Annotated in this window: 107 protein-coding genes and 1 tRNA gene (1 of these 108 only partly in view); 54 read left to right on the top strand and 54 right to left on the bottom strand. The window is 57.5% G+C overall.

Translation table 11 applies throughout. The features are described 5' to 3' along the window. The 3 genes from AC2FFB_RS03580 to mazG all read right to left on the bottom strand — a co-directional run. Positions 1 to 437, bottom strand: the 5' portion of a protein-coding gene (locus AC2FFB_RS03580) for a GNAT family N-acetyltransferase (RefSeq protein WP_142633385.1). Its footprint begins 13 nt before the window's first position; 437 of the gene's 450 nt are visible here — the first part of the coding sequence; it begins with the start codon at positions 435 to 437; its stop codon lies beyond the left edge, outside the window. After that, a complete protein-coding gene (locus tag AC2FFB_RS03575; RefSeq protein WP_496874506.1) occupies positions 434 to 1,375 on the bottom strand; it encodes a nucleoside hydrolase in 942 nt (313 codons plus the stop codon). Before AC2FFB_RS03575 ends, AC2FFB_RS03580 begins: the two co-directional genes overlap by 4 nt. A gap of 63 nt (positions 1,376 to 1,438) precedes the next feature. Beyond that, positions 1,439 to 2,296: a nucleoside triphosphate pyrophosphohydrolase gene (gene mazG / locus AC2FFB_RS03570; protein WP_496874505.1), complete on the bottom strand. Its 858-nt coding sequence runs from the start codon at positions 2,294 to 2,296 to the stop codon at positions 1,439 to 1,441. Positions 2,297 to 2,362: 66 nt separating this feature from the next. On the opposite strand from mazG, the gene AC2FFB_RS03565 reads away from it, so the two are divergent. The 4 genes from AC2FFB_RS03565 (at position 2,363) to AC2FFB_RS03550 (ending at position 5,989) form a co-directional block, all read left to right on the top strand. Further along, a complete protein-coding gene (locus AC2FFB_RS03565) occupies positions 2,363 to 3,526 on the top strand; it encodes a M20 aminoacylase family protein (RefSeq protein WP_281971978.1) in 1,164 nt (387 codons plus the stop codon). Between the two features lie 12 nt (positions 3,527 to 3,538). Further along, the gene (speB, locus tag AC2FFB_RS03560) at positions 3,539 to 4,504 is read left to right on the top strand and encodes an agmatinase (RefSeq protein ID WP_142633391.1); all 966 of its coding nucleotides are present in this window, start codon (positions 3,539 to 3,541) and stop codon (positions 4,502 to 4,504) included. A gap of 63 nt (positions 4,505 to 4,567) precedes the next feature. Beyond that, positions 4,568 to 5,515 (top strand): agmatinase, encoded by a 948-nt coding sequence (speB, locus tag AC2FFB_RS03555; RefSeq protein ID WP_496874504.1) that lies wholly within the window; start codon positions 4,568 to 4,570, stop codon positions 5,513 to 5,515. Positions 5,516 to 5,584: 69 nt separating this feature from the next. Then, positions 5,585 to 5,989, top strand: coding sequence for a DUF1499 domain-containing protein (locus AC2FFB_RS03550; protein WP_496712993.1), 405 nt, complete (start codon positions 5,585 to 5,587; stop codon positions 5,987 to 5,989). On the opposite strand, the gene AC2FFB_RS03545 is transcribed toward AC2FFB_RS03550, so the two are convergent. Beyond that, positions 5,930 to 6,217: a hypothetical protein gene (locus AC2FFB_RS03545; protein ID WP_142633397.1), complete on the bottom strand. Its 288-nt coding sequence runs from the start codon at positions 6,215 to 6,217 to the stop codon at positions 5,930 to 5,932. The genes AC2FFB_RS03550 and AC2FFB_RS03545 overlap by 60 nt on opposite strands. 63 nt (positions 6,218 to 6,280) lie before the next feature. Between AC2FFB_RS03545 and prfA the strand changes: the two genes are divergently transcribed. From prfA to AC2FFB_RS03530, 3 genes are all read left to right on the top strand, one after another. Then, on the top strand, positions 6,281 to 7,336 hold the full coding sequence (gene prfA / locus AC2FFB_RS03540) for a peptide chain release factor 1 (RefSeq protein WP_281971980.1): 1,056 nt from the start codon (positions 6,281 to 6,283) through the stop codon (positions 7,334 to 7,336). Then, positions 7,333 to 8,178, top strand: coding sequence for a peptide chain release factor N(5)-glutamine methyltransferase (gene prmC, locus AC2FFB_RS03535; RefSeq protein WP_496688316.1), 846 nt, complete (start codon positions 7,333 to 7,335; stop codon positions 8,176 to 8,178). Before prfA ends, prmC begins: the two co-directional genes overlap by 4 nt. A 237-nt stretch (positions 8,179 to 8,415) precedes the next feature. Continuing rightward, positions 8,416 to 8,991: a DUF4167 domain-containing protein gene (locus tag AC2FFB_RS03530; RefSeq protein ID WP_142633403.1), complete on the top strand. Its 576-nt coding sequence runs from the start codon at positions 8,416 to 8,418 to the stop codon at positions 8,989 to 8,991. Positions 8,992 to 9,049: 58 nt separating this feature from the next. Here AC2FFB_RS03530 and rsmA read toward each other — a convergent pair whose 3' ends face one another. From rsmA to lptG, 5 genes are all read right to left on the bottom strand, one after another. Further along, positions 9,050 to 9,892: a 16S rRNA (adenine(1518)-N(6)/adenine(1519)-N(6))-dimethyltransferase RsmA gene (rsmA, locus tag AC2FFB_RS03525; RefSeq protein WP_142633406.1), complete on the bottom strand. Its 843-nt coding sequence runs from the start codon at positions 9,890 to 9,892 to the stop codon at positions 9,050 to 9,052. Between the two features lie 84 nt (positions 9,893 to 9,976). Next, positions 9,977 to 10,939, bottom strand: a complete 963-nt coding sequence (pdxA, locus tag AC2FFB_RS03520; RefSeq protein ID WP_496874503.1) for a 4-hydroxythreonine-4-phosphate dehydrogenase PdxA — start codon at positions 10,937 to 10,939, stop codon at positions 9,977 to 9,979. Further along, positions 10,936 to 12,189 carry a peptidylprolyl isomerase gene (locus AC2FFB_RS03515; protein WP_496688309.1) on the bottom strand — a complete coding sequence of 418 codons (1,254 nt, stop codon included), beginning with the start codon at positions 12,187 to 12,189 and terminating at the stop codon, positions 10,936 to 10,938. Before AC2FFB_RS03515 ends, pdxA begins: the two co-directional genes overlap by 4 nt. Further along, a complete protein-coding gene (locus tag AC2FFB_RS03510) occupies positions 12,180 to 14,342 on the bottom strand; it encodes an LPS-assembly protein LptD (protein ID WP_281971986.1) in 2,163 nt (720 codons plus the stop codon). The genes AC2FFB_RS03515 and AC2FFB_RS03510 overlap by 10 nt, the downstream gene beginning before the upstream one ends. Further along, on the bottom strand, positions 14,342 to 15,442 hold the full coding sequence (lptG, locus tag AC2FFB_RS03505; protein ID WP_142633419.1) for an LPS export ABC transporter permease LptG: 1,101 nt from the start codon (positions 15,440 to 15,442) through the stop codon (positions 14,342 to 14,344). Before lptG ends, AC2FFB_RS03510 begins: the two co-directional genes overlap by 1 nt. A 246-nt stretch (positions 15,443 to 15,688) precedes the next feature. Here lptG and AC2FFB_RS03500 point away from each other — a divergent pair, with 246 nt between their 5' ends. From AC2FFB_RS03500 to AC2FFB_RS03490, 3 genes are read left to right on the top strand one after another with little or no spacing between them, the layout of a single operon-like run. Beyond that, positions 15,689 to 17,155, top strand: a complete 1,467-nt coding sequence (locus tag AC2FFB_RS03500; protein WP_496712926.1) for a leucyl aminopeptidase — start codon at positions 15,689 to 15,691, stop codon at positions 17,153 to 17,155. A gap of 4 nt (positions 17,156 to 17,159) precedes the next feature. Beyond that, a complete protein-coding gene (locus AC2FFB_RS03495) occupies positions 17,160 to 17,618 on the top strand; it encodes a DNA polymerase III subunit chi (protein WP_271947429.1) in 459 nt (152 codons plus the stop codon). A 29-nt stretch (positions 17,619 to 17,647) separates the two neighbouring features. Further along, positions 17,648 to 18,694: an aldo/keto reductase gene (locus AC2FFB_RS03490; protein WP_142633424.1), complete on the top strand. Its 1,047-nt coding sequence runs from the start codon at positions 17,648 to 17,650 to the stop codon at positions 18,692 to 18,694. 68 nt (positions 18,695 to 18,762) lie between these two features. On the opposite strand, the gene AC2FFB_RS03485 is transcribed toward AC2FFB_RS03490, so the two are convergent. Beyond that, entirely contained in the window at positions 18,763 to 19,749 is a 987-nt protein-coding gene (locus tag AC2FFB_RS03485) for a GlxA family transcriptional regulator (RefSeq protein ID WP_142633426.1), read from the bottom strand. Positions 19,750 to 19,880: 131 nt separating this feature from the next. Between AC2FFB_RS03485 and bcoG the strand changes: the two genes are divergently transcribed. Genes bcoG through AC2FFB_RS03465 form a run of 4 tightly spaced genes read left to right on the top strand, consistent with a single transcriptional unit; the run spans position 19,881 to position 23,578 of the window. Further along, complete coding sequence (gene bcoG, locus AC2FFB_RS03480; protein ID WP_281994518.1) at positions 19,881 to 20,795, top strand: 3-dehydrocarnitine:acetyl-CoA trimethylamine transferase BcoG; 915 nt, start codon at positions 19,881 to 19,883, stop codon at positions 20,793 to 20,795. Between the two features lie 7 nt (positions 20,796 to 20,802). Further along, entirely contained in the window at positions 20,803 to 21,357 is a 555-nt protein-coding gene (locus tag AC2FFB_RS03475) for a lipocalin/fatty acid-binding family protein (protein ID WP_496874502.1), read from the top strand. Next, a complete protein-coding gene (locus AC2FFB_RS03470; RefSeq protein WP_496874501.1) occupies positions 21,357 to 22,823 on the top strand; it encodes a carnitine 3-dehydrogenase in 1,467 nt (488 codons plus the stop codon). Before AC2FFB_RS03475 ends, AC2FFB_RS03470 begins: the two co-directional genes overlap by 1 nt. Next, entirely contained in the window at positions 22,820 to 23,578 is a 759-nt protein-coding gene (locus tag AC2FFB_RS03465) for an SDR family oxidoreductase (protein WP_496693442.1), read from the top strand. The genes AC2FFB_RS03470 and AC2FFB_RS03465 overlap by 4 nt, the downstream gene beginning before the upstream one ends. Before the next feature lies 1 nt (position 23,579). Here AC2FFB_RS03465 and AC2FFB_RS03460 read toward each other — a convergent pair whose 3' ends face one another. Further along, on the bottom strand, positions 23,580 to 23,762 hold the full coding sequence (locus AC2FFB_RS03460) for a hypothetical protein (RefSeq protein ID WP_142633436.1): 183 nt from the start codon (positions 23,760 to 23,762) through the stop codon (positions 23,580 to 23,582). A gap of 79 nt (positions 23,763 to 23,841) precedes the next feature. Then, on the bottom strand, positions 23,842 to 24,711 hold the full coding sequence (locus tag AC2FFB_RS03455) for a helix-turn-helix domain-containing protein (protein WP_142633438.1): 870 nt from the start codon (positions 24,709 to 24,711) through the stop codon (positions 23,842 to 23,844). 107 nt (positions 24,712 to 24,818) lie between these two features. On the opposite strand from AC2FFB_RS03455, the gene AC2FFB_RS03450 reads away from it, so the two are divergent. The 3 genes from AC2FFB_RS03450 to AC2FFB_RS03440 are packed head-to-tail and all read left to right on the top strand — an operon-like array spanning position 24,819 to position 26,823. Further along, positions 24,819 to 25,022, top strand: coding sequence for a DUF2061 domain-containing protein (locus tag AC2FFB_RS03450; protein WP_142635106.1), 204 nt, complete (start codon positions 24,819 to 24,821; stop codon positions 25,020 to 25,022). Next, positions 25,015 to 25,899, top strand: coding sequence for a fatty acid desaturase (locus AC2FFB_RS03445; RefSeq protein WP_281971989.1), 885 nt, complete (start codon positions 25,015 to 25,017; stop codon positions 25,897 to 25,899). Before AC2FFB_RS03450 ends, AC2FFB_RS03445 begins: the two co-directional genes overlap by 8 nt. Before the next feature lie 21 nt (positions 25,900 to 25,920). After that, complete coding sequence (locus AC2FFB_RS03440; protein WP_271947409.1) at positions 25,921 to 26,823, top strand: EamA family transporter; 903 nt, start codon at positions 25,921 to 25,923, stop codon at positions 26,821 to 26,823. Here AC2FFB_RS03440 and AC2FFB_RS03435 read toward each other — a convergent pair. From AC2FFB_RS03435 to AC2FFB_RS03425, 3 genes are all read right to left on the bottom strand, one after another. Then, a complete protein-coding gene (locus AC2FFB_RS03435; protein ID WP_496695658.1) occupies positions 26,820 to 28,193 on the bottom strand; it encodes a DEAD/DEAH box helicase in 1,374 nt (457 codons plus the stop codon). The two genes, AC2FFB_RS03440 and AC2FFB_RS03435, sit on opposite strands and share 4 nt — an antisense overlap. A 184-nt stretch (positions 28,194 to 28,377) precedes the next feature. After that, the gene (locus AC2FFB_RS03430; protein WP_496874500.1) at positions 28,378 to 29,319 is read right to left on the bottom strand and encodes a glycosyltransferase family 2 protein; all 942 of its coding nucleotides are present in this window, start codon (positions 29,317 to 29,319) and stop codon (positions 28,378 to 28,380) included. A gap of 18 nt (positions 29,320 to 29,337) precedes the next feature. Continuing rightward, complete coding sequence (locus tag AC2FFB_RS03425) at positions 29,338 to 30,945, bottom strand: peptide chain release factor 3 (protein WP_271947403.1); 1,608 nt, start codon at positions 30,943 to 30,945, stop codon at positions 29,338 to 29,340. 109 nt (positions 30,946 to 31,054) lie between these two features. Between AC2FFB_RS03425 and AC2FFB_RS03420 the strand changes: the two genes are divergently transcribed. From AC2FFB_RS03420 to AC2FFB_RS03385, 8 genes are all read left to right on the top strand, one after another. Then, positions 31,055 to 31,417 carry a nuclear transport factor 2 family protein gene (locus tag AC2FFB_RS03420; RefSeq protein ID WP_142633450.1) on the top strand — a complete coding sequence of 121 codons (363 nt, stop codon included), beginning with the start codon at positions 31,055 to 31,057 and terminating at the stop codon, positions 31,415 to 31,417. Between the two features lie 74 nt (positions 31,418 to 31,491). Then, on the top strand, positions 31,492 to 32,271 hold the full coding sequence (locus tag AC2FFB_RS03415) for an SDR family oxidoreductase (RefSeq protein ID WP_496728527.1): 780 nt from the start codon (positions 31,492 to 31,494) through the stop codon (positions 32,269 to 32,271). A 2-nt stretch (positions 32,272 to 32,273) separates the two neighbouring features. Further along, on the top strand, positions 32,274 to 33,386 hold the full coding sequence (locus tag AC2FFB_RS03410; RefSeq protein WP_496874626.1) for a DNA alkylation repair protein: 1,113 nt from the start codon (positions 32,274 to 32,276) through the stop codon (positions 33,384 to 33,386). A gap of 90 nt (positions 33,387 to 33,476) precedes the next feature. Next, a complete protein-coding gene (locus AC2FFB_RS03405) occupies positions 33,477 to 34,523 on the top strand; it encodes a methyltransferase domain-containing protein (protein ID WP_496693446.1) in 1,047 nt (348 codons plus the stop codon). Between the two features lie 80 nt (positions 34,524 to 34,603). Further along, the gene (locus AC2FFB_RS03400; RefSeq protein ID WP_185956606.1) at positions 34,604 to 35,689 is read left to right on the top strand and encodes an ABC transporter ATP-binding protein; all 1,086 of its coding nucleotides are present in this window, start codon (positions 34,604 to 34,606) and stop codon (positions 35,687 to 35,689) included. Between the two features lie 121 nt (positions 35,690 to 35,810). After that, entirely contained in the window at positions 35,811 to 36,593 is a 783-nt protein-coding gene (gene surE / locus AC2FFB_RS03395; RefSeq protein WP_496874499.1) for a 5'/3'-nucleotidase SurE, read from the top strand. After that, positions 36,590 to 37,240 (top strand): protein-L-isoaspartate(D-aspartate) O-methyltransferase, encoded by a 651-nt coding sequence (locus AC2FFB_RS03390; protein WP_496712946.1) that lies wholly within the window; start codon positions 36,590 to 36,592, stop codon positions 37,238 to 37,240. Before surE ends, AC2FFB_RS03390 begins: the two co-directional genes overlap by 4 nt. A gap of 63 nt (positions 37,241 to 37,303) precedes the next feature. After that, positions 37,304 to 38,455 carry a peptidoglycan DD-metalloendopeptidase family protein gene (locus tag AC2FFB_RS03385; protein ID WP_496712948.1) on the top strand — a complete coding sequence of 384 codons (1,152 nt, stop codon included), beginning with the start codon at positions 37,304 to 37,306 and terminating at the stop codon, positions 38,453 to 38,455. Between the two features lie 63 nt (positions 38,456 to 38,518). Here AC2FFB_RS03385 and AC2FFB_RS03380 read toward each other — a convergent pair whose 3' ends face one another. Continuing rightward, positions 38,519 to 39,190: a helix-turn-helix transcriptional regulator gene (locus tag AC2FFB_RS03380; protein WP_281994529.1), complete on the bottom strand. Its 672-nt coding sequence runs from the start codon at positions 39,188 to 39,190 to the stop codon at positions 38,519 to 38,521. A 21-nt stretch (positions 39,191 to 39,211) separates the two neighbouring features. Continuing rightward, complete coding sequence (locus AC2FFB_RS03375; protein WP_142633465.1) at positions 39,212 to 39,517, bottom strand: hypothetical protein; 306 nt, start codon at positions 39,515 to 39,517, stop codon at positions 39,212 to 39,214. A gap of 219 nt (positions 39,518 to 39,736) precedes the next feature. Here AC2FFB_RS03375 and AC2FFB_RS03370 point away from each other — a divergent pair, with 219 nt between their 5' ends. The 4 genes from AC2FFB_RS03370 to AC2FFB_RS03355 all read left to right on the top strand — a co-directional run bounded on the left by AC2FFB_RS03370 (position 39,737) and on the right by AC2FFB_RS03355 (position 42,291). Next, positions 39,737 to 39,952, top strand: a complete 216-nt coding sequence (locus tag AC2FFB_RS03370; protein WP_142633467.1) for a twin-arginine translocase TatA/TatE family subunit — start codon at positions 39,737 to 39,739, stop codon at positions 39,950 to 39,952. A 6-nt stretch (positions 39,953 to 39,958) separates the two neighbouring features. Continuing rightward, on the top strand, positions 39,959 to 40,417 hold the full coding sequence (tatB, locus tag AC2FFB_RS03365) for a Sec-independent protein translocase protein TatB (protein WP_281994530.1): 459 nt from the start codon (positions 39,959 to 39,961) through the stop codon (positions 40,415 to 40,417). Beyond that, the gene (gene tatC / locus AC2FFB_RS03360; RefSeq protein ID WP_142633471.1) at positions 40,414 to 41,331 is read left to right on the top strand and encodes a twin-arginine translocase subunit TatC; all 918 of its coding nucleotides are present in this window, start codon (positions 40,414 to 40,416) and stop codon (positions 41,329 to 41,331) included. The genes tatB and tatC overlap by 4 nt, the downstream gene beginning before the upstream one ends. A gap of 117 nt (positions 41,332 to 41,448) precedes the next feature. Further along, positions 41,449 to 42,291, top strand: a complete 843-nt coding sequence (locus tag AC2FFB_RS03355; RefSeq protein WP_496693451.1) for an ATP-binding protein — start codon at positions 41,449 to 41,451, stop codon at positions 42,289 to 42,291. A gap of 60 nt (positions 42,292 to 42,351) precedes the next feature. On the opposite strand, the gene AC2FFB_RS03350 is transcribed toward AC2FFB_RS03355, so the two are convergent. From AC2FFB_RS03350 to alr, 11 genes are all read right to left on the bottom strand, one after another. Beyond that, positions 42,352 to 42,996, bottom strand: a complete 645-nt coding sequence (locus tag AC2FFB_RS03350; RefSeq protein WP_496688285.1) for an SDR family NAD(P)-dependent oxidoreductase — start codon at positions 42,994 to 42,996, stop codon at positions 42,352 to 42,354. 42 nt (positions 42,997 to 43,038) lie between these two features. Next, positions 43,039 to 43,287 (bottom strand): hypothetical protein, encoded by a 249-nt coding sequence (locus AC2FFB_RS03345; RefSeq protein ID WP_496688283.1) that lies wholly within the window; start codon positions 43,285 to 43,287, stop codon positions 43,039 to 43,041. A 252-nt stretch (positions 43,288 to 43,539) separates the two neighbouring features. Next, positions 43,540 to 45,063 carry an amidophosphoribosyltransferase gene (gene purF / locus AC2FFB_RS03340; protein WP_281994533.1) on the bottom strand — a complete coding sequence of 508 codons (1,524 nt, stop codon included), beginning with the start codon at positions 45,061 to 45,063 and terminating at the stop codon, positions 43,540 to 43,542. 616 nt (positions 45,064 to 45,679) lie between these two features. Beyond that, positions 45,680 to 46,285, bottom strand: coding sequence for a CvpA family protein (locus AC2FFB_RS03335; protein ID WP_496688281.1), 606 nt, complete (start codon positions 46,283 to 46,285; stop codon positions 45,680 to 45,682). 41 nt (positions 46,286 to 46,326) lie between these two features. Continuing rightward, the gene (gene radA / locus AC2FFB_RS03330; RefSeq protein WP_496706041.1) at positions 46,327 to 47,688 is read right to left on the bottom strand and encodes a DNA repair protein RadA; all 1,362 of its coding nucleotides are present in this window, start codon (positions 47,686 to 47,688) and stop codon (positions 46,327 to 46,329) included. Between the two features lie 121 nt (positions 47,689 to 47,809). Further along, positions 47,810 to 48,589 (bottom strand): DNA repair protein, encoded by a 780-nt coding sequence (locus AC2FFB_RS03325; protein WP_142633486.1) that lies wholly within the window; start codon positions 48,587 to 48,589, stop codon positions 47,810 to 47,812. Between the two features lie 148 nt (positions 48,590 to 48,737). Beyond that, positions 48,738 to 49,190 carry a paraquat-inducible protein A gene (locus AC2FFB_RS03320; RefSeq protein ID WP_496874498.1) on the bottom strand — a complete coding sequence of 151 codons (453 nt, stop codon included), beginning with the start codon at positions 49,188 to 49,190 and terminating at the stop codon, positions 48,738 to 48,740. 10 nt (positions 49,191 to 49,200) lie between these two features. Next, on the bottom strand, positions 49,201 to 49,593 hold the full coding sequence (locus tag AC2FFB_RS03315) for a hypothetical protein (protein ID WP_142633490.1): 393 nt from the start codon (positions 49,591 to 49,593) through the stop codon (positions 49,201 to 49,203). Next, entirely contained in the window at positions 49,593 to 50,339 is a 747-nt protein-coding gene (locus AC2FFB_RS03310) for an ABC transporter ATP-binding protein (RefSeq protein WP_496712956.1), read from the bottom strand. The genes AC2FFB_RS03315 and AC2FFB_RS03310 overlap by 1 nt, the downstream gene beginning before the upstream one ends. After that, positions 50,336 to 51,118, bottom strand: coding sequence for an MlaE family ABC transporter permease (locus AC2FFB_RS03305; RefSeq protein ID WP_142633494.1), 783 nt, complete (start codon positions 51,116 to 51,118; stop codon positions 50,336 to 50,338). The genes AC2FFB_RS03310 and AC2FFB_RS03305 overlap by 4 nt, the downstream gene beginning before the upstream one ends. Then, entirely contained in the window at positions 51,115 to 52,149 is a 1,035-nt protein-coding gene (alr, locus tag AC2FFB_RS03300; protein WP_282027372.1) for an alanine racemase, read from the bottom strand. Before alr ends, AC2FFB_RS03305 begins: the two co-directional genes overlap by 4 nt. 232 nt (positions 52,150 to 52,381) lie before the next feature. Between alr and AC2FFB_RS03295 the strand changes: the two genes are divergently transcribed. Next, on the top strand, positions 52,382 to 52,924 hold the full coding sequence (locus tag AC2FFB_RS03295) for a GNAT family N-acetyltransferase (RefSeq protein ID WP_496693455.1): 543 nt from the start codon (positions 52,382 to 52,384) through the stop codon (positions 52,922 to 52,924). A gap of 3 nt (positions 52,925 to 52,927) precedes the next feature. Here AC2FFB_RS03295 and AC2FFB_RS03290 read toward each other — a convergent pair whose 3' ends face one another. The 6 genes from AC2FFB_RS03290 to AC2FFB_RS03265 all read right to left on the bottom strand — a co-directional run bounded on the left by AC2FFB_RS03290 (position 52,928) and on the right by AC2FFB_RS03265 (position 58,883). After that, on the bottom strand, positions 52,928 to 54,418 hold the full coding sequence (locus AC2FFB_RS03290) for a replicative DNA helicase (RefSeq protein WP_496874497.1): 1,491 nt from the start codon (positions 54,416 to 54,418) through the stop codon (positions 52,928 to 52,930). 225 nt (positions 54,419 to 54,643) lie between these two features. Continuing rightward, complete coding sequence (locus tag AC2FFB_RS03285) at positions 54,644 to 55,324, bottom strand: orotate phosphoribosyltransferase (RefSeq protein WP_142633501.1); 681 nt, start codon at positions 55,322 to 55,324, stop codon at positions 54,644 to 54,646. 128 nt (positions 55,325 to 55,452) lie between these two features. Beyond that, complete coding sequence (locus AC2FFB_RS03280) at positions 55,453 to 56,634, bottom strand: ammonium transporter (RefSeq protein WP_281972005.1); 1,182 nt, start codon at positions 56,632 to 56,634, stop codon at positions 55,453 to 55,455. Positions 56,635 to 56,782: 148 nt separating this feature from the next. Continuing rightward, complete coding sequence (locus tag AC2FFB_RS03275) at positions 56,783 to 57,262, bottom strand: CinA family protein (RefSeq protein WP_496712958.1); 480 nt, start codon at positions 57,260 to 57,262, stop codon at positions 56,783 to 56,785. Further along, positions 57,259 to 57,756, bottom strand: coding sequence for a phosphatidylglycerophosphatase A family protein (locus AC2FFB_RS03270; RefSeq protein ID WP_142633508.1), 498 nt, complete (start codon positions 57,754 to 57,756; stop codon positions 57,259 to 57,261). Before AC2FFB_RS03270 ends, AC2FFB_RS03275 begins: the two co-directional genes overlap by 4 nt. After that, positions 57,753 to 58,883 carry a bifunctional 2-C-methyl-D-erythritol 4-phosphate cytidylyltransferase/2-C-methyl-D-erythritol 2,4-cyclodiphosphate synthase gene (locus AC2FFB_RS03265; protein ID WP_496874496.1) on the bottom strand — a complete coding sequence of 377 codons (1,131 nt, stop codon included), beginning with the start codon at positions 58,881 to 58,883 and terminating at the stop codon, positions 57,753 to 57,755. Before AC2FFB_RS03265 ends, AC2FFB_RS03270 begins: the two co-directional genes overlap by 4 nt. A gap of 184 nt (positions 58,884 to 59,067) precedes the next feature. On the opposite strand from AC2FFB_RS03265, the gene dusB reads away from it, so the two are divergent. From dusB to ntrX, 5 genes are all read left to right on the top strand, one after another. Beyond that, positions 59,068 to 60,051, top strand: coding sequence for a tRNA dihydrouridine synthase DusB (dusB, locus tag AC2FFB_RS03260; protein WP_425596233.1), 984 nt, complete (start codon positions 59,068 to 59,070; stop codon positions 60,049 to 60,051). Further along, positions 60,048 to 61,115, top strand: a complete 1,068-nt coding sequence (locus AC2FFB_RS03255; protein ID WP_496675865.1) for a two-component system sensor histidine kinase NtrB — start codon at positions 60,048 to 60,050, stop codon at positions 61,113 to 61,115. The genes dusB and AC2FFB_RS03255 overlap by 4 nt, the downstream gene beginning before the upstream one ends. Before the next feature lie 42 nt (positions 61,116 to 61,157). Next, positions 61,158 to 62,525 carry a response regulator gene (locus tag AC2FFB_RS03250; protein ID WP_496874495.1) on the top strand — a complete coding sequence of 456 codons (1,368 nt, stop codon included), beginning with the start codon at positions 61,158 to 61,160 and terminating at the stop codon, positions 62,523 to 62,525. 99 nt (positions 62,526 to 62,624) lie between these two features. Beyond that, positions 62,625 to 64,913, top strand: coding sequence for a sensor histidine kinase NtrY-like (locus tag AC2FFB_RS03245; protein ID WP_496688272.1), 2,289 nt, complete (start codon positions 62,625 to 62,627; stop codon positions 64,911 to 64,913). Continuing rightward, a complete protein-coding gene (gene ntrX, locus AC2FFB_RS03240; protein ID WP_142633520.1) occupies positions 64,910 to 66,319 on the top strand; it encodes a nitrogen assimilation response regulator NtrX in 1,410 nt (469 codons plus the stop codon). The genes AC2FFB_RS03245 and ntrX overlap by 4 nt, the downstream gene beginning before the upstream one ends. A gap of 11 nt (positions 66,320 to 66,330) precedes the next feature. On the opposite strand, the gene AC2FFB_RS03235 is transcribed toward ntrX, so the two are convergent. After that, on the bottom strand, positions 66,331 to 66,810 hold the full coding sequence (locus AC2FFB_RS03235) for a hypothetical protein (RefSeq protein ID WP_142633522.1): 480 nt from the start codon (positions 66,808 to 66,810) through the stop codon (positions 66,331 to 66,333). Between the two features lie 96 nt (positions 66,811 to 66,906). On the opposite strand from AC2FFB_RS03235, the gene trkA reads away from it, so the two are divergent. The 4 genes from trkA to hflX all read left to right on the top strand — a co-directional run bounded on the left by trkA (position 66,907) and on the right by hflX (position 71,458). Further along, a complete protein-coding gene (gene trkA / locus AC2FFB_RS03230; protein ID WP_142633524.1) occupies positions 66,907 to 68,283 on the top strand; it encodes a Trk system potassium transporter TrkA in 1,377 nt (458 codons plus the stop codon). Continuing rightward, positions 68,283 to 69,821 carry a TrkH family potassium uptake protein gene (locus tag AC2FFB_RS03225; protein WP_496712964.1) on the top strand — a complete coding sequence of 513 codons (1,539 nt, stop codon included), beginning with the start codon at positions 68,283 to 68,285 and terminating at the stop codon, positions 69,819 to 69,821. The genes trkA and AC2FFB_RS03225 overlap by 1 nt, the downstream gene beginning before the upstream one ends. Before the next feature lie 126 nt (positions 69,822 to 69,947). Then, a complete protein-coding gene (gene hfq, locus AC2FFB_RS03220; protein ID WP_010440340.1) occupies positions 69,948 to 70,187 on the top strand; it encodes an RNA chaperone Hfq in 240 nt (79 codons plus the stop codon). Continuing rightward, positions 70,187 to 71,458: a GTPase HflX gene (gene hflX / locus AC2FFB_RS03215; RefSeq protein ID WP_496874494.1), complete on the top strand. Its 1,272-nt coding sequence runs from the start codon at positions 70,187 to 70,189 to the stop codon at positions 71,456 to 71,458. The genes hfq and hflX overlap by 1 nt, the downstream gene beginning before the upstream one ends. A gap of 52 nt (positions 71,459 to 71,510) precedes the next feature. Here hflX and AC2FFB_RS03210 read toward each other — a convergent pair whose 3' ends face one another. From AC2FFB_RS03210 to hemB, 4 genes are all read right to left on the bottom strand, one after another. Next, positions 71,511 to 71,903 carry an SgcJ/EcaC family oxidoreductase gene (locus AC2FFB_RS03210; RefSeq protein ID WP_496691158.1) on the bottom strand — a complete coding sequence of 131 codons (393 nt, stop codon included), beginning with the start codon at positions 71,901 to 71,903 and terminating at the stop codon, positions 71,511 to 71,513. A gap of 106 nt (positions 71,904 to 72,009) precedes the next feature. Then, positions 72,010 to 74,472 (bottom strand): penicillin acylase family protein, encoded by a 2,463-nt coding sequence (locus AC2FFB_RS03205; protein WP_496874493.1) that lies wholly within the window; start codon positions 74,470 to 74,472, stop codon positions 72,010 to 72,012. Positions 74,473 to 74,645: 173 nt separating this feature from the next. Further along, a complete protein-coding gene (locus tag AC2FFB_RS03200; RefSeq protein WP_142633534.1) occupies positions 74,646 to 75,221 on the bottom strand; it encodes a lipid-binding SYLF domain-containing protein in 576 nt (191 codons plus the stop codon). A gap of 141 nt (positions 75,222 to 75,362) precedes the next feature. Then, complete coding sequence (gene hemB / locus AC2FFB_RS03195) at positions 75,363 to 76,361, bottom strand: porphobilinogen synthase (RefSeq protein WP_281972015.1); 999 nt, start codon at positions 76,359 to 76,361, stop codon at positions 75,363 to 75,365. 119 nt (positions 76,362 to 76,480) lie between these two features. Between hemB and AC2FFB_RS03190 the strand changes: the two genes are divergently transcribed. Both AC2FFB_RS03190 and mfd read left to right on the top strand, forming a co-directional pair. Further along, positions 76,481 to 77,008, top strand: coding sequence for a component of SufBCD complex (locus tag AC2FFB_RS03190; RefSeq protein ID WP_142633539.1), 528 nt, complete (start codon positions 76,481 to 76,483; stop codon positions 77,006 to 77,008). Between the two features lie 18 nt (positions 77,009 to 77,026). Further along, positions 77,027 to 80,482 (top strand): transcription-repair coupling factor, encoded by a 3,456-nt coding sequence (gene mfd / locus AC2FFB_RS03185; protein ID WP_496874492.1) that lies wholly within the window; start codon positions 77,027 to 77,029, stop codon positions 80,480 to 80,482. Here the strand turns inward: mfd and AC2FFB_RS03180 are convergent. The 5 genes from AC2FFB_RS03180 to AC2FFB_RS03160 form a co-directional block, all read right to left on the bottom strand. After that, positions 80,479 to 81,144 (bottom strand): SH3 domain-containing protein, encoded by a 666-nt coding sequence (locus AC2FFB_RS03180; protein ID WP_496688259.1) that lies wholly within the window; start codon positions 81,142 to 81,144, stop codon positions 80,479 to 80,481. The two genes, mfd and AC2FFB_RS03180, sit on opposite strands and share 4 nt — an antisense overlap. Continuing rightward, positions 81,141 to 82,805 carry a hypothetical protein gene (locus AC2FFB_RS03175; protein ID WP_496874491.1) on the bottom strand — a complete coding sequence of 555 codons (1,665 nt, stop codon included), beginning with the start codon at positions 82,803 to 82,805 and terminating at the stop codon, positions 81,141 to 81,143. The genes AC2FFB_RS03180 and AC2FFB_RS03175 overlap by 4 nt, the downstream gene beginning before the upstream one ends. Positions 82,806 to 82,862: 57 nt before the next feature. Further along, positions 82,863 to 84,071 (bottom strand): multidrug effflux MFS transporter, encoded by a 1,209-nt coding sequence (locus AC2FFB_RS03170; protein ID WP_496693464.1) that lies wholly within the window; start codon positions 84,069 to 84,071, stop codon positions 82,863 to 82,865. Between the two features lie 75 nt (positions 84,072 to 84,146). Further along, positions 84,147 to 84,806: a DsbA family oxidoreductase gene (locus tag AC2FFB_RS03165; protein WP_496693465.1), complete on the bottom strand. Its 660-nt coding sequence runs from the start codon at positions 84,804 to 84,806 to the stop codon at positions 84,147 to 84,149. Further along, on the bottom strand, positions 84,803 to 86,320 hold the full coding sequence (locus tag AC2FFB_RS03160) for a class I adenylate-forming enzyme family protein (RefSeq protein WP_496874490.1): 1,518 nt from the start codon (positions 86,318 to 86,320) through the stop codon (positions 84,803 to 84,805). The genes AC2FFB_RS03165 and AC2FFB_RS03160 overlap by 4 nt, the downstream gene beginning before the upstream one ends. A gap of 65 nt (positions 86,321 to 86,385) precedes the next feature. Between AC2FFB_RS03160 and AC2FFB_RS03155 the strand changes: the two genes are divergently transcribed. After that, positions 86,386 to 87,009 carry a helix-turn-helix domain-containing protein gene (locus AC2FFB_RS03155; protein WP_142633550.1) on the top strand — a complete coding sequence of 208 codons (624 nt, stop codon included), beginning with the start codon at positions 86,386 to 86,388 and terminating at the stop codon, positions 87,007 to 87,009. Here the strand turns inward: AC2FFB_RS03155 and AC2FFB_RS03150 are convergent. Together AC2FFB_RS03150 and AC2FFB_RS03145 are read right to left on the bottom strand one after the other, a co-directional pair. Then, positions 86,998 to 87,234, bottom strand: a complete 237-nt coding sequence (locus tag AC2FFB_RS03150; protein WP_142633552.1) for a hypothetical protein — start codon at positions 87,232 to 87,234, stop codon at positions 86,998 to 87,000. The genes AC2FFB_RS03155 and AC2FFB_RS03150 overlap by 12 nt on opposite strands. Before the next feature lie 564 nt (positions 87,235 to 87,798). After that, positions 87,799 to 89,625, bottom strand: a complete 1,827-nt coding sequence (locus AC2FFB_RS03145) for an extracellular solute-binding protein (RefSeq protein ID WP_496874489.1) — start codon at positions 89,623 to 89,625, stop codon at positions 87,799 to 87,801. Positions 89,626 to 89,915: 290 nt separating this feature from the next. Here AC2FFB_RS03145 and AC2FFB_RS03140 point away from each other — a divergent pair, with 290 nt between their 5' ends. Together AC2FFB_RS03140 and AC2FFB_RS03135 are read left to right on the top strand one after the other, a co-directional pair. Beyond that, on the top strand, positions 89,916 to 90,689 hold the full coding sequence (locus AC2FFB_RS03140) for a 3-hydroxybutyrate dehydrogenase (RefSeq protein ID WP_496688253.1): 774 nt from the start codon (positions 89,916 to 89,918) through the stop codon (positions 90,687 to 90,689). An 18-nt stretch (positions 90,690 to 90,707) separates the two neighbouring features. After that, positions 90,708 to 91,733 (top strand): patatin-like phospholipase family protein, encoded by a 1,026-nt coding sequence (locus AC2FFB_RS03135; protein ID WP_281972022.1) that lies wholly within the window; start codon positions 90,708 to 90,710, stop codon positions 91,731 to 91,733. Here the strand turns inward: AC2FFB_RS03135 and AC2FFB_RS03130 are convergent, their stop codons facing one another. The 4 genes from AC2FFB_RS03130 to AC2FFB_RS03115 form a co-directional block, all read right to left on the bottom strand. Next, complete coding sequence (locus AC2FFB_RS03130; protein WP_142633557.1) at positions 91,734 to 92,411, bottom strand: DUF502 domain-containing protein; 678 nt, start codon at positions 92,409 to 92,411, stop codon at positions 91,734 to 91,736. A gap of 64 nt (positions 92,412 to 92,475) precedes the next feature. Beyond that, the gene (locus tag AC2FFB_RS03125; protein WP_271947324.1) at positions 92,476 to 93,390 is read right to left on the bottom strand and encodes a pseudouridine-5'-phosphate glycosidase; all 915 of its coding nucleotides are present in this window, start codon (positions 93,388 to 93,390) and stop codon (positions 92,476 to 92,478) included. Next, positions 93,387 to 94,280, bottom strand: coding sequence for a PfkB family carbohydrate kinase (locus AC2FFB_RS03120; RefSeq protein ID WP_271947322.1), 894 nt, complete (start codon positions 94,278 to 94,280; stop codon positions 93,387 to 93,389). The genes AC2FFB_RS03125 and AC2FFB_RS03120 overlap by 4 nt, the downstream gene beginning before the upstream one ends. Before the next feature lie 56 nt (positions 94,281 to 94,336). Next, positions 94,337 to 94,957, bottom strand: a complete 621-nt coding sequence (locus AC2FFB_RS03115) for a thiamine phosphate synthase (RefSeq protein WP_496712977.1) — start codon at positions 94,955 to 94,957, stop codon at positions 94,337 to 94,339. A 153-nt stretch (positions 94,958 to 95,110) separates the two neighbouring features. Here AC2FFB_RS03115 and AC2FFB_RS03110 point away from each other — a divergent pair, with 153 nt between their 5' ends. The 4 genes from AC2FFB_RS03110 (at position 95,111) to AC2FFB_RS03095 (ending at position 99,228) form a co-directional block, all read left to right on the top strand. After that, the gene (locus tag AC2FFB_RS03110) at positions 95,111 to 95,854 is read left to right on the top strand and encodes an RNA methyltransferase (protein WP_281972025.1); all 744 of its coding nucleotides are present in this window, start codon (positions 95,111 to 95,113) and stop codon (positions 95,852 to 95,854) included. Between the two features lie 62 nt (positions 95,855 to 95,916). Further along, the gene (gene ctaA, locus AC2FFB_RS03105) at positions 95,917 to 97,062 is read left to right on the top strand and encodes a heme A synthase (RefSeq protein ID WP_496874488.1); all 1,146 of its coding nucleotides are present in this window, start codon (positions 95,917 to 95,919) and stop codon (positions 97,060 to 97,062) included. Between the two features lie 5 nt (positions 97,063 to 97,067). Then, the gene (locus tag AC2FFB_RS03100) at positions 97,068 to 98,537 is read left to right on the top strand and encodes a carboxypeptidase M32 (RefSeq protein ID WP_496874487.1); all 1,470 of its coding nucleotides are present in this window, start codon (positions 97,068 to 97,070) and stop codon (positions 98,535 to 98,537) included. Positions 98,538 to 98,733: 196 nt separating this feature from the next. Then, positions 98,734 to 99,228 (top strand): hypothetical protein, encoded by a 495-nt coding sequence (locus tag AC2FFB_RS03095; RefSeq protein ID WP_271947312.1) that lies wholly within the window; start codon positions 98,734 to 98,736, stop codon positions 99,226 to 99,228. A gap of 139 nt (positions 99,229 to 99,367) precedes the next feature. On the opposite strand, the gene gyrA is transcribed toward AC2FFB_RS03095, so the two are convergent. Continuing rightward, positions 99,368 to 102,067 carry a DNA gyrase subunit A gene (gene gyrA / locus AC2FFB_RS03090; protein WP_496874625.1) on the bottom strand — a complete coding sequence of 900 codons (2,700 nt, stop codon included), beginning with the start codon at positions 102,065 to 102,067 and terminating at the stop codon, positions 99,368 to 99,370. Between the two features lie 224 nt (positions 102,068 to 102,291). Between gyrA and AC2FFB_RS03085 the strand changes: the two genes are divergently transcribed. Further along, complete coding sequence (locus tag AC2FFB_RS03085) at positions 102,292 to 102,561, top strand: usg protein (RefSeq protein WP_496874486.1); 270 nt, start codon at positions 102,292 to 102,294, stop codon at positions 102,559 to 102,561. Positions 102,562 to 102,664: 103 nt separating this feature from the next. Further along, a complete protein-coding gene (locus AC2FFB_RS03080; protein WP_221929471.1) occupies positions 102,665 to 103,360 on the top strand; it encodes a lipid-binding SYLF domain-containing protein in 696 nt (231 codons plus the stop codon). Here the strand turns inward: AC2FFB_RS03080 and AC2FFB_RS03075 are convergent, their stop codons facing one another. Then, positions 103,361 to 104,314, bottom strand: coding sequence for a radical SAM protein (locus AC2FFB_RS03075; protein ID WP_496688239.1), 954 nt, complete (start codon positions 104,312 to 104,314; stop codon positions 103,361 to 103,363). It abuts the gene before it with no gap. Positions 104,315 to 104,477: 163 nt separating this feature from the next. On the opposite strand from AC2FFB_RS03075, the gene zwf reads away from it, so the two are divergent. The 4 genes from zwf to AC2FFB_RS03055 all read left to right on the top strand — a co-directional run bounded on the left by zwf (position 104,478) and on the right by AC2FFB_RS03055 (position 109,983). Continuing rightward, positions 104,478 to 105,926 carry a glucose-6-phosphate dehydrogenase gene (gene zwf / locus AC2FFB_RS03070; RefSeq protein ID WP_271947306.1) on the top strand — a complete coding sequence of 483 codons (1,449 nt, stop codon included), beginning with the start codon at positions 104,478 to 104,480 and terminating at the stop codon, positions 105,924 to 105,926. Further along, positions 105,923 to 106,594, top strand: coding sequence for a 6-phosphogluconolactonase (gene pgl / locus AC2FFB_RS03065; protein ID WP_142633575.1), 672 nt, complete (start codon positions 105,923 to 105,925; stop codon positions 106,592 to 106,594). Before zwf ends, pgl begins: the two co-directional genes overlap by 4 nt. A 4-nt stretch (positions 106,595 to 106,598) precedes the next feature. Continuing rightward, a complete protein-coding gene (gene pgi, locus AC2FFB_RS03060) occupies positions 106,599 to 108,212 on the top strand; it encodes a glucose-6-phosphate isomerase (RefSeq protein ID WP_496874485.1) in 1,614 nt (537 codons plus the stop codon). A 151-nt stretch (positions 108,213 to 108,363) separates the two neighbouring features. Beyond that, positions 108,364 to 109,983, top strand: a complete 1,620-nt coding sequence (locus tag AC2FFB_RS03055) for a long-chain-fatty-acid--CoA ligase (RefSeq protein WP_496874484.1) — start codon at positions 108,364 to 108,366, stop codon at positions 109,981 to 109,983. A gap of 82 nt (positions 109,984 to 110,065) precedes the next feature. On the opposite strand, the gene AC2FFB_RS03050 is transcribed toward AC2FFB_RS03055, so the two are convergent. Next, entirely contained in the window at positions 110,066 to 111,529 is a 1,464-nt protein-coding gene (locus AC2FFB_RS03050) for a flavin-containing monooxygenase (protein ID WP_496790524.1), read from the bottom strand. 317 nt (positions 111,530 to 111,846) lie between these two features. After that, positions 111,847 to 111,921 (bottom strand) — tRNA-Asn (locus AC2FFB_RS03045).

Here is a 111,921-nt window from a genome sequence, read left to right as displayed (position 1 = left end):
CTCATCAGCATATAGCGGTCACGAGGCTTGAAACCTGTGCGTAGATACAGTTTCTGTGCCGTCTCGTTTGTACGATCGACTTCAAGATGCAAGGCTGTGAGCCCCGCGCTCGCCAACGCCTTGGGCAAATCCAGCAAGACTTCAGACGCAATTCCGCGCCCTCGCACGGCAGGACGAATATAGATCTCATCCACGAATCCATCCATGCCGCCGAATTCAACCGACCACCCAAAGGTCAGGATGACATAGCCCAAGGGTGCGCGACCGGGGCCAATCAGGTAGATGCACCCAAAAGGTATTCCCTCGAGAAGAGGCGCAAGCGCATTGCGCGTCTGATCGGCATCCTGGGTAATGCCTTCTTCGGCGTGAAAGGCGGCGACCAGACCAACCAGACGTTCCAGATCCTCGGGGCGAGCAAGGCGAAGTGCGGCGCTCATAGTCGGGCCAGCCGATCCGTGAGCAGATCAAAAAACCCGCCAGCGTCAATTTCTCCGATGAACAGGGCGTTGGGTTTTCTGTCGGTAACACCCCACCAATCGGCAACTGTCATGCCCAAGGTCAGCTTTGATTGGGTCTCGACCTCGACATTCACCAGCCGCCCGGTAAACAGTACGGGCTTGATTAGATAGGCAGTCACGCAAGGGTCGTGTAGCGGAGCACCTTCCGAGCCGTATTTGTTTTTGTCGAACCTTTCAAAGAAATCGGTCATCTCGGCCACCGCGACACCGGCCTTGTTTCCAATTCTACGGAAGGCATCGTTGCGCGTCTTGGTCACCAGAGCTTTATGCGTGACATCAAGCGACATCACCACAATGGGACGTCCAGATTTGAACACAATATCAGCGGCTTCTGGATCGACGTAAATGTTAAATTCGGCGGTTGGGGTGATGTTTCCAACTTCGAAATATGCCCCTCCCATCAAAACGATCTCTTGAACCCGGTCAACGATGTCAGGCGCTTTGCGGAACGCTGTGGCGATGTTGGTCAATGGCCCAAGGGGACAGAGCGTAACGGAGCCTGGTTCATGCGCGCGCAACGTGTCGATGATGAAATCGACGGCATGTCCTTCGGACAGCGGCATCAGCGGATCCGGCAGAACCGGCCCATCCAAGCCAGTTTTGCCATGCACATGCTCCGCGGTGATCAGGGGGCGCTCTAACGGGCGGTCGCATCCGGCATAGACGGGGGTCTGGGTATGGCCAGCCAGTTCGCAGACAATACGCGCGTTTTTGGCTGTCAGCTCTAAGGGTACGTTGCCAGCGACTGCGGTAATGCCCAAAACCTCAATTTCGTCGGGGCTGGCAAGCGCCAGCAGAATGGCGACGGCATCGTCCTGTCCCGGATCGGTGTCTATAATGATTTTGCGAGCGGGCATGATCGTCTCCGGAGGTCGTGAAGGTGGGACACTCGCAAGTGTCCGAGAGCTTGTCTAGCGGTTTTACGTTCTGGCCTCGGCCTTTGCCGGCGGGAGTTTGCCATTGGCCCGATGTTCCTCGATCTTCACCTCATCCCAAAGCGCGTCCATCTCTTCCAGCGTGCTTTCCGTTGGGGTTTTTCCCCGTGCAGCCAGGCGCGACTCGACCTGTTCGAACCGGCGGGTGAACTTGGCGTTGGTCCGGCGCAGGGCGGTCTCGGGCTCGACCCCAAGATGGCGGCCCAGATTGACCATAACGAATAGCAGATCGCCGAACTCATCCTCTAACGCATCCACATCCATCCGGTCGCGTGCCTCTTCCAGCTCGGCAGCCTCTTCGGTAATCTTGGCCAGCACATGGCTGGCATCGGGCCAGTCGAATCCAACACGGGCGGCACGTTTCTGCAATTTGAGAGCACGCAGAAGGGCGGGCAGGTTGGCGGCGACACCGTCCAACGCGCCTTGTTGTTCTTTACCAGCACGTTCGGCTGCTTTGATGGCTTCCCAGTCCAGTGTTTGCTGCTCTGCCGATTTGTCGCGGGATTCGTCGCCAAAGACATGCGGGTGCCGGGCGACCATCTTGTCCGACATGGTGCGCACCACGTCCTGAAAGGTGAAATGCCCGGCTTCTTCGGCCATTTGTGCATGAAAGACAGACTGGAACAGCAGATCCCCAAGTTCGCCCTTCAGCTCATCATAAGCCTCACGTTCGATGGCATCAGCGACCTCATAAGCCTCTTCGATCGTATAAGGAGCGACCGTGCCGAAATCCTGCTCGATATCCCATGGGCAGCCGGTTTGAGGGTCGCGCAGTCGGCGCATGATCTCTAACAAGCGTTCGATGCCAGCATCGCTGTCATGGATCAGAGGATTTTCGGCCATTGCGAACCCTTTCGTTCCGGTGTCAGATGCATCCATTCCGCAGTCACGATCAGGAGTCCACCCCAGATGCCCGTCGTCAACCGAATTGCCGATTTCTCTGCCGATATGGCCGCATGGCGCCAGCATCTGCATACGATCCCCGAGCTTGCATTCGAATGCCACGAAACCGCGGCCTTTGTTGCCGACCGGCTGCGAGAGTTCGGTGTCGACGAGCTGCACGAGGGCATCGCCACCACAGGGATCGTTGCGATCATCAACGGGCAGGGCGAAGGACCGACGATTGGTCTGCGCGCTGATATGGACGCTTTGCCTATCCCCGAGGAAACAGGGGTCGCGTACCAATCAACCAAGCCCGGAAACATGCATGCCTGCGGTCATGACGGGCACACCACGATGTTGTTGGGCGCGGCGCGCTATTTGGCGGAAACCCGAAATTTCCGTGGACGCGTGGCGCTGATCTTTCAACCGGCCGAAGAAGAGGGTGGTGGCGCGGGCGTCATGGTCGAAGAGGGGATCATGGACCGGTTCGACATTTCCCAAATCTATGCATTGCACAATGCGCCTGGAATTCCCGAAGGATCCTTTCAGACAACCCCCGGGCCGATCATGGCTGCTGTTGATACGTTCGAAGTTCACATTCAGGGCCTTGGTGGCCATGGTGCCATGCCGCATGAAACCCGGGATCCGGTGATGGCGGCCTGCGGTATCGCCCAGGCGATTCAGACCATCGTCAGTCGTAACAACTATGCTTTGGACAGTCTGGTGATCTCGGTCACGCAAATCCATACCGGCACCGTGAACAACGTGATCCCCGATACCGCCTTTATCAACGGCACTGTGCGCACTTTTGATCCGACTGTGCAGAAAATGGTGATGGAGCGGATGGAACAGATCGTACAAGGACAAGCCCAATCCTATGGTGTCGAAGCGCGGCTGGACTATGAGGTCAACTATCCTGCAACAATCAATGACGCCGACAAGACTGGTTTTGCCGCAGAAATCGCGCGTGATGTTGCCGGTGCAGATCGCGTGATGACCAATGTCGACGCGATGATGGGGGCCGAGGATTTTTCATACATGCTGCAGTCGCGCCCCGGCGCTTACCTGTTTCTGGGGCAAGGCGAGGGGGCCGGATTGCATCATCCGAAATACAACTTCAACGACGACATCGCGCCGGTTGGGGCGTCTTTCTTTGCGCGGATCGTCGAAAAGGCCCAGCCTTTGGGCTGACAGGAGAAAGACATGGCACTGGAAGATTCAAAGAATTTCGTCGATGAGGCGTTTACCAATCCTGAACTGAAAGGCGTCTCGTACGAGAATACTTTCGGGGGGGCGATGTCATTTTTGCGCCGCTTGTATACCAAGGATCTGACCGGGATCGATATCGCCGTAACCGGCGTGCCATTTGATCAGGCGGTGACGAACCGCCCCGGTACGCGTCTTGGGCCACGCGCCATCCGCGAGGCCAGCACGTTGCAATCCCCGGATGAGCCTTATGGCTGGCCGTTTGATGCGCTAAGCGAATTGGCAATCGTGGATTATGGGGACATGGCTTATGACTACGCCAATATACCTGCCTTTCCGGACACATTGACGGACCACATTCGCACAATTCTCAACGCTGACGTGGCCTCGGTGACGCTTGGTGGGGACCACTATATCAGCTTTCCGATCCTGAAGGCCTATGCCGAGAAATACGGGCCAATGTCCTTGCTGCAATTTGATGCGCATACGGATACATGGGCTGACGACGACATGTCCCGCGTGGATCATGGGACCATGTTCTACAAGGCGGTCAAATCAGGGATAGTGGACCCTAAGCGTTCCGTTCAGGTGGGTATTCGTACGACGAACGAAGATACTTTGGGGGTCAACATCATTGACGCTCGGGAGGTGTACGAGTCCGGTCCCGCCGCCGTGGCGCAAAAGATCAAAGGCATTCTTGGTGACAACCCGGTTTACCTGAGCTTCGATATCGACGGTCTGGACCCGGCCTTTGCGCCTGGCACGGGAACGCCGGTCTGGGGTGGACTGAGTTCGATTCAGGCCCAGATCATCCTGCGCGACATTGCTGGGATTAACATCAAAGGCGGGGACGTGGTCGAGGTTTCGCCGCCCTATGACACCTCAGGTGCGACAGCGATTGCAGGCGCACATGTGGCGACGCAAATCATTTGCCTGCTGGGATGGAACAAGCTGAAGCCTTAACCTTTGGTTAGCCATCTTTCCGGTATCAGGTTAGCAGCAGGGCAGGACGGAAGACATAACGGCATGACACAATTCAACCAACCAATCAGCGGTAACGATCTGGCGCGTTTTTCCGGCCCAAACACGTTTATGCGCCTGCCGCAGGCGGATACGTTGGCCGGATTGGATGTGGCCGTAATAGGCATCCCGATGGACATTGGCACCTCTTGGCGGTCGGGGACACGGTTCGGACCGAAACAGATCCGCAGCGAAAGTGCGATGCTGCGGCCTTACAATATGGCCACCTTTGCGGCCCCCTTCGACAGCCTGCAAATCGCCGACATCGGCGATCTGGCGATCAACACCTTTTCGCTGTCCGACAGCCTAAGGATCATCAAGGAAAGCTATGACGCGATTCTGGCGCAGGGTGTGACACCTGTGGCGATGGGGGGCGATCACTCGATCACCTTGCCGATCCTGCGGGCCATAGCCGCGAAACACGGGCCTGTGGCGCTGGTGCATGTGGATGCTCATGCGGATGTGAATGATGAGATGTTTGGGGAAAAGGAAACCCACGGCACCGTTTTCCGGCGCGCCTATGAAGAAGGGCTGATCGTGCCGGACAAAACCTTTCAGATCGGCATCCGAGGCTCTGGCTATGCGGCATCGGACTTTACCGAGGCCAAAGGGTGGGGCTTTCGCCAATACCCCGCATGGGAGCTTTGGCAGCAGAACCTGACGGTCATGGGCGCGCAGATACGCAATGAGATCGGGGATCATCCGGTCTATATCTCCTATGACATTGACAGTCTGGACCCGTCTTTCGCCCCCGGAACCGGCACGCCCGAGATCGCCGGGTTAACCACACCGCAAGCGTTGCAACTGATCCATGCCCTGGGCGGGACAAATGTGGTTGGGTGTGATCTGGTCGAGGTTTCTCCGCCGTATGATCCCTCTGGCAATACGGCGCTGACCGCTGCCAATCTGCTGTTTGAACTGCTGTGCATATTGCCCGGAGTGACGTCACGGTAGGGATCACGGCAGTCTCTTGTTTGCTATGCGGAACTGCATATGGTTCCGCAATCTAACAGAGTGGAAAAGATGAAAATGGCGCTGTGGCTGATTGCTGGTCTGATTGTCCTTGTGGGGGCGTATATACGGCTTGCGCCATCTGATCCCGCCATCTGGCACAATACCCCCGTCGGCGACGCGAACAGAGACCTCCGTGGTGGCGTCGTGCGAGTACTTGAAACGGGGCCGGACGGGTTGGCGCAGTTGAACGAAATCGCTGCGTCCGCTCCGCGTACAAAGGTTCTGGCCGGGTCAATTGATGACGGGATGGTCACCTATATCACCCGTACCAAAGTGATAGGTTTTCCAGATTACACAACCGCCCAGCAGAACGGCGATACACTGCGCATCTATGGCAGGTTGCGCTTTGGTCGCTCAGATTTTGGGGTAAACCGAAACCGCGTTGATGGCTGGCTCGCGCGGATGCAGCCCTGAGGACAGGCATCCTTCCTGTACCTCGCGCCACATCGGAACGTTCAGTGACATCTGACATTGTGCAGTGAAAATGCGACCGTCGACCTGCAGGCAGATCATCTCACCCAATTCAACGCGTGACCCGGATTTGTCAGTGCAATAGCAGTCCTGTACCTTGCCGCCGGGACCGACGACATCGGCCATCACGGGCGTCGCAAAAAGCGATAGAACCAGAACCAACCGTCTCATGCGGGGCAGCTTAGCATACGGACAGCCCTTGACCATAGCCCCGGATTAAGAGACACCGCCCGGATGATCCCCGAAGAACGCCTTGAACAGATAACTCAGCGATTCCAATACCTCGAAGCAGCCATGGCAGATGGTGCTTTGGGCGGCGATATTGCTGTGCTGGCCAAGGAATATTCGGACCTCAAGCCCGTGGTCGATCAGATCATGGCATGGCGCCAGCTGGTCACTGACCTTGCCGAGGCCGAGGCGATGCTGGCCGATCCCGATATGAGGGAGCTGGCCGAAGAGGAAATCCCCGACCTGCAGGCCCAAATTCCCGGTGCCGAACACGCCCTGCAACTGGCCTTGTTGCCTAGGGATGCAGCCGATGCGCGCCCGGCCATGCTGGAAATCCGTCCTGGAACCGGTGGTGATGAGGCCGCGCTTTTTGCGGGCGACCTGCTGCGCATGTATCAGCGGTATTCCGAAGCGCGCGGTTGGAAATTCGAGATTATCGAGGAGCAGGCGTCGGATCTAGGCGGCATCAAAGAGGTGGTTGCCCATATCAAAGGCGACAACGTCTTTGCCCGTTTGAAATACGAATCTGGCGTTCACCGGGTGCAGCGGGTGCCGGAGACCGAAAGTGGCGGGCGCATTCATACCTCGGCGGCGACGGTGGCGGTTCTGCCCGAGGCCGAGGATGTCGATATTCAGATCGACGCCAATGATATCCGTATCGACACGATGCGCAGCTCGGGTGCGGGTGGGCAGCACGTGAACACCACCGATTCGGCCGTGCGGATTACACACTTGCCCACCGGGCTTGTGGTGACCAGCTCCGAGAAATCTCAACACCGCAATCGCGAGATCGCGATGCAGGTTCTGAAGACTCGACTCTATGATCAGGAGCGTCAGCGGATTGACAGCGAACGCTCGGCAGATCGGGCGAACCAGGTCGGGTCTGGCGACCGGTCGGAACGGATCAGGACCTATAATTTCCCGCAAGGCCGCATGACGGACCACAGGATCAATCTGACGCTGTACAAGTTGGATCAGGTGATGCAGGGCGATCTGGATGAGGTAATCGACGCATTGACCGCGGATGATCAGGCGCGTCTCCTGGCCGAGATGGCGCAATGACCGGCGGCCAGACAGCGGCTCAGGCAATGGTGGCCGCTACGGCAAGATTGCGTGCGGCTGGTGTGGCTGATCCGGCGCGGGATGCGCGGGTTCTACTCGCCCACGCCGCCCGGATCGAAGCAAGTCGCGTGACACTGATTACACCCGAAGAGCTTTTACCGGATATTGCTGAGCGATACGAGCAACTGATCTCGCTTCGGGTCATTCGTGTGCCCGTTTCTCATCTGTTGGGGGAACGTGAGTTTTACGGCCGTCGGTTCAAAGTTAGCCGGGACGTGCTGGATCCACGCCCGGAAACAGAGGTTCTGATCGAGGCCGCGCTGAGCGAACCCTTTGACTATGTCCTCGATCTGGGGGTTGGATCGGGGTGCATCCTGATCACATTGCTGTCCGAACGCACCAGTGCATCGGGTATTGGTGTGGATCTGAGTAAGGCGGCCTGCCTACAGGCCAGTGCAAATGCCGTGCAACACGATGTTCAGAACCGGATCGAAATTAAGCAATCCGATTGGTTTGGAGACATTGAAGCTAAATTTGACCTGATTGTTTCAAACCCGCCCTATATTTCCCTTCCGGAAATGGACACCCTGGCACCTGAAGTGCGGGACCATGAGCCGCGGATGGCATTGACAGACGAAGGTGACGGCTTGGGGGCCTACCGCAGGATTGCTGCCGCCGCCCCGGATTTTCTATTGCCCCATGGTCGGTTACTTGTCGAAATCGGACCCGAGCAAGGGCAGAGCGTCGCATCTTTGTTTGACGCAACAGGATTGACAGACGTACGGATCATTCCCGATCTGGACGGTCGCGACCGCGTCGTTTTCGCCAGAATGCCTTCATGACGGAACATTCTGAGGCCGAAATGCGCCGATTGATATAAAAAAGGTACAAAAATTGGGACAAACCTCTTGTCTGCACGCTCTGGACGTGTTTACTCAGGTGTAGTCAGAGAGGTTGACGCTGTTACAGCGGGCCCCTGACGCCAAGCCCAAAAAAGCCGACATCGTGTCATAGCTAAGCCCTTGAGCAGTGCAAGACGCGAACTGATCGGCAGCGAACGACAAGGCTGACTAAAGTAGATGAGATCTTCCAAATCCCGCTCTCGGGCAAAGAATAACCGCAATCGTCCTTCTGGCGGCAACGTCGTAAACCGAGTTTTCGACAGTTCTGGCCCAGAGGGCAAAGTGCGTGGCACGCCGCAACAGATTATTGATAAATATAATCAGCTTGCACGCGATGCTCAGTTGTCTAACGACCGTGTAGCTGCCGAAAACTTTCAGCAGCACGCCGAACATTACCTGCGTTTGCTTAGCGAAGCTCAGCGTGAAATGGATGCACGCCGTGAGGAGCAAGAGCGTCAGAATCGCGAACGCCAGGCTGAACGAGATCGTGAGCGTACCGAGCGTCAGGAACGCGAAACCGTCCGCCAGTCGGATCCCGCTGAAGCACCTCAACCTGATGTGATGGGGTTTGCCGCTGACGCAGCTGCTCCGGAATCCGGGCTTGTAGAAACGCCTGAAAGCAAAAGCCCTGAAGAGGCCGAGAAAAAAGAAAAACCGGCCCGCCGGCCTCGGGCGCGCAAGCCCAAAGCCGCACCTGCTGCGACTGAGGACGCGCCCTCTGGCAACGGTGATACGCCTGAAGCGGCAGAGTAAATCAGCCAGTATAGAAAAGAAAAACCCTGCGGTCTGTTAGGCCGCAGGGTTTTTTGTTTCAGGATCTTTTGACTTCGCGGGCCAATGCGCAGAACGCTTCTAAAGGCACTTGTTCCGCACGTTCGGTGGGTTTGATCCCGGCGGTTATCAGGCGGTCTTCGATATCGGGTGCGACGCCTTTCAGTGAAGCCCGCAGCATCTTGCGGCGCTGATTAAATGCGGCGGCAACCACGCGGGACAGGGTGGCTGGGTCAGCCGGATATCGTGGTTGAGGCAGGGCGGTCAGGTGGACCACAGCGCTTGAAACCTTGGGGGGCGGGGTGAACGCGCCGGGTGGCAGTGACATGGCGATGCGCGCGTCGGCCCGCCATTGGGCAAGGATGGCCAAGCGGCCATAGGCTTTTCCGCCGGGTTGGGCGACGATCCGTTCCGCCACTTCGCGCTGAAACATCAGGGTCAGGCTTTGCCAGAACGGAGGCCATTGCGGCGGAGTCAACCAGCGGACCAGCAATTCGGTACCGACGTTATAGGGCAGGTTCGCCGCCACACGGATCGGAGGGGTCAGATGCGTAAGCGGATCAATCTCAAGCGCGTCACCGTTGATGACCTCAAGCCTGCCGGGATAGGCGGCGGAGATGTCATTCAGGGCAGCGATACAGCGGGTATCTTTTTCAACTGCAACAACCTTGCGCGCACCTTCTGAAAGTAGCCCACGGGTCAGCCCGCCGGGGCCGGGGCCGATTTCCAGAACATCGCATTCCGCAAGATCTCCGGCCTGCCGCGCGATCTTGGCGGTCAGGTTCAGGTCCAGCAAAAAGTTCTGGCCCAGCGACTTGCGAGCCGAGAGTTGATGCGAGGCGATAACCTCGCGCAGAGGGGGAAGGTTGTCGATAGTGCTCATGATCCGATCACCGTGGCGCGGTTTGATAGGAGAGCGCCAGAGAATTTTTACCTCTGGCCGGGATATTTACAGCCCGCTGAAGGATCAAGAGCTTTGTGCCATCTGCTGGGCAAGTTTCAGCGCTTCGATCAGGCTGGTCGGGTTTGCAAGGCCTTGCCCCGCAATGTCCAGTGCAGTCCCGTGATCGGGTGAGGTTCGGATATATGGAAGGCCTAGTGTGACGTTCACACCGCGATCGAAATCCAGCGTCTTGATCGGAATCAGAGCCTGATCGTGATACATGGCGATGGCGGCGTCATAGCGCGCGCGCGCTGCGGCGTGGAACAATGTATCCGCGGGGTGCGGGCCGGTTACGGTATACTCTTTGCGGGGCAGCTCCGCGATCAGCGGCGCAATCCAGTCCAGTTCTTCTTGTCCCATCTTGCCGCCTTCACCGGCATGCGGGTTGAGGCCCGCGACGGCTATCCGCGGGGTGGCAATACCGAACTGTGATTGTAGTCCCTGGGCGGTGATTTCGATGGTTTCCCGCAAAAGCTCGGGCGTAAGCTCGCAAGGAACGCGTGAGAGCGGGATGTGGATGGTTGCTGGTACAACGCGCAGCTGGTCGCTCGCCAGCATCATCACAACACGTTGGGACCCAGCCAAGGCGCCCAGAAATTCAGTATGGCCGGGGAATGAGAAACCTGCCCCGTCGATAAGTGCTTTCTTGTGGATCGGTGCGGTACATAGCGCCGATGCAGAACCGGACTGAACCAGCGCCACGCCGGTTTCAATGGCAGTGACAACTGATCTGGCGTTGGCTGGATTAGGGTGCCCAGACCGGTTGGGGGCTGGAAAGTCCAGTTGCAGTACGGGCAGGGCAGAGCCACAGATCTCGACCGCCTGAGAGGCGTCGCTGATCTGTACCGACGGTGTCTCGGGCGGCAAATGCGCGGCATCGCCAATATAGAAGAAAGGGCAGGTGGTTCTAAGGCTGGCCCAGGCTTTTGCGGCGATCTCGGGCCCAATTCCGGCCGGGTCGCCGCAGCTGAGCGCGATTGGCTTCATTGTTCAACAATAGTTGCGTCGGCACGCATTTGCCCCAACAGGCTTTCTGCAAGTGTTTGCAGCCTTTGCTGGGTCAGAGCATTGGCGACATCTGCACGCGTTGTCTCTTCGCCAAGGTTGCGGGTACGTGTGCACAACATCACAAAAGCCAGTGTTTGGCCGTTGTTACGGGTCAACGTGGTTGAAACTTCGTTCAGGTCCAGTTTGGCTAGTTCCAATGCGATATCGCGCGGGATTTCCGACGGTTTGCTGACATTCCGCTCTAAGACTTCTGCTGGCTTGTTTTGCACGATACCGTACAGATCATCGCAAGTGTCTATTTCTTCTTTCAGCTTTTCGGCTGCGGCCAGTGTTTCCGCGCTACGACCACCGGGCATGTAATAGACAGCATAGTCGATCTCGGAATAGGTGGGCGTACTCGCAGCGGTCTCACGCAAACCGCGCATCTGAAACAGTGCAACGGCATTGGGCAGCGGAATGGGCTGGGTGATGTCACCATTTTTGAGCCCGATGATGACCGGCTGCAGCGCCGGGGGCAGATCGGTCAAGTTCAACCAGTCAAGGCGCCCCCCATTGGTGCGAGTTCCGGCCGCCGAGTACTGTGTTGCGGCGGTTGAAAAGGAATCATAGCCCTCGATCAAGGCGATCTCTTCGGCCAGCAGTTGAACCTGTGGCAGGTTTTGTTGGTTCACAGGAATAATGATTTCCGAAAGAAGGACTTGCAGGCCACCACTTCCAGATTGTCCAAGTGCGCGATTGATCTCGTCTTCCGATGGTCTCGCCTGCGACAGAAAACGCGCGCTGACGAATTCACGCCAGGAAATCTGATCCTCGATGAAATCCCGAACCGTCTCACGGTCAACACCGGCATCCGCCAGAAGCTGCAGGAATTCGTCGCTCGAAAGCTGACCGCGGGCTGCAAATTGGTCTATTCCAACCTGAACGTCTTCGGGGGCGACCACGATTCCAGCGTCGCGCATCGCCTGTTTGCGCAGGCGGTCGTCTATCAGAGCTTTGCGCACGTCTTCCTCGGTTGCGCCGGGAACACCCAGAATCGACAGGAATTGCAGGCGCTGTTCCAGCTCATACCAGGTCACGATGTCTTGATTGACCTTTATGGCAGGCGAGAACAGGTTCTGCGCCACTGCCTTTACAGGTGCTATGGCAATCGAAACTGCAACCAGTGCCGGAGCAACCAGCCCGATATGGCTGGAACGAAAGAAACGTGAAAAACCTGTTATCAACTGCATCTTCTCTTGTACTGTTTGCCGCCACCTTCGACAGAATATCCTGTCAGAGCTACGGTAAAGCCGAATTCGGTCGAAGGCTCAATACTTGATGACGAGGTATAGCGCCTGCTGACCGACATGTTAACCTGAACACACTCGTTCCGGTACGTGATACCCAACCCATATCTGATCGGTTCAGATTCGCTCAGGTCATACCGCGCCTGAGCACGGGTTTGCCAGTTCTGATCGATGTCGTACCGCCCGCGCAACCAGATCTCAGAAATCTCATCGTCGACATTTTCTGCGGGATCGGGTTCTTGCCAGACATAGCTTCCGCTGAGGGCCGTTGTTTCCTTTTGCCATGCTGCACGCAGCTCGGCCTTGGCAAAGCTGAAATCTCCGTTCACCAAACCTCGCCCGGCCAGAGACCACCCATTGGGCGTTTCAAGTTGACCGGCGATCAACACATCGGACGAAGTGCCCTGAAGGCCCGATGTAAGGTTAAAGTCGGGATCAGCATCCGCACGAAAGACCTGACCGATCGTGGCACGCGCTTGCCAGCCCCTGGAGCCATAACGCGCCCAATTCATCCCAACAACGCCGCTGACTCCATCTTCGCGCCTGTCCTCGGCAGGGAATCGGGACAGGGATAACAGGTTACCCTGGTCAAACTCCTGAAACGTACTTTCGTCGATAGGAACATCATTGTCGGAGACATGCGTCCACCCGATCTGCGCGATGGGTTCCAGCAACTGGGTTGCGCCCGACGCCTCGCGGCGAGTCATTGGAAGGCGCAGCGTCAGTGCGGCACGCGGGGTCGTGCGGGTCACCTGATCGGGATAGGCGCTGTCGTGGCGGATATTGAACGTGTCGATTGACGCGCCTACTTGGGCATCTGCACGCAGCCCCCAGCCCAGTATCCAGCTGCGCAGCCATTCGGTATCGAAGGTCGCTCGGGCAACATCGCGCCCGATAACGTCCTCATTGCTCGTTCTTTCATGGGCATGGCCGATGAAAGCCATCCGCACCTCTCCTCCGACAGCTGCCGGGAAGAAGCGTTTGCGATAGTTCAGGTCGAAGATGCGAGAAGGAATCTGATCCTGATCCTCGCTATCTCGCAAGGTTTTATAGTGGTTTAGGCTGGTCCGGAAAGCGGTATCGCGCTTGATCCTTTCCAGGGCAATTTCGCTGCGCAGACGGTCAAAGTCGGGCAGGCCGTAATCAGCCAGATAGGAATCGTCGGACGTGGTTCGAATGTTGAAGGTCAGGCGATAGTCGTCCGGCAGATCAAACCAACCGTTGGTAAAGAAATATCCGCGCGCCTCGTCCCGTTGAAGGTCATCGCGAGTATGCGCGCCTTCGATTTTGATCCGTCCGTTCTTAAAGGCCTGACGATAGCGATAGCCCAGAGTTCTGGTCTTGCCGGAAAGGTAAGGTGTCAGCGTGAGGTCCTTATGATCTCCAAGCTTGAAGAAATAGGGAACCTTTATGCCTGTGCCCAACTGCGAGGTGGTGCGGACCGATGGGACCAAAAAACCAGTCGCCCGGTCCAGCGTTGGATCGGGAAGACGCAGGTAAGGGAAATAGAAGACCGGCACATCCAACACCCGGAATTGCGCACCTTCGAAATAAAGCTGTCGTTCCAACTGATCATGGGTCACCTTGCGGGCACGGATTTGCCAGAGCGGTGGCCGCCCATCCGTGCAGACATGGCAAGACGTCGCCGAGACTTTGCTGAACTGGGTGTATCTGCCGCCAGCACGTGTCGCCTGCACCGAGGCAATTTGCACCTGTTGGTCGAACACCATTCGGGCGCCGATCAAAAGGCCGTTGAGCAAACCCCGGTCGAGTTCTGCGGAATCCGCCAGAACTGTCGTTCGATTGCCCTGATCAATCCGGATCGGTCCTTCCAGTGTAAGCTCACCGCTTTCGCGGTCGTACAAAATCCGACTGGCCGTCATTTTGACGTCACCCTGAAACGCTTCGACATTGCCCTCTGCGATCAGCACACGCTCTGGGGTTATGAAAATCTTGTCGGCAACAAGTAAGGCTGGTGGCTCTTGCTGGGACGCGTCCGTCGTTTGATCCTGTTCCGGCAAAGTCTGGGCCAGGACACCCGAAGGCAAAGACAATGCAACCGCACCCGAGAGCAATAGCAGAGCGAATTTGCGCATCAGCCATCCTCCGCGTGCAACAGCAGGCCAAGAGAAAGAAGGATGGCCGCAAATGGCGGGGCCCAGGCTGCAACGAAGATAGGCAACTGACCGTTTTCTCCCAATATTTGCGCGAAATTACGGACGAAATAGATGGCGAAGCCCAGTAACACAGCCGTCAGCACCGCTATTCCGGTGCCGCCGAACCGGACATGCCGCATGGTAAAGGCCGCGCCAATCAAGACCATTGCGACCAGAAACAGAGGTCTTGCCAGTTGGACCTGAAACCAGACCTCGTATTGCTTGGTCGAAAAGCCCGCCTCGCGCAGGTCTCGGATCAACTGGGGCAAATCGTAGACAGACATCGAATCCTGGTTGGCCAGCCTGTCCAGAATGCGCTGACGTGTCAGGGTGGTCGGAATCTCCAGACGATCATGCTCTTTCGAGCCAGCTTCGGGATTGATGCCGTTCATAAGCGGCCAGATCTTGGCATCCTGTAAAACCCAAAAACCGTCTTCCAACTTGGCCTGTTTGGCAGAGATCTGGCGTGTCGGCTGACCAATCGCGTCGAATGTTATTATGGTGACGTCCTTCAACAGCAGGGTGTTACCGTTGGACGTTCGGCGCGCGTGGACAACCGATTGGCCCTCTTCTGTAGCTTGCCGTAACCACAAACCCTCACTGCTGATCGAAAGAGCTGAGCTGGTGCGGTTACGGTAGGAATCGGAAAGCCGTTGGAATTCTTCGGAAGTTGCGGCAGCAAACGGGTTAAGCACCGCAACCGCCAAGGCTCCGATCAACAGGGCCAAAGTTACAGGTGCAAGCAGGACGCGAATTCCAGATCGCCCGATCGAGCGCGTCACCACCAATTCCGAGCTGCGCGCCAATCCGATGAACAACGCAATCGTGGACAGGATGATCAGCAGGGGCAGCATCTCACCGATGGCGGCGGGCGTATTCAATAGGGTCAGATACAAAAGCCGGCCAAATGACAGATCGACCTCATCAAAGCGCCGTACCTGTTCAATCAGATCGATCAGAATCATCAGCGTCAAAAAGATACAGCCAATGACCAGAAAGCTCTGGGTGAACCGGCGGGCAAAATATCGATCCAGGATCACAAACGCGCCCCCGGCATCACTGCGTTGCCTGCAGCGGGGGCCTTGAAGTTAAGAGAATCAGCGGTACATGCGCCAGCGCGCAACGGCCTATGCCTGCCCCGATTTGCCAATTCGCCCTCCCGCTCTCCGACCCTGCCGGAACTTTTTCCGCGACTGTAATGCAAATGCCCGGCGGGGAAAACTGCTATCTGGTCAATGCGGTCGCCGCGGGCTAGGTCTTGGGAAACAGATTTTCAGGAGTTCCCAATGAGCAGTCTTGTTCCAATTCAGTTTAAGGCTTTTGACGTGGACGTGATGGCGCAGACCAAAGGGCGCGTCGTGATTATTGTCTCGGATGAAGGCAAGATGAACCCAGCTGCACGCCGCGCCAACCGTCTGACCCGGGGCGCAGTCGCGCGACTTGTCGAAAGCGACCGGTTCGAAAAGGTGAAATCCGGCGATGTAGTCTCTCTTGCCTGGCCAGGCGGAATGGCCGCTGAAGCGCTTGATATTCTCGTGCTGTCGCGCCGTGCCGATGCTGCAGAGGCGCGCAAGGCCGGGGCGAAGCTGGCCAAATTGTCTGATCACCAGCCCTTGTTGGTCATGGCCGGAAATCAGGCTCGGACCGAAGAACTGGCATTGGGGATCGTTTTGCGCAGCTATGATTTCGATGCCCATAAAACCCGAGATTCGGATGAAGCCGGACCAGTAACAATCAGTCATCAGAAACATGATGAGGTCGAAGCCTCATTCGCACCGCTGTATGCGATTGCCGATGGCGTTCGGATGACACGGGACCTGACCAATGAACCCGCCAATGTGCTGACAACGACCGAATTCGCGGATCGTTTGTCCGAAATGAAGGCACTTGGCCTGGACGTCGAAGTGCTCGACGAAGACAAACTGGCCGAATTGGGTATGCGCACCTTGTTAAGCGTCGGGCAGGGCTCGGTCAGCCCGTCCAAGGTTGTGGTGATGCAGTGGAATGGAGGCGACAAGGATGATGCGCCGCTGGCGCTGGTGGGTAAGGGCGTCGTGTTTGACACCGGCGGCATTTCCTTGAAACCCGCTGCAGGCATGGAAGACATGACTATGGACATGGGTGGGGCAGGTGTGGTCGCCGGCACCATGCGGGCGCTGGCCAAGCGCAAGGCCAAAGCCAATGTCGTGGGCCTTGTCGGGCTAGTGGAAAACATGCCTTCGGGCAATGCCACGCGCCCCGGCGATGTCGTCAAGTCGATGAAGGGCGACACGGTCGAGGTCATCAATACCGACGCCGAGGGCCGTTTGGTCCTGTGTGATGTGATGTGGTACGCGCAAGAGCGGTTTGCCCCCGTGGGCATGATCGACCTGGCAACATTGACCGGCGCGATCATCATTGGGCTTGGGCATGAGAATGCCGGTGTCTTTTCGAACAATGACACGTTCTGCAACGCCTTCCTAAAGGCTGCCGGGGCCGAGGATGAGGGCGCATGGCGGATGCCGCTGGGCAAAGCCTATGACGAGCAGCTGAAATCGCGTATCGCCGATATGAAGAATGTCGGTGGACGACCTGCCGGATCCATCACTGCTGCGCAGTTCCTGCAGCGGTTCGTGAAGGACGAAACCCCCTGGATCCATCTGGACATTGCTGGGGTGGCTTCGATTGCAACCGAGACATCCTATGCGCCCAAAGGGGCCACCGGTTGGGGTGTCCGCGCACTGAGCCGGTTCGTGCAGGACAATTTCGAATAATCCAATGGGCGCCGTTTATTTCTATCACCTGACCCGCCAACCGCTGGAAAACACCTTGCCCGTGTTGCTGGACAAGGCGCGGCAGGCCGGGTGGAAGATAGCCGTGCGGGGAACTGATCCCGCACGGATGGATTGGTTGGACGAAAAGCTGTGGCAGGGCCCCGAGGAAGGGTTCCTGCCACATGGCCGCACCGGGGGGCCGCATGACAGGGACCAGCCCATATTGCTGACGACAGGGGCCGAGGCCGCAAATGATCCGGCTTGCGTGATGGCTGTTGATGGTGCCGCGGTTGAACCCGAGGAAGTGAACGCGCTGGAACGCGTGTGCATCCTGTTCGATGGGAATGATGATCAGGCTCTCCAACATGCCCGCGGGCAATGGAAAACACTGACCGGGGCGGGCTGTTCGGCGCAATATTGGTCCGAGGAATCGGGCCGGTGGGAAAAAAAAGCCGAGGCATAGGGCCTCCGCAGATTTCAGGAGAATGAGCGATGGAAATGAAGCCCCTGGGCCGTACTGGAATCATGGTGACAGACCTGTGTCTGGGTACGATGACATTTGGTACGCAGACATCCGAGGCCGACGCGCATACTCAGATGGACATGGCACTTGATGGGGGCATTAATTTTGTCGATGCCGCCGAGATGTATCCGGTGAATCCCATCTCGAAAGAGACGGTGGGCCGGACCGAAGAAATTCTGGGCAACTGGAACGCCGCCAACCCGTCACGGCGTGGTGAATATGTTCTGGCAACCAAGCATTCTGGGGCAGGGTTCGCACATGCGCGCGATGGCGCACCGATTTCACCGCAGACAATCCCCGAGGCGGTCGAAGGTTCCTTGCGCCGACTGCAAACGGATTGCATCGACCTTTATCAGTTTCACTGGCCGAACCGCGGCAGCTATATGTTCCGGCAAAACTGGACCTATGCGCCTTCGGGGCACAATACCGATGAGGTTCTGGACAATATGCACGAGTGCCTTGTTGCCCTGAAGGAACAGGTCAACAAAGGAAATATCCGAGCGTTTGGCCTTTCGAACGAAAGCGCTTGGGGCACCGCTCAGTGGTTGCGGATCGCCGAAGCCACCGGCACGCCTCGCGTGGCATCGGTTCAGAATGAGTATTCTTTGATGTGCCGGCATTTCGACACCGATATGGCCGAGCTGAGCGCGCATGAGGATGTGGGGCTGATGGCCTTTTCACCGCTTGCCGCCGGATTTTTGACCGGGAAATACCAAAACGGCATGGTGCCCGAGGGTTCGCGGATGTCATTGGTGCCTGAGGTGGGTGGACGTCATCGCAGACGGGCATTTGAGGCGGTTGCGGCCTATCTAGAGATCGCTGACCGCCACGATCTGGACCCGGTCCATATGGCGCTGGCCTGGTGCCGGACGCGGCCCTTCATGATGTCGGCCATTTTCGGCGCGACAACGGTGGCGCAGCTTGGGCATATTCTCGACGGTAAGGAACTTCGCCTTTCTGGGGAAATCCTGACTGAAATCACCGAAGCGCATCGCGCGCATCCTATGCCGTTTTAGGGACGCTGGCCTCGTCTCCGCAGGCGGAGCCTCCCCCGAGGTATTTCAGCCAGATGAAGCAGATCCGCTTAGTGATGGCTGGGTTGTGTCCTGTCTTGCCTCAGGTCCCGGGCCGAAAGGCCGTGCGCTGTGCGAAAGGCACGGGAAAAGCTGGATTGCGAGGCGAAACCCGTCGCCAGAGCCACATCCATCAGTGACATATCGGTGTCCGTCACCAATCTGCGCGCCTCGGCCAGTCGGAGCTGCAGGTAATGGTCCTGCGGCGTGGTGTTCAGGCGCAGGCGGAATTGCTGTTGCAGGGTGCGTGAACTGGTGCCCAGGGTTTCGGCGATATCTGCCAATGGCATAGGGTCGTCCAGTGCGGATTGCATCAGCGTATTGGCTTTGGCGGTCAAAGCTGTGTGGCGGTGCGGCGCACCGGTGCGGCTTTGTGGTTTTGTGGGATCAGGCGCACCGTCATAGAGGAACAGACCCGAGACGCGGGCGGCAAATCCGGCGCCATGGCGGGCGGCGATGATATGCAGCATCATCTCGACCGCTGGGATCGCCCCGCCCGAGGTCAGGCGGCCTTCAGAAACGGTAAACCGGTCAGGGCGCACGTCCACTTCGGGGAAGCGGGCAGAGAAGTTCTCCAAATCTTCCCAATGGGTGGTGGCGGCGTGGCCGTCCAGCAGGCCTGCCTCGGCCAGCAGCCAGGGACCGCCATCAATACCTGCCATTGTGGCGCCGGTCTTGGCGATGCGGCGTAGGCCGGCCAGCAGGCTGGGTGTGGCATGGCGGGCCAGTTGGAACCCGGCAACGACAATCATCAGATCGCAGGATTGCAGCCGGGCCAAAGGTACACCCGGAACCGAAAGCGCACTGGTCAGCATGGCCGGTTCAGCAGTGGCTGTCACATAATCCCAGTCAAAGGCCGGACGATCCGCCAACCGATTGGCGGCGCGCATTGGATCAACGGCCGACGCAAAGCTGAGCGTGTTGCATTCGTCCAGCACCAGCACAGCCGTTTTCAGGGCACGATGTTCGGGCTGCAATATGTTTTTTGCGGATTTCATCAAGTTCGATTCGCATTCTGACAAGTGTTTGACCAAAGCTGCGCCAAACTCGGGGGCGAAAGCAAATCGGAATCCGTGGAGAAGCCTGGGGAAAACTCAGGGTTAACCGGGTATAAGCTGGGGAGAACGCCATGCCTTTGGAAATGAACCGCGAAGTCTTCATTACGTGCGCCGTCACAGGCTCGGGTGGGACGCAGGATCGCAGCCCGCATGTGCCGCGTTCGCCAAAGCAGATCGCCGACAGCGCGATAGCTGCAGCCAAGGCAGGGGCGGCGGTGGTGCATTGCCATGTGCGCGACCCTGAGACCGGAGCGCCTTCGCGTGATCTGGCACTGTATCGTGAGGTCACAGATCGCATTCGCGATGCCGAGGTCGACGCCGTGCTGAACCTGACTGCTGGCATGGGTGGCGACATGGTGTTTGGCGGTATCGAAAACCCGCTGCCGCTGGCCGAGGCGGGAACTGATTTGGTTGGCGCGACCGAGCGTGTGGCCCATGTGGCCGAATGCCTGCCGGAAATCTGCACCCTCGACTGCGGCACCATGAATTTTGCCGAGGCCGATTATGTGATGACCAACACCCCGGGTGCGTTGCGCGCGATGGGCCAGATGATGACCGATCTGGGGGTAAAGCCCGAGATTGAGGCCTTTGATACCGGTCATCTGTGGTTCGCCAAGCAGTTGGTGAAAGAGGGCGTTCTGGAACCGAACGCTCTGGTTCAGCTGTGCATGGGCGTTCCATGGGGTGCGCCGGATGATCTGAACACCTTCATGGCGATGGTGAACAACGTGCCGGACGACTGGACCTTCAGCGCGTTCTCATTGGGCCGGAATGAGATGGCCTATGTGGCCGCTGCGGTTCTGGCGGGCGGCAACGTGCGCGTCGGGCTGGAGGACAACCTGTGGCTGGACAAAGGCGTGCTGGCCGAGAATTGGCAACTGGTAGAACGCGCGGGTAGCATCATCGAGAATATGGGCGCGCGGGTGATCGGGCCTCAGGAGGTCCGCGAGAAGCTTGGGTTGGTGAAGCGGGCGCCGAAAAGCTAGGCGGGCCATGTTCCGCCGAGTTATTTCATGGGTAGTCGGATGTTTGCTCGTTGGATTGGTTCCAGCGTGTGGCTTGGTCGGAAATGAAGGCTTTCGAGCGCGTCAATTTGCTATTCAACCTGTCGAAGCGGTGAATTGGTCGATCTTTGACGAGCCGTATTTCGAAGTGGCTGCGTTCAGACGCAAAAGCAAGAACACGAAACGGCTTTTTGTGAGGCTTGAGGGACAGCCATACCCTAGCTATCAATTGCGTGACCCGGACCGGACCGAATGTTTTGGGTACATCGCAGGAGCAAGTGATTGCTTTGAAAACCACCTGAGCGTGCCTACCCGGCGATCCGAGTCTGCACTTGAATATGACATCACTGCCGCAAGCCCCACAAAGTTTCACATCATCTACGTGGGTGACGGGGAGCAGATGGTTGTATTGGCCCGCCCAGATAGGTCGTTTGCAGTTGTACTGAGCAGAGATTTAACGATCACACAAAATCAACTGACGATTGCGCGTGACGTACTGAGCGAAAATGGGTTTGACCCTCAAGAGTTGAAAGTAGTGAAGTGATGACAAAAACAGCAGCAATCATTGGCGGCGGAGTTATCGGCGGCGGATGGGCCGCGCGGTTCCTGCTGAACGGTTGGAACGTTCGGGTATTCGACCCGGACCCGGAAGCCGAGCGTAAGATCGGAGAAGTTTTGGACAATGCGCGCCGCTCGCTACCGGGGCTGAGCGACGTCCCGTTGCCGCCTGAAGGTGCGTTGTCATTCCATGATGATATAGTCGATGTGGTACAGGGTGCCGAGTGGATTCAGGAAAGTGTGCCGGAACGGCTGGACCTGAAGCTGAAAGTTTACAAGGGCTTGCAAGAGGTTTGTGATCCGGGTGCGATCATCGGCTCCTCGACTAGTGGGTTCAAGCCGTCTGAATTGCAGGACGGCGCGCTGCGCCCCGAACAGATCGTGGTGACGCATCCGTTCAACCCGGTTTACCTTCTGCCGCTGATCGAACTGGTGCCAACTGGCGCGAACCCGCCCGAGATGATCGAACGGGCGCAAGACGTCCTGAAATCGGTCGGGTTCTTCCCGCTGCACGTCAAGAAAGAGATCGACGCCCATATCGCTGATCGGTTCCTTGAGGCTGTCTGGCGCGAGGCGCTGTGGCTGGTCAAGGACGGTGTCGCCACGACCGAGGAAATCGACGAGGCGATCCGTATGGGGTTTGGCATCCGTTGGGGGCAGATGGGTCTGTTCGAAACCTATCGTGTCGCCGGCGGCGAGGCCGGGATGCGGCATTTCATGGCGCAGTTCGGCCCGGCACTGAAATGGCCCTGGACCAAGCTGATGGATGTGCCCGAATTCACTGAAGAGCTTGTGGATCTGATTGCGGATCAGTCGGATGCGCAATCAGGCATGCATTCGATCCGCGAGCTGGAGCGTATCCGCGACAACAACCTCGTGGGGATGATGCGCGCACTCAAGGCGCAGAACTGGGGCGCGGGGGCGGTGCTGAACCAGCATGACGCGCTACTGAAACCGGGTGCGCTGCCATCATTGGAGCAAGCGGATCTGAGCCAACCGATCCTGACTCTGTCTCGTGCCGTGCCTTTGGATTGGACCGATTACAACAGTCACATGAACGAAGCCAAATACCTTGAGGCCTTCGCTGCCGCCACCGACCGCTTCATGGAGATCATCGGCTGCGATATGGAATATATCTCGTCCGGGGGCAGCTATTTCACCGCGGAAAACCACATTCGTTACATGAATGAGGTCCATGCGGGCGCAAAGATTGAGGTACGCACCCAGATGCTGTTGGGGCAGGGCAAGAAACTGCACGTGTTCCACAGCATGTATAGCGGTGAGACGCTGCTGGCGACCGGGGAGAGCTTTTTGCTGCATGTCAGCCTGGACACCCGTCGCCCCAGCCCGCCATCGCCCAGCATTGAGGCCGCGATGGCCCGCATCGCCGAAGCGCAGGCCGGATTGCCTTATCCCGAAGGGGCCGGGGTTGCGATCCGGAAACCCTCATGACCTGCCGGGTGTTGGTGACGGCTGGCGCTTCGGGTGTTGGTCGGGCTATGGCAGAGGCGTTTGATGCGGCCGGGTATGAAGTCTGGATCACAGATATTGATCGGGCGGCGCTAGATGGCGTGCCGGGTCATTGGACAGCCCACCATGCTGACGTGGCGGATGAGGGTGATATGCGCGCCGTCTTCGCCGCGATTTCAGATGCGGGCGGTCTGGATTCGCTCTGCGCCAATGCGGGGATTGCCGGGCCGACCAGCGCAATCGAGGATATCGACCTGAAGGACTGGCGGGGGTGCGTTGCGGTCAATCTGGACGGGGCGTTTCTGGCCGCCAAATACGCCGCGCCTATGATGAAATCTGCCGGTGCCGGCAGCATCATCCTGACCTCATCCACGGCGGGGCAATATGGCTATCCCTTTCGTGCGCCCTATGCCGCGGCGAAATGGGCAGTGATCGGATTGATGAAAACACTGGCAATGGAGCTTGGCCCCCACGGCATACGCGCCAATGCGATTTGCCCCGGCGCGGTCGAGGGGCCAAGGATGGAGGGCGTGCTGGCGCGCGAGGCGGCGACCAAAGGCATGAGCCGGGACGAGGTCTATCAGGGCTATGCCTCGGGCACGTCCATGGGTCGTTTCGTCGAAGCGCAGGACATCGCCAATATGGCTGTCTTTCTGGCCTCTGGCGCGGCGCGGTTGGTGTCGGGTCAGGTGATCGCGGTGGATGGTCACACGGTCAATCCCGACCCGAAACTGTAACCTAGCCCTGGTTGGGGCCTCGGATTTGGCGGATGGTCTGACGAACGGCTTGCCAATCGCGGGCTTGCTGAGCGTTCCCGGCGGCCTCGCATTCGCGCATTTTCATCGCGGCTTCTGCCTCGGCCTGGTCACCGTGCGCCGTGTACAAAGCCCGTGCATATTGGGCTGTTTTCAGTGCGTCCATTCCTGTGGTCCTCCGTCTGTGGTCGGAATGCCCGAAAGTTCGCGCCCGGCGACGATACCACAGGTTGTACGGGGATGCATCACATGTCGCGGGAAATCGCTGCTCTGAGCTGTTGCAGGTGCTCTGGAAAGTCCCGTGCGGTCACGACCGCCTCGCGAACCAGAGTGTCGAAATGGCGGCTGAAAATTTCAATCCGGTCGCGATCGCGAAAGGCCATGTAATGGCTTCCTGCGTAAAACACGCAAAGAAGTGGACCGAAAATCGTTACGGGAGCCGAATACAGCCGTTTGGCATCGAACAGATAGATACGCAGCCGTGGGTAGAGCTGTTCACACAACTCCAAAAGGTGGTCAATCTGATCCAGCCGCTTGCGAAGGCTAAGGCCTTGATAATAGCCGGTTGCATGCGCAAAGCTGTCGATTTCGTACATCGGCATTGCGATCTCATAATCGGACTGGGCGCTGCGCATCCAGGTCAGTCGATCTTCGGACGCACCTATGGCCTGATCTGCCGTGCGCCCCAGATGCGGTGCGTATTCCCATTCCAGAACGGTGCGGGTCTTGAGCATGTCGGGCAAGGTCGCAGGAACATATCTGATTTTGTAACCCGCTGCCTCTTGGTGCCACTCGAATATGCGCTCATCTACCAGGGCGCGGGGGGCCTCAGTCATGCTCAGCGACAAAGCCAGCAACTCGGCCGCGCTTTCCGGCCGGTCAGACAGGCTCAGCAACCAGTCCGCCGAAACACCCAATGCTGTCGCGCAGCTTCCTACAACATGGGCATTCGGCAACCGTGCCCCGTGATCGGTCAACAGTTGCGATACGGTTGAGCGGTCAACACCGATCTGGCGCGCGAGGGCGCTTCGGCTGATTTGGCGTTCTTCCATTGCGCGGGCAAGGCGCAAACGGAATTGAGCCGCACGGTCGCGTTTGTCGATTTTATCCTGCATGTCGTGATAAATATCACGTTTGATGAGTTTTGTTAATCATATTCGGAATTTTCAACCTAAGCGGCAAGCCCTAATTCTAAAGCCATAACAATATTATGGGTGACGGAATGGAAACACGACGCAGATCGGTCGTGAAGGCGGTTTTGTGGAACGTGATGGGCCTGATCATCATGTCGGTGGTTGGGCTGGTTGCGACAGGGTCCGCCGCGATTGGCGGAACTCTGGCCGTAGTAAACACGGCGATCGGGCTGACACTCTATGTGGTTTATGAGAGGGTCTGGGCGGGCATTTCGTGGGGGCGCAATGTCTGAGCGCCCGGGTCCGGAATGGGGCACTTTCACGCTGATGCTGGCCTGTTATGCTGCCTGGTTGGCCGTGATCTTCTTCCTGCCCATCTGGTTAGCGGTTCCAGTGATGGGCGCGGTGGCCGCGTTACATTCATCATTGACGCATGAAGCACTGCACGGGCATCCTTTTCGCGCCAGATGGCTAAACGAGGCGCTGATGGCGCTGCCCTTGACCTTGTTCATCCCATATCAGCGGTTTAGGGACCTGCATTTGGCGCATCATCGGGATGCAACGCTGACCGATCCCTATGATGATCCTGAATCAAACTATCTGGACCCAAAAGTTTGGTCGGGGCTAGGTCATTGGCACAGGCGATTGTTATCGGTGAACAATACTCTGTTGGGGCGGATCGTTTTGGGCCCTGCAATCGGGCAGGTTGCCTTTGTCAGGGACGAGTTGCGAGGGGCCGCGCGTGGCGAATGGGACATATTGCGCGCATGGGCTTTGCATATGGCAGGCGTGGTTGCGGTTATCTGGATCGTGACCTTGTCGCCCATGCCGGTCTGGGCCTATGTCCTGTCCGCGTATTTGGGGCTTGGCCTTGTCAAAATACGCACTTTTCTGGAACACCGTGCGCATGAAGATGTGGGGGCAAGAACCGTTATCATCGAAGATCGCGGGATACTGTCTTTTCTGTTTTTGAACAACAATTTACATGTAGTTCATCATCTGAACCCGCGTACCCCCTGGTATCAACTTCCGAAGATCTACCAGCAGGATAAAGAGAGCTATCTGGCCACGAACAAGGCCTATGTATACCCTTCATATGCCGATGTTTTCCGGGCGTATTTCTGGAAGGTAAAAGACCCGGTGGCGCATCCGCTCTGGCCAAAGGGTTGATTTGCGGCCACAAAAGGCGGCATGAGCCTCTGGATACCTGTCACTATCGCCGCCGCAACGTTTCAGACGGTGCGGTTCATGCTGCAAAAATCGCTGAGCAGTGTAAAGCTGACGGCCGCCGGGGCGACATTTGCCCGGTTTGCCTATTCAATCCCGCTGGTTCTAATCGCTCTGATCGTGGCGCTGCAGTTGACGGGGTATTCCTTGCCGCCGTTGACCGCCCGGTTCTGGGTGTTTGCCACCATTGGAGGAACGGCTCAGATCCTTGCCACGATCTGTGTCGTCGCCTTGTTCAAACAGCGCAATTTTGCTGTCGGCATAACTTTTAAGAAAACCGAAGTAATCCAGACCGCCATCGTTGGTTTTCTGGTCCTGGGCGATCAGGTCTCGTCCTGGGCGCTTGGTGCGATCTTTCTGGGGCTGACGGCTGTGTTGCTGCTGTCGAAAAGTCCCGGTGGAGACGGGGCGTGGTGGCGACATCTGACGAACCGGGCCTCGCGGCTTGGCCTGGGATCAGGTGTGCTGTTTGCGTTTTCCTCGGTCAGTTATCGGGGTGCCTCGCTTGAACTGGGCGAGATTGATGCGTGGTTTCGGGCACTTGTGACGCTGGCAGTCGTTGTCTCGCTCCAGTTCGTCAGCATGGGCCTGTGGCTGTTGTGGCGAGACAGGGCCGAGCTGCGCGCCGTGTGGCAGACACGCCGAACAGGCGTATTTGTCGGACTGACCAGCCTGTGCGGATCGTTCTGCTGGTTCTTGGCATTCACCTTGCAAAACGCCGCCTACGTCAAGGCTCTGGGGCAGGTCGAGCTGATCCTCAGCCTGTTCGCGTCGATCTTGTTTTTCCGCGAAACCATTACCCGGCGCGAGATCGCCGGGATGACGTTATTGGGCGCATCAATTCTGGCGTTGGTTTTGTCTATTTAACCCGTGCGGCGTTCGTCGAAGCTGAGCGCGATAAAGCTGGGCAGGTGATCGCCCATTCCCACGACCGAAGGACCGTTGTCAGCGCGCCGTCCACGGCCTCTGACTTCTTTATCCTTCTTGCGATCTTCTCTTTTATCGTCGCTTTTGGGGGCCTCTGTTGGCCGGACTTCTGTCGGCCGGGCCTTTTTCTCGGGCTTTGGCCTCTCGGGTTTCGGCTCTTCCTTTACCGGATTGTCCAAGCGAGGAATTTCTTTTTGAATCAGCTTCTCGATCGCGGCCAATGCTTTTTCATCGCGTCCCGAACAGATAGTGATCGCTTTGCCTTCGCGTCCGGCGCGACCTGTACGGCCGATCCGGTGCACATAATCCTCGGGGTGGCCGGGGACGTCGAAATTGATCACATGACTGACCGAGGGCACATCCAATCCGCGCGCGGCAACGTCCGAGGCGACAAGCAGACGTAGTGTTCCGTCACGGAAACCGTCCAGTGTTTTCGTCCGTTGTGACTGATCGAGATCGCCATGGATCGCGGCAGCATCATAGCCGTATTTCTTCAGCGATTTCGCACAGATGTCCACATCGGTCTTACGATTGCAGAAGATGATCGCGTTGGTGCATTTTTCGCCCTCGGAGTCGATCAGCGAACGCAGGACCTGGCGCTTGGCGCTGGCCTCGCGGTCACGGCGACCACCTTTGAACATGACCACACTTTGCTCGATGGTTTCCGAGGCCGTCGCCTGACGGGCAACTTCGATCCGGGTTGGGGCCGACAGGAATGTATCGGTGATCCGCTCAATCTCGGGCGCCATGGTGGCTGAGAAGAACAGCGTTTGGCGTGTGAACGGCGTCAGCGAAAAAATGCGTTCGATATCGGGGATAAAGCCCATATCCAGCATTCGGTCGGCCTCATCCACCACCATGATCTGGACGCCGGTCAACAACAGTTTGCCGCGTTCGAAATGATCCAGCAGGCGACCTGGTGTGGCGATCAGAACGTCGACGCCACGGTCGATCAGCGCATCTTGTTCCTTAAAGCTGACGCCGCCGATCAACAGCGCTTTGGTCAGCTTTACATTTTTGGCATAGGTGTCGAAATTCTCGGCCACCTGCGCGGCCAGTTCCCGTGTCGGGCACAGCACCAGCGACCGCGGCATGCGCGCACGTGCGCGGCCACGGGCCAGCAACGTGATCATCGGTAGCGTGAAGCTGGCGGTTTTGCCTGTACCGGTCTGGGCGATACCCAGAACGTCCTTGCCCTCAAGCGCGGGTGGGATTGCGCCTTCCTGGATCGGTGTTGGCGTTTCGTATCCGGCTTCCTCAATGGCTTTGAGGACCTTCGGGTTCAGGTTCAGTTCGTTAAACTTTGTCATGTATGTCCGGTTGTTGCGGACACTAAAACCTGGCCCGCGCGTAAAGAATGTGCCGGGCCCGGATGGCCATGCGATGTTTTGTGCATTTCGGCTTGGCGGGACATAACAAAATCACGGGGCAGGGTCAAATGAAGTCACTTTTACGCTGCAACACCGGCTGACCATGCGGATTTATCGCAACAATTCAGGTACTTCTGGGGAAATGTTTCGCGACTTTTCCATCCAAATCCAACGGACGGTGCCTAATCAGCCCAAACTTTTCGAGGCGGGTGCGAACTTCTTGGTCGGTGCCACTGATTTCATCATAGAAAGCACGCAGGCCGTGAGTCCCATCTTCTTTTTCGATCCAGCTCAGTAATTCATTCATGTTCATCCCGCCTTGTTCGCGCGGAACATTGGGTGACATGCCTGGCTGATACGAGCCCTTTTCGAACCGGAACCGATAATGGGCTAGCCAATGATCCCAGTCAGGTGCATGACGGTGGCATAGATCAACCTGGGGCAGCTCGACCTTGGTCGGGAGGATTTCGCCATCCTGAAACAGATTGTGAATCCGGAAATTGATCTGAGGTAAGCCTTTGCGAACAAAAAGTTTACCCTGAACATGGCTGAGGAATCCAGCCAGAACAAATCCGCCAAAATTCGGATATAATGCCTGAACGATCCCTTCACGGCCCTGACCTGCGGGGATATAGGCTTTGTACAGGTCTTCGGTTCCGCCCACGGGCTCGATCGGACGAACGCGCACCGCTGGGATACGTTGCGGAATCTCCGCTAATATCGCGCCAAGGTCGGATTGCGGCCAGAGGAACTCGTCCAGATCAATATGGGCAAGCCAGTCGACCTCAGCCTTTCTGTAAGTAAAGCTGGCATTTGCGGTTTGCCGGACCTGATGTTTGTCGGGCCTCTCGCGCTTTCGGTTCGCCCAGTACCCTTCGTCGCAGTTGCGTATTTCGATCCGTGGGTGGCGGTTCAGGGCGTTGAACGCAGCCGGGCAGGGCTCGTCCAGATACAGATACATTCGGTCGGCCCCGAGATCGAGGTGATAGGCCGCAAACCGAAGTATGTCCGGGGCCGAGCCCCGGATCGTTGATACAATGCCCCAGCTTGGGACATTATCCGGCATATGAAGCTCGTGACCCCGTCACGCCATCATCTCCTTGGTGGCGGTCAGGTTCAGGTCGGGATAGTCCCGCACGACCCGGTCGATGTCCCACTGCAGGCGAGTCAAATAGACGATGTCGCCGTCATGATCATGAGCGATGTGCTGCTTGTTGGCATTGACGAATTTCTCGACCTCAGCCTTTTCACCACTGACCCAGCGGGCGGAGGTGAACTGAGACGCCTCGAACCGTACCGGCAGGCCGTATTCCATCTCAATCCGGCTGGCCAGAACCTCGAATTGCAGTGCGCCAACGACGCCGACGATAAAGCCCGATCCGATCGACGGTTTGAACACCTTGGCCGCGCCTTCCTCGGCGAATTGCATCAGGGCTTTTTCCAGATGCTTGGCTTTCATCGGATCGCCCGGGCGCACGGCCTGCAGCAGTTCCGGCGCAAAGGAGGGGATGCCGGTTACCCGGATCGCTTCGCCCTCGGTCAGCGTGTCGCCGATGCGCAGCTGGCCGTGGTTTGGGATGCCGATGATGTCTCCGGCCCAGGCCTCTTCGGCCAGTTCCCGGTCGGATGCAAGAAACAGCACAGGGTTCGAGATTGCCATCGGCTTTTTCGATCGAACATGGGTCAGCTTCATGCCGCGTTTGAAATGGCCCGAGGCCATGCGCACAAATGCCACCCGGTCGCGGTGCTTGGGGTCCATATTGGCCTGAACCTTGAAGACGAACCCAGAGACTTTCTTTTCTTCTGGCGCGATCTGACGGGGTTCCGCGGACTGTACCTGCGGCTGTGGACCATAGGCGCCGATGCCTTCCATCAGTTCCTTGACGCCGAACGAATTGATCGCCGAGCCGAACCAGATCGGGGTCATGTGGCCTTCCAATACCGCTTGGGGGTCAAGCGCGGGCAGCAATTCGCGTGCCATCTCAACCTCTTCCAGCAGCTTCTCAAGCAGGTGCTCGGGCACATGTTCGGCCAGCTTGGGGTCGTCCAACCCGTTGATCTGGATGCTTTCGGCCACTTTATTACGGTCAGCGCGGTCCATCAGCTCCAGCCGGTCGCGCAGCATGTCGTAACAGCCGATAAAGTCGCGGCCTACTCCAATCGGCCAGGCAGCGGGCGTGACGTCGATGGCCAGCATTTCCTGAATTTCGTCGATGATCTCGAACGTATCGCGGCTTTCGCGGTCCATCTTGTTACAGAAGGTCAGGATCGGCAGGTCGCGCAGGCGGCAGACCTCAAACAGTTTCTGGGTCTGGCTTTCCACACCTTTCGCGCCGTCGATCACCATCACGGCCGCGTCCACTGCGGTCAGAGTGCGATAGGTATCTTCCGAGAAATCGCTGTGGCCGGGCGTGTCCACCAGATTGAACCGGAAGTTTCCATAGTCGAAGGACATGGCCGAGGCTGAGACCGAGATCCCGCGATCCTTCTCCATCTGCATGAAATCCGAACGTGTCCGCCGTGCCTCACCCTTGGCGCGTACCTGACCGGCCATCTGGATGGCGCCGCCATACAGCAGGAACTTTTCCGTCAGGGTCGTCTTGCCCGCATCCGGGTGCGAGATGATGGCAAATGTCCGGCGCCGGGCGATCTCGGGCGGCAAGGTGGGTTGGTTCGTGGCGGTATCAAGCATAGTCGCGCGTATAGGCGGGGAATTCTGCCGAAGCAAGACAAAGAGGCTGGTTCGAATCGTCTGCCTGTGGCAATAAGAACATATAGTGAACAAATAATGGAGAGGATCAATGAATTTGAAAGAAATCGCCGATGAGCTGGTGGCGGGATGCCGGGAAAACCGGGCCAAGGCCAATCTGGATAAGCTGTATGCGGCAGATGCCGTTTCGGTTGAGGCCGTCGATGCATCCGGTATGGGACGCGAGGCGCATGGGCGCGACGCGATCCGTGGCAAGCACGATTGGTGGGAGAGTTCGACCGAAGTGACGGGCGGAAACGTCAGTGACCCGATGGTGCATGGCGAAGACCGTTTTGCCGTGATCTTTGAGGTGCAGGGCAAGTTCAAGGAAAGCGGTGAGAGCTTCGATATGCGCGAAGTTGCGCTGTATCACGTCGCGGATGGCAAGATCGTACGGGAAGAGTTCTTCTACTAACCCCTTGTCATCAATCTGTCTTCCCTGTCTGCTGGGTGCTAGACATGCGGATAATCACAGATGGGGAGGAACAGATGGATCTGGGAATTCGAGGAAAGCGCGCGCTGGTTTGTGCCAGCAGCAAAGGGTTGGGTCTGGGCTGCGCCGAGGCTCTGGCGGCGGCTGGTGTGAATCTGGTGATGAACGCGCGAGGGGCCGACGCGTTAGAGGCTGAAGCCGCGCGTTTGCGCTCGGAATTTGGTGTCGATGTGCAGAGTGTTGCGTGTGATGTGACCTCAGAGGAGGGGCAGGCACAAGTGATTGCTGCCGCGCAGGCCGTTGATATTCTTGTGACAAATGCCGGTGGTCCGCCTCCGGGTCTGTGGTCGGATTGGCAGCGTGACGACTTCATCAAGGCGTTGGATGCCAACATGCTGACCCCGATTGCCTTCATGAAGGCCCTGTTGCCCGGCATGATGGATAAGGGCTGGGGCCGGGTGGTGAACATCACCTCGCAATCCGTACGTGCGCCGATTGCCGTTCTTGGCCTGTCTAATGCGGCACGGACCGGGCTAACCGGATATGTGGCCGGAACGTCCAGGCAGGTCGCACCGCATGGTGTGACAATCAATAACCTGTTGCCGGGGATACATGCGACGGATCGAGCGGATTCTCTGGACGGTGGTGTGGCTGCGCAGCAAGGCATTTCCGTTGACGAGGCACGCGCGCAGCGTGAGGCAACCATCCCCACGCGCCGCTATGGCTCGCGGCAGGAGTTCGGGGCAACCTGCGCGTTTCTGTGTTCGCAGCATGCGGGCTTTATCGTCGGCCAGAACATCCTGTTGGATGGTGGCGCGACCAATCTGACGATGTGACCATGGCGCAAGGGTTTTCACTGAAGGATCAGTTGTTTAATGCAGAAAAGACCGGCTATCTGGCGAGGCTTTTTGCCGAGGCTGATCCAGGGTTCGATGCACAGGCGTTTCAAACGCAGGTGATGTCACGCCTTCTCGAGCTTGAGTTGAAAGAGCGGATGGCGTGGATCGCCGAATGCCTGCAGCAACAGGTTCCGGGTGAGCTGCCAACTGTCGCTCCGACCCTTTTACGGGCCTTGCCGCCGCCGCTGGATCCGAACAAGACCGACGACGATTTTGGCGATTTCATCTTTGCGCCGTTGGGGGATTGGGTCGTGAATGTCGGCCTTGATCACCCCGACCTCGCGCTGGACGTGCTGGCTGAACTGACGCAGAGGTTTTCGATGGAATGGGCCATTCGCCCATTTCTCAATCGCCACCCCGAACACGTCATGGAGCGGCTGGAGGATTGGTGCGGACATGACAGCTATCACGTGCGGCGTCTGGTGTCCGAAGGAACCCGCCCGCGTTTGCCATGGGGGCAGGCGGTGGGGCTGGAATTGACCGATCCGCTGCCTCTGCTGGATCGGCTGCATCAGGACCAAACGCGCTATGTGACGCGGTCGGTGGCCAACCATCTGAACGACATCTCCAAAAAAGACCCGGATCTGGTACTGGACCGCCTGCAGGGCTGGTCTCGTTCACAGCGTCAAGACGCGGACGAGCTGCGGTGGATGACCTCTCATACCCTGCGCGGTCTGGTTAAGGCCGGGCACCCACGCGCGATGAAGATGCTGGGATATGACCCTGATGCCGATATACAGGTCTCGGTTATGGTAAATGGGCAGGCAAAGATTGGCGGCGCGCTTGAGTTTGATGTTTCATTGGCTGGTGAGGTGGATCAACCGGTTCTGGTCGATTATATCATTCATTTCCAAAGGCCTGGCGGCAAAACTTCCGCCAAAGTTCACAAGCTGAAACAGGCCGCGCTAAGGAATGGAAACCTGACCTTGAGCAAAAAGCACAAGCTCAAAGGCGATGCGACCACGTTCAGGCTTGTTCCCGGCGCACATCTTCTGGAGATTCAGGTGAATGGCCGGGTGCGCGCGGATCTGGATTTTGAGCTGCTGGGCTAGCTCAACCTTTCGTCAGATTGCTCGGCTTTTGATTGCACGGTGCGCGGTGCTGGGTTAGCTCAACATCAGTCAGATCAGGGGATGACAGCGATGAAGCATGAATCGGTGCAGAACTATTATGGCGAGGTCCTGCAAAGCAGCGCGGACCTGCAGACCAACGCGTGTTGTACGCCCGACGATATGCCGGATCATCTGAAAAAGATCCTCGCCAAGGTCCATGATGACGTGCTGACCCGCTATTACGGCTGCGGGCTGATCGCGCCGCTGGATCTGGAAGGGATGAGGATCCTTGATCTGGGCTGTGGTGCCGGTCGGGATGTATACGCCCTGTCTGCCATGGTGGGCGAGAGAGGGCGAGTGGTCGGCGTGGATATGACGCCCGAGCAGTTGGATATAGCCCGCGCGCATCAGGAATATCACGCCGAAACCTTTGGGTATGCCCAAAGCAACGTGGAATTCCATCACGGCTACATCGAAAAGCTGGATGAACTGGACTTAAAGGCGGGGTCTTTCGATATCATCGTTTCGAACTGCGTGATCAACCTGGCCACTGATAAGGAGGCCGTTCTGCGCGGCGCGCACCGCCTGCTTAAGGACGGCGGAGAGATGTATTTCTCGGACGTTTATGCGGATCGTCGCGTACCGCAGGCAATGGCCGAGGATGAGGTTCTGTATGGCGAGTGTCTGTCCGGTGCGCTGTACTGGAATGACTTTCTGTCGATGTCTCGCAAAGCCGGTTTCGGCGACCCGCGTCGAGTCACGCACCGCCCGTTGACCATCGAAAATCCGGTTCTTGAGGACCGCGTGGCACCGCTCAAATTCCTGTCAGCCACCTATCGTCTGTTCAAGTTACCTGCGTTGGAACCCGCCTGCGAAGATTATGGTCAGGCCGTGATCTATAAGGGCACTGTGCCCAATGCGGCGCACATATTTGAGCTGGATGACCACCACGCAATCGCGACGGATAAGGTGTTTCCGGTGTGCGGCAACACATGGATGATGCTCAAAGACACGCGGTTTGCGCGGCACTTTGAGTTCATCGGTGATTTCTCAACCCATTACGGCATCTTCGAAGGCTGCGGTGGTGAAAGCCCATTTGAGGCGACCGAGCAGGCCGAAACGGGCGGCTGCTGCTGATCCCTTGCACCCAAAGGGAGGGGTTGCTATCCCCGCCCAAGCCCGATTGATTTGATCGGGTAAGGCTACGGGGTCCATCGGTGACAGTAAACGCAACTCCTCCGCGTCTGGAAATTCGCAATCTGGTCGCCCGGTACGAAGGTCGGGTGGTGGTTGATGACGTCTCGCTGACCGTGCAGGCGGGGCAGGTGACATGCCTGTTGGGGCCGTCAGGGTGCGGCAAGTCAACGACGCTGCGGATGATTGCCGGTGTCGAGATGCAAGAGACAGGCCAGATCTATGTCGATGGCAAGCTGATCTGCGATACGGTGTTCCGTGTCCCGCCTGAGCGGCGCGAGATTGGCCTGATGTTTCAGGACTTTGCCCTGTTCCCACATCTTAGCGTAGCTGACAATGTTGCCTTTGGCCTGAAGGGTAGCAAAGATGAAAAACGCGCACGCGTGGATGAGTTGCTGGCCAAAGTCGACCTGATGCGTTTCGCAGACAGCTTTCCACATCACTTGTCGGGCGGTGAGCAACAGCGGGTGGCTCTGGCGCGCGCATTGGCCCCACGCCCCCGGATCATGTTGATGGATGAGCCGTTTTCGGGGCTCGATAACCGGTTACGCGATGGAATTCGGGACGAAACTCTGGCGATCCTCAAGGAAGAGGACGCCGCAGTCCTGTTGGTTACCCATGAACCCGAAGAGGCAATGCGTATGGCCGATGAGATCGCCCTGATGCGCCGTGGCAGAATCGTTCAACAGGGTGCGCCTTACAACGTCTACACCCGTCCTGCGGACAAAGCTGCAGTTGCATTCTTTAGCGATATAAATGTGTTAGGCGCGCAAGTTAACGGAGCTTTGGCCGATACCCCATTTGGTCAGTTTCTTGCTCCGGGTGTGCCGGATGGAACGAATGTTGAGATTGTATTTCGGCCTCAGCACGTCCGTTTGGATTTTGATCGCAATGGCAAAGGTCCACTGCCGACACCGACGGACGGTGTAGCCGCGCGTGGTGTGGTCGAACGGGCGCGTTTTCTGGGCAACGAAAGCTTGATTGAATTCCGTATGGACTATGATGATTCAATCTTGAAAGCGACCGTTCCCAACGTGTTTGTCCCGCAAGCGGGGCGGGTCATGTGGCTGACCATTCGCCGCGATCGGTGCTTTGTATTCCCCAAATAGGGTCTAAAACTGCAGTTTAGGCGCAAGTGGTGCGTGAAAGCCTCAGATTGCACCTGCGGGTTGCTTGCCGCAGTGCGGGGCTGGGTCTATCAAGGAAAAAACGCTGCGGTGGATGGGGCATATGCGTATTCTTTTAACCAATGATGACGGTATCAATGCGCCGGGACTTATCGCACTCGAGGCGATTGCTGCCGATCTGGCCGGACCGGGCGGTGAAGTCTGGGTCGTTGCGCCCGCTTTCGAGCAATCCGGCGTGGGGCATTGCATCAGCTACACGCACCCGATGATGGTTGCCAAGCTGGGAGAACGCCGTTTTGCTGCGGAAGGATCACCAGCTGATTGTGTCTTGGCTGGTTTGCACGATGTGATGAAGGACGCGCCACCCGACCTGGTATTATCTGGTGTGAATCGTGGGAACAACTCGGCCGAGAATACGCTGTATTCTGGCACAGTCGGGGGCGCGATGGAGGCGGCCCTGCAGGGGGTTCCGGCTATTGCCCTGTCTCAATATTTCGGTCCGCGCAATTTGGGGCTGGATGACCCGTTCGAATCCGCGACCCGATTTGGTGCTGAACTGGTACGTAAGATACTGGGCGCGGCGCCGGCAGAACAAGGCGATTACCGTTTGTTTTACAACGTCAATTTCCCCCCAGTGCCTGCGAATGAAGTACTGGGCACCCGGATTGCCCCTCAGGGTTATCGGCGTGACACACATTTCTCGGTCGAGCCGCACAGCTCACCTTCGGGGCGGCGGTTTCTGTGGATCAAGGGCGGGTATCAACACAACCGGACTGCACCTGGGACGGATGCTGCCGTCAATCTGGCAGGCTATATCTCGGTCACACCAATGCGTGCGGATCTGACGGCGCATGACGCGCTGGAAGCGTTAAAGTCGATCGAATGAGCGGACTGGACCCTGAAACAACCATGCAGTTCCTGTTTGCCCTGCGCTCGCGCGGGGTGACGGATGCACGCGTGCTGGCAGCAATGGAGCAGATAGATCGCGGCAGATTTGTCAAAGGCCTGTTTGCAGAACGCGCCTATGAGGATACGCCGCTGCCGATTACGTGCGGCCAGACGATCAGCCAACCGTCTGTCGTTGGGCTGATGACGCAGGCGCTGGAAGTACGTCCGCGTGATACCGTGCTCGAGATCGGGACGGGATCGGGCTATCAGGCCGCGATCCTGTCGAAACTGGCACGCCGGGTATATACGGTCGAGCGTCATAAGCGACTTGTGCGCGAAACCGGCCAGTTGTTCCGTGATTTGGGGCTGACGAATGTGACGGCAATGTTGTCGGATGGTTCGTTTGGTTTGCCCGAGCAAGCCCCGTTTGATCGTATCATCGTGACCGCAGCTGCCGAGGACCCGCCCGGGCCGCTCTTGGCGCAGCTCAAAATCGGCGGTATCATGGTCTTGCCGGTGGGGCAGTCGGATACGGTCCAGACGTTGATCAGGGTCCGACGCACCGAATCCGGTTTGGACTATGACGAATTGTTGCCTGTCCGTTTTGTGCCCTTGTTAGAAGGGCTTGGGAAGGATGGAGCTTAAAGGAATATTCTGCAAAATGCGCCGGAACCCCGATGAACAAGGGCAGGTGTCGAGGACAATAAAATGAGAGCAGTTTCCAAATCAGCAATGCGCCGCTGTGCGTTAGGAGTGGCTAGCCTTGCAATCCTGGCTGGGTGCGAAGGGCCGCTGGACTATGATCTTCGCGGACAGGTAGGCGGTTTTTCCACCGCCGAAGCAGCACAGTCGGCGACGACCAACCGGCCCGCACCGGATGCCAGGGGTGTCATCACATATCCGACCTATCAAGTGGCGATTGCTCGCCGCGGCGACACTGTCAGAGACTTGGCCGCAAGGGTTGGCTTGCCTGAAGGAGAGCTGGCGCGTTTCAATGGTCTAATGCCTACAGATACCCTGCGCGAGGGCGAAGTTGTGGCACTGCCCCAGACGGTCGGTTCCGCAAGCTCTGTCGATATTGCGACGATAGCTGGTACTGCAATCGACGAAGTCCCCGCAAATGGCTCGGTCCGTACATCAACGCTTGAACCCGCAAAACCTGCGGCGGCACCGGCACCAACCGGTCCCGAACCGATCCGCCACAAGGTGAAACGTGGTGAAACGGCATTTACAATTTCACGCCTCTATGACGTTCCCGTTGAGGCGCTGTCAGACTGGAATGGATTGGATTCCGATTTTACCGTCCGCGAAGGCCAGTTCCTTCTGATCCCGGTGAAAAGCCAATCCGCACCGCGCAAAGCTGCTGTGCCTGCAACGAATGTGACTCAGCCCGGTCAGGGGTCTCCGACACCGACGCCGCCCAGTGCTACGCAGCCCTTGCCTGACGAAACCATTTCCCCGGCCACTCCGGCGCCTGATGTGACCGCCGAGGCACCAACCAACCAAAGCAATTCGGCGCTTGGGCTTCCTGTGAACGGTACGATTATCCGCACCTATCAAAAGGGAAAGAACGAGGGGATCGACATCGCAGCGGCCGCAGGATCGCCTGTAATGGCGGCAGAGGCGGGAACTGTTGCGGCGATCACTGCTGATGCAGATCAGGTTCCGATCATCGTTGTTAAACACAACAGTGATCTGCTGACCGTCTATGCCAATGTGGCAGATATCACGGTCAAGAAAGGGGATCGCGTGCGACGAGGGCAGAAGATTGCCTCGCTACGGAGCGGGGACAACGCCTATGTCCATTTCGAAGTGCGCAAAGGCTTCGAATCTGTAGATCCAGAGCCCTATCTGAAATGATAAGAATGGCCCCGTCAGGGCCATGCCGCTGGCAGGGATAATCCCAACCCGATGACGGCAGGGTTAAGCGTATGGGTCGTAATCGCTCAGACGCTTTCCCGGCTCGTCTGCAAAAATCTCGGGCAGAGGCAGGACGGTTTCGATCAGGTCAATTCGGAAGACCCGGAAACCATTGCGGAGTTCACACCAGGATGTCAGCGTCCAGACTCGTCCCCAATACTCCATATGCAATGGCCGAATGGTGCGCTCGGTCAACACGCCGTCGATCCTGCGGTAACTCAGACGTAATTTTTGTCGTGATTTGATGGCGGCGCGGATCGGGGCCATATGCGCCAGCCCGCGTGCGGCATCGGCAAAGGGGTAGACCGCAAATTTCCAGCTGTCAGCCTCGGAAATCACCTGGGTCGGCAGCACGGCGTCGATCTTTTCAGCCAAAGACTCGGCGGCGGTTTTCAAGTCGGGGTCGGCGGCCTCGGCCACGATTGCCATGCCAAGGTTCAGCGCTTCCAGTTCGGCCGGGGTCAAATTCAGCGGGGGCAGGGTGATCTGCTCACGCACCATATAACCCACGCCGCGCTCACCTTCGACCGGAACGCCCGAGGCGGCCAACGTATCCATGTCGCGATAGATCGTGCGGACCGACACCTCGAGCCGATCCGCAATGTCCTGCGCACGGTGCAGTTTGCCGTCGCGCAGGATCTGGATGATGTCGAACAGACGGTCAGTGCGGCGCATGACACGCCGTTCTGACCGCGATCAGGCGGTCATGTTCCATAGCACGTTCTCGTGGCGCATCTGCATGCCTTCGGGGTTGATCGCTGCGATCAGTGCGGGCGCAAAACCCTGCTGCGGGAACTGCGCAGCTGCGTCCTGTGCGGCCTTCATATCGGTCCAGATCACGTAGTCAGTCCAGCGCCCGTCTTCGCCTTGACTGAGTTGACGATGGGCAAACCCCGGAGCTGCGCGTACAAAGGCTTCGGACGCTTGGCTGAGTTTTACGAACTCTTCCGGGGTTGTCCCGTTGGCGAGGGTGAAGGTGACGATTTCTGCAACATGGGTCATGTGAATCTCCGTTGACCAGGTTTCGATACCGCCTACCTAGCCCCTATCAACTGACACAAACCTGTCAGTTGATCAATCCGAGGCCGTAAAAAACATCGGATCGGATCAAATTTGAACGCAGATTTGAACCAACTCACTTTTGCAGGCGGGCCAGCGGGCGTAGACACGGACCCAGATCACATTTCCGGCGTACGGCGCCGACGTTATAGGAGAAGAGAGATGCTCAACAATATTGGCCTTCCCGGCATTCTGCTGATCGCAGTTGTGGTTCTGGTGCTATTCGGCCGTGGCAAAATCAGCTCGTTGATGGGCGAAGTGGGCAAAGGCATTACGTCATTCAAGAAGGGCGTCAAAGAAGGCGCAGAGGAACTGGATCAGGACGCATCCGAGCTGGCCAAGGACGTCACGCCCGAGACCGACAAAGACAAGGTCTGATCTGGTATGTTTGATCTGGGCTGGACCGAGCTTCTGGTCATCGGCGTCGTTGCCCTGATCGTTGTGGGGCCAAAGGATCTGCCGGTTTTGTTCCGTAATGTCGGTCGTTTTGTCGGCAAGGCCCGTGGCATGGCGCGCGAATTCAGCAGTGCCATGAACGAGGCGGCGGATCAGGCCGGTGTAAATGACATCAAAAAAGGTCTCAACGCGGCCACTAACCCTGTAGGCAGCGCCATGGATGGTGTGAAAGAAGCCGCGCAGGACCTGGCCAAAAGTATCGACCCCACCAAGTTCGACCCCGATAGCGAGACCGGTAAGCTGGCCGCCGAACGGGCCGAGCAGGCCAAGAAGATTCAGGCCTCGACCGCACGTGCTGCGGCTGAGCGTAAGGCGAAAGAAGCCGCCGAAGCGATGGCCAAGGCTGAAGAGGCCGAAGCCGCGCTGAAAACCGAAGGCAAATCATGACCGACACAGACGAGATCGAAGACAGCTCGGCCCCATTGATCGAGCATCTGGCGGAACTGCGCACCCGGCTGATCCGCGCGGTCATTGCCTTTGTAATAGGCATTGTCCTGGCCTTTACGGTCGCGGAACCGATCCTGCAATTCCTGGTCCAACCAATCGAGGCAACGCTGCGCGATCTGGGCGATCCGTCTCCGACTTTGCAATATACCTCGCCACAGGAATATCTGTTTACGCTGTTCCGAATTTCGATGGTGTTTGGGTTTGCGCTGGCCTTCCCGGTGATCTCCTATCAACTCTGGCGCTTTGTGGCGCCCGGTCTGTACAGGTCTGAGAAGGGCGCTTTCCTGCCATTCCTGGTCGCCTCGCCGTTCATGTTCCTGCTTGGGGCATCATTTGCACAATTCGTGGTAACGCCGCTGGCCATGCAGTTCTTTTTGGGCTTTGCGGATGTCAGTTCGATTTTCGCCAATCTGTTGTCGGCGACTACCGGAGATGTTCCAGAAGAGATCGTGGTTGTGCCCGAAACCACCGAGGGCGTGAAGATCACGTTCTTCGGCAAGGTGAATGAATCGCTGGATATCACGCTGAAATTCATCCTTGCCTTTGGCCTGTGTTTCCAACTGCCTGTGCTGCTGACCCTAATGGGCAAGGCCGGTCTGGTCAGCGCCGAAGGTTTGGGCAGTGTCCGGAAATACGCCATGGTAGGTATTCTGGTGCTTGCTGCCCTTGTGACACCGCCAGACGTGATCACTCAGATCATCCTGTTTGTCGTGGTGTATGGTCTTTATGAGGTGTCGATCTTCCTTGTCGCCCGAGTTGAGAGAAAGCGCGAGGCCGAGCTGCGCGCAGAAGGATACTATGACGACGAAGAAGAGGCTGATGCCGATATCATCCACGAAGAAGACGGCAAATAAAGCTGCGATCAAGCAATGAACAGGCGCGCCCAGCCCGGCGCGCCTTTTTCATGCGCCGCTCTTGTCGCGCCGGGCGGAACATGGTTTGAGACCCTCCAAACACGACCGGAGGCCCCAATGGATACACAAGCCCTGAACCGTATTGCCGACGCGCTGGATCGCATGGCCCCGGCGCCTTTGGCCGCGCCCGATTTTGCCGCAGCTCCGGCTTTTGTCTGGCATGTCGAACCCGACCGCCTGGAACCGGTTAAGCAGGTCAATCGGGTCGATTTGGATCTCTTGGTGGGTATCAACCGGTCTCGCGATACACTTTTGGACAATACACGCCGCTTTGCCGCTGGATTTAAGGCCAACAATGCACTGCTCTGGGGTGCGCGCGGTATGGGCAAATCCAGCCTTGTCAAAGCGGTCCACGGCACCTTGCAGAACGAACATCCCGATCTGAAACTGGTTGAGCTGCAGCGCGAGGATATGGGCTCGGTCGCGCGTCTGCTGAACCATCTACGCGCCGCGCCGCATCGGTTCATCCTGTATTGTGATGACCTGTCCTTCAGCCACGATGATCAGCACTACAAATCGCTCAAGGCAGTGCTGGACGGTGGCATCGAAGGTCGCCCGGAAAATGTGGTGTTCTACGCCACCTCAAACCGCCGCCACCTGATGCCGCGGGATATGATCGAAAATGAACGTTCCAGCGCCATCAACCCGTCTGAGGCCGTAGAAGAGAAGGTCTCACTGTCGGACCGGTTCGGGCTATGGCTGGGTTTCCATCCTTGCGATCAGGACGAATACCTTGCCATGATCGACCGCTATTGTGCTTCTTACGGCGTCTCGGTCGACGCAAACTCCCTGCGCGCCGAAGCGATCGAATGGCAGGCCACACGTGGTGCGCGCTCGGGCCGTGTTGCATGGCAATTCTTCGTCGATCTGGCCGGAAGAAACGGTGTTCACATCGCGTAATCCGCCGGCTTCATCAGGCTAAAAATACCTCCGCCGGAGGCATGGCCCAATGGGCCATTCCTATAACAGAGCCAGAATGCGCGCCGCTTCATCTGCGGTGCTGGTCAATGCCTCCCGATCCTCACCGGGATGAAACCGGGCACGCACGGCAGTTGGCATGGCAGCCGGTTCCACGATGCTCACACGCGGCCCGGTGCGCTCAGTTTCCAGCGCCCAGCTACGGGCCAGAGCCATCTGCGCCGCCTTGGTGGCACCGTAGATGCCATAGAATTTCTCACCCGCCTTCGGATCATCGAAAAACACCGCATGGCCGGCCTCACCCAGCAAAGGCGCAACATAGGGGATCAGGACCGACGTGGCGGTTGCGTTGGTGTTAATGGCTTTGGTCCATTCCTTGGGGTCAATGAAATGGGTCGGCGTCAGGGCCGAAGTGTGAACCGCAGTATGCAGCCACAGGTCCACCTTGCCCCAGCGATCATGGATGCCACGACACAGAGTGGCCATCGCATTCGGGTCGGCAATATCCATCGGAGCCAGGGTGGCTGAACCGCCCTTTGCTTTGATGCGGTCGTCCAGTTCTTCCAACCCGCCGGTGGTACGGGCGACAGCGACGATGTGGTACTCTGGTGCCAGCGCCTCGGCCAGGGCAGCGCCCAGCCCGCGTGAGGCCCCGGTGATGAGGGCGATTTTAGTCTGATCGGTCATGACTGCGGTTTGAACCCAAGCGTGCAGCGCGTCAAGACAGGATTAGCTGCCTGGGATCGCTATGCGCGTCGTCTGACCGCTTTGTCGCAGCATGATGCCCTCGGCATCAATGGCCACAATAGTACCTGAAGACACACGGCTGCCCAGCTTGACCTCTTTGACCCGGCCAGAAGACATCCGCATCAGCGCGCGCATATCGGCTTTTGGCCCAAACACCCCAAGCAGGGTGACAGAGTTTTTGCTAAGCGCGCCCTGTTGCGTGGCCGCGCTTGTGACGGTTTTGTTTGACATAGAGTGCGGTTGCGGCACGCGGCCCCAACCCCTTTTGATGAGTGGTTGGAGGCGGGCTATCAAACGCAACAAGGGAACAAAAGGTCTGGTGAATTGTCCGTTCCGTCACTTTCAAAAGGCAATCGGTGAACCCATTGCGATTGCATTTCATTCGCCAAAAAGTTGTGCGCGGAAACTAAGCGAATTTACACCGATGCAGGTCGGAAACCGCCCGGCTTGGACCGGGCAGAGAGCTACCGATTCGCCGGAAACTTATCCCGAAGCCAGCTTCGCCGCATTCCAGGATCCGCCGGGCACCTGCATGTCTTCACGTTTCTTACTAACGCGTGAGCTGCTTTCGAGCGTATCCAGATAGTCTTTGCTGACGCTTCCGGTGATGTATTTTCCGTCAAAACACGAACAGTCGAACGCTTCGATTTCTGGATTTCCTTCCTTGGCGGCCCAGATCAGATCGTCCAGATGCTGATAGATCAGGGCGTCTGCACCGAGCTCTTGCCGGATTTCCTCGACCTCTTTGCCATGGGCAATCAGCTCATGTTTGGTGGGCATGTCGATGCCATAGACATTGGGGTATTTCACCGGCGGTGAGGCGCTGGCAATGTAGACCTTCTTGGCTCCAGCCTCGCGGCACATTTGCACAATCTTCTTGATCGTGTTCCCGCGGACGATGGAATCATCGATCAACAGAACATTGTGGCCGTCAAACTCCAGCGGAACCGCATTCAGTTTGCGGCGCACGGATTTCTGACGTTCGGCCTGACCGGGCATGATGAACGTTCGTCCGACATAGCGGTTCTTTACCAGACCTTCGCGATAGGGAATGCCGGTGATCTTGGCCGCCTCAAGCGCGACCGGGCGGGCGCTGTCTGGGACCGGGATGATCCGATCAATCTCAAGCCCTGATTCCTGGATCTGTTTGGCCAGCGTCTGCCCCATACGCATCTGCGTTTTATAGACAGAGACGCCGTCCAACAGAGAATCCGGACGCGCCAGATAGACATATTCAAAGATACAGGGTGTCAGCTTGCCTTCGACCGCCTGGAATTCGTGCATGTTGCCGTCCAGGTCGATCAGAATCGCTTCGCCAGGGCGCAGGTCGCGCATCTTGTTGAAGCCGTTGATGCCAAAGGCCACATCTTCCGAGGCAAACGCAAAGTCGTCGCCACCGCTTTCGGTTTCGCGGATGGCCACCGAGAGCGGGCGAATTCCGTGCGGGTCGCGGAAGGCCAGCATTCCGACACCTGCAATCAGGCAGATTACCGAATAGGCGCCCTGTACCCGTTCCATCGTCATCTTCACACCGGCAAAGATATTCCGAATGGGCTCGGCGTTGCCATTGACCTTGATTGCGTCAGCAACCTTGTCCGCCAGAACGTTCAGCAGAATTTCCGAATCTGACGTTGTGCGCAGGTGGCGGCTGTATTTTCCGGTGACCTTCTCACGCTGTGCGGCAGTGTTGGTGATATTGCCGTTATGAACCAGGTAGATGCCATACGGGGCATTCACGAAGAACGGCTGCGCCTCGGCCGCGCTGAGCGACCCGGCAGTCGGATAGCGCACATGGCCAATGCCGACCTTTCCAAGCAGGGTATCGGCGTCCTGAGCGTTAAACACGTCCTTGACCAGCCCGTTGGCCTTCTTTTCGCGGAAGAACTCTCCGGTATACGTGACGATACCCGATGCATCCTGACCCCGGTGCTGTAGCATCAGAAGCCCGTCATAGATTTCCGCAAACACATCATGTGTTCTGCTTGCGATCCCCAAAATCCCACACATGTACGGGCTCCAAATTACTATGACGATTTAAGTTGTGGCGGTGTTCGGAACATCAGCATGGCGGTGTCTTTGCCTGATACTTCCCATAGATCTTGGGATGCAGACGCGCCCTGGTCGTAAGCGGCAGGCGCGAAAGAAAACAGATACAGCAAGATCGGCAGCTCCGATTCCATGTCAGTTCGGACTTCACATAAAGCCTTACGGTGGCTGTGTCATCAAAGGATCACATTTGCGATTTGACGCAGGTGGAATTTGCCACAATGGCCGAACAAAAGGTGACAGGTTTCGCAGCTTGTGCTGTCATAGAGGAAACAATCCGAAACAATAGTTTCTTCAAGCCAAGCGGATTTCAGACATGTGGCAAAACAATCAAGGTCAGAAAAAGCAAGAACCGGTAAAACGCCGGTGCCACCGATGCCGTGGAATGGGGCGCGCACCCTGTCAGATTTGCGGAGGCGCAGGTGAAGTGATCAAAAGTCGGGACATTTTTGGCAAGCCCGTCATGTCCCGTTGCGAGGGGTGCTTTGGGCTGAAAAACATCAGATGCACCGTTTGCGCCGGAGAAGGGTTTGTCTAAGTCGAATTGAAAAAGCCCGGCTTTGACCGGGCTTTTGCTTTATTCCGCTGCAGGTGTTTCAGGGGCGGCAGGTGCGTCGGATGGATCGGCGCTTTCACCACAGCTGGCTACCAGTTCTTCATATTGGGATGTTACCCACCCCAGCGCGGCTTCGGGGTTTTGCTCTTCGATTTTGTCGCTGAATTGTTCGAACACTTTGGCTGACCGGCTTTCGTCGACGATTGTGTAGGATTGGCCCGTCATGACTGTGTCATAGACGAAGAAGGCAATCGCCACCAAAAGGATGCCGCGCGCGATTCCAAAGAAAAACCCAAGTGCCTGATCCAAGCCGCCCAGCGCAGACCGTTGCACAAGCGATGAGAACAGTGGGGTAAATATACTAACCACGATCAGGGCAATGGCAAACACGCCAGCGAACCCGGTGATAACCGACAATTCACAACTGTCGCGCAGGAAATCTCCGACAACGGGGATTTCTTTGACCAGTGGAACGGCCTGTGGTGCGAAAATGAATGCCAAAACTGCCGCCGCAACCCATCCCGCGATCGCGAGAATTTCCCGCAACAGGCCACGGGAATAGGCCAGCAGACCCGATATAACGATGATCAGGGCAACTACCCCGTCAATTATTGTAAAACCTTCCATGGCCCTCGCCCGTAATTTTTTCTGCCCCTCAAGGCGTTACCTTAACCTGCTCCGAAGGTTTCGCCAACAAACCCTACCAAATCAGAGGGCCGGGTGAGTGTCAGACCTGCCACAGTACCGGTTTTCCCGCCTGCCGGAGCTATGGCGGATGTGAAACCAAGTTTTTGGGCTTCTTTCAACCTGTTTTCTGTCTGAGGGGCCGGTCTAAGTGCCCCGGACAACGAGATTTCTCCGAAAACGACGGTGTCCGTTGGCAGGGCTGTGTCCTCGCGCGCGCTGAGTAGCGCGGCAGCAACGGCAAGGTCCGCGGCTGGCTCGGTGATTTTAAGCCCGCCTGCGACGTTGAGATAGACATCAAGCCCGGCAAAGGGGATGCCGCAACGGGCTTCGAGCACGGCAAGGATCATTGCCAGCCGTCCGCTGTCCCAGCCGACGACGGTTCGGCGAGGCTGAGAGTGGGGGGATGGGGCAACCAGCGCCTGAAGCTCGACCAGAACCGGCCGTGTCCCTTCGATACCAGCAAATACGGCCGATCCGGGGCTGGGCTTGCCGCGTTCAGATAGAAATAGGGCCGACGGGTTTGTGACTTGTGCCAGACCCTTGCCTGTCATCTCGAACACGCCAATCTCATCGGCTGGACCAAACCGGTTCTTGACCGCGCGCAGAATGCGGAACTGATGCCCGCGTTCGCCTTCGAAATAAAGAACGGTATCAACCATGTGTTCAACCACGCGGGGGCCAGCGATCTGGCCATCTTTGGTGACATGGCCAACCATGATGATTGAAACTCCGTGTCGTTTCGCAAACGTGGTCAATTCATGTGCTGCGGCGCGGACTTGTGACACTGAACCCGGTGCGCTGTCGACGTTGTCGGCCCACATGGTTTGAATTGAGTCGATGATTGCGAGACCGGGTTTCTCGGCTTCCAACGTGGTGAGGATGTTACGCAGGTTGGTTTCGGCGGCCAGTTGCACGGGCGCATCTTCAAGCCCTAACCTGCGCGCGCGCATCCTAACCTGCGCGCTGGCTTCCTCGCCCGAGACGTAAATGGTTTTCACACCTGCACGCGAGAACCGGGCCGCGGCCTGCAGCAAAAGGGTGGATTTGCCGATGCCCGGATCCCCACCTACCAGCAAGGCCGAGGCGGGGACGAGTCCGCCTCCCAACACGCGATCCAACTCCTCGACCCCGCAGAGCGTGCGGGGAGGGGGCGTTTCCTCGGTCGACAGGTCCGTGAGTGTGATAGACTGGCCGCGCTTACCACCGAGGGATTTTTTGGCTGGGCCAGCCGAAAGGGGGACGTCTTGCGAGATGGAATTCCATTCACCGCAGCCGTCGCAGCGCCCGGACCACCGTGAATGAGTGGCACCGCAGGCCGAGCATGAAAAAGTTGTCTTTGCCATGGCGCCCTTGGTGCCCGAGGAATGGCGGTTCTTCAAGCCCTCGTGGGCCTTCATCTCCGCCGGTAGTGCGCCATATCCTCAGGCCCGTTTGGGCCATTGTCCAAAGCGGGCGCCGTCGCGCCTATTCGGCGGCGCGAGGTGGCGACATGGCTATGACGCTCGACGGTTTCGATGCACCGTCCTTGGGCTGCTGCAGTTGCGCTGACAGTTCCGGCAACAGTTCGAAAAGTTCGTCGCGCAGGCGGGTTAGCTGAGAACGAGCGATGGATTCCTCGATTTCAACATCATGGGTCCACTGGCGCAACTCGTGCTGAATGGTTTGTGCCTCTTCCAGCCGTTGCTGAAACAGTTCGATCTCTTCCTGGCGTTGCTGCAGGAATGTGCGGGCACGGGCGATGCGGGTATCCCCGTAAGTTTCGGCCAGTTCTTGGCTGATCTGGCTCATTTGCGCGGCCAGCTCCAGAATCTCTGGTTCGAGCGATTGCAGGTTGGGATGTTGGCGCAGGAAGGCCATCCGCTCTTTGACCGCATCAAATTCGGACGACAGGATAAATGCCCCGCTGCGGTCCTGCGCATGGGCCAGCTGATAGGCATGGGCGATGTCGTGCATGTTCAGCGCAAATTTACGGTGCGCGTTTTCCAGGGCCATCATTCGGGCATTCGCAGGAAGGTAGAAGGCCAGCATCAGGATCAGAGCGGTCAGGCCAATCTGAACATAGATCCCGGCGTCGATGATGGTACCGCCTGCCAGTCCGGCTTGCATGGAAAGCCATGGCAGCACGCCCAGGGCGGATAGCATAGTGGTTGCGACGGCCAGAAAAGCCGCGGAACAAATCAGAAAAAATGTCAGTCGTAAAAATGCGTTTTGAAACTGTAATGTTAACGTGTGGAGTGCGGTCATGTTCGACGATCTCCTTCTCAAACCGATACATATCGGGCCGAAGCGGACAAAGGTTGAACATAATTTTTGATCCGCTACGGACCGATCACTACAAGAAACTGGCTGCTCGAAATATTAAGATGATACTCAGATAAGTGTTTTCAATCAATTAGGTCTGATGATTTCGTGATCTGGATGTCATCTCGGTAATAATACCTAGGGCGATTGAGGCCAGAATACAGGCCGTAAACAGGTAAAGCCCCCAAGCGGTTTCGATGGTCGCGTAAGAGATGCCTTTGGCCAGAGTGATATAGAGCGCGATCAGGAAAATGTCGGCCATCGCCAGCTTACCGAGAATATTCAGCGCCGGCTGAACGCGCGCATCCAGCAGGTCCCATTGGATCAGGGCGGTGCCGATGGTTTTCAGATAGGGTGCAAAAAGGGCGAAGACGGTGACGATCAGCGCGAGGAAGATATCGGACTTCCAAAGGGACTGGAGCCCGGTGATGACGCTGATTTCGGAAAGGCCGAAGATGGGCAGGAACCCTGCACGCATCAGCGGGGCGAACCACGCGATGGGGTAGAGGATCAGGAGCGAGAGGGTGGCGAGGCGGAGGGTCATATTCAAATCTCTAAGCCTTCAAACTGCCAGCAATCGCTACCCAACCTACTATGTAAATGAGGGCGATGGCGCCAACAATGCAGTGGGCAGCCAATTTATCGGATACAGACTGGTGAAGTTTTCTGTGCAAAAGCAACCCTGACACCACATAGCCAACCTCTGTTGGTACCAGCACTAATGGGCCAACAACACCAAATACCTCAGACAAAACAATGGACAGAAGAATCCCGGGCACGAAGCCTTTCAGCACTGAGAGAAAGATTGGATAGAAGATCACTTCAGCTTTTATCGCGCGTGGTATACCGGATTTTTCACCTATAGTATGAACGAGGAACCAAGCTGCCACTACAGATATTAGGTATGTAAATGGCAGTGGGTAGAGGATGAAGGAGAGTGCCTCCACTACCGAACCGCCTCAATCGGCCCTTCAGCACTCCCGCTGATGAACTGTTCCACATAGGGATCGCCCGAGGCGTCCATCTGCCCGACGGGGCCGGTCCATTGGATAACGCCTCCGTGCAACATGGCAACGTTGTCGGCAATCGCGCGGACCGAGCTCATGTCGTGGGTGATGGTCATCGCGGTGGCGCCCATTTCGGTCACGATCTCGCGGATCAGGTCGTTGATGACGCCGGACATGATGGGATCAAGGCCGGTGGTGGGCTCGTCGAAGAAAATTATCTCGGGCTCGGCGGCGATGGCACGGGCCAGACCCACGCGTTTTTGCATGCCGCCCGACAGCTCGGCCGGGAAACGATCGGCCACATCGGCTTTCAGACCCACGCGGCGCAGTTTCTCGACGGCGATCTCGCGCGCCTCGTCCACGGGACGTTTGAGCGAGCCGCGCAGCAGGCGGAAGGCGACGTTTTGCCAGACGGGCAGCGAGTCGAACAGCGCTCCGCCCTGAAACAGCATTCCAAACCGGGCCAAAAAGGCATCGCGGTCGCCTTTGGTGGCATCTTTGCCGTCCACATAGATCGTGCCGCTGTCAGGTTTGATCAGGCCAAGAACGCATTTCAGCGCCACAGATTTGCCGGTGCCCGACCCGCCGATGATGACCATCGAGGTGCCCTTGGGGATCTCGATATTGACGCCTTTGAGGACCTGATTGGACCCAAAGGCTTTATGTACATTCTCCATCCGGATCATATCGAGAAGAACACCCCTGTGAGAACGAAGTTTGCAGCCAGAATCATGATTGCGGCAGCCTCGACCGAAGATTTGGTCGCAGCGCCTACGCCCTGCGCGCCCCGGCCCGAATTCATGCCGTAGTAACAGCCCATGGTCGCCGTGATCAGGCCAAAGGCCGCGCCCTTGGTAAGCGAAGAGACGATGTCATGAAATTCGAGGAAATTCATGGTGTTTTGCAGGTAGGCCGCTGCGTTGAAGCCCAGGCTTTGGGTCGCCACGATATATCCGCCCGCAATGCCGATCACATCGCCAACCGCAACCAGAATCGGCACTGTGATGACGGCGGCCAGCACCCGCGGCGCGGTGAGGTATTTCATCGGATGGGTGGACAAAGTTACCAGCGCGTCGATCTGCTCGGTCACTTTCATGGTCGCAATTTCCGCAGCGATGGACGATGTGACCCGCGCTGCAATCATCAGACCACCCAGAACAGGCCCAAGCTCGCGCACCATGCCAATCGCTACGATTTGTGGCACCACAGCTTCGGCATTGAAACGCGCACCACCCGCATAGATCTGAAGCGCCAATGCACCGCCGGTAAATATCGCCGTCAGGCCAACCACCGGCAGGGACATCCAACCGATATTCATCAGAGCGACCGCAAATTCGCGCGGATAATAGGGGGGGCGGAAAATATGTGAAATCGCGTCTACAAAGAACAGAGCGACCTTGCCGAAATTTGCAAGCAAAGACAGGGCTGTACGTCCCAACCCGCCCAGCATTGAAAGAGGGTTCATTCGATATAGCCCCGAGAGTAGCGCGCGCCTAGAGATGTCAGAATTTCATACCCGATGGTGCCGGCGGCCTCGGCCAGATCATCTACTGTCTGGTGACCGTTGAGAATACGCAGGCGTTCCGGATCCTCGGGCAGATCCGTTACGTCGATGGTGATCAGATCCATTGAGATCCGGCCAACGACAGGGCAGGGCCTGTCCGCCACAAAGGCATCAATGCCGCCTCCGATAGCGCGGTGAAGCCCGTCTGCATACCCGGCCGCAACCGTGGCGATACGGGATTTGCGCCGCGCGACCCAGCTATTGCCGTATCCCACGCTTTCGCCGGGCTCGACCTCGCGCACCTGAATGACCGGAAGGTCGACGGTGACGACGGGTTTCGCATCGGCAAAGGGTTGTCCGCCATACATCCCGATACCGGGACGGCAAAGGTCGAAGTGATAATCGCTGCCCAGAAGGATACCGCCGGTGGCCGCAAGCGATCTGGGGGCCGCACTTCCATCAGTCAATTCGTGGAACACCCGCAGTTGGTGGCGATTCATCGGGTTGTCAGGTTCATCCGCACAGGCGAGATGCGACATCACCAGCGACGGATTAAGCGGCTCGATCTCTGTGCGCAACGCGGCCCAGTCCGCAGGCTCAATCCCTAAGCGATTCATGCCGGTATCCAACTGGATTCCAAAGGCGTGTTCAGGCAAGGCCTGACGATGGCGGCGGAACTGTTCGGGCGAATTCAGCAATGGCGTCAAATTGTGTTGGAGCAGTTGGTCGCTGTCGCCTTCCATATGCCCGGAAAAAACACTTATCGTTGCGTCGGGTCCGACAGCCTCGCGCACGGCGGCACCTTCTTCGGCAGCCGCGACAAAGAAATTTCTGACACCTTCTTCAGCAAGTGCGGCAGAGACAGGACCAGCGCCCAGGCCATAGGCGTCGGCCTTGACCACGGCACCCGTTTCACAGGACGTCTTTGCATCAAGCGCCTGCCAGTTGCTGGCCAGTGTATAAAGATTGATCGTTAAGCGTGCAGTACTCATGCGTCTGTTCATGACATTGGATCGCGTCAGGTCAAGGGGGGTCGCAGCGATAATTGACCTGTACGTTGCGCATAACGGCACCTTGAGCCCGGGAAGCGGGTTGAAACAGCGTAAATCTGCGTATTGAACATCTGAGGGCGCCAAATCACTATTGTGCGCACATCGTGGTCAACCATGATCGGGTCAAGGTGATCGTTCACTAATACCCAAGGGGGCCTGTTGGGATGAAAACATGATTGAACTCTCGTTTGGGTACAAAAACCAGAGCAGTAGGTTGCCTGATTTCTTTTATGATGTGTTCTCTGCTTCAGAGGGGGCCGAGGAAGGACGGGCCATTCAATCTTTGATCAGGGAATTGCTGAAAACCGAGCCCGATCAGGATCTGCAGGGATGTGTTGCGACTGATGGGGGCGATCTTCTTGGATGTATCATGTTCTCGCGCCTGACCTTTGATCAGGATCCGCGACGGGTGTTTCTGATGTCGCCCGTGGCCGTGCGGACGGATCGGCAACAGGGTGGGATCGGGCAGAAGCTGATCACCTTTGGTCTGGACCAACTGCGGGCCCAAGGCGTCGACTTTGCAATAACCTACGGAGATCCGTCATATTACGGCAAAACCGGTTTCCTGCCCATTTCTGAGGCATTCGCGCAGCCGCCAATGCCGCTTAGCCAGCCGATCGGATGGCTAGGGCAATCTCTGTCTGGTTCACAGGCTGATCCGATAGTGGGGCCGTCACGCTGTGTCAGCGCGTTTGACCGACCCGACCTTTGGTGACGGTCAGTAGCCTTCGATCTGACCGTCCTGCTGCCAGGGTTTGACGAGGTTGCCAAAGCGGGTGAACTGCGCCTCGAAGGACAGCTCGACCGTGCCGATGGGGCCGTGGCGCTGCTTGCCGACGATGACCTCGGCCTTGCCGTGCAGGCGTTCCATGGCCTGCTTCCACTCTTCCATCTTCTCCAGCTCGTGATCTCCAGGCTTTTCGCGCTCTTTGTAGTACTCTTCGCGGAACACGAACATCACCACGTCGGCGTCCTGCTCGATCGAGCCGGATTCGCGTAGGTCGGACAGCTGCGGGCGCTTGTCGTCGCGGTTCTCGACCTGCCGGGATAGCTGAGACAATGCGATGACCGGGATGTTCAGTTCCTTGGCAATGGCTTTCATACCCATCGAAATCTCAGCGATTTCGTTGACGCGGTTTTCGGCCATGCCGCGGCACAGCTGCAGATAGTCGATCACCAGCAGGTCCAATCCATGGGTCCGCTTCAACCGCCGTGCACGCGCGGCGAGCTGTGAAATCGGTAGTGCCGGGGTGTCGTCAATGAACAGCGGGCAGGCTTCCAACTCCTTGGCTGCATCAACAAAGCGGCGAAACTCACCCTCGGTCATGTCACCCTGGCGGATCTTGTGGCTCGAGATTTCCGAGGCTTCGGCCAGAACCCGACCCGCCAACTGCTCGGCGCTCATTTCCAATGAGAAGAACCCGACAACGCCGCCGTCAATCGCGCCTTCGGTGCCGTCGGGTTTCAGCCCGCGCTTGTACGCTTTGGCCACGTTGAACGCCACGTTTGTCGCCAATGAGGTTTTCCCCATCGACGGACGCCCGGCCAGAATGATCAGGTCGGACGGGTGCAAGCCACCCAACTGCTTGTCCAAATCGGTCAGACCGGTGGAAATCCCGGCCATTCCACCACCGCGCTGATAGGCCTCGTTGGTGACGTTGACAGCCTCGGTGACCGCCTTGAGGAAGGATTGAAACCCCTGTTCGGTCTGGCCTTGTTCAGACAGCTGATACAACTGCTGTTCAGCCTCAACAATCTGTTCCTTGGGCTCGCTCGCCACATCGACCCGCGCCGCCTTGTCCGAGATATCGCGGCCAAGCCGGATCAACTCGCGCCGGATGGCAAGATCATAGATCATCTGGGCATAGTCATGCACCGCAAAGGCACTGATCGAGGCCCCGGCCAGCTTGACCAGATAGGCCGGACCGCCCAGTTCCTTCAGGCCTTCATCCTCGGCCATGAAAGATTTCAGCGTGACGGGCGAAGCCAGCGCGTTCTTGGCGATACGGGTCGCGGCGACCTCGTAAATACGCGCATGGACCGGATCATAGAAATGCTCGGCCCCGATGATCGAGGCGACCCGGTCATACAGATCATTATTGGTCAGGATCGCACCCAGAAGCTGTTGTTCAGCCTCAATAGAATGCGGCATGGTATCGGCGTTTTGGATCTGTGCCGCTGCCTGCTCGATGCTGCTTATCTCGTTCATTTTGTCCCCGCTGCCCGTCCCGAGGTTCTATACGCGAAACGCCATTGCAAGCTATCTGGAAATACCTGTGGCTAACTGGGGGTAAGGCCTAGGGATAACTTTCCAGACAGTTTGGACGCTATGGTGTGCTTGGCCTATTATGTAGGAAAGCGGGGAAAAGTCACCAGATATCGTATATGCTCAGCCGATTCTTTGACGCTTATCCCCAATCCATCCACAACAGGTTTAGGAGGGTTTATTGGCCTCTTGCCAGCCGCGCGGGTCGTTCAGGAAGGCTTCGACACCGTCAAGTGTTTCCGTATCAAAGGCTTTCTGTGCTTTGGCCTCGGCCAAAACATCCCACCAGGTGCACAGCGAATGCAGTTTCACCCCATGATCGCCCAGAGTTTTCTCGGTTTCCGGAAAGATGCCATAATAGAAGATCACCGCCGTATGCCCGCAGGTCGCGCCGGTTTCGCGGATCGCATCAACGAAGGACAGTTTGGATCCGCCATCGGTGGTCAGATCCTCAACCAGCAACACACGCTCGCCCTCGTTCATCGCGCCTTCGATCCGGGCGTTGCGGCCATAGCCTTTGGGCTTTTTACGCACATATGTCATCGGCAGGGCCATGCGTTCAGCGACCATCGCGGCAAAGGGAATGCCCGCAGTTTCGCCGCCAGCGATATTGTCGAACGCTTCAAAGCCCGCATCCCGCATCACTGTAACGGTCAGGAAATCCATCAGAGTAGACCGGATGCGCGGGTACGAGATCAGCTTTCGGCAGTCGATATAGGTCGGGCTGGGCAGTCCGCTGGCCAATGTGAATGGCTCGCGCGAATTGAAGTGAACGGCCTTGATTTCCAGTAGCATCCGCGCGGTCAGACGGGCGATTTCGGTGCTGTCGGGAAAGGAACTGGGGATCATGGCGGGACCTCTGAGCTGAAAAACCTTCGGGGCTGATAGCCTGCTGCTGCCGTCAGAGTCGAGAGGGCAGGCAAAAGAAAAGCGGGCCCGAATGGGGCCCGCTGTAAGCTTTCATAATGGCTTGGTGATTAGCTTGACATGTCGTAGGCACGTTCGCCATGCACCGACAAGTCAAGGCCATTGGTCTCAGTCTCGGCATCCACACGCAGCGGCGTGACGGCTGAGACCAGCTTGATCAGCACAAAGGTCACCACAGCGGTAAAGACGCCCACGATTGCCAGCCCGCCAAGCTGCGCGGTCCAGGTACCCAGACCGAACAAGGCGATCATGATCGTGCCAAAGATGCCGCCAACGCCATGCACCGCAAACACGTCCAGCGTGTCGTCGATTTTCAAAATGTTGCGCATGACATAGACCGCTTCCTGACACAGGATACCTGCGACTCCGCCGATGATCAGCGCCTGAACCGGGCCGACGAAACCCGATGCTGGGGTAATCGAGGCGAGACCGGCGATGGTTCCGGTCACAAGACCCACCATCGAGGCTTTGCCAAAGCGAATTTTTTCCCACAAGGCCCAGGTCAGGGATGCAGTGGCCGCCGAAAGATGCGTCACGGTCATCGCCATCGCCGCACCACCATCTGCCGCCAGTTGCGAGCCGCCGTTGAACCCAAACCAGCCGACCCACAGCATTGCGGCGCCGATCATGACATAGCCCGGATTATGCGGAGGCGTTGTGCGATTGCGGCGCGGGCCGAGTGCAACGGCAATGATCAAAGCGGCCAGACCTGCCGTTTCATGCACCACAATGCCACCGGCGAAATCTCGCACACCAATCTCGCCAAAAATGCCGCCATCGCTCAGCATTCCGCCGCCCCAGATCCAATGCACCACCGGCGCATAACACAGCAGCATCCACAGGGCCGAGAAGGTCAGAACAAAGCCAAAGCCGACCCGTTCGACATAAGCACCGACGATCAGGGCGGGGGTGATAATGGCAAAGGTCATCTGGAAGGCAAAGAACAGAATCTCGGGCAGGGTGCCGGCCAGGCTGTCGGCATCAACACCATTCAGAAAGGCCTTGTCCAACCCGCCCCAAATCCCGCTTTCACCGGGGCCGAAGGCGATGGAATATCCTGCGACCAGCCAGAGAATGCTCATCAAGCAGGCGATGCTAAAGCAGTGCATGAACACGCTCAGCACGTTGCGGGCGCGTACAAGGCCGCCATAGAAGAGGGCCAGGCCCGGAAGTGTCATGAACAGGACCAGTGCGGTTGCTACTATGATCCAGGCGGTATCGGCTCCATTCATCAGCCACTCTCCTTTTCAGAATGCGTGGCGGGGCTTGAAGCGGATTGCGACTGGGGAAAAAAGAGGCAGAGCCCAAAAAAGCAGCCTATTTCAGGGGCCTTTTTTGAAGAGTTGATTAATTGGGCGTCAAATTGTCGAGCATGCCCGATTATTGGGCAGTGCTGAAAAGTGCCTTTGACAGCAGTGCCAGCGCGTGATCCCGCGCAGCGCGGCGCACCCGATCGCGGCCCAATGCGCCGAATTCGACGGTTTCTGTCATGGGTGGGATGCCGTCACCGGCCACACCAAAACATACCCGGCCTTCGGGTTTAAACTCGGATCCGCCCGGGCCTGCAATGCCGGTAACCGACACTGCCAGTTGCGCCTGTGAATTCTGCAAGGCACCCTCGGCCATTTCGCGCGCGACCTGTTCAGAAACCGCGCCATGGGCATCCAATGATTCCTTGCGGACACCCAACATTTGCTGTTTGGCAGTATTTGTGTAGGTCACAAAACCGCGCTCAACGACCGCAGAGCTGCCGGGGATGTCGGTCAGAGCCGCAGCGACCATCCCGCCAGTGCAGCTTTCGGCGGTGGTGATCATCACCCCTTTCGCTTTGGCGCTTTCTAGCAGGTCGGAAACGGTCACAACCCCAGAACTCCGTGGCTGAACCCGGCGGCCAACATGATGCCTATGGCCGCGAATACCCCGGCAATCACATCGTCCAGCATAACGCCCATGGGATCGCCGCGCCGGTCAGCCCAACCCACGGGGCCGGGTTTCAGGATGTCGAACAGGCGGAACAGTACAAACCCAGTTACCCAACCTGGCCACAGCGCTGTAATGTCGATCCCGTGCGCCCAACTGGGATAGGATATCGCCCAAAGTGCGAGGAACTGACCTGCGACCTCGTCAATCACAATCTCGGAAGGGTCGTGGTCTTCTTGCCCGGCGGTCATCACCCGCGTGGCCCACAGACCGCCGAAAAACACCGCGACTGTCGCGACCGCCAGTAACGGGAAGCCGCCCAGAGTATGCAGAACCCATACCAAGGGCAGGGCTACCAAAGACCCCCAGGTGCCGGGGGCGGGTCGCAGATATCCGACGCCACAAACAGTGCCAATCAGTTGTGCAACGGTCATGATTTCACCAAACAAGCTGTTGCAATAGAAGCAATTCCTTCAGCACGCCCGGTAAAGCCCAAACGCTCGGAGGTTGTGGCCTTGACCGAAATCTGATCCTGGCGCAATTCCATGATCTTCGCCATCTCTGCCCGCATGGCCGCGGCGTGAGGCCCGACCTTGGGGTATTCGCAGACCAGCGTGCAGTCGACATTCGAGATACGATATCCCATCTGCCCGGCCAACTCGACCGCATGGCGCAGGAAAATTTCGCTTGCCGCGCCTTTCCATTGGGGATCTGAGGGCGGAAAGTGCTGTCCGATATCCCCTTGTGCCAATGCTCCGTAAATCGCATCGGTGACTGCGTGCATACCGACATCCGCATCAGAATGCCCCTGAAGCGATCGGTTATGCGGAACTTTGATACCGCACAGGAATACGTGATCCCCGTCACCAAAACGATGCACGTCGTAGCCGTTCCCCAGCCTTACATTCATATCCGTTCCCAATATGCGTTCCGCCCTGGCAAAATCCTCGGGTCGGGTGATTTTCAGGTTGTCCGTATCGCCCGGCACGATGCAGACGTCCAGCCCGGCGGCGCGCGCGACTTCCACGTCATCCGCTGAACCTCCGGGATGCGCGGTGTGGGCAGCGACGATTGCGTCATAGTGAAAGCCCTGCGGGGTTTGCGCTGCATGCAACCCGGATCGATCCTGCGTGCCAGTGACCATAGTGTCGCTTGCTGTCCACAAGGCGTCCGTCACCGCAAGGCCAGGTGCGGCACCGGGGAAATTGTCCAGAGCGGCCAGAACGGCATCAATGATCTCGGTGCTGACACAAGGACGTGCGACATCGTGGATCAAGACGCGGGTCACATTCATGCCGTTCAACGCCGACAACCCGCTGCGCACCGATCCTGCTCTGTCTGACTCGCCTTCCGCGAGGATCAGATCGGCGCTTTCAAATTCTTCCCAGGCGGGGGCATCCTCCTTCGACAGCACAAGGACGATGTGATCGACTTGCCCGCGGAATCGGTCGATGGTCCAGTCGGCCACCCGACGACCTGCCAGATGGCGCCACTGTTTTGGCGTGCCGCCTCCGGCGCGTTGACCGCGTCCTGCGGCGACAATGATAGCTGCGGTCGTCATGTGTCGTGCTCTCCGACGAGTTAAGGGCAATGTTTAGGGTGCGGTGAAAGCAGAGGCAATCACTCGGTTTCATCTGCTTAAAAAATAGGCAAACGATGATTTTGCATGCTTGTTCATGGCGGTTTTGTTGTTCATATGCACTCAATTCGATATCAAAGCTGCAACTGCTCAAGGATTAAGCACGTTGACTCTGCGACTTGCCGACAAAGATTTGAACCCGCCCGTACTACTGGCGCCCATGGCCGGAATCACTGATCGTCCGTTTCGCGATCTGGTGATGCGCTTTGGGGCCGGGATGGTCGTCAGTGAGATGGTGGCCAGCCAGGAAATGGTGCAGGCCAAACCCGGTGTGCGCGAACGGGCCGAGCTGTCTGCGGATGTGGAAAACACTGCTGTCCAGCTTGCCGGACGCGAGGCGTATTGGATGGCCGAGGCGGCCCGCCAGGTCGCTGATCGGGGTGCGCGCGTGATTGATATCAATATGGGCTGCCCGGCCAAGAAGGTGACAAATGGATATTCGGGCTCGGCCCTACTGAAGACACCTGACCACGCGCTGACATTGATCGACGCCGTTGTCAGCGCCGTGGACGTGCCCGTGACGCTGAAAACCCGGTTGGGATGGGATGACAAATTGCTGAACGCGCCCGATGTGGCAAGGCGGGCGCAGGATGCTGGGATACGAATGGTCACGATCCATGGCCGCACACGTTGCCAGTTCTACAAAGGGCATGCCGATTGGAGCGCAATCCGGGCGGTCAAAGAAGCGGTCTCGATTCCGGTGATTGCGAATGGTGACATTGTTGATTCTGGCGCTGCACGCATAGCGCTGGATCAGTCCGCCGCCGATGGGGTCATGGTTGGGCGTGGGGCGCAGGGTAAACCGTGGCTACTGGCGCAGATGGGGCATGAGCTATACGGGGCAGAGGCGCCATTCATTCCCGCTGGTAGTGATCTGATCGACATGGTTCGTGCCCATTATCAGGCCATGCTGGGGTTTTATGGTTTGGATCTGGGCCTGCGCGTCGCTCGCAAGCATCTCGGCTGGTATATGGATGAGGCTGGAACACCGGCCCCGTTGCGCCGGGCGGTGCTGACTTCGCGCAACACGGACGAGGTGATGCACCTGTTGAGTGCTGCACTTGGCAGTGATGCAGAGGTGGCGGCATGACCTCGGATCACAGCATCTGGACCTCGCTACCGGTTCCTGCCTTTGTCATAGATGCAGGTGACCGGATCGCAGACATAAACTCCGCCGGTGAAGGGTTCCTGAACGCCTCGCGCAAATCCGTGATCGGGCATCCCGTCTGGGATCAGATTGCCGTGGACGCTCCATTAGAAGAAGCGTTTCTGAGAGCGCGTCAGCAAGGTACGCCACTATTTGTGAACGATGTGGATGTAGGGTCAGGCAACCGCGCGCCGTTGCAATGTGCGCTTCAGATCGCGCCGCTTGTAGGACACCCGGGGTCAATGATCATGATCATCACGCCGCGTGAACTTGCTGGGCGTATGACCCGTGGAAACACGGTGAAATCTGCTGCGCAATCGGCGATAGGCATGGCCGAGATGCTTGCGCATGAAATTAAGAACCCTCTGGCAGGAATTACTGGCGCGGCGCAGCTTCTCAGCATGAATATCTCGCAGCAAGACCTTGAATTAACAGATCTTATTGTCGAAGAGAGTCGCCGTATCGTAAAACTGTTGGAGCAGGTTGAACAATTCGGAAATCTCTCTGAGCCCGATTTCAAACCGGTCAACATACATGACGTGCTGGATCGGGCACGGCGGTCGGCCCTGTTGGGTTTCGGTGCCCATATGACGATCATCGAAGATTACGACCCGTCGTTGCCACTTGCTTATGGCGACCCGGATCAGTTTCTGCAGGTCATCTTGAATTTGTTAAAGAATGCCTCGGAAGCCGCTGATCCTAAAGGGGGAACCATTCGGTTAAGGACGTATTTTGAACATTCTTTCCGCCTGCGGCGCAGCGACGGGTCAGGTCATTCTCTGCCACTGCAAATCGAAGTGACCGATGACGGCCCCGGTCTGCCGGAGAAGATTCGGGGCGAGATATTCGACCCGTTTGTGTCGGGCAAGGAAAACGGCACCGGCCTGGGGCTGGCGCTGGTCAGCAAGATCATTTCGGACCACGACGGCTGGATTTCGGCTGAGTCGGTTCCGGGACGAACGGAATTTCGCATCTCTCTGAGGCGCGCGCCGCGTGACGCGAAATAGTCAATAAATCGCCGGAAAGAGCAAGAATAAGGAAAGCACCTGATGGATGGAACAGTACTGGTTGCAGATGACGACCGCACAATTCGGACCGTTCTGACACAGGCCCTGACACGCGCTGGGTGTAAGGTGCATGCAACCTCGTCGTTGACCACTTTGATGCGTTGGGTGGCCGAGGGCAAAGGCGACGTGGTCATATCCGATGTAGTTATGCCGGATGGCAATGGGCTCGAGATGTTGCCAAAAATCGCACAGGACCGACCGGGATTACCGGTCATCGTGATTTCGGCGCAAAACACGATCATGACGGCCATCCAGGCAGCCGAGGCGGAAGCTTATGACTATCTGCCGAAACCCTTCGACCTGCCGGATTTGATGAAGCGTACCGCGCGCGCGCTGGAACAGAAACAGCGCACGCCGTCAGATGCCGGTAACACGTCCCAAGAGCGTCCGGAAGAGCTGCCTCTGGTGGGGCGGACACCAGTGATGCAGGCGCTGTATCGCTTGGTGGCGCGGGTGATGAATACCGATCTGTCGGTCATGATTTCGGGCGAGAGTGGAACGGGCAAGTCGTTGATCGCCAAAGCGATACATGATTTTTCCGATCGCAGGACGCTGCCATTTGTAACGGCCACTGCCGCCGACCTGCGGGATCTTGAAGGCCCGGCGCGCGTCATGGCACGGGTGCGGGGCGGTACGCTGCTTATCGACGAGATCGCGGATATTGATGACGAATTGCAGGCGCGTCTCGTTCGGATGATGGACACTCCAGGCGATCATGTTCCTCGGTTCATGGCTACGAGCCAATCGGACCTGACCGAAGCCATGGAGAACGGGCGCGTCCGGCAAGACCTGTATTATCGCCTTTGCGGTGCGACAGTGCATGTTCCGGCCCTTCGCGAAAGGGTCGATGATATCACCTTGCTTGCGGATCATTTCCTGGCGCGTGAAGAACGCGAACATGGCGCGAAACGCTGGTTCAGTCCGGATGCGGTCGAGCTGGTACGGCGCTATTCCTGGCCCGGAAATGTACGGCAGCTTGAAAATGCGGTCCGTCGTTTGAGCTTGACCAGCCGCGCCGATGAAATCTCCAAAACCGAGGTCGAGTCGATGCTGGGCAGCCAACCCGAAGCCGAGCCGGTGCTGGGCAATGGAGAACGCGAAAAGCTCTCGGCTTCGGTCGAACGCCACCTGCGCCGCTATTTCGATCTACATGGAAATATGTTGCCACCTCCGGGTCTATATCAGCGTATTTTGCGTGAGGTTGAGGCGCCTTTGATTGAACTGGCCCTGGATGCGACCGGGGGAAATCAGGCAAAATGTGCTGATCTTCTAGGGATTAACCGGAATACGCTGCGCAAAAAGATAACAGAGCTCGATATTCAGGTGACACGGCGGCGCAAACTGATGTAATATCGCCACACAAAGCGTGGCATCCGGGTTTCGACCGGGCAACGACCACGACATATGGCGGTAAGTCGCGCAAGCGGCACATCAGGATGAGGGCAGACGGTGGCAACCCGAGCACAGAGCGGGCTGATTTTATCAGTCAATCGGTGGCGAAAATCCCGAAGGCTGCGCAATTTTGGAACTTTGGGTCTGGTTTTGCTGGGCCCGGTGCTGGCTTTGACCACTTATCTGGTCATTGGTCCATTCGATCTGGGGGCAACCGCGCCCTCATTGCGCCTGATCCTGCTTGCGGATCTGGTCTATGTTCTCGTGGTTGCGGCGCTGGTTCTGGGTCAGGTAGGCAACCTGATTGCAGCGCGCCGGGCCAAATCCGCGGGGTCCCGTTTGCACCTGCGACTGATCGGAGCTTTCACGCTGTTGGCTCTGGTGCCGACTGTCACGGTTGCAATCTTTGCCGGTCTGACGGTGAATATTGGTCTTGAGGGCTGGTTTTCCGACCGCGTAAGGCAGGTTGTCGGATCCTCGCTTACTGCTGCGGAAGCTTATGAACAGGAACACCGAGAGGGCCTGACGCAAGACGCCGTCGTATTGGCGCTTTTTCTGGACAATGCCCGGACGCGCGATTTCTATATTTCCGATGCTGAACTGCGAGAGGTTCTGGCGCAAGGGCAGGCGCAAATCCAGCGCGGTCTGCGTGAGGCCTATGTCATTGATGGAAATGGCGAAATCCGATCCCGGGGGGATCGCTCTTATCTTTTCAACTTCGAAAAGCCGACCTCCGAACAGATGGCCCAGGCGACTGAGAATGAATTGCTGATCATTGCCGATTGGCAAAACAGTGAATTTCGGGCGCTTGTGCCTTTGAAGGCTTATCTTGATCGGTATCTCTATGTCAGCCGGGAAGTGGACGGGCAGTTGCTGACGCTGCTGGACGATACCAAGGAAACAGTCCAGTTCTATCAACAGCTTGAAAGTGAACGCGGACGGGTATTGTTTGAATTCGGCCTGCTTTATCTGGGTTTTGCCGTGATCCTGATCCTGGCTGCAGTGTCGCTGGGAATGTGGTTCGCCGAGCGTCTCTCGCGCCCGGTTGGACGCCTGACCACCGCTGCGCAGCGTGTCGGGGCAGGCGATCTGGGCGTTCAGGTTATCGAAGAAGCCACCGATGACGAAATTGCGATGCTGGGCCGTTATTTCAATCAGATGACCCGACAGTTGAAAGGGCAGCGCGATACCCTTTTGGAGAACACACGGCAGATCGAACGCCGGCGTCGGCTGTTCGACTCGGTTCTGACCTCGGTCACATCTGGTGTTGTTGGTGTCGACCCCGATGGTTGCGTGACGTTTGTGAATCGATCCGCCGAACGCCTGTTGGATTGGTCCCGTGGAGAGGAACATCTTGCCATTGGAATTGCGGTGCCCGAATTCATGCCTTTGTTCGAAAGTCTCAAGGACAGCGGGCAAGAGGCTGTGCAGGGTGAAATCAAAGTCACGCGAAAAGGCCATTTGGAAAACCTGTTGGTCCGCATGGCGATCCGCCGCGGCGAAGATGGCGGGCTTGAAGGATATGTGGTTGCCTTTGACGACGTGACCGATCTGGTCAGTGCACAGCGAATGGCAGCCTGGGGTGATGTGGCGCGCCGCATCGCACATGAGATCAAGAACCCCTTGACCCCGATCCAGCTGAGCGCCGAGCGGATCAAACGAAAGTTTTCGTCCAAACTGGATGAGGATGATTGCGATATCCTTGTATCCATGACTGATGTGATCGTTCGCCAGACGAATGATCTGCGGCGGATCGTGGATGAATTTTCAAAGTTTGCGCGCATGCCGGAACCGGATCGGCACGAAGAAAATCTGGTGGGGTTGGTGCGCGAGGCTGTTCTGTTGCAGCAAGCCGGTCAGCCGGATGTCGAAATCGAAGCGATGCTTCCAGATCAGCCGATTTCAGGTGATGTAGACGCAACAATGCTGAATCAGGCGCTGACCAACCTGATCAAGAATGCAGGCGAAGCGATTGAAACGCTGAAACAAAAAGGGGCACCTGAGAACCTCAAGCCTCAGATCAAGGTTACTGTGATCGGCGACGATGCGGGCACGGTAATTACCATTGCCGACAACGGTATCGGCTTGCCGGAAGATCGTGCGCGGCTGTTTGAGCCTTACGTGACCACACGCGACGAGGGCACCGGGCTGGGGCTGCCGATCGTCAAAAAGATTATCGAAGAACATGGCGGGGTGCTGACACTTGAGGACGCCCCCGTATTTGACGGACAGGACCATTTTGGCGCAATGGCCGTGATCCGTTTGCCCGTGAGCAATATTTCCTCAAATTCAGCGCCGAAAAAGCAGGCAATTGATACAAACAAACTGAAAGCAGGCCAAAGATGAGCGACATTCTGATTGTAGATGACGAGCGTGATATTCGCGAGCTTGTGTCCGATATTCTCGAGGACGAAGGCTATTCTACCCGGCTGGCTGGCAACTCGGACGAGTGTATGGCAGCCATCAATTCCGAACCCCCGGGGCTTTTGATCCTGGATATCTGGCTGAAAGACAGCCGGATGGACGGGATTGATATTCTGAAGACTGTAAAGCGCGACAACCCAGACATTCCGGTGGTGATCATTTCGGGCCACGGGAATATCGAAATCGCTGTCGCTGCGATCAAGCAGGGGGCGTATGACTTTATCGAAAAGCCCTTTAACATCGACCAGCTGATGGTTGTGATCCGCCGCGCGATGGAAACCTCGCGCCTGCGCCGCGAAAACGCCTCGCTAAAGCGGAAAGAGGTCACAAGCTCGGATATGATCGGCAAATCGGCCTCGTTCCGGGCAATGCAGAGCCAACTGGACAAGGTTACCAAGTCCAACGGGCGTGTGATGCTGACAGGACCTGCCGGTTCAGGAAAGGAAATCGCCGCGCGCTATATCCATGCAGAATCGAACCGGGCAAATGCGCCCTTCGTGACCGTGAACTGTGCCGGGATCGAGCCGGAGCGCGTTGAAGAGGTTCTGTTCGGCCGTGAAACTACCGAACGCGGGGTTGAGGCAGGCCTGTTGGAAGAGGCCCATGGTGGCGTCGTCTACTTTGATGAAGTGGCAGATATGCCCATGGGAACCCAGTCAAAAATCCTGCGGGTTCTGGTTGATCAACAGTTTCAACGGGTTGGAGGTACCGACAAGGTTCGGGTCGACCTGCGGGTGATCTCTTCGACCAATCGTGACCTTGATGCAGAAATCGCCGCTGATCGTTTTCGGGAAGAACTTTACCATCGTCTGAATGTTGTGCCTATTTCGGTGCCTTCGCTAGAAGATCGGCGCGAGGATATTCCGGTTCTTGCCGAGTTTTTTATTGAAATGTGCAATGAATCCCAGGGCCTGCCGGTGCGCGAGATTTCAGACGAAGCTGTCGCGTTGCTGCAGACCATGACCTGGCCGGGCAATGTGCGTCAGCTTAAGAACCTGATCGAACGGGTGCTCATTCTGGGTGACGGTACGGGCCCGATCGAAGCGCGTGAGCTGCCAAACGAAGAAGAAAAAGCCGATGAATCAGGTCGCGTCGTTCTGTCCGGGGCATTGGCGACCTTGCCGTTGCGCGAAGCTCGCGAGGCGTTCGAGCGTGAATATCTGCTGACCCAGATCAACCGGTTCGGGGGCAATATCAGCCGCACTGCCAGCTTTGTCGGCATGGAACGCAGCGCGCTTCATCGTAAGCTTAAATCTCTGGGCGTTGTGACCTCGAACAAATCGGGGGCGCGAGTTGCACAACTGGACGAGGCTGAACCGGCGGAGTGATCCGCCGGCCTTTACCCTGCCTGACCTGGGGTAATTATCTGAAACGTTCCGTTGTCGAATTTGACGAAACATGAATCTGTGCTGAGCGGTGGCAGCTGTGTTGTTGGGACCGCAGCAACACGCGACTTTACGCCCTGCTTGCAAGGCGGAAGGCTGACCGGGCGATAGCCTTTCTGCGCCATGCATTGTGCTTCCAGCTTGTTGCGCAGCCCTTTGTTCACATCGACCGTATAGATCTGACCGGGCTGCCACCAGCCTCCGGTGCGATGACACCTTCCCCGACCATCGCAGTAGGTGCGACCTGGCCAATAGGTTGGTGCCCCTTGTCGCACCTGATTGGCAACGGGGGCGTCTTTGAGGGACTGAACCTGACATCCGGTCGTTTCCGACTGCATTTGCGAAACTGTCTCGCCCTCTTGATAATACAGGGAAAGCGGCCCACACGCAGTTAGCAACAGAGTCAAAGAAATCGTGAGAGCTATTGTTTTCATACGCTTACCTTGCCTCAGCTTTGCTTGTGTTACAAACTAATTGACCGTCTGGGGGGCATCTGTCATTCAAAGATTTCAGGCAGAAGGGCCAATAGCATGAAGGTCATCATTTGCGGTGCGGGTCAGGTTGGCTGGCAGATTGCACGGCATCTTTCGGGCGAGTTGAACGACGTTACTGTGGTTGACAACAATCCTGATCTGGTGCGACGGGCGACCGAAACCTTGGATGTTCAGGGGATTGCGGGATTTGCAAGCTATCCGGATGTTCTGAACCGAGCGGGCGCGCGCGATGCGGATATGATTATTGCTGCCACCCATTCGGACGAGGTGAACATGGTCACCTGTCAGATGGCACATTCGGTTTTCTCCATTCAGCGCAAAATCGCCCGGCTTCGGTCGAAATCCTATCTCGAGGCGATTCATTCAGATCTGTATCGCCGCGATCACCTGCCGATTGATGTGGTGATCAGCCCCGAGCGCGAGGTTGCCGCAGCGGCGATGCGCCGGTTGTCTGCCCCATCCGCCTTTGACACCGAGATGTTCATGGATGGCAAAGCGCAGTTGCTTGGCATTCGCATCGCCGAGGATTGCCCGATCGTGAACACGCCATTGCGGCAACTGACCGATCTGTTTTCGACGCTCAGCTCTATCGTGGTGGGTGTCCGGCGCGAGGGTACGCTGTTTGCCCCGGAATCCGAGGACCAGCTGTTTGTCGGTGACGAATGCTATGTCTTTAGCAATGTCAAAGACGTGGACCGCACGATGGAGGTTTTCGGCAAGGCGCAAAAACGGCAGGACCGGGTGGTGATTGTCGGCGGTGGTAATGTCGGTCTTGAAGTTGCTCGGACATTGGAAGAACGTGAAAGCCGCGTTCGTGCCAAGATAATTGAACGAGACCGCCACTGTGCGGAAGTGGCAGCCGAAGCGCTTGAGCGAACGATTGTCCTTCACGGTGATGGTCTGGACGCGGCGCTGCTGCGCGAAGCTGGCATCGAACGCGCGGATGCAATGTTGGCCGTCACGGATGATGACCGTGTAAATATGTTGGTTGCCGTGCGTGCCAAGGCCGAAGGTTGTGCTCTGGCGATTGCACTGATCAATGATCCCAGCATGGTTGCCCTGATGGGGCCGCTGGGTATCGACGCCTATATCAACCCCCGCGCCACCACCGTCAGTTCGATTCTGCGCCATATTCGGCACGGACGCGTGCGGCAGGTCTACTCCATCGGAGATGCAGAGGCCGAAGTGATCGAGGCCGAAGTACTTTCAACCTCGCCCATGGCCGGGCAGAGGCTGCGCGACATTGATTTCCCCGAAGGTGTGCTGGTTGGCGCCGTGCGTAAGGGCGATGAGATGTTGCGCCCCACCGGTAGTCTCAGGATTGAAGAAAAGGATGTGGTGGCGATTTTTGCCTTGGCCAAAGACGTCCCCGAGGTGGAACGGCTGATGCAGGTCTCGATCGATTTCTTCTGATGGCGCATGCACGGAAAAAACAGGTTAGCCTTGTACGGCGATTGCCGCTGTTTCTTCTGATCTGGGGTATTTTTGCCGCCGCTATGTGGATGCCTGCCATATTTGCGCTGGTGCTGGATGATCACGACACGTCCCGGTCGTTCTTCTATTCCGGGTTGCTGGGGTTGTTCGTGGTCGGGATCATCTCGCTGGCAACATCCAACAGAATGCCGCGTCGAGGGACATTGGGCCAGTTGGCGGTCTTGTTAGGCTGTTTCACCGTATTGCCCTTGTTTCTTGCGATCCCTCTGCATGATGCGTTGGGTAATACGAGCTTTCTGAATGCCTATTTCGACATGGTCAGCGCATTGACCACTACCGGGGCTGATTTGTTTCCTGATCCTGACCGGTTGTCGGCGCCGTTACACCTTTGGCGGGCTCAGGTCGGATGGATGGGCGGGCTTTTGATGTGGATTTCAGCGGCCGCGATCCTCGCGCCGTTGTCGCTGGGCGGGTTCGAGGTGACAGCCCGTGGTCAACCCGGTCGCCCGGTTTCAGGCGTGGCGCAAAGCGAGATGGTAGACCCACGCGGGCGTCTTATCCGCGTCACGCTGACTTTGACGCCGGTTTATGTCGGGCTGACCGCTGTCATTTGGCTGTTGCTCGTGATCGCAGGAGAGCAGGGCCTGACCGCCATCTGTCATGCGATGTCAACCATGGCCACATCGGGTATCTCACCGGTTGGTGGGCTTGAGGGAGCGCAGGCCGGGGTAACCGGTGAGGCCATCCTGTTTCTGTTCCTGTTCTTCGCTTTGTCGCGTCTTACCTTTTCCTCGGACACAGCTACCTCCGGATATTCGCGGCTGGATAAGGACCCCGAGTTCCGGATCGGGCTCATGATCGTTGCAGGCGTAGCGGCGCTGCTTTTCTTCAGGGTTCTTGCCGGCGTCAGCGAAATTGGCGGCCAGATGGAGCCTCTTCAGGCGTTGAGCGTAATTTGGGGCATGATTTTTACGGTCTTGTCATTTCTGACAACCGCAGGGTTCGAAAGTGCAAACTGGGATGATGCCCAGCAAATTTCCGGTCTGGGCACCCCGGGATTGATCCTGATGGGGCTTGCGCTGATCGGCGGTGGAGTTGCAACAACGGCGGGCGGGGTAAAGCTGTTGCGGGTTTTCGCTCTGTACCTTAACGGCGCGCGCGAAATTGACCGTTTGATTTACCCGTCTTCGGTCAGCGGAGTAGGTGGCGGAAACCGTCGCATCCAAAGCGATGGGGCCTTTATCGCTTGGATATTTTTCATGATGTTTGCCCTGACAGCTGCTGTGTTCAATGTGTTGCTTGCTGCCATGGGTACGGGGTTCGAACACGCTATGGTGCTTAGCGTTGCCGCGCTGAGCACGACAGGGCCGTTGATCGAATTGGCAACCGATGTTCCTATCCGATTGATCGACCTTTCGGGCGGTGCCAAGCTGACCATGTGTGCCGCTATGGTGATCGGCAGATTGGAAACGCTGGCGATTATTGCCCTGATCACACCCGCTCTATTGAGGGGTTAAGAAACAATAACCATGCTAGTGACTGATTTTTCATCTGGAATATCGGTTAACGACACTCCATACTCAGCCGGAGGGAGCGCGTTGGTCCGCAGCGCGTAGCAAGAACAATGGCGAGATTATAAGAATATGGCTTCGGACAGACAGAATCTGCAGGACGCGTTCCTGAATAATGTACGGAAAGCAAAAGTCCCGGTCACAATTTTCCTGATCAACGGTGTGAAATTGCAGGGTGTGATCACCTGGTTCGACAACTTCTGCGTATTGTTGCGCCGCGACGGACAGTCGCAGCTGGTCTACAAACACGCGATTTCGACCATCATGCCATCGCAGCCGATCAGCCTGTATGAGGGCGAAGACGCCTCTTGATGGAACTTGAAAGGGTGCGCACCCGAGCGTGGGTGCTGCATCCGGAAATCAAATCAGATGAACAGCGCCGCGTTCCAGGACCGGCGCTGGCAGAAGCGGTGGCGCTGGCCGCTGCATTGCCCGACCTTGATGTGATCGGATCCGAAGTTGTGCGCTTACCTCGGGCGCAGGCCGGTTTTCTGTTCGGTAGCGGCAAGATCGAGGAACTGGCCGAACGGTTGCACGAGAACGAAGTCGAGCTGGTTTTGATCGACGGATCGGTTACGCCCGTTCAGCAACGCAATCTTGAAAAGGCGTGGAAGGTCAAGATCCTCGACCGGACCGGGCTGATCCTCGAAATCTTCAGCGACCGTGCGCGCACCCGTGAGGGCGTATTGCAGGTGGAAATGGCCGCGCTGAGTTACCAGCGGACCCGGCTGGTGCGTGCCTGGACCCACCTGGAACGGCAGCGGGGCGGATTGGGCTTTGTGGGTGGCCCGGGTGAGACCCAGATCGAAGCGGACCGTCGGGCCATTGATGAACAACTGGTGCGCTTGCGTCGTCAGTTGCAGAAGGTGGTCAAGACCCGCACGCTGCATCGCGCCGCGCGGGCCAAGGTACCATATCCGATTGTGGCGTTGGTAGGTTATACCAACGCGGGCAAATCAACCCTGTTCAACCGCCTGACCGGGGCCGATGTCATGGCCAAGGACATGTTGTTCGCCACCTTGGACCCCACCATGCGTCGGGTCGAACTGCCTGACGGTCCCGAAGTGATCCTGTCGGACACGGTGGGGTTCATTTCGAACTTGCCCACCGAGTTGGTCGCCTCCTTCCGTGCGACGCTGGAAGAAGTTCTGGGTGCGGATATCGTGGTTCATGTGCGCGATATCAGCCACGATGAATCTGAGGCGCAGGCGAAGGATGTCGAAACTATCCTGACTTCACTGGGTATTGACGATACGCGGCCCCGGATTGAGGTCTGGAACAAGATCGACCTGCTGTCCCCGGATGAGCGCGAAGCCGCGATGGCGCGGGCAGAGCGGGATCAGGGGATTTTCGCGATTTCAGCCGTCACCGGCGAAGGGATCGCCCCGCTTTTGGCGGAAATTGCCGTCACGCTACAGGGCGTACGTTCTGAGGCAACGCTGGAACTGGGATTTGCCGAAGGCAACAAGCGCGCGTGGTTGTTCCGCCAGGAGGTCGTGCAGTCCGAAAAGCAGACCGAAGATGGCTTTGTGATCGACGTGCTGTGGACAGAGAAACAAGCTTCGCAATACGCAGCGCTTTGAACCCTGACTGGGGAAGAACTTTCCTATACCCATCGAACAAAGTGGTCCGTGATCAGCCGTCAATCTGGCGCTGAAAATCCTCGGCATCGAACCAACCCAAAGAGTTCTGGACCTGGTTGGTGTCGGTCATTTCCCATTCTTCCCAGCCCCGCGTCACGACGTGATTGCCGGTTTTGGAATGGTGCCCTTCAAGGGTCCAGACAAATATTGCGTGGCTTCCCGCCCAGCGAAACATGTCGCAGCGGACCTCAAGATCGGGGAAATCAGTGTAAAACCCGCGCGCCATTTCCGCCACCGCAGCGCGGCCTATGATCGGTTCTCCACGGTTGATCGTGATCTGTCCGTCGGGCGCATAGAAACTGGCAACGGCCTCGGGGTCGCCCGAGCTCCAGGCGATCGCATAATCCCGCGCGAGATTGTTCAGCTTATCCCGGATACTGGCCATTTGGTCCCCCGCACACAAATCCTAGGCCTATGGATCGTATGCCAAACGCCATTCAGCGTCCACGCGATGGAAAATAAACGGGCGAGGTCTTGCCGAAGCACGGAACTTAGCGGGGGATAAGGGTGGTCACTCCGACGGCGGCTGCATGTGCCAGGTCAAGGTCCAGGGACATCGGGATGTATTCACCCCGACGCCAAAGCTGGGCCTGATCGTCATAGTAGCGTGACAGGAAGTGACCCGACTGGCCCGTAGCCGTGATAAAGACCGAGCTGTCGGGATCCGCAAAATCATATACGCCGCGATAGCCTGCACCGTGCACGTTCTGAAACGGATCATGGCCTTCGCCAGATGTTCTGCCACGCAGCAGGGTGTTGTCGCCACCACTGGTGGACTGTCGGATATTCACAAAGAATCGCAGCACCGGAACCGATCCCAGAACCGGGTGGTCATGCGTCGCCTGATGCGCGTCACCCCAGCGTAGAGATTCCAGTGATCCTCCGTATTTTTCGGAAATCCAGATCAGCGCATCGTCCAGTGCCATGCGCGCCATATCGGTGCAGGTCTCTGTCGGCGCGCTCTGACGCACATTACACCAGGCCGAAGCTCCGTCGATGTCGCGATAGACACGTTCGATGAACAGTGGTTCGACATGTTTGTATTCAGCCGCCAGGGGGCCAAGCTCATCTGCGATCAACCGGATTTGCAGCGCCCGAACCCAAGCAGCATAGATCAGGGGTTCTGGCAGGTGTTCATTCATCTCGCCATTCCACTCGGCCAAAAGGTTCAGCGCGATCTGGCGCTGGCGTTCCTGGGTGCCTTCGGGGGCAGAGGCGCCGGTGTACCACAGATCAGCCCCGATCAGCGGAAGCAGAGAGCGCGCGGTAAAGCTGACCGTGTCCAGCTGTGCCTCGATAAAGCTGTCGCGCGTGTGTACCTCGCGCGATTGCATCAGCCGTTCCCAGCGATGGATGCGCTGCGTATCCCCCCATTCAAATGAGACATGTTCGGGAAATGGCCGGTCGATGATCTTGTTGTTTGTGTTGCCCAGAATGCCGCCCGCAGGTGCGACGAATTCGGGGTTGTCAGCATAGGGCAGGCGGCCTTGCCACCGGTTTTCGGCCAGCCAGCCAGGCGTCGGAATACGCCCCCGGCTTTGGTTCTTTGCGGCACGGTGCGGCATTGCACCGATCAGCTTCATGCCGATCGTGTCCTTGTCGACCAATGACAGGTTCTGAGATGGCGCCATGAACAGCTCGGCTGCGGTGATTGCTTGTCGGACAGTGTCCGCATTCATCAGCGCCATTGAGGCTGACATGGAAGTGTCCCGTGCGCTCAGGGCTGTCCAGGACAGCGAGGCGACATGACCCGGCGGCGTGATCGTCCCAAGATCGTAATGGGTGCCCGGCAGAACCGGTCCGTTCTCGGTCCAACGCAGGGTCAGAGTGATTGGGGCTTCGTCTTTGATCTCGATGATCGAAGGGCGGCTGCGAAAGGTCTTGTATCCTTCGGGGGTCAGGTATTCCTCGGGGTTTTCTGGGTTCAACTGCTCGATATGGATGTCCTGATCATCCAGATAGGATGAGGTCAAACCCCAGCCCAGCCGATCACTGCGTCCGGTCATCACCGCCGGGATGCCGGGGATCGTGGCACCGATCACGCCGCCTTTGGCCAGTTCCAGACGGGCCAGATACCAGATGCCCGGCGCTGTGAAACCCAAATGCGGATCATTGGCCAGAAGCGTCCCTCCGCTGGCAGATCTTGTGGGGGCGGCAGACCATGCGTTCGATGCTCCGGCCAATCCGCGCTTTGGAAAGGGCGAGATGGGCGTGTCCGGCATCGACGATCCGGCCGCATATCTGGGCAGGTTAGGAAACAGGGCGGCGTATTCGGGCAGAGCGGCGATTCCCGGCCCGGGAACATCAGGCAGAATATCCGCCAGTCGGGTCTGGTCATCCAGCATAAGCGATGTGCGCGCGCGCAGCACTTCATCCTCAAGATGGCCAGAAAGTTGCAGGCTCATGAGTTTGATGACGGCCAGGCTGTCGCCCGGTTGCCAGGGCGATACAGGCGCATTGAACAAAAACATCTCTGGCGCACCACGGCCCAATGCGTTTTCGTTAATCTCGGCCAGTCGTGCATTCACCCCGGCAGCATAAGCGCGCAGGGCCTCTTTGGTATAGTCGTCCTGGGCTTGTACCGACCGGTGTGCAAGCCCGTACAGATCAAACCGCCGCAACAGCTTGTCGATATGAACAGTGCGAGCGCCAAAGACTTCGGACAATCGGCCCTGCGCTGTCCGGCGCAGAACAGTCATCTGCCAGAGGCGATCCTGTGCATGGGCATAGCCAAGCCCAAAGAAGACATCCGGGTCTGATGCGCCCAGAATATGGGGAACATTCGCTGTATCCCTGACAACCTCAACCGGCGCAGTCAGGCCATCAACTTTAACGGTCTGATCGTAGTCCGGCAGGGACTGGCTGGCCAGAAAATACACCAGCAACACAGCCGCCAATGTCAGCAGAACAAGACCCGAGGCGATACGCACAAGCCAGCGAAAGACAATTCCCATCAGCGGTCACATTTCCGTTCACTCTATGATTGCGCAGACACTAGAGGATGGCCGCACGGATCGAAAGAGGAACCGCATGAGAACATGCGTGTTTACCGCGGTTTGAATGAAAAATCCCGCTTCGGGCGTGATGCCGAAAGCGGGGTGTCTTGAGGGGGGAGGGTAGTCCGGTATCAGGGAATGATGCGGGTGTATTTCGTGCCTTCGACCGTCGCGCCGAACTTTAGCCCTGCCTGTCCGAAGACCGCCGCCAGAACCGGCGAACGCAGGGTGGTGGTGTCGGTCGACAGAGAGTCGCCCGTCGCATCGACCACGTAGCCGACTTCGGCCCCGGCGGTCCATCCGCTGGAACGGCGGAAATCGTTCAACGCGTCCTGTGTCATGAAGAACAGGACATGCGCATATTGCTGGGCACCGATTTGCAGGCCGGCGGTTCCCGAAATTGCGGAATAGTAATCAACTGTCGCGCCCTGAATGCGTAGCGCGCCTGTGCCGTAGGCACCGCCAAAGACGATTAGTCCGGCATCGGTTATCAGAGGCATGACCAGCATGCCGTTGGCCTTGTTCGCGATTTCGAGCGTGTTGGGGTAGGTGGCGTACATCTGGTTCAATGTCGCATCCACACGGGCGTCAATCGTCGCTGCGTTGGAACTGCCGACGCCATTGCCGCAAGCGGCGGTCACTGACAGACCGGCCATGCCAAAAGCAAAGCCACGACGGCTTAATCGAGTAGGTTTGGAACTGCTCATGTTTTTTATCTCTGTATAAATGCCTGATTGTCGGGTGCTCCCGATCTTGTCCGCAAGAATACGCCGATTGTCGCCTCGTGTCACGGGAAAGCTGCCCAGTGACCAAAGATAGTCGGCGAAAAATCGCGGAAACGCGGGGGATTAGCCCTGCAGGATCCGGGCGGCCTGAGGCGCGAAATAGGTCAGTATCCCGTCGCAGCCCGCGCGTTTGAACGCCAGCAGACTTTCGAGCATGACCTTCTCTCCGTCGATCCAGCCATTCTGCGCCGCGGCCTGTATCATCGCGTATTCACCCGAGACCTGATAGGCATAGGTCGGCGCGCCAAACGTGTCCTTGACCCGGCGGCAGATGTCCAAATAGGGCATGCCGGGTTTGATCATGACCATGTCTGCGCCTTCGGTCAGGTCACGCTCGATCATGCGCAGCGCCTCGTCCGAGTTTCCGGGGTCCATCTGATAGGTCTTCTTGTCCCCGGTCAGCGCGCCCGAGGCGCCCACTGCATCTCGGAACGGTCCGTAGAACGCACTCGCATATTTGGCCGCATAGCTGAGGATCATCACGTTGTGATGGTCTGCGCCTTCCAGGGCGCGCCGCATTTCACCGATCCGGCCATCCATCATATCTGACGGTCCGATGATGTCGGCGCCCGCATCTGCTTGCGCCAGCGTCATCTTTACCAGCGCCTCGATCGTTTGATCGTTTATGATCTCACCATCGACCACATATCCGTCATGGCCGTTGATATTGTATGGGTCCAGCGCCACGTCCGTCATCACCGCGATATTAGGTGCGGCTTTCTTGATGGCGCGAATGGCTCGGTTGGACAGGTTATCGGGGTTCCACGCTTCGGCGCAATCTTCGGTCTTTAGGGAGGCGTCGGTGTAGGGAAAGATGCAGATTGCCGGGATACCCAGGGCCTGCGCTTCGACCGCAGCCTGTGCGATCAGATCGACCGAGCGGCGCATGACACCAGGCATCGAGGGGACAGGCTCTTCAATACCTTCGCCGTCTCGGACGAAAACCGGCCAGATCAGATCATCGGTGGTCAGTGTATTCTCGCGGACCAGCGCCCGCACCGCCTGTGATTGGCGTGTTCGACGAAAACGGGCCAGAGGATAGGGGGCAATGGTCGGTTTCATGACGCGCTCTCCTTGTAAATTCCAGCATTGGGTGGCATGAATTCCGTGTAGTCTCAAGGGTAACGATGGACGCGTCTTTGCGAAGAAGGTCCCTGAAGACGGAAATTAAGGGCTGACGCGTGGACTTATACTCTTCGATTTTTGAACTCATCGACATGCGCAGCTTTTCGAATCTCTGGTATTGGATCGGGCTTGCGGTGTTGTGGTCATCGGCCAGCCACTGGGCCATGGGCGTGCCGTATGACCTTGTTGTGCGCGCAAGACGGGTAGGCGGGCAATCGGAACAGGATTTGATGGATATCGTCCGCATTAACGGAAACCGATTGCTCTATATATTGGATGTATCCGGCCTCGCGATATTAGCGTTTAGTTGTTTTTTGTTCACGGGTCTCGCCACTTTGGGGTTCTATTACGGTGTCGAATTCGCGCAGGCCGTGTTTTTGTTGCTGTTTCCGATTTGTCTTGTCGTGCTGATCAATGTATCAGCCGCGCGGAAACTGCGCAGGGAAACACCCAGTCTGGAGTATATTTCCAAGATTCTTACGCGCTGCCGGATCTATACCCAGATAGTTGGTATGATTTCGATCTTGATCACTTCGCTTTGGGGCATGTACCAGAATTTTTCCATCGGCGTCCCGGGTTGGTAAAATCAGAAAGGCTTGGCGATGACGGGTCCGAACCAAGTAATCGTTGGCGGCGCCCCCGAAGGGTTTGACGCGCAGCTTGTCCTGAATGAGCTGGCGCGCTCTGGCGGGCCGGTGTGCCATGTCGCGCGTGATGACAAACGGCTTGAGGCGATGCGCGCGGCGCTTGCCTTTTTTGCGCCTGACATGCCGGTATTTGTGTTCCCAGGTTGGGATTGTCTGCCATATGATCGGGTATCGCCCAATGCGGATATCTCGGCAGCGCGTGTGGCCACCCTTGCCGCACTTGTGCACCAGATGCCGCAGCAATACGTGCTGTTGACAACTCTGAACGCCGCAACCCAACGCGTGCCCGCCCGTGCAGTGCTGCGAGAGGCGGCGTTTACCGCCCGTGTCGATCACCGCATTGATGAAACCGCGTTGCGGAATTTCCTTGTGCGCATGGGCTTCACGCAAAGCCCCACGGTGATGGAGCCCGGCGACTATGCCGTTCGAGGGGGCATCATCGACATTTTCCCGCCCGGCGAATCCGGGCCGGTGCGGCTGGACCTGTTCGGGGATGTTCTGGATGGAGCACGTCGGTTTGATCCGGTGTCGCAACGTACGACCGAAAAGCTGGCTGTTGTGGAGCTGGCGCCAGTGTCCGAGGTCATTCTAGATGACGCCGCCATCACCCGGTTTCGGCAGAATTATCGCATCGAGTTTGGTGCGGCGGGCACCGATGATCCCCTGTACGAGGCCGTCAGCGCAGGCCGCAAGCATCAAGGCATCGAGCATTGGTTGCCGTTCTTTCACGAAAAGCTTGAAACGCTGTTTGATTATCTGCCTGGTGCCACAATCTCGCTGGATGATCAGGTCACGCCTGCCCGTTTGGCACGTTGGGAAACCATTGCCGATCAATACGAAACGCGGCGGCTCGCACTGGAGAACCGGTCGCGCATGGACACGGTGTATAAACCGACACCACCGGGCCTACTGTATCTAGATGACACTGCTTGGGAACAAGCTGTCGGCGATAGGCGCGTTCTGCAATTCAATGCATTGCCTCAGGCCCTTGGGCCCGGGGTGATCGATGCTGGTGGTCGGATCGGGCGCAACTTTGCCCCGGAACGCCAGCAGGAAAGCATCAGCTTGTTCGGAGCACTGGCCAGCCATATCACCGACAAAATGGCCAAGGGGCCGGTTCTGATTGCCTCTTATTCCGAAGGGGCCCGCGAACGTCTGACTGGGCTGATCGAGGATGAAGGCCTTGCCGAGGCGATCCCCGTGCCCGACGGTACGCGCATCGGCAAACGCGGGCTACATCTGGCCGTCTGGGCGCTGGAGCACGGGTTCGAAACGCCCGACCTGACCGTGATCGCCGAACAGGATGTGTTGGGCGACCGGCTGATCCGGCAGCCCAAAAAGCGCCGCAAGGCCGAGAATTTCCTGACCGAAACCCAATCCCTTAGCCCGGGTGATTTGGTGGTTCATGTGGATCACGGCATCGGGCGCTATCTGGGGATGGAGGTCGTGACGGCGGCCGGTGCCGCCCATGAATGTCTGCTGCTGGAATACGCAGAACAATCCAAACTGTACCTGCCGGTCGAAAATATCGAACTGCTGTCGCGATACGGTCATGATGAGGGTCTGCTGGACAGATTGGGCGGCGGCGCGTGGCAGGCCAAGAAGGCCAAGCTGAAAGAGCGCATTCGCGAGATGGCGGATAAGCTGATCCGCATCGCTGCCGAACGGGCCTTGCGCAAGGCCCCGATCATGGACCCGCCTCCGCACGCGTGGGAGGAGTTCAGTGCGCGCTTTCCCTATCAGGAAACTGACGATCAGCTGCGCGCAATCGGTGAGGTCATGGAAGACATGCATTCTGGCGCGCCGATGGATCGTCTGATTTGTGGCGACGTGGGCTTTGGCAAGACCGAGGTCGCAATGCGTGCCGCTTTCGTTGCCGCAATGTCGGGCGTGCAAGTGGCGGTGATCGCACCGACAACGCTGTTGGCGCGTCAGCACGCGGCCAGCTTCAAGGATCGCTTCCGGGGCTTCCCGCTTGAGGTGCGGCAGCTGTCCCGCTTCATCTCGGCCAAAGAGGCGCAACAGACCCGTGACGGGTTGGCGCGCGGCACGGTGGATATTGTGATCGGCACCCATGCCTTGCTTGCAAAAGGGATTCGGTTCAACAATCTGGGTCTGCTGATCATCGACGAGGAACAGCATTTCGGTGTTGGCCACAAGGAGCGTCTGAAACAGCTGCGTAGCGATATCCACGTCCTGACCCTGACCGCGACGCCGATTCCACGAACGCTGCAACTGTCCCTGACCGGCGTGCGTGACCTGTCGATCATCGGCACACCTCCCATCGACCGGCTGGCGATCCGCACCTATGTCAGTGAGTTCGACGCGGTCACGATCCGCGAAGCCCTGCTGCGTGAACATTACCGTGGTGGGCAGAGTTTCTATGTCGTCCCGCGCATCTCGGACCTACCCGAGATAGAGGAATTCCTGAAAGAGCAACTGCCCGAGCTGACTTATATGGTGGCGCATGGGCAGATGGCGGCGGGGGAACTCGACGATCGGATGAATGCGTTCTACGACGGGAAATACGATGTCTTGCTGGCCACCACGATTGTGGAAAGCGGGCTGGATATCCCGACTGCAAATACGATGGTTGTGCACCGGGCGGATATGTTCGGGCTGGCGCAGCTCTATCAGATCCGCGGCAGGGTCGGGCGGTCGAAAACCCGCGCCTATGCCTATCTGACAACAAAACCACGCGCCCGTCTGACTGCCACGGCTGAAAAACGCCTGCGCGTTCTGGGCTCGCTCGACACGCTGGGGGCGGGGTTCACGTTGGCGTCTCAGGACCTTGATATTCGAGGGGCGGGTAACCTGTTGGGCGAGGAACAGTCGGGCCAAATGCGCGATGTGGGTTATGAACTCTACCAGTCGATGCTGGAAGAGGCGATTGCCAAGATCAAAGCCGGTGAGATGGAAGGCCTGTCGGATGCAGATGACCAATGGGCGCCGCAGATCAATCTTGGCGTCCCTGTCCTGATCCCAGAGGATTATGTGCCCGATCTGGATGTCCGCCTGGGCCTGTATCGCCGTTTGTCGTCGCTGTCGACCAAGGTGGAATTGGAAGGCTTCGCCGCTGAATTGATCGACCGCTTTGGCACGCTGCCGAAAGAGGTCAACACCCTGATGCTGGTCGTGCGCATCAAGGCGATGTGCAAACGGGCGGGGATTGCAAAGCTAGATGGCGGGCCCAAAGGCGCGACGATCCAGTTTCACAACGACAAATTTGCCTCGCCTCAGGGGCTGGTCGAGTTCATCCAGAACCAGCGCGGGTTGGCCAAGGTCAAGGATAACAAGATCGTCGTGCGCCGCGATTGGAAGAAGGATAGCGACAAGATCAAGGGGGCATTTGCCATCGCCCGCGATCTGGCGGAAAAACTTGTGGCCGAAAAGAAAAAGGCCAAAGCCTAGTCACCGCTGACAAAGGTGCACAACTGCCATTCGCCAGTTTCGGATTTTGCCAATGCTGCCCGGTAACCAGTCATGGGCCACAGGAAATCGCTGTGCATATAGCCCTGACCCCCATCAGTCAGCAGAACCCTCTGGTATTGCGCGATGGGGGAGAAGTCGCGGATGATGACAACCTCATAGCTGATGAGGTCCAGTATCGCCGCACCTCGGTTCGGTGCCCTGCGCAGAGTTACATCCTGAGCGGTCACAAAATAGGCCAACGCCGGATCCAGCGAAGCGGGTAGGGTGAGCTGCCATTGGTGGGGCATCCAGAACTCGCCGTCTTCGTTGAAATAGCCGGGCTGAGACAGGGTGTTTTCCAGATCGGACCAATAGGTTTCAACGTCCTTATCCCTTTCATAATCTTGTTCGGACGTGGCAGGGCCTGGGGTAAGATATTCGCGCAGCTCGTTCGGGCCGCCATCGCCGCCGTGGCTCAGGTAGATGTCCGGGCAGGCAACGGACAGCAGGCCGTCGACGTCGTGCGCCGCTACCATGTTCAGCAGCTCGCTGCGGAATTCGGTAAGGGTTGAATCCCGCTCAGCTTCGTCGACCGGCGGAAAGGATTGTCGATCCGCCAGCGCCGGGCTGCAGAGCAAAGCGAATAGCAGGGCGTATCTCATTCGGCGGCCCTCATGGCGGCTTGGGCACAGAAACAGGACGCCCCAACAGCCCGGTCCGCACGGGCCAGAGCCAGATCGAGCCGTTGTTTGATCTGCACGATCTCAACCGTCTCACCGCGCGCCTTCAGGCAGTCATGCAGGCCCTTGAGGCTCCAGACATTGTCAGGATGGACAGAGGCACGGCTGAGCGTACCGCCCAACCCCAAATCCTCGCGGTATATGGCCTCGGCTTCGGCGGTATGCCCTTGTTCGAACAGCAATGCACCCAACGCGTGACGAGTGGGCTGCATCCATCCCCATGGCTCGTCATAGGGCAAGGTGTCGTCCAGTTCGACCGAGCGGCGCAGATGGGCGTAGGCCGCATCGTAGTTTTCCATGCGATACTCGATTTCGCCACGCAGCATTTCGCGGGCAATGTCCAGCAGGTCGATCACGCTGTTATTGTGCAGCAATCGCGTTTCTGGCACGCGGGCCTTGGCAGCGAGGAACAACTGCTCTTCGGCTTCGGCTTCGCTGACCTGCCCAGTGGCGGCAAAAGCAATGGCCCGGGCATAATGCGTGGTTGCCGTGAGAGTGCAGTACAGATCGGGGTCCGAGGGCAGCTCAAGCGCCATTGCCTCTTCCCAACGGCCAAACCGGATGAGGATATGCGGCCCCATTGACATGTAACTTTCGAAGAAATCCGCCATGGGGGGGCTTTCTATGCGCAGCATGTCTTCGGGTGTGGTGTCCCACAATCCCTGATTGGCCCGCAGAGCCGGTTCCATCTGTCCCAGAAATAGGGCGCCATATATGACAAAATGATAATTGTGCTGGCGGTAGCCGGTGTAGATGTTGAACGCGCCTTCGCGTTCGTAATATTTCAGGTCGGCCTCAACGGCTTTTTGGTTCCAGTGGACGACGTTCTGATAGTGGCCGCACAGCACATCGATATGGGTGGGCATATGCACCAAATGGCCCGCATCGGGAACCAGCGTCCGCAGAACATCCCCCGCTTTCAGCGCTTTTTCCGGGGTCGGAGACATCTCCATCAGGTGGACATAAAGATGCAGTAACCCGGGATGAGACATCGCTGCTGGATCATCAGCCATCGCCTCCTCCAGCGTTTTTTGCGCCTCGACCGTGGCGGCCCCTTCGGCGGGCTGGCCGGTCGTCAAATCCCACATTTGCCAGGGGGTGAGATTCAAAAGCGCTTCGACATAGATCGTGCGCAGGTCCAGATGAGCGGGCTGCGATGCAAACGCTGCGCGCATGGCTTCGGCAAAATCGTGATCCCAGTTGTGCATGTCGTCAATGGCTTCGCGCTGGGGATAGCGGGCGGGAAGCGCGCGGATCAGCGCTCGTTCAACCGGCGTACATTCGCCCGCAAGAGACATGGCCAGCTGCGTCGCATCATAGGCCAGCGCCAGCGCCTTTTGCCGGCCCGCGTCATCGTGCAGGTCCCAGGGCATGTTGTAATTCGGCCCCGCCGCATAGGCGACGCCCCAATGGGCCATGGCGCAGTTCGGGTCATGCTCTAGCGCGCGCTGAAAACAGACGACGGCCTCTTCGTGGTTATAGCCATAGGTCCAGACCAGCCCCCGGTCGAACCACAGTTGCGCATCGGGCGAAGAGGTGCTTACCGGACAGGAATGGGTGCCCAGATCGTAGTAGTCGCTCATTGAAAATCTCCCCTCGAAACAAGGGGAGGATAACGTGTTTCACGCGCTCTGCACAGATCAGGCGGGCAATCTGTCTTCTATCCGGCCCATATACAGCATCAGGCCGAACCCCATCGTGCACATAGTCAGGACACCTATTGCCAAGGGAAGGATCGATCCGTCAAACAACTGTCCCAAGGGGGCTGCCACTGCAGCGGCCAGAACGGTTGATACCGCGCCTATGACTGACGCTGCCATGCCCGCAATATGGCCCATCGGCTCCATCGCGATGGCATTCAGGTTGCCCATCGTCATACCGGCCATGAAGAACACGGCAGTCTGCCAACTGACGAAAAGCGCAAATGAGGCGCCATCAGAAAGGTCCAGACCATTCATTAACATGACAAAACATGTAAAGACGATCTGTGCGCCCAAAGTCCAGGTTACAATCCGGCGCATCCCCAATCGGATGACCAAAGTCGCGTTCAATAAACTGGCCGAGCCAGCCATCAGAGCAACGAAACCAAACCAGAATGGGAAACTGTCTGCTCTGTCGTAGATGATGTCATAAACAGGTTGTACCATCGTCAGCATGGTGAACAGCATCCCAAGGCAAAGCGTTTGCACCATGATCGAAACCCGCACAGTCGGGTGTGTAAACATCTGCCGCGCGGCATCAATCATAAGCGGCAGGCGCAGGGGACGGCGATTTTCGGGTGCCAGAGGTTCGCTCAGACGCAGGCCCATCCAAGTGATGGTGATCAAAGAGAACAACATGAACGAAGCGAAGATGCCACGCCACCCGGCCAGAGCGATCACCCCGGCACCCATCATGGGCGCGATGGCGGGAACCAGCGTAAAGATCATCATGGCAATCGAGACGATGCGGGCCATCTCGCGGCCGGAATAAAGGTCACGGATAATGGCCATGGCCACCACGCGTGGGGCCGCGCTGCCAATGCCTTGAAAGATGCGCGCAATCAACAGCATCTCAAGCGAGGAGGTGGCCCAGGCAACTGCGGCAGACAGGATATACAGCGCAGAGCCGACGTAAATTACCGGCTTGCGCCCGAATGCATCCGACAGAGGGCCGGTGAAAAAGGTGCCGATCCCCATGCCCAGCACAAATGAGGTCAGGATCAACTGCGCCTTGTTTGCATCACCTGGGCTGAGTTGCGCGCTGATCTGCGGCAGGGCGGGCAGCATCGAGTCGATAGAAAACGCGATTGTCGCAAACATCATTGCGATCAAAGCGACAAATTCTCCGCGCGGCATGCGATTACTCATGGGGCTCTCCTGACCCGTTCGCGCTATCACAGCGGATTGGGCACGGCCAGTGATCAGAATGCACAGGAGGCTGTGCTATTTTGCAGGGGAAGCCTCGATTTGAGACATGATTTCACCGATCACGCGTTCCCACATTTCCGGTGGTTGCGCGCCGGGGACAGCATGTTGGTTGGCAACGATAAAAGTCGGTACCGACGTCACACCCATCTGCCGGGAATGCGCGTCACGGTTGCTGATGTCGGAGCGGTCGGCGTCGGATTTCAGCAGCTTCATGACGACGGCAGCGTCCATCCCCTGACTGTCGGCAATATCCGCCAGAACCTCGTGGTCGCCGATATCGCGACTCTGTACAAAATAGGCCTGAAACAGGGCATCAACTATAGCGTTCTGCTTGTTTTCGATTCCGGCCCAGTGGATCAGCCGATGAGCATCCAACGTGTTCGGGGTGCGCTTCATCCCCTCAAAGTCGATGCCCAACCCTGCATTTTCGGCATGCTCGACCACCGGGGCATACGCACGGATGGCTCCGTCTTTTCCGCCGAATTTGCGCTCCAAGTATTCGCGCCGATCCATGCCTTCGACCGGCATATCGGGGTTCAGCTGAAAGGGGTGCCATTCAATGATGAATGGATGATCCGGAGTTGCAGCCAACGCTTTGTCCAGATGAGTCTTGCCAATATAGCACCAGGGGCAGATCGGGTCAGACATGATGTCGAGCTTGACGGTCTGGGTCATGTATTGGTCGCCTTGAAATAGGCCGGCAGCGCCCGGCGCAAAAGTTTGCCATTGCCGCCTGTTGGCAGCTGAGGCAGATGGATAAAGGCGCGCGGTTGCTTATAGCGCGCCAGATTTGTCTCGACATAGGCGCGCAGGGCGTCCTCGTCCAGCTTTTCCGGCCCGGTATAGAATGCCACTATGACAAAACTGTCCTGCTTGACCTCAACGGCGGCCGCGCCGACCTGCGAGATGCCGGGATATCGGGACAATGTGGCCTCGACCTCGATCGGTGAGACCCGGTAGCCGCCTGCATTCATCATATCATCGTCTCGGCCAAGATAGGTGATCTGACCATCAACTGCCATTGCACCCTGATCGCCGGTCAGAAACCACTCGCCCTGCATCCTGGCCAGCGCTTCGTCCGGCGCGTTGAGATAGGTCAGCATTAGGCCGGGGTCTGATCGGTGGATGGCGATGGTCCCTTCTTTCCCCTGTGGAACCGGCCCGTCTGGACCCAGAATTGCCACACGTCGCCCGGGTTGTGGTTGCCCCAGTGCATCGCCACGTGCCGGATAGGCTGGGCTTGAAGAGATGAAGGTCGAGCATTCGGACATTCCAAAAGCTTCATACAACTCGCGCCCGGTGATCCGTGTCCATTTCTGGTGCAGATGCCGTGAGAGTTTTTCACCAGCGCAAAGACCGTGCCTCAGATCGGGAAGGTGCAGATCGTTTGCTTCGTTCAAAATTTTCCGAAACACGCCAGGAGCTGCAGCAAATATCGTGGCACGGTGATTGCGCAGCATATCGGGTAGGGTCGACAGATCGGTGCCAGGTTCCGGTATCAACGCTGTCGCGCCAATAGTCCAGGGATCCATCAGTCCTGTCCCCAACGTATAGGTCCAGTTGAACGCACCTGCATGGCACAATCGATCCGTTTCCTGCAGGCCGTACCACGCATCCACCATCATCTGCCGCGCCCAAATTGCACGATGGGCATGTGCAACGGCCCGTGGCTTGCCCGAGGTGCCAGACGTATAGACCACATAAGCCATGTCTTCGGGGTCGCCCATCCGAAACTCGGCCAGAGGTAGATCGCGCATCTCGCGCAGTTGGCTCAAAGATATCTGGTTCGGGTGATCCGCGCAGGCGATATCGGGACCGCGCAGTATGGCGGCGGGCTTCAGATCTTGGATGATCTTTGCCGTTTCTGGCTGCGTCAGCTGTGACGATGTCGGCACGGGTACAATGCCGACCGCGATTGCACCCAGATAGGTTATTGGGAAATCAACCGTGTTCCCCAAACGCATCAAGACCAGATCGCCCGGTTTCAAACCGGCCCGCAGCAGACCTGTACCGGTTGCAAGGATCGCGCGTTTCAACGCAGAAAAGCTCCAGTTCTGTGCCGACGTTGCGCCAAGTACCGACAAGGCAATCTTGTCGCCATTGCGATCTGCTTGACGCAACACATGCGCGGCCAGATTGAAGGGGGTGGGGCAGGCCTTGGGCGGGCCTTGATCGAACAGGGAAAGCATGGCGTCTGGCTAACGCGGCAACTGCTGCGTTGCAAGCGGGACAGGCTGGCCCTATAGAGTGGCGCATGAGAACCAAAGAGCAGACATCTCTGATCCGAATTGCCCGAAACTCGGGCGAGCATACAGAGGTCGAACCGCTGGACCTTGGCGTCCGTGTGCGTGAATTGCGCAAGGCGCGTAACTGGACTTTGGAACAAGCGGCCAATCAGGCGGGATTGGCGCGTTCAACGCTCAGCAAAATCGAAAACGGGCAGATGTCGCCTACATATGATGCGCTGAAGAAGCTGGCGATCGGGCTGGAAATCTCTGTTCCGCAGCTGTTCACGCCGCCACAGCGCGAGCAGGTGATCGGGCGTATGGCCGTGACCCGGATGGGGCAAGGTACCAGCCACGCAACCACAACATACGAGCACGAACTGCTGGCTGAGACGCTTACGAAAAAGCAGATGCTGCCCTATCGCGCCCGTGTACGTGCCCGGTCGATGGATGAGTTCGACGGGTGGGTCCGCCACGATGGCGAAGAATTCCTGTACGTGCTGACGGGTGTTGTTCGCCTGTATACCGAGTTCTACGAACCCGTCGAAATGCGCCGCGGTGACAGCGCCTATTACGACGGCAGCATGGGGCATAATGTCGTTTCGGTCAGTGAAGAAGACGCGATGATCCTGTGGGTGACGTCACTTACCTAGATGTTTGGTGACTTCACGGGTTAGCGCTTCGGTGAACAGGAAATCCTCAAGCTCTTCATGTGCCTCGTTCACCGTCAGATGATGGCGTTCGGCCAGATAAGCCTCGAATTGCGCACGGTCGCGCCCGACCGCATCCATGTCTCGGTCGCGCAAATTGGGAAACCGCCGTTTTGCACGGGCGTACATTTCATTCCAATCTTGCGTCAGATCGTTCCACTTAAACATCAATTGGGCTTTCTGTTTGTCTGGCTACAGATCTGCTCGGCCCTGAATTCAGGGTACGAATGGTGTTTGCAGGTAGGGCTATGGCAAAATGTCGCACCTTGAGCGTGCGAAGTTTAAATCAGTTAGGCCCGCCACAGGAAATCTGAGACGGGCCTACGGACCAAATAGTTTTGAGTGAGTGGAGGCTGGTCCGAAAATACTGTTCCTGATGTTGTAACACAGCTATGTGTCGGTAATGTTTGGCGTAATTCAAATTGGATACATTTGTACTAGTCGCAGGCTATATCTTTCGAACCCGTTACGTAAAGCCCCTTGTTGAAATTTTTCAAATTTGTCTGAAACTAGGGATCGCATCAATTTATAGCGGAATGCCCACAGCCTTTACCTGCATGTCGTGGTACTGCGGGTCTGTGCCAGAATCCGCCGAAGGGTATGAGACCCACACAGCAAACGCCGAACGGGTCTTATTGCATCACATCTGCAGCGGTTGCGATCCTCTGGAACGAGATTGGCACGGACAGTTAGCAATTAGGAAAGGACGGGGCCGCCTCTTTTGAGGCGCTGCTATTCCTCGTACCACCAGACCTGCGGCATGTATTCCGGCCCGTCACCGTATATGGGCAGGGTTTCCGGCTGTTTCAGCTCACGCGCATGTGCAATCCGGCCGACGTCAAAGCTCCAGATCGGGATGACATACCGGCCAGCGGTTAGAACGCGATCCAGCGCGCGGGTCGCAGACACGAAATCTTCGTGGCTTTCAGAGGCCAGCATCGTATCGATCAAACCGTCCACTGCTGGCGACTGAACCCCCATCAGGTTACGTGTTCCTGCCGTGTCAGCATTTTCACTGCCCCAATACAGGCGTTGTTCGTTACCCGGCGACAGGGAAAGAGCCCGGCGAAATGGGGTCATGTCAAAATCATGCGCATCCATCCGAGAGGTGTATTGTGCGTCGTCGATTTTTTCGACTGTAAGCTCGATGCCAAGCCGTTCAAGCGTACGCGCATAGATTTCGGCGATCGTTCCGACATTCTGGACAACGTTGAGGCTGCCCTGGCTGATGACCATGTCAACGATGAACGCTTCGCCATCTGCGTTTCGCAACACGCCATCCTGAACTGTCCAGCCAGCCTCTTGCAGAAGCTTGGTTGCCTTGCGCAGATTGGCCCTGTTGCGTTCCGAACCGTCACCTACCGGCAGCTCGTAACCTTCCAGCGTACCGGGCAACAGTGTATCGGCGTACGGCTGCAGCAGTTCAGCCACCTGACCGGTGGCAGTACCGGGTTGCATCGCCAGATCCGAGCCCGAGAAATACGAGGTTATCCGCGGTTGCGCGCCTCCGGTGACGGTGTCGTTGATGAATTCGAAATTGAAAGCCAGAGTCAGAGCCTCGCGCACGCGCCAATCATCGAAGGGTGGCTTGCGCGTATTCATGACAAATCCGGTCATGCCCGAAGGCTTGCGATGCGGGATTTCGGTTTTCAGCACATCGCCGCGCTGTACCGCGGGGAAGTCATACTGGTTGTTCCACTTATCGGCGTTAAACTCGCGCACGGCTGAGAGCTCGCCTGCTTTGAAGGCCTCGAATGCGACTGTGCCATCCCCGTAGAACTCGATCCGCATCTCATCCAGATTCATGGTGCCGCGCCGAAACGGAATGTCAGCGCCCCAGTAATCCGGATTGCGACGCAGGTTCACATACCGTCCGGCTTCGTACCCGTCGATGACATATGGTCCAGACCCCAAGGGGATGTCTTGCAGCGGCGCGTCGGCAAAGTCTTTACCCTCCCACTGTGCCTTCTGAAGGATCGGGCGCATCCCGGCGATCAACGCAAGCTCGCGGTCGGGGTCGTTAAACGTGATGCGGACGGAACGCGGTCCGGTTTGTTCGATACTGTCGATCTTTCCCCAAAGGCCGCGATATCTCAGATGCCCTTCGGTTCCCAAAGTCTCATATGACCATATGACATCCTCGACAGTGACTGGTGACCCATCCGAGAATCGGGCATTCTCTCGCAGGGTAAATTCGACCCAGGATCGGTCTGGAGCCGTCTCAACTGATTCGGCTAACAACCCGTAAAGAGTGAAAGGTTCGTCCCAGGAACGCCCCATCAGGCTTTCATGGGTCCAAAATCGCAACTGCCAGGGTGACGTGCCTTTTTGCACAAACGGGTTAAGGCTGTTATAGCCGCCGGTATTTCCAAATACGACTTTGCCGCCTTTGGGTGCATCAGCGTTGACATAGGGTAGCGACACAAAATCCGGTGGTAGGGCAGGGTCGCCATACATAGCTATGCCATGGGTCGATTCTGCATGGGCTGCTGCAACGGCAAAAACACTAACGATTCCCGCGATCATAGGGCGAACGGGGCGAAGGAAATCGGGGCTCATTTTGGAAACAATCCTGCTCTGGCCTTATTTTGTTGGGATTCACCGTAGCCATGATTTTTCATATTATCAAACTTTTAGCTTGGACGAAGGCGTAGAATTGCTTATAAAGGGCGTACTGCTCGATAGGTTTCTTGCCTGTATGAAACCTGCCTCAATAACTTAACGCCCGCTTCGTGCGGGCGTTTTTTTGTGCGATTTTCGCTGATACAGCGCCCCCAATCTTTCCCCGTTTTCTTTGCAGGTGCAGCATGGCACTGTGCCGTCAACACGGAATCTGACGGAGAGCACCCATGAGTCTTTCAGGCAAAACAGCAATCATCACAGGATCGAATTCGGGCATCGGGCTGGGCATCGCCCGCGAGCTGGCCAAAGCCGGGGCGGATGTGGTGCTGAATTCGTTTACTGACCGCGACGAAGATCATGCTCTGGCCGCAGAGATAGGGCAGGAAACCGGAACCAACGCGCGCTATTTCAAAGCGGACATGTCCAAGGGTGACGAGTGTCGGGCGCTGATCGAAAAGGCTGGAGCCTGCGATATCCTGGTCAACAATGCCGGCATTCAGCATGTGGCGCCGATTGATCAGTTTCCAACCGACAAATGGGACGCGATCATTGCGATCAACATGAACTCGGCCTTTCACACCACTGCCGCCGCGTTGCCGATGATGCGCAAGGCGGGCTGGGGACGGGTGGTGAATATTGCATCGGCCCATGGGTTGACGGCATCGCCTTTCAAAGCCGCCTATATCGCGGCCAAGCACGGTGTTGTCGGGATGACCAAAACCGTAGCCCTCGAGACCGCACAAGAGCCGATTACCTGTAATGCGATTTGCCCGGGATATGTGCTGACGCCGCTGGTCGAAGAGCAGATACCCAATACGATGAAAGAATACGATATGAGCCGTGAGGATGTCGTGAAGAATGTCCTGCTAAAGCGGCAACCTTCGAAAGAATTCGCTACGGTCGAACAACTGGGCGGTACGACGATCTTTCTGTGCTCGGATGCGGCGGCGCAGATCACCGGCACGACGATTTCAGTTGATGGCGGGTGGACCGCGCTCTGAGCCTTGGGGAGTAGGGCAGTGATACGTATCAATCTGGCTTTGCAGGGCGGCGGCGCGCACGGCGCGTTCACTTGGGGTGTGCTGGATCGTCTGCTGGACGAAGATGATATCGAAGTCGCGGCGATCACCGGAACATCGGCAGGTGCACTGAACGGTGCGGCCTATAAGTCTGGCATGGTACGGGGCGGCCGGGAGGGCGCGCGCGCCAATCTTGATGCGCTCTGGGCACGTATGGGGGCCGTCGACGATACGAACCTGACCAACTGGATGCGTGCGTTTGAGCCCTCACATATCGCACAGTCCATCGAAAATTCGCTGCCGTTTGCTGTAGGCGACGCCTGGTCGCGATTGGTTTCGCCTTATGCCTATGGGCCGTTCTACCGTAACCCCTTGCAGCCCGTGGTTGAGCGCTTTGATTTCGATGAAATATGCGCTGCCGAAGGTCCGCGTCTGTATGTCTGCGCGACATGCGTGCGCAGCGGAAAGATACGGGTGTTCACAGGGAATGAGCTGTCGACTGAGGCCATCCTTGCTTCTGCCTGTTTGCCAACCCTGTTTCAGGCGGTCGAGATATTCGATCCAAAATCGGGCCGGACCGAGGCTTACTGGGATGGCGGATATACCGGTAATCCAGCTCTGTATCCCTTGTTCAATTCCGATCTGCCCGAGGACGTGGTGATCGTGAACATCAACCCTCTGGAACGGGAAGAAATCCCCAAGACGCCGCAGCAGATCCAGAACCGGATCAATGAGATTGGCTTTAACTCATCGCTGTTTCGGGAACTGAGGGCCATAAGCTTCGTTCAGCGCTTGCTGGAGGATGGCAAGCTGAAAGCGGGCGAAATGAGCCGTGTTCTGGTTCACATGATTGCCGATGACGCGTTGATGAATGACCTCTCGGTCGCGACCAAGACAGTGCCCAACCCTGTGGTCCTGCATAAGCTCAAAGAAGCTGGCCGCAATGCAGCTGATCAGTTTTTGACAGATCACAAGGCCGATTTGGGTGCACGCAGCACGGTCAATCTGCCGGAAATGTTTGGATAGTCACTCTGGTGGCTGGGTCGGGTCTTTGTCGTTCGGGTAAACAAGACCGGCCGAAATCACCAGCTTGGCGGCATCTTCGATCGACATGTCCAAAAGGATGACGTCCTCGATCGGAAAGAACAGCAAGAACCCCGATGTCGGGTTGGGTGTCGTCGGAATGAACACGCTGTACAGATCGCCACCCGCTTCTGCGCGTTCGTTGACTTCTCCCTTGGCGGTGGTCGAGACGAACCCGATGGCCCAGATGCCACGGCGCGGATATTGAACCAGACAGGCTTTTTCAAATGACCGTTCAGTCTGGGCAAAGACGGTCTCGGAAATCTGCTTGATGCCTGAATAGATGGACCGGATGACCGGCATCCTGTTCACCAGGCTTTCGGTGAACGAGATAAAGGACCGGCCCAGGATGCCCTTGGCAACCCAGCCAACCACGACGGTGAACACCAGAAAAAAGATGACACCTACACCGCGCAGGTTGATGCCAACATATTGTTCAGGCTGGAATTGGTGGGGAACCAGCGGCAGGACCGCACTGTCGATCCAGCCGACAACAGACCAGATCAGCCAGATCGTCAACCACACCGGCGCAATAACGACGATGCCCGTCAGAAAGGACGCGCGCAGCCGTGAGAACAGGCCGGGCTGTCGGTTGGGTTCTTCGTCAAAAGGAGTGTTCATTACGGTCCTGAGTGGCTTGCGAATTTAGTTAAGCAGTCCTTGGCCTTGGTACAATAGCTATATGTTAATCCGCCTTGGCGGACAGGGCGCGGGCGATCCCGGCTGCCAGGCGGGCATTGTTGCGGACCAATGCGATATTGGCGGTCAGAGAACGACCTTCGGTCTGCTCATAAATCCGTTGCAACAGGTAGGGTGTGACCCCTTTACCGCTGATCCGATGCACATCTGCATCCGCCTGTGCCGAGGCGATGATCGGGGCCAGTTCCTCGGATGGGATCTGATCGGCCTCCGGGATCGGATTGGCGACAAGTTGGCCGCCGGGCAGGCCAAGCGCGCGTCTGGTCGCATGTGCGTGCGCGATGTCTTCCGCACTGTCCATGCGCAGAGGGGCTGCCAGCGGGGATTTTGCCGACCAGAAGGCCGGAAATTCGTCCTGGCCATAGGCAATGACCGGAACGCCCAGTGTTTCCAGAACCTCAAGCGTCTTGGCCAGATCGAGGATGGCTTTGGCGCCTGCGGCAACAACCGTGACCGGGGTATGGGCCAATTCGTGCAGGTCAGCAGAGATATCGAACGAGGTTTCAGCCCCTTGGTGGACGCCTCCAATACCGCCGGTGGCAAAAACGTCGATCCCGGCGTGATGGGCGGCGATCATGGTTGCGGCGACCGTTGTTGCACCGGTCCCACCGGTTGCCATGCAGGCGGCCATATCGGCACGGGACAGTTTGGCGACCCCATGCGCTTGGCCCAGTGCTTTCAACTCTTCGGTTTCCAGACCGACGTGAAGCGTACCATTGATCACCGCCATGGTGGCTGGCACCGCGCCCGCCTCTCGAATGTCTTGTTCAACCTGTGCCGCAACCTCGATGTTCTGCGGGTAGGGCATACCGTGGGTGATGATCGTGCTTTCCAGCGCAACGATAGGTTGGCCTGCGTCTTTGGCGGCGCGGACCTCGGCAGAATATTGAATGTTGATCACAGTGGGGTTTCTCCGGAAACGTAAGTTGCGGCGGCATGCAAGGCACGTGACAGGGCCTCATCGCTTGGGGCACCGGTGGCCTCGGATGCGATATGCGCCGCCATGAAGGTATCACCCGCGCCGGTCACACGGGTGACCAGAACGGGTGGGGGTTTTTGGGTCAAGATTTCCTCAGCGCTGGCAACGGTTGCCGAACTGCCGCCATCAGTCACCAGCACGCGCAGCGCGCCGCGATCCAGCAGCCCCTTGGCGGCGCTTGCCGAATCCGCGAATTCGCGCTGGCACAGGATGCCTGCCTCTTCGAGGTTCACATAAAGCGTCGCGCGGGCATGTTTGAGGAAAGGCAGCAGGCGATCGGCCTTGCCGGGTGAGGCCGGTGCCACGCGCAGGTCGGCTCCGGCGAAGGCTGGGCTTTGCGCGATTTCTTCCAAAAGCGACAGCGTCAGGTTGCCATCCAAAGCAACAGGACCATCAAATGGCATGGTCTCTGTGCCTAATGGGCCTTGCATCAGGGGTTTCAGAATTTTTGCCCCTGCAGCCTCAAGTGAATGGGCGTCCGCAATCGCGGCAATCAATCCATTGGCGCCCTCGACAGCCATATATCGGTCGGTCGGCAGGTCCTGCGAGCGATAGATGTGATCCGTTACCATCCCCAGCCGGGCGCAAGCATTGACCAACTCGTCGCCTTCGGGATCGCGACCAATGGCGGTCAGCAGGGTGGGCGTCATGCCAAAGCGCACCAGCGTCATGGCAATGTTCATTGCCACGCCTCCGGGCAGGCGGGTGATCCTGCCGGGAACATCCGACCCCTGCCGCATGGCGCTAGCAGAACGTCCGATCACGTCCCACAGGACAGAACCGATACAAAGAATTTCGCTGTTCTGAGTCATGTCGACGTCATGCCGCAGCCCCGGCGTGGGTGCAAGGGTTAACGCTCACATCCTGCTCAGCCCATGGCGGTGATCAGGTCGTTCAGTGCAGCGGATGGGTCATCCTGTGACCAGATCTCATCCCCGATGCCAAAGAAATCGGTGCAGGGGCTGAGGTCACGGATCAATTCGGGGGTCAGGCCGCCTTCTGCCACAACCGGCACTTCGATCATCTCGGACCACCACTGGAACAGATCGTGCTCGGCCACGGTTCCGTCACCCAAAGAGGACGTACCAACCGGGCCAAAGGCCACATAATCCGCCCCGGCCTCACCAGCCGACATGCCGTCATGGCTGGAGGTGCCGCAGAAGCAGCCGACAATGGCATCGGCACCCAATTCCTTACGCACATACCGGACCGAGCGCGCGCCATCATCCAGATGCACCCCATCCATACCCAGACGCTGCGCCAACAGGACGTGGTTGGAAATCACCAGCGCCACGTCCCGCGTATGTGCCACCTCGCGGCAGGCATCAGCGGCACGGGCAATCGTATCCTCGTCATTTCCCGCAAGGGCCAGACGGATGCAGGCGATTTCGGTGCTGTCCAGAACGCGGGCCAGTTGGTCGGGGAACGTGCTCAACGTGATGGTCGGCGGGGTGATCAGGTAAATCTGCGGCTGCTCGGGGGTGTCCATCGGCGCGTCCTTAGCTTTAAGTCTTTTGCGCGGTTTAGCGGATTGCGGGCCGGAAGCAAACTTTTATGCCTGTTTCAGGCAGAATTGGCGCCGCCAATGGCTTGCCCTGCGTTGGCGCGACGATTACAGCAGGCGCAGTTTTCGGAGACAACCATGCCCAGCGACAAATCCCAGCCCTCATTTGTGCTCGTGCGCCCGCAGATGGGTGAAAATATCGGTGCCGCCGCGCGGGCGATGTGGAATTTCGGGCTGGACCGGATGCGGATCGTGGCCCCACGTGATGGCTGGCCAAACCCCAAGGCGGTGGCCATGTCCAGTGGGGCGGGCCGTCTGCTGGATGAGGCGCAGCTGTTTGACGATCTGGCTGGCGCGCTGTCTGACAGTACCTATGTCTTTGCTACTACGGCCCGCCAGCGCGGGTTGACCAAGCCGGTCTTCAGCCCCGAACGCGCTATGCAGATCGCGGCCGAAAAGGTCGCTGCGGGCGAAAAAGTCGCCGTGCTGTTCGGCCCGGAACGGGCAGGGCTTGAGAATGAGGATATCGCCAAGGCCAATGCCATCATCTCGGTCCCGGTGAATCCGGAATATGCCTCATTGAACCTTGGACAATGCGTGTTGCTGACCGCCTATGAGTGGATGCGCCAGACAGGCGACGTCGTGCATGAGGCAACCGATCTGGGCAAAGGCGACTGGGCCACAGGCATCGAGGTCGAAAAGCTGGTCGAACATTATGAAGACCGGCTGGAAGAGGCGGGGTTCTTTTACCCCCCTGAAAAAGCCGAAAGCATGAAGACCAATCTGCGCAATCTGTGGTCACGGATGCGGATGACGCGGGCGGATGTGCAGATGTTGCACGGGGTCATGCGTCAGATGGTCCGTTGGAAAGACAAAGGGTAAGGCTGGACCTCGTCCCATGGTGGTCCTAGCTTGCAACGAAATTCAAGACACATGAGGAACGCATGAGCGGCAAGCGCAGCATCTTCGAAGAGGTCTCAGACTCTGAAAAACAACAAGCGGTTCAACCTGGTATGATTGACCGGGGCCGCGGTGGTGCGCGTAAGGCTATCCGGGCCTGGCTGATGATCCTGTTTGCGCTTGTGGTTGTGATGATTGCGGTGGGTGGGCTGACCCGCCTGACCGATAGCGGGCTGTCGATCACCGAATGGCGCCCGCTCACCGGGGCTGTCCCGCCGATGACCGAAACCGACTGGCAGGCCGAGTTCGACAAGTACAAGCAAATCGACCAGTGGCGCATCCAGAACCAGTGGATGGAGCTTGCGGATTTCAAATCCATCTATTGGTGGGAATGGGGCCACCGCCAGCTGGGCCGCGTGATCGGGCTGGTCTGGGCGCTTGGCTTCTTTGGGTTCCTTATTGCGCGCAAGATACCCACCGGCTGGACCGGCAAGCTGGTGATCCCCGGTGCCTTGGGTGGGGTACAGGGCGCCGTTGGCTGGTGGATGGTCGCGTCCGGCGTGACGCAGGGCGAGGGGATGATCGCCGTTGCCAGCTATCGCCTGGCGATCCATCTGGGTCTGGCCTTTGTGATCTTGGGTTTCCTCGCCTGGTATATGTTCGAACTTGGCCGGGATGAGCGTGACCTGATGCAGGCCCGCCGCGCGAAAGAGGCCAAACTGTTTTCCCTGTCTACCGGCCTGATGCATTTCGCATTCCTGCAGATCCTCATCGGTGCACTTGTCGCAGGTATCGACGCTGGGCGGTCTTATACCGACTGGCCATTGATCGGCGGGCAGATTTTCCCGCCGGACGCGGCGATACTGGAACCGATGTGGCGGAACTTTTTCGAAAGCCCCGGGCTTGTGCAGTTCATCCATCGTTGCGCGGGTTATCTGCTGTTCATCTTTGCCATCGTTGTCTGGCGTCGTGGCAATTCCAGTGCGCATCCGCAAACGCGCTTTGCCTTCAACACGATGTTCGCTGCCTTGTCGTTGCAGGTGGTTGTCGGGATCATGACCGTGATCTACGCGGCCCCCTGGCAGATCGCCATTTTCCATCAGTTCATGGCCGTGATCGTGTGGACTCTGATCCTGCGTGCGCGATTCCTGACAGCCTATCCCATCGTAACTTCGATCCGCGGAGCCTGACCCAGATGACTGCCTATGATGAACTGATGGCCTTCCAACGTGAAACCTCGGCACTTGGTCAGATTGCCGGGCGTCTGGGATGGGATCAGGAAACAGTGATGCCGCGCGGCGCAGCGCCGCAGCGCGCAGAAGAAATGGCCGCGATCGAATCTGTTTTGCATGCCCGACGGTCTGATCCGCGTGTGGCAGAGTGGCTGGAGCAGGCCGACCCGCAGGACGATGTCGCCCGCGCGCAACTGCGCGAGATACGCCGGTCCTATGAGCGGACCGTGAAAGTGCCCGCCGATTTGGCCAAGACCATCGCACGCGTTACCTCAGCCGCGCAGGGCACATGGGCACAGGCGCGCGCCGATGAGGATGTGGCGGCCTTTTTGCCCGTGTTGGAAGAGGTTGTGGCGCTCAAACGTCAGGAAGGTCAGGCCCTGGCACAGGGCGGTGATGTCTATGACGCCATGGTCGAAGATTACGAGCCCTATACGACCGGCACTCAGATCGCTGCGATCTTTGACCAGATGCGTCCGCGTCTTGTGGCATTGCGAGCAGCTGTGTTGGACCAACCCGGACCGGCCGCCCTGACCGGGGCGTTTGACGCAGCGACCCAGATGCAACTGTCACAGAAGCTGGCCACCGGATTCGGTTACGACCTGAACACTGGCCGGGTCGACAAGGCCGTTCACCCGTTCAGCTCGGGCAGCGGATTGGACGTGCGGATCACCACGCGCACCAGCGAGACCGATCCATTCAACTGTTTCTATTCAACCATTCACGAGGTCGGCCACGCCGCCTATGAACAGGGCATCGACCCAGCCTACCTTTTGACCCCGCTGGGGCAGGGCGTGTCGATGGGCGTGCATGAAAGCCAGAGCCGGATCTACGAAAACCAACTGGGTCGATCACGCGCCTATACTGGCTGGCTGTTTGGCCAGATGGTCGAGGCTTTTGGCAATTTCGGCGTCGCCGATGCCGATGCGTTCTATGCCACGGTCAACCGGGTCCATAATGGCTATATCCGCACTGAGGCGGATGAGGTGCAGTACAACCTGCACATCATGCTGCGCTTTGACCTTGAGCGCGCGTTAATGAGCGGCGATCTGCAGGTCAGAGACCTTGAGGGTGCATGGAACGACCGGTTCAAGGCCGATTTCGGCTATGCGGTCGATAGGCCCTCGAACGGATGCTTGCAGGATGTCCATTGGTCCGTCGGTCTGTTCGGGTATTTCCCGACTTACTCGTTGGGCAATGTCTATGCCGGATGCCTGAACCAGGCTTTGCGATCCGCGCTGCCCGATCTGGATACTCAACTGGCCAAGGGTGACACGTCGGGCGCCACCGGTTGGCTGCGCGAAAACCTCCAACGCCATGGCGGCCTTTACGCCCCCCGCGACATCATCCAACGCGCCAGTGGCATGGAACCGGGTCCAGAACCACTGTTGGAGTATCTGGAGCAAAAGTTTGGATCGTTGTACGGGTTGTGATAGTGGGCCTAACTGGGCCTGACCAGACAACGCACTCAATCGTACACCCAATTCGTGATAGGAGACGAAAGCTTGCTCTGAGCCCAAACCTGCCGAGAAAGCGCCAACCTGCTTATAAGTTGACACTTGTCAAGGATCGAGACTTTTAGTTCACCTACTCTGACAATGGATTGTCCACTACTTAGGCGCTTCCGACATGAACGGATTTATCCAAATTGGTATAGCAATCAGTATTATAGTTTGGGCAGTTCCCTCAACTGCCCAGAGGGCGAATCCCCATTTGATCTACGAAGAGAATTGCGCGTCTTGTCACCTGCCGCATGCAGGAGATTTTGTCTCCGAAAAATTGATTGTGTCAGAAAGCGGCATTGTCGGAAAAGCTTCTGGTCGTCCCGTCATTGATTATCTGAAGGCAGGACACGGCGAGTTGTCAGACGAAGAAATCAATGTGCTGATAGAACAGTTTGAGTTCATCCAAGAATCTGGCCGTCTATTCCAAGAAAAATGCATTATTTGCCACGACAACGCCGCCGAATTTGCGCGCCAAAAGTTGATCTTGCGCGATGACATAGTTACGGGCCGGTACACAGACAGAGATGTCGCAGAGTTTTTGTTGCAGCACGGACGGCTCGATGCTTCTGAGGCACAAAAGATGGTTGAGGTCCTTATGCGCCAACTTCAGGTAAAATAAAGAGCATCAAAATACCACGCGATGCAGGTCGGTTCTTAGCCTTAATTCGGGCATTAGGTCTATGCATTGATAGGCAGTTTTGTCCGCACACCAGACACCCAGAAACATCGCCGAGGCCAGAGACCTCGGCTTTCATTGCTTACTCTTCCGTCTCGTCCTCATCACCCTGATCTGCGATCCAGGCAACGGATACGACCTCTTCGCCTTTGCCGGTGTTGAACACCTTCACGCCACCTGCTGACCGCGAGCGGAATGAGATGCCTTCGATCGGGACCCGGATCGACTGACCTTTGGACGTGGCCAGCATGATCTGATCTTCGATATCGACGGGGAACGAGGCCACAAGTGCCCCGCCGCGCATCGCCTTATCCATCGCCGCCACGCCCATGCCGCCACGTCCCCGAACCGGGTAGTCGTGGCTGGAACTGAGCTTGCCAGACCCGCTTGCGGAAATGGTCAGGATCAGGTTCTCGGCTGCGGACATTTCGGCATACCGCTCCTGTGGCAAGACGCTGTCGGCGTTGCCCTCATCCTCATCACTTTCGGTCTCGTCCGTGACACCGGCCATCAGGCGACGCATCTTGAGATAAGCGGCGCGTTCGTCCGAGGTGGCTTCGAAATGGCGGATCACTGACATGGAAACGACATGGTCGCCATTTGTCAGCCTGATGCCACGCACACCGGTGGACTTCCGACCTTTGAACACCCGCACGGCAGTGGTCTGGAACCGGATTGCCCGGCCCGAGTTTGTCACCAGCATTACATCGTCGTCTTCCGAACAGATGCGCGCATTCACCAGTTCCACGCCCTCGGGCAGGTCCATTGCGATCTTGCCGTTGCGTTTGACGTTTGTGAAATCGCTCAGCGCGTTCCGGCGCACATCACCGGCGCTGGTGGCAAAGACGATCTGCAGGTTTTCCCATTCTTCGTCCGGCACATCCACGGGCATGATCGCCGCGATGGAAACCCCGGTCGGAATCGGCAGGATGTTGACAATGGCCTTGCCCTTGCCAGTGCGCCCGGATTGCGGCAGACGCCAGGTTTTGAGCTTGTAGACCATCCCGTCAGTGGTGAAGAACAACAACTGTGTATGCGTGTTCGCCACGAAGAGGTTGGTAACGACGTCCTCTTCCTTGGTCTGCATTCCCGACAGGCCCTTGCCACCACGTTTTTGCGCCCGGAAATCGGCCAGCGGAGTACGCTTGATGTAGCCGCCCGACGTGACGGTCACGACCATATCCTCACGCTCGATCAGGTCCTCATCTTCCATGTCGCCGGACCAATCGACGATCTCGGTGCGACGGGGCACGGCAAACTGCTCACGCACGCTGCGCAGCTCATCCCCGATAATCGACATGATGCGCTCTCGCGAGGACAGAATATCCAGGTATTCCTTGATTTTACCCGCCAGTTCTTCCAGTTCGTCCGTAACCTCTTTGACACCGATCTGGGTCAATCGCTGCAGACGCAGGTCGAGGATCGCACGGGCCTGAACTTCGGTCAGGTTATAGGTGCCGTCGTCGTTCATCTTGGACAGAGGGTCGTCGATCAGGCGCAGATAGCTTTCGATCTCCGCCGCGGGCCAGCGGCGGGTCATCAGCTTTTCACGCGCTTGCGCGGCGTCAGCAGATGAGCGGATGGTTGCAACCACCTCATCCACATTCGACACAGCCACGGCCAGACCACATAGGATATGGCTGCGTTCGCGGGCCTTGCGCAGGTCGTAGGCGGTGCGACGGGCGACGACGTCCTCGCGGAAGTCAATGAAGGAGGTCAGAAAGCGGCGCAGAGTCAGTTGCTCGGGTCGCCCACCATTCAGAGCCAGCATATTGCAGCCAAACGAGGTTTGCATCGGCGAAAAACGGAACAGTTGGTTCAGAACCACTTCGGGCGTGGCATCACGTTTCAGTTCGACCACCACGCGTACGCCGTTACGGTCGGATTCGTCCTGAACGTGGCTGACGCCTTCGATGCGTTTTTCGCGAACGGCTTCGGCGATCTTTTCGATCATCGAAGCCTTGTTCACCTGATAGGGGATCTCGTCCACGACGATGGCGTAGCGGTCCTTGCGGATTTCCTCGACGCGGGTCTTGGAGCGGATTATGACGCTGCCGCGCCCTTCCAGATAGGCTTTGCGCGCGCCGGACCGGCCCAGCATTACGCCGCCGGTCGGGAAGTCGGGGCCTGGAACATACTCGATCAGCTGCTCGGACGTCAGATCGGGATCGTCGATCAGGGCGAGGGTGGCGTCGACCACCTCACCAAGATTGTGCGGCGGGATATTGGTCGCCATGCCCACGGCAATGCCGCCAGCGCCGTTGACCAGCATGTTCGGGAACCGTGCGGGCAGGACTGTCGGCTCTCTGTCTTTGCCGTCATAGTTGTCCTGAAAATCGACGGTGTCTTTCTCGATATCCGCCAGCAGAGAGGCGGCGGGCTTGTCCATCCGCACTTCGGTATAGCGCATGGCCGCCGGGTTATCGCCGTCCATCGAGCCAAAGTTGCCCTGACCGTCCAGTAGCGGCAGCGACATCGAGAAATCCTGAGCCATCCGCACCAACGCGTCATAGATCGCGCTGTCGCCGTGTGGGTGGTATTTACCCATTACGTCGCCGACCGGACGGGCCGATTTGCGATAGGATTTGTCATGGGTGTTTCCGGTCTCGTGCATCGCGTAGAGGATGCGCCGATGTACCGGTTTCAACCCATCGCGCAGATCAGGAATCGCACGGCTAACAATGACCGACATCGCATAGTCCAGATAGGACGTGCGCATTTCGGATTCGATGGAGACCGTCGGGCCACCGTAAACGGGGCGTTCTGGCGGGTTTTCATCCATATTTTCAGGAACTTCTGGCGTATCGCTCACGTAAACTGCCCGTTCTGTATGCAGACTCTATATCTTGTGGATACACCTTATCAGACCCGGCACATAAGGTGCAAGCAAGCAACCATTTTGCAAGTGAGAAACTCCGGTAACATCACGGTAACATATTGTTAACTAAGGATTAGGGTGTTTTCGTGATACAATAGGGGGACCTTGCAATTAATATTGAGGTCGAAATGGAGCGCTGCGAAACGGAATTGATGCTTAAAGGATATGGGCTGACAACGGCGGAATTATTCTACCACATGCCCGACTATATCCATGTTCTGAACACCTTCATCTGGCAGGAATACGATCTGGCGCCGGATCATCCGAAACTGTTCGAGTTCATTGATTTCTGGCAGCGAGAGATCGAAGGCCCCTTACATTCTGTAAAATTCACGCACCGTAAGATGATCGCGCCCGGAGAGTGGCGCAACCAAGTTGGCGAGTTTCGGGTGAATTAGCCACCCTGGCAGATTATTGGCTGTGTAACGAAAGGGCGTGTTCCATTTGATTTTCTTAGGCTAGGGTCGTGTCCAAACCATTGATCAGCTAAGGAAATGCCACATGCCCAGAATGTTGCTGTTTGTCGCCGCCGTTTTGCTTGGTGGGCCAGTCGCCGCTGAGGGAGTTTTGGACAAGATCAAAAAAGGCGCGGCAAACGCGGCTGACGTTGTCGGGCAAGGGGCCGAAACCGTTGGCGAGACAATCGATAAAGGCGCGAAAGCTGTTGAGGGTACGGTCGACTCGACCACCGAATTGCTAAGCAATGAGGCCACTCCGGAAGAGACGCGCGCCAAGCTGGACACATTGGCCACGCAGATTCTGGATCAGCTGCTGGCCGAAAATCCCGAAGCGCATGCGCTGTACGAGGTCTGTGCCGGCTATGCCGTGTTCGACTCGCGCAAGGTTACGGTGTTTCCAGTCTCGGCTGGGTATGGGCGGGGTGTGGCGGTGTCAAAGGACACCGGCCAGCACACATATATGAACATGGGAACAGGCGGCGTGGGTGGCGCGATCGGCATCGGCGGCTTTGAATCCAAGTTTGTGATCATGTTCGAAACCCCTGCTGATCTGGATAAGTTCATCACCCAGGGCTATGACGCGACGGCCGAAACCCGCGCCATGTACGGCGATGAAAACACGACGGAAACCGTGCGCTTCACCGATGGCCGGTCTTTTTTTGAACTGTCCAAGAAAGGGTGGCGCGTGGCAGCGGGCGCGTCGGGCTCAAAGTTCTGGAAATCGCCGGAACTGAACTGATCACCCCGAACAGCTGGCCCCGCCCAGGACGCAGAATTTGGCGCAATGCGGATGGTTCAGATGCACGTCCGCTTCCGCCTCGGCCAGCGTATGGCCCATCTCGAATTCCGGCTCATAAGGCAGCAGCGTGCAGGCCAGAACAGCCGGTTTTTCAGCGCGTTTGCGTTTGACCACCATCCGGGCGCTGGCACACATCACGGATGCAGGAGATTTGTTCAGGATACCCCAGCAGGCGGTGGTGATTTCCGGCACTTCCACGGTCTCGTCCATTTCCGGGAAAAGGACCGTTCGCGCAGGGTCATGCGCGTCGATGCCAAACCCGTGGTGGTTGAATAACGTAGCATATCCCTGACGGCTTTTTTCATCGTCCTCGCCCCATACGGTTCTGCCGGCAACAGCCATCCGGAATCCGCCATCGCGTAGCCACTTCATACCTTCCACGGTTTTGTCAAAACTGCCTTTGCCACGTTCCTTATCGTGCAGGTCGGCACGATAATGGTCGAGCGATACCCGCAGCGTCAGTTTCCCAGAGTAGTCGCGCTGAAGTTCAGTCAATCCCTCGCGCATCTTCTGGCGCATCATTGGCCGCATGGCGTTGGTCAGGATCAACACCTCATAGCCGCGTTCCAGCGCAGCGCGCGCCATCTCGATCATGTCGGGGTTCATGAACGGCTCACCACCGGTAAAGCCAATCTCACGCACGGGCCAGTTTCTGTCTTCGATCTGGTCCAGATAGTCTCGCACTTCATCCGCCGAGATATAGACCAACGCATCATTGGTCGGGCTGCTTTCGATATAGCAGTTGACACATTCGATGTTGCACAAAGTCCCGGTATTGAACCAGAGCGTCTCGGGGTTGGTCAACGCCACCGAGGCACGAGTCTGGCCATCCGCTGTCACCAATTTGTTTTGAAACTTGCCGATATTGACGATCTGAGGGGCGTTGTCTTTCATTCCGGTTTCCGGTTCTTTTCTGTTGTCACCTTGAATTAGAGGTTTCAGACCGTTTCGCAAAGTGAGACATGGGTGAACTGACAGAGAATTGATGTCGCGGAAATCCGCAATAATGGTTGCGCTAACATTGGACATTGAGCATAGGGCAAGGTAAGGAAAACACATGGTTTCTCGCGTCATACCTGTAGACCCCTTTGATCTGGTCATTTTTGGCGGAACTGGCGATCTGGCGCAGGGTAAAATCCTGCCCGCTCTGTTTCGCCGGTTTTGTGCTGGCCAGTGGGCTGAAGGCGCGCAAGTAATCGGGGCGGCCAGAACGGATTACGACCGTGACAAGTTCCGCAATTTGGTCCGCAACTCGCTTGAGGCACATGCCGGACGACACAGTCTGGACACTGCTGCGTTGAACGCGTTTTTGCAGCGGGTTGATTATGTGACATTGGATGCTGTTGCGGATCATGGCTGGGCCGAGCTTGCGCGGAAACTTCAGCCGAATCGGGTTCGGGCGTTCTATTTTTCGGTGGGGCCGCGGTTGTTTGGCCCTCTGGCGGAACGGATCGAGGCGTATGATCTGACAACGCCGCAGACGAGGATCGTGGTTGAAAAACCCTTTGGCCATGATCTGGAAAGTGCGCGAGCTTTGAATGCCACGCTGGCCGCGCATTTCAGGGAAAGTCAAATCTATCGAATCGACCACTATCTGGGCAAGGAAACCGTCCAAAACCTGATGGCTGTTCGATTCGGCAACATGTTGTTCGAACCACTTTGGAACAGCCAGTATGTCGACCATATCCAGATCACCGTAGCCGAATCCGTCGGAATTAACGGCCGTGAAGAGTATTACGAGCGCGCAGGCGCAATGCGCGACATGATGCAGAACCACCTGATGCAACTTTTGTGCCTGATCGCCATGGAACCTCCGGCCAAGTTCGACCCGGATGCGGTGCGTGATGAAAAGCTCAAGGTCATTCGCGCTCTGGACCCGGTAAAGCCGCATCATATCGTGCGGGGGCAGTTTGAGGGCGAAAGTTCAAGTTACCGCAAAGCCGTTGGAAATCCACGCTCGACTACCGAAAGCTATGTGGCGCTGCGGGCGCATATCAGCAACTGGCGATGGGCAGGAACACCGTTCTACTTGCGCACGGGCAAGCGCCTTGTGGCCCGGTCTTCGGTGATCAACGTGATGTTCAAAGACGCGCCGCACTCGATCTTTGGAGCGGATGCCGGGCGTCATGCGAATGCGCTGTCGATCCGCCTGCAGCCAAATGAGGGCATCACGCTGAAAGTGACGATCAAAGAGCCCGGGCAAGGAGGTATGCGTTTGGTCGACGTGCCCCTGGATATGAGCTTTGCCGAGGCATTGGGCGCCGAGAACCAGGACCCGCCAGACGCCTATGAACGTCTGGTGATGGATGTGATCCGAGGCAATCAGACGCTGTTCATGCGCGGTGATGAGGTCGAGGCCGCCTGGGCCTGGACAGACCCGATCATCGCAGGATGGCAGGCGCGTGGCGACGTGCCGAAACCTTATGAGAGCGGCAGCACTGGGCCGGGCGACGCCGAGCTGCTGATGAAACGGGACGGTCGCCGTTGGCAAGGGATAAACCCATGAAAATTCAGGAATACGCCGACCGGGATATGCTAGCCATCGACGTGGCCAATGCTATCGCCGGAGATCTTGAGGCGGCGCTGCTGCATCACGATCTGGTCTCTTTTGCTGTGCCGGGCGGTACCACACCCGGGCCGGTCTTTGACGGATTGTGCGCCGCTGATTTGGATTGGGATCGGGTCCGAATTCTGCCAACGGATGAACGGTGCGTGCCCAGCGACAGCGATCGCGCAAATGCGCGGCTGATCCAAGAGCGTTTGCTGACCAATCGCGCCTCGGTCGCGCAATATGTGCCGCTGTATCTGGATGGCAAAGATCCGGAATCGGTGCTGCCCGAAATTGAAAGCTTGATTGCGCCTGTGCTGCCTCTTTCGGTTCTCATGCTGGGTATGGGCGAAGATATGCACACCGCCTCGCTGTTTCCGGGGATGGACGGGTTGGCCGCCGCATTGGACGGGCATGCGCCACCTTTGGCCGTGGCCCGACCCGAAGTTCAGCCCGAGGCGCGGATTACATTAACGGCTCCGGTCTTGGACGGCGCATTGTCTAAGCATCTGGTGATTTTTGGGGAAACCAAACGCAAGGCGCTGGACCGGGCCATGTCCCTGCATCCCAAAGAGGCGCCGATTGCTGCTGTGTTGGGCGGCATGACGGTCCATTGGGCGGAGTAGAGTTATGAACCTGGATACTCTCAAGGCATTTGCGTCAGATGGCGGTCGTTCCATTTTGGACTTGTTCGAACAAGACGTGGATCGGGCACAGGTTTTCTCGACCTCAACGGGCGATATGCTGTTTGACTATTCAAAGACGCAGATTGACGCAGATATTCGCGCAGCCCTGATCCGCCTATGCGACGAGGCGGGGCTTGCCGACAGGCGCGACGCGATGTTTGCGGGTGCCAAGATCAATGAAACCGAAGAACGCTCGGTTCTGCATTCGGCATTGCGGAATCTGGATGGCGGTCCGGTCGACGTGGATGGTCTGGATGTCATGCCTGGCGTTCTGGATACGCTGCAGCGGATGCGTGTCTTTGCCGAAGAGGTCCGTGGGGGGGCCGTGTCCGGGGCAGGGGGCAGCTTTACCGATGTGGTGAATATCGGAATTGGTGGGTCTGATCTGGGACCGGTTATGGCCACGCATGCGCTGGCTCCGTATCACGACGGGCCGCGGCTGCACTATGTCTCGAATGTAGACGGGGCACATATTGCCGATGTTCTACGGCAGCTGGATCCGACGCGGACACTTGTGATTGTCGCGTCCAAGACGTTCACGACCATTGAAACCATGACCAATGCCCGCACCGCGCGCGCCTGGATGGTCGATGGCGGCGGGGAGCCGGCCCGACAGTTTGCTGCGGTTTCCAGTGCTTTGGACAAGACTCAGGCCTTTGGCATTCCCGAACAGCGCGTGTTTGGTTTCGCCGATTGGGTCGGCGGACGTTATTCGGTTTGGGGGCCTGTGGGCCTGCCGGTGATGATTGCCGTAGGCTCGACGGCCTTTGACGCGTTTTTGCGTGGTGGACAGGCAATGGACGTGCATTTTCGCGCCGCCGATTGGTCCGAGAATATGCCGGTGATGTTGGCTTTGACCGGTATCTGGCATCGGCAGGTTCTGGGATATGCCAGCCGGGCCGTGCTGCCATACGATCAGCGTCTCCTGCGCTTGCCCGCATATTTTCAGCAGCTCGAGATGGAGTCGAATGGCAAATCCGTTGCCATGGACGGCAGTGCGCTGACCATTCCTTCGGGTCCGGTGGTCTGGGGTGAGCCTGGTACCAATGGTCAGCATGCGTTTTATCAGCTGATCCATCAGGGCACAGACGTTATCCCTTGCGAATTCATGGTCGCTGCCGAGGGACATGAACCTGAGCTGACCCACCATCACCGGCTGCTGCTGGCCAACTGTCTGGCCCAGTCCGAGGCGCTGATGCGCGGCCGATCGCTGGACGAGGCGCGGCAGCGCATGGCCGACAAAGGGTTGACGGGTGAAGAATGCGAACGTCAGGCCCGACATCGGGTGTTTGCTGGCAATCGTCCCTCGACCACGCTGATGTACCCCAAGCTAACGCCTTTTGTTCTGGGTCAGGTCATTGCCCTGTACGAGCATCGCGTATTCGTCGAAGGGGTCCTGTTGGGGATCAACTCTTTTGACCAGTGGGGCGTTGAACTGGGCAAGGAACTGGCGACTTCACTGGGGCCAATCGTGGACGGTGCAGAAGGTACCGAGACCAAAGACGGGTCAACCGCCGCCCTTGTTGCCTATGCCATGTTGCACCGGGAAACCGAATAAAAGCCAGCTTTACAGCCCTGGCATGACGCATTCTTCTATTGTCAGACAATTAAATGCTTGGCAGGGTTTCTTTTGACCGCGCCGATTGCAGAAGATGCGTGGCAAACAAGAAGGTGCTGCAAAAAGCGGCCCCGACACAGGGAGGATGTCCATGCTGGGACAAATGATGACGCAACCGTTGCTGATCTCGTCACTGATCGAGCATGCCGATCGCTATCATGGCCAAACCGAGATATATTCTGTCGAAACTGACGGCAGCTTGACTGAAACGAACTGGTCGCAAGTCGCCGCGAACGCACGAAAATTAGGTTCTGCACTGTTAGGTCTTGGGCTGGAACCGCACGCTCGGATAGCGACATTGGCATGGAACAACCGCCGCCATCTGGAAATCTACTATGGCACTTCGGGTGCTGGATTCGTCTGCCACACCGTAAACCCCAGGCTGTTTCCAGAGCAGCTGACCTATATCATCAATCATGCGCAGGACCGGGTTCTGTTTTTCGACGCCACATTCATCCCGCTTGTCGCCGCTTTGAAGGACCAACTGACAGAGGTGCAGCATTTCGTGTTAATGGGTCCGCGGAATGATGACGCAATCGCGCAGGTTCCAGGGATGCAGTTCTATGATGAGCTGATCGAAACCGGTAATTCCGGCTTTCAATGGCCGAGGCTGGACGAAAACACAGCCTCAAGCCTTTGTTACACTTCGGGCACAACCGGCAACCCCAAAGGGGTGCTCTATTCCCATCGCTCGACAGTTTTGCACAGTTTTGGGTCCAACACGCGTGACGTGATCGGGTTTTCGGCGATGGATGTGGTACTGCCAGTTGTACCGATGTTCCATGTGAATGCTTGGGGATCGCCGTACGCTTGCGCGATGTCGGGGTCTCGGATGGTATTACCGGGACCAGATTTGCATGGCGAGGCATTGGTCAATTTGATTGACAGCTATGGGGTGACACTGGCCATGGGCGTGCCGACGATCTGGCAGGGTCTGCTGGCCTCTGCCAAGAAGTCGGGCAGTCAACTGTCCAGTCTTGAGCGCACAGTTATTGGTGGGGCCGCATGTCCGCCGTCGATGATCGAGACGTTCCGCGAAACCTACGGTGTCGATACAGTCCACGCCTGGGGGATGAGCGAGATGAGCCCGCTGGGAACCGCGAACCAGCCCTTGGCGAAACATGGAAAACTACCCAAAGAAGAGCAGTATGGACTTCGGGAAAGTCAGGGCCGTCCTTGTTATGGGGTCGAATTGAAAATCGTTGATGATCTCGGCAATGAGCTTCCGCGCGACGGTGAAACACAGGGAGACCTGATGGTGCGCGGATACTGGGTATTGGACAGCTATTTCATGATGCAGGATCAGGGTCTGCTGCAAGACGGTTGGTTTACCACTGGCGACGTGGCGACACTGGACCCGGACGGGTATATGACGATCCGAGATCGCTCAAAGGACATCATCAAATCCGGCGGTGAATGGATCAGTTCGGTCGAGCTCGAAAATATCGCGGTGGCACATCCAAAGCTGGCAGGCGCAGCCGTTGTAGGTGTGCCGCATCCGAAATGGGACGAACGGCCCGTTCTTGTGGCGGTGAAAGCCGAGGGGGCGAACCCAAGCGAAGAAGAATTGCTGGCGTTTTTTGGTGGTAAGATCGCCAAGTGGCAGATCCCGGACAGGGTAGTCTTTGTGGACGCGCTGCCACTGAACGCGACTGGCAAGATCCTGAAACGCAACCTGCGGGAAGACTTCAAAGATCTGCTGAGTACCTAGCGCAAAAACACTGGCCTGGCAGACACAAGCGAGATTGTTTGCCGGGTTTTCTGACTTCGCGGCGAAGTAGATCTATAGCCCCTCAGCCTTCTGAAGATCCACGCGTGAATTCTGCCAGTTTGGGTTTCCTCGTGCGCCAAAAATACTCGAATGAACTGCCGGGCCAGTTGGTGGTTATCCGCTCGCCATCTTTGTAATAGCTGCGCTCGATCCGCGCCCACTGACTTTTGGCAAGACGCTGTTGCATCTCGTCATCGAAACGCAATGCCGCCTCAGGTTTTACTTCGATCGTGCCGTGATCGGCAGCCTTGATAAGTTGGATGACAAAACCGATTTGCGCTTCGATCATGGCCAGTACCGTCGTGTGGCCCAGGTTTGTGTTTGGTCCGTAAATAATGTGCAGATTAGGGAATTTGGGAACCGAGATGCCAAGATAGGCCCGCGCACCACCATCATCCCAAACATCGCGCAACAAGATACCATCACGTCCCTTGATATCAATAGCTTGCAGGAAGGGGTTGGATTGGAACCCAGTGCCAAGAATGACCACATCATGGGGGCGTTCGGTGCCGTCTGTGGTCTTGATCCCGTCTTTGGTGAAACAGTCGATCCCGTCCGTTACCAGATCAACCTTATCCTGGTTCAGGGTCTGATAGTAGCTGTCGGAAACCAAAAGACGGCGTGCGCCGGGTGGGTATTTTGGTCGAAGCTCCTCGCGGAGTTTTGGGTCCGATATCGTCTTTTCCAGATGCCGGTTCAGTATGTTCTGCATCAGCATCTCGTGCAGTTTCGATCCTTTCATGACTGGAAAGATCTTGAACTCATTCTCGGCCCAAAGGCGGAAGCGATAAAGTTTTTGAAGGAAAGGCATCGAACGCATCAGCGACTTGAAGCTCTCGCCATAGGTCTTGTTGCCTTTGGGCATGACCCAATTTGCCGTGCGTTGATAAACTGTCAGACTGCGTGCCTGTTTGGCGATCTCTGGGATAAACTGCAGCGCGCTGGCTGCATTTCCAATCACGGCAACCGATTTGTCCTTCAGGTCGATATCATGGCGCCATTCGGCAGAATGGAATATGGTTCCTCCGAAGAGTTTCATCCCCGGTATCCCAATACGGTTGGGAAAGTGCAACTGACCAACCGAGCAAACCACGTGGCGGCAGAGATAGGTTTCATCTCCATTGCCCTTGGTCGTTACAGTCCACATTTCACTTGTCGGATCGAAGCTTGCTGAAGTGACGGCGCAGCCAAGGCGTAAATGCGCGATCACTCCGAATGTTTCCGCACAATCCCGGATGTAATCCAGAATCTCTTTCTGTCCCGACCATTTTCGGCTCCAGTTCGGCGTTTTGCTGAAAGAGTAAGAATACAAATGCGAGGGCACATCGCATTCCGCACCGGGATAGGTGTTATGCTGCCAAGTGCCCCCAAATTCAGTGGCCTTGTCGAGTATTGCGAAGCTGTCGATTCCCGCTTGTCTGAGCTGGTAGCCCATACCAATGCCGCCAAAGCCAGCACCTATGATCAAACAGTTCACCTGCTTCATGATACTTCCTTATGCTCGTATGTCCGTTTCGCGACTTACCAGTGGCGTTTCTGATCTGCCTGGTTTGGCTTTGGGACAAGCGTGACCGGCATAAAATCTTCTTTCAATCTATCTCAAGTTCACCTGAGCCTGCTAATAACTTGGGCCCAGACTAAGTCCTTCAATGCAAATGTAATTGGGAACTTATCCCTCAACTTTGAGTTGAATGGAATGAAAAAATTAGAGGATGAACCTTTGAAACCGTTTATCATCTGCCTTGAGTTATGGCGCACGGCCTGAGGCAGGGTGTTTCTATAGTCGTGAAAATTTTGGAAGATTGGCTCCGGCGGTAGGGATCGAACCTACGACCAATTGATTAACAGTCAACTGCTCTACCGCTGAGCTACGCCGGA

This window comes from Ruegeria sp. YTSA219, from assembly GCF_059609985.1.
This window is presented reverse-complemented; position numbering and strand designations above follow the sequence as displayed.

What these genes read in the sequence shown, in the direction of transcription:
- AC2FFB_RS03575 (WP_496874506.1), bottom strand. Translation starts at nt 1,375, where the DNA reads ATGCCCGCTCGCAAAATCATTATAGACACCGATCCGGGACAGGACGAT.
- mazG (WP_496874505.1), bottom strand. Translation starts at nt 2,296, where the DNA reads ATGGCCGAAAATCCTCTGATCCATGACAGCGATGCTGGCATCGAACGC.
- AC2FFB_RS03565 (WP_281971978.1), top strand. Translation starts at nt 2,363, where the DNA reads ATGCCCGTCGTCAACCGAATTGCCGATTTCTCTGCCGATATGGCCGCA.
- speB (WP_142633391.1), top strand. Translation starts at nt 3,539, where the DNA reads ATGGCACTGGAAGATTCAAAGAATTTCGTCGATGAGGCGTTTACCAAT.
- speB (WP_496874504.1), top strand. Translation starts at nt 4,568, where the DNA reads ATGACACAATTCAACCAACCAATCAGCGGTAACGATCTGGCGCGTTTT.
- AC2FFB_RS03550 (WP_496712993.1), top strand. Translation starts at nt 5,585, where the DNA reads ATGAAAATGGCGCTGTGGCTGATTGCTGGTCTGATTGTCCTTGTGGGG.
- AC2FFB_RS03545 (WP_142633397.1), bottom strand. Translation starts at nt 6,217, where the DNA reads ATGAGACGGTTGGTTCTGGTTCTATCGCTTTTTGCGACGCCCGTGATG.
- prfA (WP_281971980.1), top strand. Translation starts at nt 6,281, where the DNA reads ATGATCCCCGAAGAACGCCTTGAACAGATAACTCAGCGATTCCAATAC.
- prmC (WP_496688316.1), top strand. Translation starts at nt 7,333, where the DNA reads ATGACCGGCGGCCAGACAGCGGCTCAGGCAATGGTGGCCGCTACGGCA.
- AC2FFB_RS03530 (WP_142633403.1), top strand. Translation starts at nt 8,416, where the DNA reads ATGAGATCTTCCAAATCCCGCTCTCGGGCAAAGAATAACCGCAATCGT.
- rsmA (WP_142633406.1), bottom strand. Translation starts at nt 9,892, where the DNA reads ATGAGCACTATCGACAACCTTCCCCCTCTGCGCGAGGTTATCGCCTCG.
- pdxA (WP_496874503.1), bottom strand. Translation starts at nt 10,939, where the DNA reads ATGAAGCCAATCGCGCTCAGCTGCGGCGACCCGGCCGGAATTGGGCCC.
- AC2FFB_RS03515 (WP_496688309.1), bottom strand. Translation starts at nt 12,189, where the DNA reads ATGCAGTTGATAACAGGTTTTTCACGTTTCTTTCGTTCCAGCCATATC.
- AC2FFB_RS03510 (WP_281971986.1), bottom strand. Translation starts at nt 14,342, where the DNA reads ATGCGCAAATTCGCTCTGCTATTGCTCTCGGGTGCGGTTGCATTGTCT.
- AC2FFB_RS03500 (WP_496712926.1), top strand. Translation starts at nt 15,689, where the DNA reads ATGAGCAGTCTTGTTCCAATTCAGTTTAAGGCTTTTGACGTGGACGTG.
- AC2FFB_RS03495 (WP_271947429.1), top strand. Translation starts at nt 17,160, where the DNA reads ATGGGCGCCGTTTATTTCTATCACCTGACCCGCCAACCGCTGGAAAAC.
- AC2FFB_RS03490 (WP_142633424.1), top strand. Translation starts at nt 17,648, where the DNA reads ATGGAAATGAAGCCCCTGGGCCGTACTGGAATCATGGTGACAGACCTG.
- AC2FFB_RS03485 (WP_142633426.1), bottom strand. Translation starts at nt 19,749, where the DNA reads ATGAAATCCGCAAAAAACATATTGCAGCCCGAACATCGTGCCCTGAAA.
- bcoG (WP_281994518.1), top strand. Translation starts at nt 19,881, where the DNA reads ATGCCTTTGGAAATGAACCGCGAAGTCTTCATTACGTGCGCCGTCACA.
- AC2FFB_RS03475 (WP_496874502.1), top strand. Translation starts at nt 20,803, where the DNA reads ATGTTCCGCCGAGTTATTTCATGGGTAGTCGGATGTTTGCTCGTTGGA.
- AC2FFB_RS03470 (WP_496874501.1), top strand. Translation starts at nt 21,357, where the DNA reads ATGACAAAAACAGCAGCAATCATTGGCGGCGGAGTTATCGGCGGCGGA.
- AC2FFB_RS03465 (WP_496693442.1), top strand. Translation starts at nt 22,820, where the DNA reads ATGACCTGCCGGGTGTTGGTGACGGCTGGCGCTTCGGGTGTTGGTCGG.
- AC2FFB_RS03460 (WP_142633436.1), bottom strand. Translation starts at nt 23,762, where the DNA reads ATGGACGCACTGAAAACAGCCCAATATGCACGGGCTTTGTACACGGCG.
- AC2FFB_RS03455 (WP_142633438.1), bottom strand. Translation starts at nt 24,711, where the DNA reads ATGCAGGATAAAATCGACAAACGCGACCGTGCGGCTCAATTCCGTTTG.
- AC2FFB_RS03450 (WP_142635106.1), top strand. Translation starts at nt 24,819, where the DNA reads ATGGAAACACGACGCAGATCGGTCGTGAAGGCGGTTTTGTGGAACGTG.
- AC2FFB_RS03445 (WP_281971989.1), top strand. Translation starts at nt 25,015, where the DNA reads ATGTCTGAGCGCCCGGGTCCGGAATGGGGCACTTTCACGCTGATGCTG.
- AC2FFB_RS03440 (WP_271947409.1), top strand. Translation starts at nt 25,921, where the DNA reads ATGAGCCTCTGGATACCTGTCACTATCGCCGCCGCAACGTTTCAGACG.
- AC2FFB_RS03435 (WP_496695658.1), bottom strand. Translation starts at nt 28,193, where the DNA reads ATGACAAAGTTTAACGAACTGAACCTGAACCCGAAGGTCCTCAAAGCC.
- AC2FFB_RS03430 (WP_496874500.1), bottom strand. Translation starts at nt 29,319, where the DNA reads ATGCCGGATAATGTCCCAAGCTGGGGCATTGTATCAACGATCCGGGGC.
- AC2FFB_RS03425 (WP_271947403.1), bottom strand. Translation starts at nt 30,945, where the DNA reads ATGCTTGATACCGCCACGAACCAACCCACCTTGCCGCCCGAGATCGCC.
- AC2FFB_RS03420 (WP_142633450.1), top strand. Translation starts at nt 31,055, where the DNA reads ATGAATTTGAAAGAAATCGCCGATGAGCTGGTGGCGGGATGCCGGGAA.
- AC2FFB_RS03415 (WP_496728527.1), top strand. Translation starts at nt 31,492, where the DNA reads ATGGATCTGGGAATTCGAGGAAAGCGCGCGCTGGTTTGTGCCAGCAGC.
- AC2FFB_RS03410 (WP_496874626.1), top strand. Translation starts at nt 32,274, where the DNA reads ATGGCGCAAGGGTTTTCACTGAAGGATCAGTTGTTTAATGCAGAAAAG.
- AC2FFB_RS03405 (WP_496693446.1), top strand. Translation starts at nt 33,477, where the DNA reads ATGAAGCATGAATCGGTGCAGAACTATTATGGCGAGGTCCTGCAAAGC.
- surE (WP_496874499.1), top strand. Translation starts at nt 35,811, where the DNA reads ATGCGTATTCTTTTAACCAATGATGACGGTATCAATGCGCCGGGACTT.
- AC2FFB_RS03390 (WP_496712946.1), top strand. Translation starts at nt 36,590, where the DNA reads ATGAGCGGACTGGACCCTGAAACAACCATGCAGTTCCTGTTTGCCCTG.
- AC2FFB_RS03385 (WP_496712948.1), top strand. Translation starts at nt 37,304, where the DNA reads ATGAGAGCAGTTTCCAAATCAGCAATGCGCCGCTGTGCGTTAGGAGTG.
- AC2FFB_RS03380 (WP_281994529.1), bottom strand. Translation starts at nt 39,190, where the DNA reads ATGCGCCGCACTGACCGTCTGTTCGACATCATCCAGATCCTGCGCGAC.
- AC2FFB_RS03375 (WP_142633465.1), bottom strand. Translation starts at nt 39,517, where the DNA reads ATGACCCATGTTGCAGAAATCGTCACCTTCACCCTCGCCAACGGGACA.
- AC2FFB_RS03370 (WP_142633467.1), top strand. Translation starts at nt 39,737, where the DNA reads ATGCTCAACAATATTGGCCTTCCCGGCATTCTGCTGATCGCAGTTGTG.
- tatB (WP_281994530.1), top strand. Translation starts at nt 39,959, where the DNA reads ATGTTTGATCTGGGCTGGACCGAGCTTCTGGTCATCGGCGTCGTTGCC.
- tatC (WP_142633471.1), top strand. Translation starts at nt 40,414, where the DNA reads ATGACCGACACAGACGAGATCGAAGACAGCTCGGCCCCATTGATCGAG.
- AC2FFB_RS03355 (WP_496693451.1), top strand. Translation starts at nt 41,449, where the DNA reads ATGGATACACAAGCCCTGAACCGTATTGCCGACGCGCTGGATCGCATG.
- AC2FFB_RS03350 (WP_496688285.1), bottom strand. Translation starts at nt 42,996, where the DNA reads ATGACCGATCAGACTAAAATCGCCCTCATCACCGGGGCCTCACGCGGG.
- AC2FFB_RS03345 (WP_496688283.1), bottom strand. Translation starts at nt 43,287, where the DNA reads ATGTCAAACAAAACCGTCACAAGCGCGGCCACGCAACAGGGCGCGCTT.
- purF (WP_281994533.1), bottom strand. Translation starts at nt 45,063, where the DNA reads ATGTGTGGGATTTTGGGGATCGCAAGCAGAACACATGATGTGTTTGCG.
- AC2FFB_RS03335 (WP_496688281.1), bottom strand. Translation starts at nt 46,285, where the DNA reads ATGGAAGGTTTTACAATAATTGACGGGGTAGTTGCCCTGATCATCGTT.
- radA (WP_496706041.1), bottom strand. Translation starts at nt 47,688, where the DNA reads ATGGCAAAGACAACTTTTTCATGCTCGGCCTGCGGTGCCACTCATTCA.
- AC2FFB_RS03325 (WP_142633486.1), bottom strand. Translation starts at nt 48,589, where the DNA reads ATGACCGCACTCCACACGTTAACATTACAGTTTCAAAACGCATTTTTA.
- AC2FFB_RS03320 (WP_496874498.1), bottom strand. Translation starts at nt 49,190, where the DNA reads ATGACCCTCCGCCTCGCCACCCTCTCGCTCCTGATCCTCTACCCCATC.
- AC2FFB_RS03310 (WP_496712956.1), bottom strand. Translation starts at nt 50,339, where the DNA reads ATGATCCGGATGGAGAATGTACATAAAGCCTTTGGGTCCAATCAGGTC.
- AC2FFB_RS03305 (WP_142633494.1), bottom strand. Translation starts at nt 51,118, where the DNA reads ATGAACCCTCTTTCAATGCTGGGCGGGTTGGGACGTACAGCCCTGTCT.
- alr (WP_282027372.1), bottom strand. Translation starts at nt 52,149, where the DNA reads ATGAGTACTGCACGCTTAACGATCAATCTTTATACACTGGCCAGCAAC.
- AC2FFB_RS03295 (WP_496693455.1), top strand. Translation starts at nt 52,382, where the DNA reads ATGATTGAACTCTCGTTTGGGTACAAAAACCAGAGCAGTAGGTTGCCT.
- AC2FFB_RS03290 (WP_496874497.1), bottom strand. Translation starts at nt 54,418, where the DNA reads ATGAACGAGATAAGCAGCATCGAGCAGGCAGCGGCACAGATCCAAAAC.
- AC2FFB_RS03285 (WP_142633501.1), bottom strand. Translation starts at nt 55,324, where the DNA reads ATGATCCCCAGTTCCTTTCCCGACAGCACCGAAATCGCCCGTCTGACC.
- AC2FFB_RS03280 (WP_281972005.1), bottom strand. Translation starts at nt 56,634, where the DNA reads ATGAATGGAGCCGATACCGCCTGGATCATAGTAGCAACCGCACTGGTC.
- AC2FFB_RS03270 (WP_142633508.1), bottom strand. Translation starts at nt 57,756, where the DNA reads ATGACCGTTGCACAACTGATTGGCACTGTTTGTGGCGTCGGATATCTG.
- AC2FFB_RS03265 (WP_496874496.1), bottom strand. Translation starts at nt 58,883, where the DNA reads ATGACGACCGCAGCTATCATTGTCGCCGCAGGACGCGGTCAACGCGCC.
- AC2FFB_RS03255 (WP_496675865.1), top strand. Translation starts at nt 60,048, where the DNA reads ATGACCTCGGATCACAGCATCTGGACCTCGCTACCGGTTCCTGCCTTT.
- AC2FFB_RS03250 (WP_496874495.1), top strand. Translation starts at nt 61,158, where the DNA reads ATGGATGGAACAGTACTGGTTGCAGATGACGACCGCACAATTCGGACC.
- ntrX (WP_142633520.1), top strand. Translation starts at nt 64,910, where the DNA reads ATGAGCGACATTCTGATTGTAGATGACGAGCGTGATATTCGCGAGCTT.
- AC2FFB_RS03235 (WP_142633522.1), bottom strand. Translation starts at nt 66,810, where the DNA reads ATGAAAACAATAGCTCTCACGATTTCTTTGACTCTGTTGCTAACTGCG.
- trkA (WP_142633524.1), top strand. Translation starts at nt 66,907, where the DNA reads ATGAAGGTCATCATTTGCGGTGCGGGTCAGGTTGGCTGGCAGATTGCA.
- AC2FFB_RS03225 (WP_496712964.1), top strand. Translation starts at nt 68,283, where the DNA reads ATGGCGCATGCACGGAAAAAACAGGTTAGCCTTGTACGGCGATTGCCG.
- hfq (WP_010440340.1), top strand. Translation starts at nt 69,948, where the DNA reads ATGGCTTCGGACAGACAGAATCTGCAGGACGCGTTCCTGAATAATGTA.
- hflX (WP_496874494.1), top strand. Translation starts at nt 70,187, where the DNA reads ATGGAACTTGAAAGGGTGCGCACCCGAGCGTGGGTGCTGCATCCGGAA.
- AC2FFB_RS03210 (WP_496691158.1), bottom strand. Translation starts at nt 71,903, where the DNA reads ATGGCCAGTATCCGGGATAAGCTGAACAATCTCGCGCGGGATTATGCG.
- AC2FFB_RS03205 (WP_496874493.1), bottom strand. Translation starts at nt 74,472, where the DNA reads ATGGGAATTGTCTTTCGCTGGCTTGTGCGTATCGCCTCGGGTCTTGTT.
- AC2FFB_RS03200 (WP_142633534.1), bottom strand. Translation starts at nt 75,221, where the DNA reads ATGAGCAGTTCCAAACCTACTCGATTAAGCCGTCGTGGCTTTGCTTTT.
- hemB (WP_281972015.1), bottom strand. Translation starts at nt 76,361, where the DNA reads ATGAAACCGACCATTGCCCCCTATCCTCTGGCCCGTTTTCGTCGAACA.
- mfd (WP_496874492.1), top strand. Translation starts at nt 77,027, where the DNA reads ATGACGGGTCCGAACCAAGTAATCGTTGGCGGCGCCCCCGAAGGGTTT.
- AC2FFB_RS03180 (WP_496688259.1), bottom strand. Translation starts at nt 81,144, where the DNA reads ATGAGATACGCCCTGCTATTCGCTTTGCTCTGCAGCCCGGCGCTGGCG.
- AC2FFB_RS03175 (WP_496874491.1), bottom strand. Translation starts at nt 82,805, where the DNA reads ATGAGCGACTACTACGATCTGGGCACCCATTCCTGTCCGGTAAGCACC.
- AC2FFB_RS03170 (WP_496693464.1), bottom strand. Translation starts at nt 84,071, where the DNA reads ATGAGTAATCGCATGCCGCGCGGAGAATTTGTCGCTTTGATCGCAATG.
- AC2FFB_RS03165 (WP_496693465.1), bottom strand. Translation starts at nt 84,806, where the DNA reads ATGACCCAGACCGTCAAGCTCGACATCATGTCTGACCCGATCTGCCCC.
- AC2FFB_RS03160 (WP_496874490.1), bottom strand. Translation starts at nt 86,320, where the DNA reads ATGCTTTCCCTGTTCGATCAAGGCCCGCCCAAGGCCTGCCCCACCCCC.
- AC2FFB_RS03155 (WP_142633550.1), top strand. Translation starts at nt 86,386, where the DNA reads ATGAGAACCAAAGAGCAGACATCTCTGATCCGAATTGCCCGAAACTCG.
- AC2FFB_RS03150 (WP_142633552.1), bottom strand. Translation starts at nt 87,234, where the DNA reads ATGTTTAAGTGGAACGATCTGACGCAAGATTGGAATGAAATGTACGCC.
- AC2FFB_RS03145 (WP_496874489.1), bottom strand. Translation starts at nt 89,625, where the DNA reads ATGAGCCCCGATTTCCTTCGCCCCGTTCGCCCTATGATCGCGGGAATC.
- AC2FFB_RS03140 (WP_496688253.1), top strand. Translation starts at nt 89,916, where the DNA reads ATGAGTCTTTCAGGCAAAACAGCAATCATCACAGGATCGAATTCGGGC.
- AC2FFB_RS03130 (WP_142633557.1), bottom strand. Translation starts at nt 92,411, where the DNA reads ATGAACACTCCTTTTGACGAAGAACCCAACCGACAGCCCGGCCTGTTC.
- AC2FFB_RS03120 (WP_271947322.1), bottom strand. Translation starts at nt 94,280, where the DNA reads ATGACTCAGAACAGCGAAATTCTTTGTATCGGTTCTGTCCTGTGGGAC.
- AC2FFB_RS03115 (WP_496712977.1), bottom strand. Translation starts at nt 94,957, where the DNA reads ATGGACACCCCCGAGCAGCCGCAGATTTACCTGATCACCCCGCCGACC.
- AC2FFB_RS03110 (WP_281972025.1), top strand. Translation starts at nt 95,111, where the DNA reads ATGCCCAGCGACAAATCCCAGCCCTCATTTGTGCTCGTGCGCCCGCAG.
- ctaA (WP_496874488.1), top strand. Translation starts at nt 95,917, where the DNA reads ATGAGCGGCAAGCGCAGCATCTTCGAAGAGGTCTCAGACTCTGAAAAA.
- AC2FFB_RS03100 (WP_496874487.1), top strand. Translation starts at nt 97,068, where the DNA reads ATGACTGCCTATGATGAACTGATGGCCTTCCAACGTGAAACCTCGGCA.
- AC2FFB_RS03095 (WP_271947312.1), top strand. Translation starts at nt 98,734, where the DNA reads ATGAACGGATTTATCCAAATTGGTATAGCAATCAGTATTATAGTTTGG.
- gyrA (WP_496874625.1), bottom strand. Translation starts at nt 102,067, where the DNA reads ATGGATGAAAACCCGCCAGAACGCCCCGTTTACGGTGGCCCGACGGTC.
- AC2FFB_RS03085 (WP_496874486.1), top strand. Translation starts at nt 102,292, where the DNA reads ATGGAGCGCTGCGAAACGGAATTGATGCTTAAAGGATATGGGCTGACA.
- AC2FFB_RS03080 (WP_221929471.1), top strand. Translation starts at nt 102,665, where the DNA reads ATGCCCAGAATGTTGCTGTTTGTCGCCGCCGTTTTGCTTGGTGGGCCA.
- AC2FFB_RS03075 (WP_496688239.1), bottom strand. Translation starts at nt 104,314, where the DNA reads ATGAAAGACAACGCCCCTCAGATCGTCAATATCGGCAAGTTTCAAAAC.
- zwf (WP_271947306.1), top strand. Translation starts at nt 104,478, where the DNA reads ATGGTTTCTCGCGTCATACCTGTAGACCCCTTTGATCTGGTCATTTTT.
- pgl (WP_142633575.1), top strand. Translation starts at nt 105,923, where the DNA reads ATGAAAATTCAGGAATACGCCGACCGGGATATGCTAGCCATCGACGTG.
- pgi (WP_496874485.1), top strand. Translation starts at nt 106,599, where the DNA reads ATGAACCTGGATACTCTCAAGGCATTTGCGTCAGATGGCGGTCGTTCC.
- AC2FFB_RS03055 (WP_496874484.1), top strand. Translation starts at nt 108,364, where the DNA reads ATGCTGGGACAAATGATGACGCAACCGTTGCTGATCTCGTCACTGATC.
- AC2FFB_RS03050 (WP_496790524.1), bottom strand. Translation starts at nt 111,529, where the DNA reads ATGAAGCAGGTGAACTGTTTGATCATAGGTGCTGGCTTTGGCGGCATT.